The organism is Paenibacillus spiritus, assembly GCF_008710135.1.
GTDB lineage: Bacteria > Bacillota > Bacilli > Paenibacillales > Paenibacillaceae > Paenibacillus_AQ > Paenibacillus_AQ glufosinatiresistens.
Genome location: NZ_VYKK01000022.1, coordinates 115,343 through 230,685, shown reverse-complemented (window position 1 = coordinate 230,685; position 115,343 = coordinate 115,343). Strand labels below are relative to the sequence as shown.

Genomic DNA, 115,343 nt, shown 5'->3' with positions numbered 1-115,343 from the left:
CTGCCTTGGCTTCGCTCTCCAGGCTCCAGGCCCCGGCGGCATCGACCTCATGTCCGGCCGCCGCCAGCTTGGCCTCCAGCGCAGCATTGCCGGGATCGGCGGCCAGCCGGTCGGCTAGCTCCGTATACCGGCGCATGCCCGCAAGGCCCGGATCATCGCCCGAGAGAACCTGCTGCAGCACCGTCGCGTCCGGGTCGTACGCAGGATTCTGCGTCACTACCTGGACCCGGATGCTGTTCCCGATGGCAATCGTGCCTTCGTCCGCTTTCTCGACGCCCGCGATAATTCGCAGCAGCGTCGATTTGCCTGTGCCGTTGACGCCGATGACGCCTACTTTATCCCGCTCGTCCATCCCGAAGGAAGCGTCCTGGAAGAGGACCTTCTCTCCATAGCTTTTGGTCAAATGCTCTACCGTCAAAATATTCATGGGTTACCGCCTGCCTAATTGGATTTCCTTGAAGCCTCTAGTTCTCGTTCCGTCAGTGCTTGTATTTCCCGGATTCCGCGCCCCGCAGGAACAGATCCGCCGCGAACGCAATCCGGTGCCTGGCATCCGCCTCCGTGAAGGCAGGGTCGAACAGGATGTCCATTTTCAGCCGATCCAGCATTCCGATGTACGCCTGTGACAACAATTGCGCCTCCGCTGCGTCCGCATCCAGAAGCACCTGCTGCACCAGGTTGGTGTAGGCTTCCATGAATTGCTGCATGAAGGCCATCAGCTCCGGATGGTTGGTGGGCGCGCGGAAGAACAGCTTGGTATGCTGCTTGCGCTCGTAATAATAGAGCAGATGATGCTCCGCAATCGCCGCCAGCTTCCCGGCGGGGGTCTCCTCCCGCTTCAGACGGGCAGCCAACTGGGTCATGAATTGTTCGCAGTCTCGCCGTGAGACGGCGAGGAACAGCTCTTCCTTGTTGCGAAAATACAGATAGACTGTGCCTTTGGCAATGCCGGCCAGCTCCGCCACCTCGGCGATCCGGGTCTCATAGAAGCCTTTGGAGCCAAACAGTGAAAAAGCGGCGTCCAAAATGGCCCTCTGCTTATCCGGTTTGTCGGATTTGCCCTCTCTCTCGTTGCTCCCTCCACTCAAGTGTCAGGTCCCTTCTTTCTGTTGCAGGTTCTGTTAGGATTCAGTCCGGCATCCGGCCAGCGGACGCCGGCCCGGTTCAAATTCCGCCGAGCAGCGCGGCGGCCAGAAGCGCCGCAGCCGAACCCAGCAGCGAACTGATTGCATTCACGGCATCGTTGTTCATCCACCGCCAGCCCCGGCCGGGAAGCGTCGGCCTGCCGTGGTGGAAGGCTGCCTCGACTTCGCGGCCGCATGTTGCGCAGCGGTTCATCGCCTGCACCGTCGCACCGAGCAGCGAATCGGCGAATGCTCCGGCCAGACCGCCGACAAGTCCTGCTGCCGACCAGGCGATGAGACTCCCGGCGTCCATCCCCGCAGCCTGCGCGAGCAGCCAGCCTGCGGCGCCGATCAGCAGTCCGCCGGCCGCCGCAGCGGCCGTTCCAAGCAGGGACACGCCCCCGGACTGGCCGGGCCTCAGCACCCGTCCCGTCCGGACGGAGCGCGGAGGGCGGCGGCTCAGCGTGCCGAGTTCCGTGGCCCAGGTATCCGCCGTCACGGTCGCCATCGCGCCGATGAAGAGCACCGGCCAGACGTCCAGCGGCCGGATGGCGTGGGCCAGCACGAAGAGCATGCCCACACCGCCGTTCGCTAGCACCTGTCCGGCGTCGCGGCGGCCCGTCTTGGCATAATCGCGCTCCAGTTCTTCCTTGATCCCGGCCTTCATCTTCGACAGCAGGCTGGACGTGATGAAGAACAGCAGCAGAATGCCGAACCAGAACGCATTTCCGGCGCCGAAATAGACGGTGCCCATGACGAAGGCGGCCATTAGGCCCGAGAAGCTGAGCGACCGCTTCCAGAAGGCTGCCGCCGAGACGGCCAGCGCGCCGGCCGCGCCAAAGAGCCATTTAAGCACAAGAAGAATCATCCGATGAGGCAGGTCCCCAGCAGCCGGTCGCCCCAGCGGAGCTCGAACGAATCGCCCGGAACGACCGGGCCTACCCCGGCCGGCGTTCCCGTGAAGATCACATCGCCTTCGCCGAGACCGTACCGGGTGCCGATGAAGTCAATGATCGTCTGCAGAGAGAAGATCATGTTCTTGACATTGCCGCGCTGGACCTCCTCCCCGTTCTTGCGGACGGTGAAGTCGGTCGCCTCCAGCTCTTCCTTGTCGGGAAAAGCAATGAACGGCGTCAGCGGAGCCGCGTTGCGGAATCCCTTGGCTGCCGTCCAGGGCAGGCCCCTCTTCTGAAGATCGTTGTGAATGTCGCGCAGCGTGAAGTCAAGGCCAAGCGCCATGACATCCACCAGCTTCTCCACGCTCATCCCCGGAGCGTAGTCGCGGCCGATGCGCAGCACCAGCTCGCCTTCGTAATGAATGAGCCCCGCATCTTTCGGCAGCTGGATGACGGCCTTGTCCAGCGGAACGGCCGCATGCGACGGCTTCATAAAGATCAGCGGTTCGGTCGGCACCTGATTGCCGAGTTCTTCGGCATGAAGTCTGTAATTTCTACCGACGCAGTACAAATTGTTAACGGCAGCGCACATGGGCATTCAGCTCTCTTTCGCTCTTAAATTGGTCTATTGACGCCAGAACGTCTCGCCCCACAGATCCGGGCGGTTCGTACATATCATTATATCAGAATGAATGTCTGCAAGGCGACGCATCGATTCGGGCTTGTCCACCGTCCAGGCCATGACTTCTGCGCCGCGCTGCGTCAGAAAGCGGGCCAGCGCCGTGTTAAGCCGCGCTCCCTTAATGGAGAGGAAGGAGCAGCCCAATTGCTGCATCGGGCGGACCGGGCTGCTCCACCGGGCATCGAAGATGAGCCCGGTCCTGAAATCCGGCGCCGAGTCCCGCAGACGCCGCAGGGTCGGAGCATCGAAGGAAGTCAGCACGACCTCTTCCCGCATTCCTTTGGAAGCAATCAGCTCCGTCACCCGGCGCTCCAGATCCGGGTACGGCCGCCCTACGTTCTTCAGCTCAATATTCAGCTTGGCCCGTCCTGCCGCCAGCTCCAGCACTTCTTCCAGAGAGGGAATCTTCTCTCCGCGGTAGGACTTCGATTTCCAGCTCCCGGCATCGAGCCGGCGCAGGTTCGCATAGTCCATTTCCTTCACCCGGCCGTGTCCGTTCGTAGTCCGGTCCAGCGAGTAATCGTGGATGACGACGGGGACTCCGTCCCGGGACAACTGCACATCAATCTCCAGCCAGGTCACATAGGGCAGCTCCAGCGCCATGCGGATGGCAGCCAGCGTGTTCTCCGGCGCCTTGCCGGAGAAGCCCCGATGCGCGACACACGGGTTGTTGTCAGACATAATCGGCCCTCCTGAATCTCAACAAAATAACCGGGCGGCCGGATTCCGGCCGCTTCCTAGCGAACCGACACCCGGCCGGCCTCGTCGATCGAGACGCGGCCTTCCGACAGAGCCTCCATCCGCTTCAGCAGCTTCTCTCCCTGCTCCGCCGCCATCGGCACCGGCCGGCCCAGTTCGGCGTCCATCGGCTTCAGCGTCAGCCTGCACTGTCCGTCCACTTTGCAGTTCGCCCGGAATACCGCCGTCTCCCAGGTGGAAGGGGTCGCGGACCGAGTAAATACAAAGTTGCCGGTGCTGTAGGCGATCCATTTGCCCTTATAAGGCTCAAGGCCCTGCAGCACATGCGGATGGCTGCCTATCACCAGATCCGCCCCCGCATCGATGAAGCTGCGGCCCAGCTCCTGCTGTTGGGGACTGAAGGCCTCCTGCCGCTCTTTGCCCCAATGAACCATCACGACTACGAGGTCGGCTTCCCGGCGGGCGTCGGCTATGGCCTTCAGCGCCTGGGCGCTGTCATAGACGGACGCCAGTCCCGGAGTCCGGGCCGTGGCGATCCAGGAAGTCTCCGGCACGACCCGGGTGAAGCCGAGCAGCGCGATCCGGATACCCTTCCGCTCAAAGTAACGGACCGTATAGGCTTCCGCCGCATTCTGTCCGGCGCCGACCCGCGCGATGCCGGCCTCGTCCAGCAGCGAGAGCGTATCGGACAGCCCCTCCTGTCCCCTGTCAAGCGAGTGATTGTTGGCCAGATTGACGGCGTCGATGCCCGCTCTCTTCATGGCGCCGAGCGCCTTCGGCGACGAGCGGAATACGAACTGCTTGTTGGCCGCGCCCGTTCCGCCTTCGGTTACCGGCGTCTCCAGATTCACGACCGTCAGATCGTCGCTGCGGAACATCCCGTCCAGCCGGCTGAAGGCATAGTCGTAGCCCTGCTTCTCCAACAGCTCGCCGACCTTGCCGGCAAAGATCGTGTCTCCCGCGAAGCTCAGGGACACCTCGGGCGAGCCGTCGTCTGGCGTGCCGGCGTTCCCGCCGCCGGGAGCCTCCGGCGCGGCCTCTTCGGAGGCCGCGGGTGCCGCGGGCGGCGGCGCCGGAGCGCCGCCCTCTTCGCCGCCGCTTCCGGAAGGCGGCGGGGTTGCGGACGCCGGTACCGGGGCGTCCGGAGAAGGCGATGCCGCCGGCGGGGCCGAAGGCGGCAGGCTCGGCGACGCTGGCGGCCTGGTCTCGGCCGGCGCAGAGGACGGCGCGGCCGGGGCAGAAGGCGGCGGAACAGCCGGTCCGGCCGCCTCGCGCCCGCCGCCATCCCGCTGGCCCAGCGCCAGGGCAAGCGCCCCCGCAATCAAGAGCAGCAGCGCCAGATTGATCCGCAGCCGCAGACGGCGGCTGCGCTTGCGCTTAGAGACTTGGTTTCTGTCGGATCGTGGAGGATACAATGCAATAACTCCTTTACCTGATAAACTCGTTCCATTATAGCATAAGCCCCGCAGACCAAGAGACCCCCGGAATCCGGGGGTCAGGCCGTTCATTCTATCTTCTTAATTCTTCGTTCCACCCGCGCAATAATGACAATGAAGCTGGCTAACATCAGGATAGCGAGTAGGATTACGCTGATCTCCGTACGCAAAAACAAATTCAATATCATCCCGATTCCCAGCAGCACCGCCCCGCAGATCATGAACAGGACTGCGCAGTAACGGTTCGCCTCTCTCCACCTTGTCTCGGTGCTCATAGACAGAGAAGTGCGAAAGCCGTAAATCGAGTTGATCGAGCGGGGAGGAAATCTCTTCAGAATCCATCCGACTGCAAGAAGAAACAAGCCAAATGTCAAGCTCCACATGGTTGGTTTCCTTTCTCCTCCTTTAGTTCTTAGCGGTATTCTACTTTAAACCCTTAATCACATTACGAATATACATCTCTCTTGTTAGATCGTTCTCCCGTGAATAAGAAACCGCAACCGTTTTAACTTGGACTGCCGCATGATAGAAATATACGCCATCTACCAATACATATGCGCCCCCGCCTACAACTTGCGCAACAGCTCCAGCATACCAAACGACTGCCAGTCCGGCCACAAATACAACAGCAGCAACGGCACATTGACCGCTTGCATAGCCTAATTGCTTGGAGTCAATGGAAGTTACGTTTATACCATCGCTTTTTAGGGCAGAGTAAATCAGCTCTGATCCTTTGCCCAAAGCCCGTTCCAGCTCCAGCGGGTTCTTTGAATCGACAGCGCCCTTCAACCGGTTGAAATATCCGGGTTCAAGCTTTTCTACGTTAGCTACGATTTTGTCGACCTGACCAACCGCTTCTTTTGTATTGGCGGTCTGATAAAGATCATGGGTATAAATTTCGGATGAAAGCTGCTTGGCTACTTCGCCTTGAACAAAAAACAAACCTCGAAAAAGATCTTCCCCCGAATAGGCTTCCTTGGAACTTGCCTCTGCACCGCCATCACTGGTGAAGCCATTCATCAGGACCAAAGAAAAGACCAATACAAACGCGACAATTTTTTTCATTGGTGAACCTCCTTTAGAGAATCCATGGATATTTTCTTTCCAAAGCTATGCTCAAACGGACGAAAGGCCAAAATCAGACCTGCAAACATTACCAAAGAAAAGGAGTATAGTCCGAGGCAGATTGCAATCAACGTATGTAAAGCCAGCCCCAGGTAAAGGAAGAAAAATCGTTTTTCTTTATGGGCAACAATTCCACTTCCCAAAAGCAATTCGACAATAATAGTGCCCCAAGTCAACAGAACCACAAAAGAACTTTCAATTAAGGGGTTAAGCAAAGAGAGCAAGAAGGAATTCAACCCCAGCATGGGATCATGAAAATAATAATAAATAGCCGTCCCATCAATCCATTCCTTATTCTTCAGTTTGGAAAGAGCTGCATTGAAATAGATAATGGCCATTTGCACACGAATGGAGAATAAGAACAAAAAAGATATCAAATGGGGTATGCCTGTACTTGTCATTGTGTTATCTGAACGCGGCGGAAGCCAATGCCATTTCCGATGATCGAAAAGGGTAACCGGGATAAGCAGAAGTGTGAGTACAGTGGCTACCTGCTCTCCTCCATCCAGTGTTATCCCGGTATTTTGAAGGGATGAGGCAACCCACCAATGCAAGATTCCCGTGAACCTCGGCCTCCACCCAGAGGCGACAATAAGCAGAATCAAGACAGAGATCCACTTTAACAACTCTAGATTAGGATAATTATTTGGCAGTACGCAGAATATGCTCACCGCATAAACGGAGCATGACGGATATTCATTTATTCCCGCCGCCGGTTTAAATAAAGTCGTTACGTCGTTCGTGATTAAGGTAAGCAGAAGCGACAGTGCAATCAAAGTTCTCGCCAATCCATAAACATTCGTCCATGGCGGAGTACCGCTTATCACTAAGGTTGGGATTGAATTTAATCTTTTTAGCATCTACAGCCTCCTACTTCTCCCTAATTCCTTCTTTGTTTTGTACAGAGGACATGGACTTTTATATACTTTGAAGGCATATCTTCCGGTTGGATCAAATCAGCCCATGCCCAAGGCACTGGTTTTTGGGAAACAATAAAGTAATCTCCGCACAAGTTTGGCTTCGGTGTAATGTTTTCAAGCTTGACGGCAGCCGACTTTTCATCCCTTTTAAGGCATTGACCCATTTTCTCATTACAGCTTTTCCAGGGCCGGGCAGCAACTTGTGTATACAAGAGCCCTAATTCGATTCCTTGTGTTCTGCCTTTTCTGTTGATGCCGAATAAATTATTCATTGAGTTATTGGGCCAATCCGTCGCAGAGTGCAGGTCCGTATTGTAAATCTTCATAACTTCGTCTTGGGGAGCTTTGCTAAAAAAGCCCCATCCTTGTGGAAATATTTTTTGAAGTATAGTAAATTTGTAAGCGTCCAAGGGGTTAGAAGGGGTCGCGTTCAATAGAGAGAAGACGAACAATACCGCCAATAGCAAGGAAGTAAAATAAAAAACAATCCCATTTCTTGCATCTGAATTCATTTACCATCCCCCTGTTTAGATATTTTTGTATATTATTTAAACATATTCTATAAATTACAATCTTCCTAAAATAAAAAAAGCCCAGTGCCGTTCCAAGAGTTTCCCTGGAATAGGACTGGGCTTCTCTATTTTATTTCAGGTACGTACCGCTCTCGCCGATGCCGCCGGTGCCGTTCAGCACGTAAGCACGGGCATTGCCCTTGCCGGACAGAGAGATGGACAGCGTGCCGTTCGTTACATTCTTGACGTCTCCGGTAACGGCATCCACGTACTTCCCGTTCGGGATGCCGGTGAAAGTGGCTCCGCTGGAGATGGTCACGAGCACGAAGCTGTCAATGCCCTTGGAAGCATCCGTGTATCTGCGTTTGAACGCCATATCGCCGGATACGTTCTCCGTCGAATACTGGCCTTTCTGGAGCGCAGGCACGGCGCGGCGAATCAGGTTAAGCTGGCGGATGTGCTTGGCGAGCGGATAGTTCAGCGATTCGGCCATTTTGCCGGTCGCATTCGTATATCTGCCGTAATCCTGCACCGTTACGCTGCCTTCGATGCGGTCTCCGAAGTATGCTCGGCCCGTCGTGCTGAGCGGAGCGTTCGGACCGACGTCAATCGGCATGCCCTTCTGGAATTCAACCTCGGAACCGTAGAAGATGGCCGGGATGCCCCGGAACAGGAACATCAGGTCCAGATTCTCGGCCCAGGTATCCTGGGTGCCGGCGAAACGCTGGTTCTCCGGCGCACCGTCCGGCGCATAGTCGTGGGAATCGACGTAGGTTACATTCCAGGTGGCGTCATTGTAATACTTGTCGCCGCTGCGCATGCCGAAGGCTTCCTGCGCCGTCTTGAACGACCAATGCATCGGGAAGTCGATAACATCCATACCGGACTTCTTGGAATAATCCGGCGTATGGTAGTTGTTGCCTTCCAGGAACGCATTGTTCGAGGTCGGCTGGGTTGCTACGTTCTGGTTGTCGGCCCAGTTCTGTTCCACGGACAGCTTGTTGGCGGCATAGTCGTTCACCGTATCTCCCGGATAGGCTTTGGATTCCTTCCAGGTATAGAACGGAGTCGAAATCGCCGGAATTCCGCTGTTCCAGACATCGCGGTAGCGGGTTGCCACTTCGCCGAAGATATAGAAATCGGAGCCGCCATGCGTTTTCCAGGCCGGGATGAAGTAGCGGTTGAAGATGTAACGGCTGACATGCTTGACCGTATCCACGCGGAACGCGTCAACGCCCATGTCGATGTACTTGTTGTACGTATCAATCAGATACTGGTCTACCACCGGATTCTCGGTGTTGAGGTCCACGCAGTCGCCGGCGATCTGGCCGGTCTGCACCGTATAGGACTCCCAGGACAGACTCTTCTCGGTGTGGTAAATATTGTTGTTCGTATCGGCATTCTTCATCAGGTTGATCCGGGCCTGATACTGCTGGTCCGGCGTCATGGTATCATAGTTCGCCGGCAGCTTGTCGGTGATCTTGACCAGATTCGCGGAGGTATCCGCCTTCGTCGGGTCCTTCTTGAACATCGGGAACAGGTTCTCCTCGCCAAAATTGCCGGTGTGGTTCACCACAATATCCTGAATAATCTTCAGCCCTTTGGCATGGGCGGCCGCAATCAGATCCTGATAGGAAGCTCCCGCCGATTCGTAACGGGGGTCTACCTTGGCAAAATTGATTGCATGATAGCCGTGGTAATCATAGCCGCTGGCATTCTGCACAACTGGCGTAATCCAGATGGCGCTGAAGCCTAGCGCCTTGATGTAGTCAAGCTTCTGGATCAGGCCCTTGAAATCTCCCCTGTAGGCCGGATCGGCATCCGGATTGCCAGCTTTGGCGTCATCCCAGGCATGCTTATTGTTGCTGGGATCGCCGTCATAGAACCGGGAGGTCATGACAAAATAAATGGAGTCTTCGCGGAAATCTCCACGGCCGCCGACCGAGTAGTAGTAACTCTGCGTCGTCTTGTTGCCGGCCGCGTCCACAACCAGGAACTTCAGCGTGGCAGCCTTGGTCAGAACAATGGCAGGTCCGGCCAGACCCGACAGGGCGTTGCCGCTGATGTAGAGCTTGGAGCTGGTTGTAGGCTCCGTTCCATTGTCCGTGTAATAAGCGGATACGGTACCGGCTTTGTTATCCTTGAGATTGAAGGATACACTTACCGATGTGGAGGTCTTGACCGGCAGATTGGCCGTAATTGTCGGCGCCTGCAGATCCGCATTGAGGTCAATGACATAGGCAAAGGAGGACACAGTGCCCGATTGCCCCGCGGAATTGACGCCGAATGCCTTGATCGTCATCGATGAAGCGACCGGGATCGGCGCCGTATACAGCGTCGACGAGGTGGTCGGCGTGGAACCGTTGGTCGTGTAATAAATTTTGTCTCCCGCATTGCTGCCGGTCAGTGCGACCGTTTGCGCCGTGTCATAGGTTCCCGGAGCCGGAGAAGCCTTGATGACCGGCACCTGCGGAGCCTCAGGATTCGCGTCATACCAGGCATTGTCTGTATAGTACCAGCCTTCTTTGGCGCTGCGGACCAGATCGGAGGTCTGCTTGCTGCCGTCGTTGAAGATGACGCTGGCTGCCGTTGCACCCGAAATCGTGTACTTGTACCAGTCGTTGCCTTCTGCTGTCATCAGCACGCCCGGCCATGCTCCGCTTGTCGGAACGGTGGAAGGCGTCGGATTCCAGTAGTGAATCCGAACTGTGGATGCCCAGGTGGAAGGCTTCTTGAAGTGAACCGTCAGAGCGGTCGCTGTAGCGGTCGGGGTAGGCGTTACCGTAGCGGTCGGGGTAGGCGTTGCCGTAGCCGTCGGTGTTGCCGTAGCCGTTGCGGTCGGCGTCGCGGTCGGCGTCACGGTCGGCGTTGCTGTAGGAGTTGCTGTAGGAGTTGCTGTAGGAGTTGCTGTAGGAGTTGCTGTAGGCGTAGGAGAAGGCGTTGTAACCGCCGAAACCTGCAGATAATCCAGGTTGACATTGCCGGTGTCGCCGGAGTCATACTTGTAGGCGATCGTATTGCTGCCCGCGTTCAGCGTGACCGATGCCGTCTGGTCTGCCCATGTATTCCAGTTCGCAAGGGTGGCGAGACTGACCTGCTTGACCTTGGAGCCGTTCACGTATAAAGACAGGTTCTTGGCGCTGCCCGTGGCATTGGCATAATGCAGCGCCGCATTGTAGGAACCTGCGGTGTCGGCTTGAACCGTGAAGGCGGCCGCTGCGTTCACGGCGGTCATCCCGTCGACAAAGCCGGTGCCGGTGTAGCCGGTATGGTCGGTATTGACCTTCGCGCCGCCGCTCAGCGCCGAATTCTCGGCTTCATACTTGCCCTTGACGGGAACAACGACTGTCCAGTTCTTGCCGCCGTTGTTGTCCCATGTGTCTGTCGGAGCCGTGATGTGATAACAGTAAGTCAGCGTAGCGCCCTCGTCCACGGCAACATTGGCAGTGAAGGACGTTCCGCTCTTAATCATGGCGGTGTCGGTATATGAGGACCAGTTATTCGTTGTCCAGTGCAGCTTGACTGCCGTTGCAGTCGAATTCGTATACGATACCGCATACGTCGTGCTGCTGGCCTCAGCCCCGCCCGACAGGCCGATGAGCAGGCTGATGCATAAGGCTGCGGACAGCAGCAAAGACAGTATTCTTCGGGCTTGCTTCGTTACCAATCAAATTCCCCCCAGAAATAAATTAGTGTGATACCCAAGCGTTTCCAACGGCATTGGCTTGAAGTGACATTGCGACACAGTGTTGGTGCAAACGTTTGCAATTTCAGTTAAAAAAGAAGACCTCCTCTCGTTTGCATGAACCAGGACAAGGCTGAATGCGCTTACAGGCCGATTATATTATAGACATTTTTTTCAGTCAATCCACCATTTCGTTCAGTTGCTCCCCGATGCCAGCAATCGGTTGCCCCCAAAGACCCGGGACGTTCGCCTCCCTTACGGAATAACAAAACCGGCCGTATAAGGGAACTCCCCCAAAACGGCCGGTGCTTTAGTACAAGACGGTATAGCCGCTCTCGGTCGCCGCTTCACCTGCTATCCCTGACGAAGCTGTTCCGCAGCCTTCTGCGCCGCCAGCTTGGCATGCTTGATGCAGTCGGGCATGCCGATGCCGTCATAGCCTGCCCCGAAGACTTGCACGCCCGGAAGGGCGGTCCCAAGTTCGTTCCGCAGCGCCGCAATGCCGGCCGGGTGACCGACCGGATACTGCGGCATCGACTTCGGCAGACGGGTGATCTCCGTGAACAACGGCTTGGCTGTCACGCCCATCACTTCCCTCAGATCCTTGCGGACCAGCTCTTCCAGTTCTCCGTCCGGAAGCATCGCTTTCTGCTCGTCTCCGGCCCGGCCCACGTAACAGCGCAGCAGCACCCGGTCTTCTGGAGCGGTATGCAGCCATTTGGCGGAGGTCCAGGTGCAGGCCGTAATGCCTCGCCCCTCCGTGCGCGGCACCAGAAAGCCCGATCCGTCGAATCCGCCGTCCAGCTCCTGGCCGGAGAAGGCCATGACCACATTGGCTACAGTTACGTAGTTCACGGCATCCAGCGCCGAGACCTCGACATGCGGACGGAGCAACTCCGCCGCCGCGAAGTTCTGCACAGTAATGTAAACATCGTCCGCCGGGAGCCGTTCACCGTTCTCGAGGATGACCGTATACCTGCTGCCCGCCGAAATTCCGTCATTGCGGACAATGGCGGCAGCGCCGCTCCCTGTCCGCAGGTCCGCATCCCGCTTGAGGTCTTCAACCAGCGCCGAGGTCAGCGTCTGGAGTCCCTGTCTGAAAGTGAGAAAAGCGCTCTTCTTCGTTCCCGTATGGGTCTCGGCAGGCTTCCGGCCGCTTGTCATTCCCCGGATCAGACTGCCATACTGGCGTTCCACCTCGCCGAATTGGGGGAAGGTGGATTGGAGACTGATCGCATGCATGTCTCCTGCATAGATTCCCGCCAGCAGAGGCTCGGTCATCTTCTCCAGCACTTCCCGTCCAAGCCGGCGTTCCACAAGCGCTCCAAGCGATTCGTCCTCCCCGCTCTTTCGGGGCGGGATGACAAAATCCATCATCGCCCGCAGCTTGCCCGGCAGCGAGACGATCCGGCTCTTCCAGAACGGCTTCAACTCGGTGGGAATGCCGAGCACCAGCCCGGCCGGCATCGGATGGAGCCGGCCGCCTTGCAGGATATACGTCTTCTTGGCATTCGGATTGGTCGTCGTCAGCTCGCGGTCCACGCCCAGCTCCGCAGCCAGGTCGGTCATCTCCTGCTTCCGGGCCAGATAGGAATCCGGGCCCTTCTCGATGACGAAGCCTTCCTTGCGCAAGGTTTCAATCTTGCCCCCAAGCACCCGGTCCCGTTCCACAACGGTAATGTGCGGCTCCACTCCCGCTGCCCGGTAATGCTTGCGCACGTAAAAGGCGGCGCTGAGTCCACTCAGCCCGCCGCCGATAATGACTACATTCCGCGGAGCAGCGCTCATTTCTGATCCGCCTTCCACTCGCCCGCCTTGCTGCGCACAACATCGCTCAGCACCGACATATAGGCGGGATCGCTATTCAGCGATTCGATCCGCATCAGCCGCATGTCCAGTTCACGCGCAACCGCCTGGGCTTCAATATCCAGGTCGTACAGCACTTCAAGATGGTCCGATACGAAGCCGACCGGCGCGGACAGCACATCTTCCACCTGCTCCGTGCTCAGGCGGTGCAGCGTATCGAGAATGTCGGGACCCAGCCACGGCTCCGACGTCCGTCCGGCGCTCTGCCAGGTGAATTCCCAGTTCGTCACGCCGGTGCGCTCGGCAATGGCCTGCGAAGTCGCCAGCAGCTGGTCGCGGTACGGATCGCCCATGGCGAGAATCCGCTCCGGCAGGCTGTGGGCGCTGAACAGCACCTTGACCTCTTCCCGCTTCGCGCCGGCTTCCTCATATTCGTCCAGCCGCTGCGACACCCGGCGGCTGAGCGTATCAATCAGCAGCGGATGCAGATGATAGCTCTCGACGAATGCCATTTCAATACCGTGTTCCTGGGCGCGCTCCCGGGCGCGCTTGATGTAGCCGCCCACGCTCATCGACGAGTAATGCGGCGCAAGCACAATGCCGACGGCCCGCTTGATCCCGTCTTTTGCCATCTTGTCCACGCCGTCTTCAATGAAAGGATGGGCATGCTTGAGTCCCTGATAGCAGACATAACGGACGGCCGGGTCCTGGTTCTCGCGGTCCAGCGTCTCCTGCAGAGCCGCTACCTGGCGGTCCGTATTCTCTCTGAGCGGGAAGACCCCGCCGACGATGGCTTCGTAGCGGTCCTTCAGCTCGCGGAGCTGTTCTTCGCTCGGCGGATTGCCGCGGCGGATATGTGTGTAATAAGCCTCAACGCCCTCCAGGCTGTCCGGGGTTCCGTACGACATGACCAGTACACCGATTTGGGTTGTCACGAATCCTCACCTCATACGATTATTAGTTGGATGGAACGGCGCCGGACGGTCGGGTACCGGCAAGAAGTTCCTGGGAATATTCATGAATGCAGTCCGTCAGTTCCTTTAGCTTGTCCAGAGAAGCTTCCGGATACAGGCCGTGTCCCAGGTTGAAAATATAACCGGGCTCCTTCACGCCTTCGTCGATCAGGCGCTTGGCCCGTTCCTTCAGCATCTCGTCCGGCGCCGTCAGCAGATACGGGTCCAGATTGCCCTGAACCGCGAACCGTCCGCCGGTGCGCCGCCGTCCTTCGGCGATGGACACCCGCCAATCCAGCCCGATCACATCGGCACGCAAGTCCGACAGCTCGGGCAGCAGTTCGCCGGAGGCTACGCCCGGGAAGTAGATTTTGGGCACATCCAGATCGGCCAGCTCGGCAAAAATACGGGTGACCGTAGGCAGAACGTACGTCCGGAAATCTTCCGGCGCCAGCGCCCCGACCCAGCTGTCGAACAGCTGGAACGCCTTCCCGCCGCTCTTGACATGGCTGCGCAGATAGGCGATGACCATATCGCCGAGCTTGTCCATCAGCTTGAACCAGACCTGCGGCTGGCCGTACATCAGCTCCTTGGTCCGAATGTAGCTCTTCGACGGCCGTCCTTCTACAAGATAGCTGGCGATGGTGAACGGAGCCCCGGCGAATGTGATCAGCGGCACGTCCAGCTCCCGGTCCAGAATGGCGATCGTCTCGAGGATATGGCCGAGATCGCCTTCCACGTCGATCGGCTTCAGCCGGTCTACATCGGCCGCGCTGCGGATCGGATTCTCGATGACCGGGCCGATATTTTTGACAATATCAAATTCGACGCCCAGCGAAGCTACCGGATTCATAATGTCGGAATACAGAATTGCCGCATCGACGCCCAGCTTCTTCACCGGCATCAGCGTCACTTCCGCCGCCAGCTCGGGCTGCCGGCAAATCTCGAGCAGCGAGTATTTCTCCTTGATCTTGCGGTATTCGGGGTCGTAGCGGCCGGCCTGGCGCATGTACCACACGGGCACATAATCCGTCTCCTGCCGGCGGCACGCCCGGATAAAAGTATCGTTATAGGTCATGATAAGGTCTCCATCTTCTTGATCGGATTGTCATCTTTATATTATGCCTGTTTTAAAAGTTTGTAACAACCGTCACAACTGCCCGGAGAGTTGACATTCCTGTGACATCTGTCACATCCGGGGGCATTTCAACGCCGATTGTCGATTTGTGGTATACTGCTTCATGGCATCTTTTACCGGACATCATGGTTAGAGAAGGGAAGTGGGGCACATTGAAGAAGATGAAATGGGGAACGCTCGAGACCTGGAGCATCAATCTCATTGTGCTGTGGTTCGGACAGTTCCTGGTCAACGCGGGGATGACGATGATTACCCCGTTCCTGTCGCTGTATCTGGCCCAGGATCTCGGCGTCCGCGGCGACGCGGTCGGGGTCTGGGCCGGTCTGATTTTTGCCGCCAACTTCATGACCTCGTTCATCTTTCAGCCCTTGTGGGGCTCTCTGGCGGACAAATACGGACGCAAAATCATGCTCCTGCGCTCCGGCTTCGGCATGGCCGTTGTCATCGTTCTGATGGGCTTCGCCCAGACGCCCTGGCAGCTCCTTCTGCTGCGGCTTCTCAACGGCACCATCTCGGGCTTCAACCCGGCCTCCATCGCGCTCGTCTCCGGCACCACGCCGAAGCACCGAACGGGCTTCGCGATGGGCATGATGCAGTCGGGCTCGGTCGCCGGCACGATTCTGGGTCCGCTGATCGGCGGGCTGATGGCCGACTATATCGGCTTCCGGCCGATATTCTACGTTGTGGGGGCGCTTCTGTTCGTCGCTTCGCTGCTGGCCCTCTTCCTGGTCAAAGAGAACTTCAACCGCGAAGAGGCGCTGCATCAGCCGAAGGTATCCGTCTATCAGGGCTTCCGGGAACTCGCCCGGATTCCCCAGCTTCCGGCTCTCTTCGGCGTCACGTTCCTGCTGCAATTCGCGATGATCAGTCCGATGGCGCTGCTGCCGATCTATGTGGAGAAGCTGCACGGCACGCCGGAGGATATCGCCTTCTGGGCGGGTCTCGTAACGGCGGTGACGGGCATTTCCAACATGATCGCTTCACCGATTCTCGGCAGGCTCAGCGACCGGATGGGCGCCCACCGGATTCTGACCTACGCGCTTATCGGAGCGGCGCTGTTCCTGATTCCGCAGTCTTTCGTTACGTCCGTCTGGCAGCTCATTGTCGTCCGGTTCCTGATGGGCGTGTTCATGGGCGGCCTGCTGCCCAGCGTCAACGCGCTTATCCGGTCCTATACGCCTGACGGCAAGGAGAGCCGGGCCTTCGGCTTCAACAGCAGCACGCTTGCGCTCGGCAATATGACGGGAGCCCTGCTGGGCGGCGTGCTCTCCGGCTACATCGGCATCGAGGGGCTGTTCATCGTATCCGGCGGGCTGCTGCTGCTGAATACCGTCTGGGTGCGATTCAAGCTGTACCGCGAGACGCCGCTGCGGCTGTTCCGCTAGACGGCCCCAAAGGCCGCGCCGCAGGGGATCAGCCCCGCACGATCGCCAGCGCCAGTCCGTCGTAGGCCGGAAGGATCGTGCTCTCCAGCCGGGGATCGCCGGCGATGGTCTCATTGAACCGGCGCATCGCCTGAACCGCAGGCCCGTTCTTGGCAGGGTTCAGCGTCCGGCCGCGCAGGAAGAGATTATCCCCGGCGATGACCGCGCCGGGCTCGGCCAGGCGGATGGCCGCCTCCAGATAATCCGGGTAATTCTCCTTGTCGGCGTCAATGAAGAAGAAGCCGAATCTCCGGCCTTCCGCCTCGAGCTGCTTCAGGCTCTCCAGCGCGGGGCCGATGCGGTAGTCCACCGCTGCGCCGAACCCGGCGGCCTCCAGATGCGTACGGGCCATAGCCGCATACTCGGGCTTCAGCTCGAGCGAGGTAAGCCGGCCTCCGGCCGGCAGTCCCCGGGCCAGACAGATGCCGCTGTACCCGCCCAGAGCGCCGATTTCCAGCGCCTGCCGGGTTCCCGACAGCCTTACCAGCATCGTAAGCAGCCGGCCGTACCCGGGCGCAACGGATACTTCAGGCATGCCGGCCTCTGCAATCGCCTGCCGGACGGAGCGAAGCAGCCCGTCTTCCGGGTAGCGTTCTTCACTGTACCGCTCCTGGGCGGCAAATTCTTCGGGGGATGGGGATGAAGGTTGGGTCATCGGTTAATCTCCTTTTCGGATTAGATGAATACTAGATAACGGAGTTGAAGTGAATTTGGATAATCTGGAATTGATCGCAACTGCGCCGATGGGCCTTGAGGCCATTGTGGCGCGCGAACTGAACGAGCTTGGATACGAGACCGTCACGGAGAACGGCAGAGTCGTGTTCCGGGGCGGCTTGGCGGACATTTGCCGCTGCAACCTCTGGCTGCGGACCTCGGACCGGGTTCTGGTCAAGATGGCGCAGTTCCCGGCCCGCACCTTCGATGAATTGTTCGAAGGCGTCAAGGCGATCGCCTGGGAAGACTGGATTCCCGAGAACGGAGAATTCCCGGTGGAGGGCCGGTCCCACAAATCGCTCCTGACCAGCGTCCCGGCGGCCCAGGGCATTGTGAAGAAGGCGGTTGTCGAACGGCTCAAGGGCACCTACCGGACCGAATGGTTCCCGGAGAACGGCCCGCGTTTTGTCATCGAAGTGATCCTGCTGAACGACGTTGCGCTGATTACGCTCGATACGACAGGTCCTGCCCTCCACAAGCGCGGCTACCGCAAGCTGATTACAGAGGCACCGCTGAAGGAGACGATGGCCGCCGCCCTGATCCAGCTCAGCCGCTGGAACGGCAGCCGTCCCCTCTACGATCCCTGCTGCGGTTCGGGCACGCTGCTCGTCGAAGCCGCGATGATCGCCTGGAACATCGCCCCCGGCCTGCGCCGCTCCTTCCCCTCGGAACACTGGCCGCTGCTTCCGAAGCAGCTGTGGGAGGAAGCCCGGGAGGAAGCCTTCGACGCCGTGCGCGACGATGTGCCGCTTCAGCTTGCGGGAAGCGACATCGACCCCAAGGCCATCGAAGTGGCCGAAGCGGCCGCGAAGAGCGCCGGCTTCGCCAAAGAGATTGCCTTCTCGGTTCTTCCGGCCGCCAAGGCCCGGCCGGAAGGCGAGTACGGCTGCATCATCACGAATCCGCCTTACGGCGAACGGCTCAGCGACAAGGAGGAAGTCGAACGGCTGATCCGCCAGCTCGGCGGACTGTCCAAGCAGCTCCCGACCTGGTCGTTCTTCGCGCTCAGTCCCTCCAAGCAGTTCGAGCATTATTTCGGCCGCAAAGCGGACAAGCGCCGCAAGCTGTTCAACGGACGGATCGAATGCCAGTACTATCAGTATTTCGGTCCGCTCCCGCCGCGCGCGCCCAAGAGCGGGGACGCTGCGGAATAGCCGTCCCGCCCGCTCCGCCGAGATAACAGACAGAAGGCAGCCCGTCCGGAATTCCGGACGGGCTGCCTTTGGCTTCAGCCGCCGATCAGGGGCCGTAAGCGGCGGAGCGGCAGGCACTCCGCAGCAGGAGCTGCTAGAACATCACTTCGTCGGGATTGCGGCCGATGCGCTGATCGGCATCCATAGCGTTGATCCGCTCCATCTCTTCCGCGGTCAGTTCGAAATCGAAGATCTCACAGTTCTGCTGAATCCGGGACGGCGTCACCGACTTCGGGATGGTGACAATGTCATGCTGCAGGTTCCAGCGCAGAATAACCTGCGGGACCGCCTTGCCGTACTTGCCCGCGATCGCCTTCAGCACCGGGTCCTCGTTCAGCATTCCCTTCATCAGCGGGGCCCACGCTTCGATCTGAATGTTGTTCAGGACACAGTAATCGCGCAGCTTGCGCTGCTGTAAGCGGGGATGAAGCTCCACCTGATTGACGGCCGGAACCGTCTCGCTCGTCTGCATCAGGCTCTCCAGATGATGAATCTGGAAGTTGCTGACGCCGATTGCCCGGACGCTTCCTTCCTGATAGAGCCGCTCCATGGCGCGCCAGGTATCCTTGAACTTGTGAAGACCCGGCCAGTGAATGAGGTACAGGTCAATGACTTCCAGTCCCAGCGCTTCCCGGCTCTTCTCAAAAGCACGCAGTGTCTCGTCGTATCCCTGATCGTCGTTCCACACCTTCGTGGTGACGAACAGCTCCTTGCGAACGATGCCGCTGTTGCGGATCGCCCGCCCCACTTCAGCCTCATTGCCGTAGAGCGCGGCCGAGTCGATGCTCCGGTATCCCATCTCCAGCGCAGCTTCCACCGCCCGTTCCACCTCTTCGCCGGCCGCCTTGTATGTGCCAAGCCCGAACCGCGGCATCGTAACCCCGTTGTTCAGCGCCGTATAGTCCGCGATGTGACCATAACTCATTGTCCTGCCACCCTTCTATGTACCCCAGATAATAAAATAACCTTGCACAGCAAGTCTAATTATAGCATGCTGGCCCTGTAACCCCCAAATGTGCCCGGCGGCATCGCGGCCGCCGGCAGGAAAGGCGGGATCGAACCCGATGATTGTCGTTGCCTTGAAAGGACTTATTCTCCATGAGGGACAAGCGCTGCTCCTCCGCCGTTCCGACACGGATGAGACCGGTCCCGGGACGTGGGAATTCCCGGGCGGCAAGCTGGAATTCGGCGAGAAGCTGGAGGACGCGCTCGCCCGCGAAATCGAAGAAGAGACCGGCCTGCGCACCGCAGCCGGCGAACTGCTCTATGCAGCCACCTTCCTGACGAATCCGGAACGCCAGGTTGTGCTTCTGACCTACGCGTGCCGGATTACCGGAGATTTCATGCCGGTCGCCCTGTCGCCGGAGCACAGCGGATACCGCTGGGTCTCACCGGAAGAGTTCGGCGACTGGCTGCCTGCCCCGATTCTCGCCGAACTGGCCTCTTCCGCAGCCGCCCGCCGGCTCGGATTCGGTTAGGACGGACCCGCGGTTCGGGGCGTCCGCTCAACATGGTCCGTCCTGCACAAGACAAAAGAACCGTCAGACAAATGTCTGACGGTTCTTAAGGATTAAGGCCGGGATACCGGCTGCTTGACGAAAGCCTCCGCCTTCTTGAGCACTTCTTCCTCGGACGGGCCGCTGACATAGCGTCCGTTGATCGAGACGAAGGCCCGCTTGCCGCAGGGGCCGCAATACGATATGCAGCTCTCCTGACGAATCTCGGCGTCCGGAGCCATTTTGCGGAGCTTAGGAATCAGGCTCTTGCGGCTGATATGATTGCATTTGTCGCAGATGCGAATTACATTGGCCATTCTACTTACCCTTCTTCAAGTCCGCAGGACCGGCGCTTTAATGATCGCCATGGTTCCCTTGGGACGGATTAGTGATGACAAAGCCTTCCTGCGGGAAATACAGATAATCGATCTTCACGCCGTCCAGCAGAGGCTGTCCCTGCTCCAGCACCACGTCGATCTCCTTATCGGTCTGAACGACGACATCGTTCTCGCCGGGCATGTCCAAATCAAGGCCATAGTGGGCGTGGTCCCCATGGGAATGGGTAATCAGCACACGCAGCTTCAGTTCGCTGTTGCCTGCCAGTTCCATTTGTTTCTTTATCACTTTCGCCGCATTGCGGGTAATCTTGACGTTCATTGCCGCCGCATCTCCCATACTACAAGAATTTGAATTGCCAGTGCCTTATATTGTATAGGATGAACGACCGGAAAAGCAACTACCGTTCCTGTACGATTGAAGCGGTCTGCGGCGGCTGCTCTCCGTATTTGCGGTCCATGCGGGCCACGAACGCGTTCATCAGCAGCATCGTCACCCCGATATCGTCAATCGGCATGAAGGGCATGACGTCGGGCAGCACCCAATACAGCAGGGCAGGTATAATAAACAGAAGCTTGTCCCTCGTTGCCACTCTCGGCGAGAGCAGATGTCTCAGCGCACCGCGCAGCACATGGGACCATTCCTTCAGCGACAGCAGCTTTCTCAGTTTCATTGCGGTCTCCTTTCGGGCTTGGAAAAGGGCATAACCGCCTATGCCAGGGGTCTGCTGAATCTGCGGCCATACCCTTTGCTGTATCTTACGTAGGATTTCAGAAAATGTTTCAAATTTTTAAGTTTAAATTCCCTTATTTTTTAGTTTTTCATCAGCTCCGCCAAAATCTGGCCGGTCTCCAGCACCATATCCTCGAACTCCTCCGGAGGCAGCGGATTGCGGCCCAGCCCGAGCTCCACGGTGAAGCCGGGGCGGCCGAACTTCAGAATGAACCAGTCCTTGAAGCCCGCGTCGCTGCCGGTCAACTCCACGGCCCGGTAGCCGCTGGCCGCGGCCAGCCGGTTCGCCAGACCTGCGCTCTCCCCGGGTTCCATGCCGCGGTAATTCCAGTAGATCTCCCGCCCCTGGCTGTGAAGGGAGACCGCAATGTCGGGCGGCGCCGACTGGCAGAGCGCCGCAAGCGCGGCGGCCTCCGGTTCGCAGAGCGGCGCGGCGCCTCCATAGTCGCTCGGCGCCGGTCCGATCCGCCCCCGCCGCTTCCGCTCTTCCTCCCAGTAAGCGGGGAACTGGTCGCCGAGGTCCACTCCGCTGACGTTGGCCTTCCAGTGCCGGAAGCTGCGCCTTCCCCCATTCCAGCGCAGCAGCTCCGTACGCCTCGGATGGTCTTCGCCCGCGCCTTCCTGCACCAGCTCGACCCCGTCGGGATTGGCCATCGGCACGGCGCACAGCGTCCAGTTCCGATACCAGTGCCGGACGGGGCGGCCGTTCCAGCTTCCTCCGGCCGCGAAGGCCTCGGCATACTGCTCGATGAAGGCGAGCAGCGCGGGCGCGGTCAGCCATTCATTGGCATGCAGCGCCGCATTCACATGGAGCAGACGCGGCCCCTTGCCGATCCGCACCGCGCGAAGCGGCTTGCCCATTACGCTGGTTCCGATCGTTTCGACACGGATTGCGGCATACTTGCCGGCCAGGCGCTCCAGGTCCTCTTCCAGATGCGCCGGCCCGTACTCTCCCCGAAGCCGGACCATAGATCGGCTTGCCGGGGGCGGCATGACCCACAGCGGGTGGGGAGCCGCCCCGCTACCCGGGGACAGCCCCGGATTAAAGCGCTCCAGCTCTTCCAGGCTGACGCCAAGCCTGCCGGCGATTTCTTCCGGACTCTCGCCCTCGGCGGGGGCATACCGGGCGCGCGGAGCGGAAGGCAGGAACAGAACCTGGCCCGGTATCAGGTACTCCTGCCCGGCGGCCCACGGATTCCCCTGAATCACATGGCCGGGGGTCAGTCCGTAGACGGCCGCCACCCGGGCGACCGTATCGCCCCGGCGAACCGTGTGCTGCAGCATAAGCATCGTCTCCCTTGTCGCAAGTCTGGACCGTTGCTCTAGTCTATGCAGGGGCATTTGTCCGACATGAACCTTGTTCTTCCTGCCGGGAATCCGGCTCTGACGCAACCAAGCAACATCACAAGCCCCGCAGGCTTCATGGCCTGCGGGGCTTGTGCGGGATTAAGGAGCGGAGGGGCCGACCGCTCCCCCCAGCGTGGACACCTGCCAGACGACCGGCGTCCGCTGAATCTGCTCTCCGAGCCAGTCCCTGGCGATGGCCTGGAACATTTCGGGATCGCCGCTGCAGAAGAACTGGTGCACCGGCGTCTCGTCTCCGCTGGAGAGCTTGCCTTTATCATACAGAATCGTGCTGATTTCCCGGGCCGTCTCGTCCGCTGAACTGATGAGCTTCACTCCGGGCCCCATCGCCTGGCCTATCGGCTCCACCAGGAACGGATAATGCGTGCATCCCAGAATCAGCGTATCAATGGGCGCGTGCTTGATGCCGTTCAGCGATTCTTCCACGGCTCTGTAGCTCTCCGACGAACGAAAGACGCCCTGTTCGACAATCGGCACCAGCGCCGGACAAGCCTGGCTCACCACTTCAATATAAGGAGAAAGCTGCTTCAATGCAGAGGTGTAGGCGCCGCTGTGGATCGTGCCGACTGTCCCGATGACACCCACTCTCCCGGTCTTGGTCGCGCTGATTGCTGCCCTTGCTCCGGGATGGATCACTCCGATAACCGGTACCGACACTTTGTCCGTTATATAATCCAGCGCTGCCGCCGTCGCCGTGTTGCAGGCAATGACGATCATCTTCGGATCAAATTGAATCAGGTAATCGACAATCTGCTCGGTGAACGTCCGCACTTCCTCTGTCGAACGTGGACCATAGGGCGCTCGCGCGGTGTCTCCGAAGTAGATGATCTTCTCCCGGGGAAGCTGCCGCATCACTTCTTTGGCGACCGTCAGTCCTCCTACCCCCGAGTCCAATATGGCTATAGCTTGCTGCACAAACACACCGCTTCCTTTATTATGTTTTCATTAGCTTATGTAGAACGCCGACCAGAGGTACCGGGCAATCCGTCCACAATTGCAGATCATACTCCATTCGCCCGCCGCGTTCAAGATCTGCCGCGCGCGTGCATGCCAAGCGGCCGTTCCCCTGGCAGGGAACGGCCCGCTTGGCTCCGGCTGGCTCCGGATTATTTCTCTTCTTCCTCCGGCGAAGCTGCGGTTCCGGCTTCCGTCTCAGCCTGGCCGCTGACCTCGGCCTGAATCTCCCGGCCGTCTTCGGCGCAGCGGCGGTTCTTCCACTCGGCCAGCTCGTCGCGAATCTGAAGGGCGGAGTCCTTCGCTCTGGCATACCAGTCGGAGGTCTTCTCTTCGACCCGGGCAGCAAGATCCTGGGCCTTCTCCAGCCCCGCAGAGGTCTCTTCCGCAATCTGTTGACGAAGCTCCTTGCCGGACTTCGGCGCCAGCAGCAGACCCAGCGCAGACCCGACGGCGCTCCCCGCCGCAAATCCCCACAGCAGCTTCTTCGTGTCTTTCTTCATTTCTTCATCTCTCCTTTGGCACGGGCGAATGCCTATCTCTTGCTTTCATCATAAGCAGCTTTAGGCCGTCCGGTGACAGAAGAATTGCCTTATTGTTCCGGGTTCGTCCGGGTGCGCGGGCGAATCGTATAGTGGCAGCAGTGGCCGCCCTCCGCCATACACTCGGTCCGCGACAGATTAGCGTCCAGCAGCTCCTCGAACAGATGCTGTTCGCACTGGCAGGCCTTGCCGTATTGAACGGCAACCTGGCGGATCGGACAATTGTATTCCCGGATTTCGTAGGTGCCGTCTTCTCCGGCGCTCCACTCGGCCATGTATCCGCCGGCGTTCTGGACCCGGGTCAATTCCGCGACCCGCTCCTCAAGCGTCCGGCGCTCCATTGTCGGCGCGTACTGGGCAAGCAAACGGCGGCGGCGGCCCTCGAACAGCCCGTGGACCGCTTCGCGTCCGCTGGAAAGCTCCAGCTCGCGGAGCAGATCAAGCGTCAAATGATGGTAATTCTTCGGAAAATAATCATCCGCCCGGTCAGTCAGCGAATATAAATGAAGCGGGCGGCCCATAGCCTGACGAACCACCTTGGTTCGGGCCAGTCCTTCCCGCTCCAGCGTCAGAAGATGGCGGCGAACGCCCATTTCCGTAATCCCCAGTTGACCGGCCAGCGCGGCAATCGGCTGCGGTCCCTTCATTTTGAGCAGGGTCATAATCATCTGACGGGTCGATCCGCTCTCCTGCGCATTCTTCATCGCCGGTCCTCCTCCTTGGTTCATTTCACGGATTCCGGCCGGAATCTCTCCGTCGCGTTAGCGAGCCGTCTCCGCTCCGAGCTCCTGATCGAGGTAGCTCTGCACCTGCCGGGCAAAATCCTCCAGCGCTTCAGGCAGCTCCTTCGTCAACGGATGCAGGCGCCCCCGCTCCCAATCAGCATAATCCTGAACGAGCGGCTTGCGGAGGGCGACCAGATCCATCAGAATCCGGTGAAGCTTCTCCCCGCCGAACACCCGCTCTTCAAATATAATCGTTATGATATCCTCATAGCTGCCGGCATCGCGCATAATGAACCCGTCGATCAGGCAGCTCCCGGCGTCGGTGACAACTTCGATAGCCAGATGCAGACAGCGTTCCTGCACAAGTCCCCAGAGGCTGCTTCCGTCCCAGGAGCCCGCTGCCTGACGCAATCCGTCGGCGATAACGGGAATCTGGTCCAGGATCCGGCCAATCTGCTTGCGGTTGACATAATACATCGCTTATTGGGCCTCCTACACTTCGTAATCCACCGCGATCGACTGCTCTTTGACTTCGTTGATGTGGGCGATGACTTCCTGATGCGCCGGGTGAACCTGATAAGCCTGAAGATCCTCAAGCGAGGCAACCGTTGCGGTCAGGGCAAGATCATAGGAACGTTCGGACCGCAGCACGTCGGTTCCGATTTCAAGCGACAGCAGTTGGGGAATACGCCCTTCCATATTCCGCAGCACAGCGGCTGTCCGGGCCACGCTCTCCGGCGATCCGTCCTTCAGCTTGAACAAAACCAAATGTCTAATCAATGATTCCTGCCTCCATCCGCATAGGATTCTTATCTGTTGTATTTTAACACAAGCCCGCACCGGGCGAAAAGAAGCGCAAACGATTACAAGAATATCCATTGCCTCGCCCGGTTCGCTTATTGTAGTATAATCGTGAATTATTTACACATTCCGTAACGATTTGGAGGCCGTATGTCCACTAATCAGCCAGCGAACCACAGCATTCAGGCCTGGTCGCAGATCAACCGCAAATATCTGGGCAAGGGCGTCCGGGTAAAGCGCTTCCGCCGTCCCCAGCGAAGCCAGATCCGCAACCGGGTTCTGATGGCCGTACTGATGTCCAGAGATATTAAATTGTCCCGACTGGCTGAGGAACTGTCCGTGTCCTCCCGAAGCGTCAGCGCCTGGATCTACGAGGGCCGCATTCCGTCCCAGACCAATCTGGACAAGACCTGCCGCTACTTGGGATACCCGGCCCATGTTCTGTTCAATGAAGCGCTGATCCGCCAGAGTCCGGTGCTCTGCCAGCCCGCCCCTTCCCGCTTCATGAAGCAGGCCGCAGGGGAGGCCCCCAAGCGGAGCGACATCCTCACCGGACTCTGCATGGTTCACGATATTTCCGTGACCGATGCCAGCCGCTGGATTGGCGTCCATCCCGGCACCTTCCGCAAGTGGCTGCATCACAGTTATCTGCCTTCCGCAGCCATGCAGGAGAAAGCCGAAACCTTCTTCCGGATTCCCCGCCTGATCCTGTTCGCCGACTGCGAACGCAGCGGATAAGCGGGAACCGTTCCTCTCTCCGGCCCTGCCCGGGCACCGCTCCGTTCTATTCGGCAGCAGACCGGCTTCCCGCCCTGGCCGCCCAAATGCGCAGCCGATAGGAATGAAGCCCTTCCGGTCCCGGAAGGGCTTCCGTAATGTGAGCCTCTTCCATCACCTCAAAACCCGGGAAGAGCTCCTGAAGCTCTCCGAAGGCGAAGAAATGGGCCGTCTTGCCCGGTTTGTAGACAAAAGTCCCCGGCTCCCGCTGCTCGCCGCGCCCGCAATTCACATCCTCATCGGAAAAGCAGGTGAGATAGAGCACTCCGCCCGGCCGGAGCCTCCGTCTGATCTGCCGGGCCAGCCGGCCGCGGTCCCCGGCCAGAAACAGATGAATGACATCATAGCAGAAGACGCCGTCCACTTCCCGTTCACCCTCCTGCGGTTCCAGGATGGAACCTTGACGGATATCGCTCCGCGGGTCCCAATCCCGGGCGAGTTCGACCGCCGACGCGCTGATCTCTGTGCCGGATACCTGAAACTCCTCCGAGAGCGCCTTCGTGTTCCGTCCGTACCCCGCTCCCGGCACCCACACCGTCCGTACTCCTTCTGAGCGAAACAACGCCGACGCATGCGCGGCCGTTGGACTGGGAGCTCCTCCCCAAATCATTCCTTCTGCGGCAAAACGCCGCTCCCAGTAGGAAGCGGCCGCTTCCGCCTCTTGATTGTCTTCGGGCATGCCGCACTCTCCTTATAGCTTCTGCCTCCCGGATGACTTGCTGCGATCAGACCGGTCTCTTCCCGGCATGCTCCTTAAGCACCCGGTCCAACTCCTCCACCCGAACCGGCTTCGAAATGAAGTCCTGCATGCCGGTCCGCAGACACATATCGCGGTCATCTTTCCGGGCAAACGCCGTCACGGCTACGATTACCGGCCTTTCGGGATGCCGGCGGCGAATCTCCAGCGTCGCTTCGAGCCCGTCCATAACCGGCATTTGAATATCCATGAACACCAGATCAAAATCGCCTTCGTTCACGGCTTCGACCGCCAGGCGGCCGTTCTCCACCACCACCGCTTCATACCCGCGCCGGTTGAGGTACGCCCGCATCAGCTGACGGTTGGCCGGATGATCTTCGGCTACCAGAATCGAGAGCGGTCCGAAGCGGCCCGACTTGTCCTCCGTCCATACCGCGGCGGCCGACTCCCGGACTGCGGCTTCTCCCGCGGCCGCTTCGGCATCTGTCCGCGCCTGGACAGCCTCGGCGTTCTCCTGCTCTTCAGGTGCAGACACCCCCGCCTCGATCGTGAAGTAGAACGACGAACCCTTGCCTTCCCGGCTGTCCACACCGATCGTCCCGCCCAGCAGCTCGGCAAGCTTCTTACTGATGGCGAGCCCAAGGCCGGTGCCTCCGTATTTGCGGTTAATGGAAGGATGGAGCTGGGAGAAGGACTGGAACAGTTCCTTCTGCCTGTTAAGCGGAATCCCGATGCCCGTATCGGTGACGGTAAAACGGACAATCAGCCCGCCTTCGGGAATCAGAGCTTCCCGTTCGGCCGTAATCGTAATCGTGCCCGACTCTGTGAACTTCACGGCATTGCCGACCAGATTGATCAGAATCTGGCGGAGCCGCGATTCGTCGGTGACAAGGAGCAGCGGCAGCCGTTTATCAATCTCGCTGCGCAGCTCCAGCCGCTTCTCGGCCATTCGGGGAAGGAACAAATCCGTCACGCTGCGAATCAGGCTCCCCAGCTTGACCTCCCCCGGCTCCAGCGTCATCATGCCGGCCTCGATTTTGCTGAAATCCAGTACCTCATTCAGAATGTGCAGCAGCGTCCGTCCGCTCTGGGCAATAATCTCCGTGTAGCTTCGCTGATCTTCGTCCAGTTCCGTATCCGTCAGCAGATCCGCCATGCCGATAATGCCGTTCATCGGCGTCCGCAGTTCATGGCTCATGATCGCCAGGAACTCCGACTTGGCGCGGTCTGCCCGTTCGGCCGATTCTTTCGCCCTTACAATCTCCTTCTCTTCCGTAATGTCGCGGAAGACGACGACGGCTCCTTTGCGGTATCCACCGTCATAGAGCGGGGTCACATGATAGCGAACCAGAAAGCTGGATCCGTCTCTGCGCCAGAAGACGCCTTCCTGTTCCGCGTACATCAGATCTTCCGCCGTTGTCAGCGCCAGATTGGGGTAACCCCCGGCCAGCCAGTCACCACCGGACCACATTTCATGGATGGTGTCCAGCCGCCGGTTCGTGCTCCAGTCCTTCTCTCCGTAGCCCAGCATGGTTCCGGCCGCAGGATTGATGAAGATAATGGTGCCGTCCGTATCCAGACCGACGATGCCCTCGGAGACCGAATTGAGTATCAGCGCATGCTCATAGCTCAGCTTCTCGATCTGGCGCTGGTGGCGCCTATGCTCCGTAATATCGTTCACCATACTGAAGACGCCGGTAACTTCCCCCTCCATGCGGATCGGAACGAGCACCAGACTGACGTCCATCAGATGTCCGTCCCGGTGAAGAACACGGCTCTCGAAAGACTGGGCCCGGCCTTCGGCCGCCAGGGCAAAGCGGAGTTCGGTTCTCTCCAGCTCTTCGAGCGCCACAATCTCCTCCATGCCCGACTGCATAAGATCATTTCGGGAGTACCCGGTAAGCGAAATCAGGCTGGCGTTGACCGACAGCGTCCGGCCCGAAAGGTCCATGACGCTGATTCCGGAAGGGTTGTGCTCGAAGAGCGAGGCGTACATCGTCCGGCTCTCCTCCAGCTCGGCTTCGTACTGCTTCCGCTCGGTCGCGTTCCGGGTGACGGCGACCACCTCCAACTGGCCGTCTTCTTCGGTCCGGATATACTTCTGCACCGTCTCGGCCCACAGGAAGCTCCCGTCCTTCCTCCGGAAACGGAAGAGCACCGGTTCCGAGATCATGCCCTCCCGGGTATACTGCAAATGCTTCCGCACCCGCCCGGCATCCTCCGCATGAATAAAAGAAATCGCCGAGCGGCCGATCATCTCTTCGGGCAGATAGCCGAGCATCCCTTGGCAGATGGGCGAGACGAACAGAAAAGTCACTTCGTCGTCCGCCGCATGGCGGGAGATCATGTCGAGAGAGTGATCAGACAGGAAGCGGTAGTTGCGCTCGCTGATCTCAATCTGCCGCTCCATCAGATGCCGCTCAGTCACATCCTGAACAATTCCGTCCACATACTGGACCTTCCCGTCTTCGCCGCATACCGTCTCCCAGTGGCAGTCGATGAACCTTCGGCTGTTACCGGTCCCGATTCTCAGCATATGACGCCCTCCCCGGGCGTCCCGCATACTCTCGCTGATAATCTTCCGGCAGTTCTCCGCCTCCTCCGGTTCCAGAATTCCCAGGAGGCGTTCTGGCGGACAAGCGATATTGCCGCCGCTCCCGATCTCCTCTTCACCGAAGAACAGACGATACGTCTCTCTGGACACCGTCAGCAGCTGCTTCTCTCTCTCCCATGTCCAGGAACCCATCCGGCCCAGACGCTGGGCTTTGGCCAGCATCTCTTCATACTTCATGCGTTCCGTGATGTCCCGTGCAAAGGTCAGCACCCGCTCCACATTCCCGTCGCGGTCGCGGACGATCTGGAACGAATTCTCGATCCATAAGTAATGGCCGTTCTTATGACGCACCTGACGAGTAAAACGGTCGGTATCCCGAAGCCTGCGGTTCTCTCCGTCCACCTCGGCAGCGCTCTTCGGATGATAGAACTCCGAGCGATGCCGGCCCAGCAGCTCATCCGGCCGGTAGCCGAGAATGCGGGTTACCGAAGGCGAAACATAGAGAAGCTCCCCATCCGGGGAAGAATAGGAGATCAGGTCGGGCGTATTCTCCGTAATCAGCCGGTATAAGTGCAGACGCCCTTCCCGGAGATCCGCCTGCGGGATATCTCCCGTCTTGTCGATCAGTTCCGCCACGACAGCGGCGGAGGGCTGGTCCGAGTCCCCCGGGACCAGGAACAGACTCAGCTCTGCCCGAAAGAGAAGCCCGTTCCTGCGGGCTCCCTGCAGAATGAGCGTCTGGGGTTCCAACTCCCTGCCGAACGGCAGAGGCAGCCTTGCTTCCAGCTCCAGCTTGGAGAGGTCGGACAGATTCAGCGCTTCGCTGTACCGCATGCCTTCCAGTTCGCCAGCTTCGCACTGCAGCATCCGGGATAAGGCCGGATTAGCCTGCAGAATAACGCCGTCTTCGGGTGACAGGATCGCTAGAGCGACCGATGAACGCATATATAACTGCTCGTACCAAATCTTGGACACGCTGATCCCCCTTTAATTCGACTCGTATTCCGTCGTGCGCAAGCCTCTATCTTCGGCATCATTCTTAAAGGTATCGTCCGGGCGCATGCCCCGCAAGGAAGAAGGGCGGGAGAACAAGGCCGGAATTCTGGAAGTGAAGCTGGAAATTTTGTCTTTTTCTTGTCTATTTCATTCGCCCTGCTTCCCATTCCTTCCTGCTTCCGTTGATACAAAAAAAGCAAAGGCCCTTCCTGAGAAGAGCCTTTGCTTTATGATGCGGTCGAGAGGACTCGAACCTCCACGGGGGGTTAGCCCACACGGACCTGAACCGTGCGCGTCTGCCAATTCCGCCACGACCGCAAATTAGGGTTGGTGATTAAATCACCGTGATTAAGAATATATCACAGGCGGAAAGAGTTAGCAAGCTTCTATTACTCTAATAAATACCGGCTGAAACGCCAGGGGGAATGACAGCAGAAGGAAGCTGAACCCAAGCCTGAGAACTCCGGCGCTTTCATCGGCGCTCTAGCGGCTTGGCACAGGAGTCATTCACCACCCGCGTCAACCGACATTCGGTTCATAAAATGAACTGAATGATATTTATCACTTTATTTTAAACGGAATTGATCTATATTCACTAACAAATAAAATCCGACTCTTCCTAAGGAGGCTGTTTATGGACGCTACCGATTTAAGAATTCTTCAGATCCTGATGAAGCAGGGCCGCATGACGTGGTCCGAACTCGCTGCCGGTCTGGGCCTGTCTCCTCCCGCTGCTGCTGAACGGGTCCGGCGTCTGGAGGAGCAGGGCGTGATCCGGGGCTACTGCGCCCAAATCGACCCTGACCGGGCAGGCTGCCCGCTGGCGGCGCTGATCGCCGTGTCCCTGGAGCGGCCCGAACACCGGCAGAGCTTCCTGGACTATGTCCGGGAAACGGCCGAAATTCAGGAGTGCCATCATACCGCAGGCGACGACGATTACCTGCTTAAAGTCCGCTGCCGGGACACCCGCGATCTGGAACGGATCATCAGCGAAGAAATCAAGAGCCTGCCGGGAATCATCCGAACCCGGACGACCATCATTCTGGGAACCGTCAAAGAGACCCCCAATATTCCGCTTCCAGCGGCCGGAACTTCCGCATCATGATCGGAGTTCTATCCGGAATCGGGGTTCTATCCGGCAGCCTGATCTTCGGTCTGCTGGTTGCCGCTCCGGTGGGACCGGTCTCGCTGCTGGTGATGAACCGTACGCTTACCCGCGGCCTGGCTGCCGGACTGGCCACGGGCTGCGGCATTGCCGCAGCCGACGGACTCTACGCGCTGGCTGCGGCAGCCGGCATCCGCATCTTGGCGGAGGCGGCGGCCCGTCCGGCCGCCGCCATGCTGCGCGCAGCCGGAGCCGCGGCTGTGGCCGCGCTTGCCTGGAGAAGCCTCCAGGCGAGCCGAAGAGCCGGGCAATCCGCGCCCGGCCGGATGCCGCAGCGCAGGATAAGCCCCGCCGCGGCGCTGTTCAGCGCTTTTGCCTTAACCTTGTCCAATCCGCAGACTCTGATCGCCTTCCTGTCCCTGTCCGCGGCTCTCGGCTCCGAAGCAAGCTCTCCGCTGCTGCCCGCCGCCGGTGTCTTCGCCGGTTCGCTACTGTGGTGGAGTTTCCTCTGTCTGCTGCTGCATCAGGTCCGGCGGCGGCTCACCGGCTCGGTTCTCCGGCGTCTGAGCGCCGTCTCCTCCCTATTGCTCCTGCTGCTCGCCGCCTGGACCCTCTTGGCTTCGCTGAACCGTCTCTAGATCTTGAACTTCTCCACCAGCTCTTCCAGTTCTCTCGCGCTCCGCATATTCTGATCGGCCATGTCCGCTTCCTGGAGGGTCTTCTCGACGATATCCGACGTCTTCTCCGCGATATCCTGCACGCCCGCCGCGCTCTCGCCTACCGTTGCCGCCACTTCGCTGACAGCGATTGTAATTGCCGAGACCGTGTCGTTCAAATGATCGGCTTCGGTCTCGAAGCGTTCCATCAGCCGACTGATGGTGGCCGCATCCTCGCTGTAGCGCTCCCCGACTCCGACCAGCCGCTGATAGTCCGGCAGCACCTGGGCGTCCATAAATCCGAGCAGATTCTCGGAGCCGCCCTTCATCTGTTCGACCGACGAATAGACATTGTGGACGACTTCCTGGATGCCCGCCGCCGTCGCCGAGGACCGGTCGGCCAGCTTGCGGATCTCGCCTGCAACGACCGCAAAGCCTTTGCCGGCATCCCCGGCCCGCGCGGCCTCGATCGCCGCGTTCAGCGACAGCAGATTCGTCTGGGCTGTAATGGCCAGAATCGTGTCCGCCAGCGTATGAATCTTGCGGATCGCCTCCGATTCGGCGATGGCATGCTCCAGATTGCTGCGGACGGAATCGTACAGGGCGGATGCGTTATCCGCCGATGCCTGCGCTTCCAGGCGAAGATGCTCGGCGCGGTCCCGGATATCCGCCGACAGGGCGGCTCCTTCTCTCGCCTGGCCGGAAATCTGCTGGACATTGCCGCCGATCTCGTGGATCGCGGCCGTCATTTCCTCTGCCGATGCCGCTGTCTCTTCCATGCCGGCCGACAGCTGCTGCGTCGTCGCTCCGTTGTCATGGGAGTCTTCCCGGATCTCCAGCGCCACTTGCTCCAGCTTGCCCGCATTGTCCAGCACGCTGCCCGAGATATCGGCAAGCCGGCTTACCGTAGTCCGAAGAACCTCGCGCGTCTCGAAGATGGACCGGGCGATGGCTCCTGTCTCGTCCTTAAGTCCTCGCATGGATTCATAAGCAGGCTCGTCCCGCAGATCCAGCTCGGCCGTCTTGTTCATGAGCCGGGTCAGCTTCTGAATCGGAGCGGCGATCCGGTTCGCCGAGAAGAGTCCGGCCAGCAGCGACAGAACCAGGCAGCCTGCCCCCAAGAGAGCGAGGAACCGGGTCATCTCGCTGACCGGCTGTACGATCTCGCCCACATCCGCAGAGAGCACCAGCGTCCAGTGCGTCTCGGGCAGAACGGTATAGGCCGCCTTCTTCAAATCGCCTTCGAACGAATATTGAACCACGGCGTTCTTCGGCATTTCACCCTTCATGACCCGGTCGACAACGGCTTTGATACGGCTGTTCTCCACCGGCTGCCCGATCTTCTCCGCAACCGGATGGTAGAGCATGACGCCCTTCTCATCCACCAGATACGCATAGCTGGACTCCGCGCCCGCTATTCCGGTATCCTTCAAATAAGTAATCAGGCTGTTGGCGTAGACGGCCGAGACGACCAGACCGATGGTCTTCCCGTCCGCCTGGACCGGCTGCGCGAATACAACGATATAAGCGCCGGTCGCCTTGGATTTCAGCGTCTCGCTGACCACGGGAGCGCCGGTGGACATGGCGGTCTTGAAATAGGCCCGGTCGCTGAAGTCCTTGCCGACGGTCTTGATATCGCTGTCGGCAATCGCCTGGCCGTCCATCCCCATGACCACGGCATGTTCCCAGTTCCCCGCCTGCTTCGTGAAGGTCGTCAGCTTGGCATTCACCCGGTTCTGGAGATCTTTGGAGCTCTCAAGCCGGCCTTTCCCGTCTTCGGCCAGCAAATCGCGAATCTCCTGCTGCTCGGCAAGCATCTCAACGCTGCGCTGCTCCTTGTCAATCATAGCGGCAATCGTCTCCGATTTGCTGGATGCGAGGCTCAACATGGCTTCCTCCGACATACCGGTCAGCACATCCGAGGATTTGAAATAGGTAAATCCCCCCATAACGGCGATACATAGTGTAGTTAAGGCGATCATAATCATTGAAATTTTCAGGCGAATTGACATTGGCTTCGCACCTTCTTCCGATAAATTTGGCTCATGCCTCTTTATCGGAGATTAATTGTACACAAGTTACATATTTCGACACTCTTTCTCTGCTTTCTTCTCCCCGTTCGCCCGGCGAAAAAAGCCCGAACATCAAAAAAACCCCTTGGCAGCTGCCAAAGGGGTTCTAACGTCCCGGGTTTCAGTGGACGTGTATTGCGCAAATGCGCTTTATTGTTCGGAGTAGGTGATTGTGAATTCGTTATAGCCCTTCTTCTCGGCAGAGGGTGCCCCTGTAACGGACAGCGGACTGCTGCCGCCGAGACGGCCTTTGACGATTACCTTGCTTGAGGTCACCATCTGGGTAGCGTTGCCCAACCCCTTGATCCGGCCATACTCCGAGTAGACCATTCCCATTGTGGCCAGACTCTCCTGCGTCAGATAGACCAGCTTCGATTGAAGCACTCCGCCGACGTCCGTATCGCTGGAGACAGTGATCTCGGCATCCTGCGGAATCGGGAAGTCCGACGGCATATTCTGCGGCCGCTGCTTGGGCTGCCCTGCCCCTTCGCCGATCTCGATCTTCTTGGCCGCCGGATCATAGGCGATCGGAACATCCAGGGCGCGCGCCAGCGCCTGGGTCGGCAGGTAGGTCAGGCCCTCATACGTTATCGGGGCCAACGTTTTGCCGTTGCCGTCCTTCAGCGTGTAAGGAGCGCCGTCCACCTCAAGGCGGAGGCCGTTGTTCAGATAGGCCTTGATCTGCTGCAGATTGGCGCCGGCCACCACGCCTGCCGAACCGGTTGCCAGCAGAGCGGCGGCTGCGCTTGCGATGAACCATTTTTTCTTCAACATGATCCTCTCCTTCCTCAATTATTCATTAACACCGGGAGGAGGAAGTTAAGCGCCTTCCTGCTTACTTCACACCCGCCGGGAACAGCGCATCCAGCGCCGGGCAGGGCTGCCGTTCCAGAAAATCCGCCAATGCTTCGGGCATCGGCTGATAAATATCCTTCAGGGAAGTGCCGCTGTAAATGTTCCCGATAATTACGGGATGGCACAGCTCGGAGATCAGAATATCGCCGTTGCCGTGCAGATGCAGCTGCTTCTTGCCCTCGATGCAATGCGGGAAATAGACGCCGGGCTGTTCAGTGAAACCGAGCGCATCCATGAACCGGTCCATGCAGGTAAAATAGAGCGTCATATCCTCCTTGCGGCGGGCAATCAGATCTTCCACCGCCGCCTTCAGCGCCTCGCGGGCCGCGATCGCTCTCCAGCCGCTGTGATCCATCACAATGCTGTTCTGGATTTCGTGGGTGCGCACGCCCAGATCATAGACATGGTCGCTGATCTCGCGCATATGATGCTCGGTCTCGCTGAAGAGCAGCGTCTCAAGCACCGTATCGACGGAAGTCTTCGCGAACAGTGCGATATTTTCCCGGATTTTGCGGTAGACGGAAGGATGAATGCCATAGTAGTCCGAGAATTTCTCCGCTGTCGTGAAATTAAATGAAATGTGAATGGTCGTCAGACCGGCCTGCGCCAGCTGTTCGATCCGCTCGCCGTTCAGCAGACTGCCGTTGGAGTTGAGCTGGGTCTGGATGCCCCGGGATGCGCAGTAAGCGACAATCTCGAGACAATCCTGATATCGGAGCGTAACCTCGCCTCCCGACAGACGGACGCGCTTCAGATGAGGCAGCTCTTCCAGGATGCGAATGACTTCGCTCCCGGCCAATCCTTGGCCGTCATTGCGGTTGTACGCGCAGCAGTAGTCGCAGCGGAAGTTGCAGTTGGAAGTCACCCCTACTTCCAGGCCCTCCAGCTCCCAGGTCAGCGGCTTGTTCAGTTCCAGCGATTTATACGTCATTTCAGTCGAATCCCCCTGATTACAAAAAAATAGGCAACCGTGCCGGGTTGCCACAGACTACTGATTATATCGCTTCCCGGCGGGAGAACCTATGATATTTGTGGGTAGTCCGCATTCAGCTTGAGCGACCCGTCGATCCCCTGCCAGTCGCTGCCGATCAGACCGAGCCGCCAGAAAGCAACGCCCTTGAGGCCATAGCGCTTGGCAAGGCCGATCTTCGTGCCGATGGATGCCGTGCTCTCGCTGGCCGTCGATATGCCGAGCACCAGCTTGTCCTTCGGGGTCTGCGCCAGCGCCAGCCGAATCGCTTCATCGACCTTAGCAGCAGGCTCGGGCGATTTCTCGTCTCCATAGCCGTAGGCCATAATGACAAGCTCATCGGCAAGTCCGCCGAGCGTCTTGTAGTCGTAACCGGTATAAGAACTGTTGATCGGATGCAGGGCCACGCCAAGCTTGAGGCCCTGGGCCTTGGTCTTCACCGACAGATTGCGCACAAACGCGTTGAAATCGGCCCGCGCCCGGGCTTTGTCCCCGGTCATGCCGATTCCTTCCAGATCCAGCATCACTCCCCCGAAGCCTTTGCCGACCGCGGTCTCCATGATGCCGGCGATCGTCTCGGCCTGGAGCGCCGGGTCCTCCAGATTCTTCGTGACCTGAAGCTTCTTGTCGCCGGAGCCGACCATCAGATAGGAGGTCCCGGAGGCCGAAGCCTGTCCGACCAGGGATTCCGGCGTAACATCGCCGCTTGCCTTCGGCCAATAGAAGCTGTCTCCGCCCGAGCCGGAAGTCGTATAGTGTCCGTTGTCATCCAGACGCGACCAGCCAAAAGCGATGTCGTCGAACGCCGGCATAAGCGAAGCTTCATCATAGGAGGCTATAGCATAGAATCCGAGCGTGTAAAGGTCGGATTTCGGCGATAGGATGCTTACTGTCTTGGATGTCTGATTCCAGGAGACGTTCGCCCCGAACTGCTCGCTGAAGAAACTCAGCGGGATCAGCGTCGTTCCCTTGGTCATCCGGGGCGCTTCCCGCAGTCGGACCGGATTTCCGTTGACCTTGGCTGTCTTGCTGCCGACGGCAAGCACGACCTCCAGCTTGTCTTCCCCTGCGCCGCTCACTGCGGTAATCGTCTTCGCGGACGGGTTCCAGACGACGCCGATACCCAGCGCCTCGGAAATGGCGCGGAACGGGACCATCGTAGTTCCGTTCACGACCGCCGGCGGCTGCGGGAACGGCAGCGGATAGCCATCCAATATAATGGTGACATCTCCCGCAGCCTGAACGGCGGACGCTCCGCCGAGCTGGGCCCCTCCCAGCAGGAGGGAGACGGCAAGCGCCGCCTGGGTCCATTTCTTCATCGTTATCTCCTTCTTTCCTCATCCTTCCAATACCTTAAACGCCGGAAAGAACACGGAAGTTGCGGAGGAAAGCCAGCTCGGAAGCGTTCGCATGCCCTAACCCCAAGGCGCGAAGGCGCGGCTGCATCAAAAAAGGCTCCCGCAAGCCCTGCGGCCTGCGGAAACCCTTGATTGTACCCGTTCTTCTTGCTCTCCCGGCTAGATCCGCACGGGGCGGCTGCCGATCATGCCGCCCACGCGCGCCAGAATGTCCGCCATGGAGCGCTCATCGTTCACGTCATAATCGTCAATGTTCAGGCGCAGAACCGGACAGGCGGTGAATTCGCCGATCCACCGGGAATAGCGGCCGTACATCGTCTCCCAGTAGCCGGTGTCGGTCTGAAGCTCCATCTCCCGTCCCCGTTCCTGAATCCGTCTCAGAATCGACGGCAGGCTGCCCTCCAGATAGATCAGCACATCGGGATGCGGGAAGTAAGGCGTCATCACCATCGCTTCATAGAGACTGGTATACGTCTCGTAATCGACCGCGCTCATCGTTCCCTGGTCGGCATGCATTTTGGCAAAAATCCCGGTATCCTCGTAGATGGACCGGTCCTGCACGAAGCCTCCGCCGAGCTCGAACATCTTCTTCTGTTCCTTGAAGCGCTCCGCCAGGAAATAGATCTGCAGGTGAAAGCTCCAGCGCTCGAAATCGTCGTAGAATTTCTCCAGATACGGATTGTGATCGACCGATTCCAGCGAAGTCCGGAAGCCGAGCTGCCGCGCCAGAGCGGCGGTAAGCGTCGACTTGCCGACACCGACGGTACCGGCTACCGTAATCACGGCCTGCTTGGGGATGCCGTACGTATTCATTGCATATGCTCCTTTACCTGCGATAGAATCTCCCGGAACTGGGCCGGGTTCTCGACAAAATCAATTTCTCCTCCGTCCACGGTCACAAACGCCGTGCCCGGTTCTCTCCGGGCCAGCGCCGGCATGGCCTCCTCGTAATCCTCGATCAGCCGGCTTAAGTAGCCCGGATCCATCGCCTGCTCGATCTCCCGTCCCCGCATGCCGATCCGGCGGAGAAGAGTGGGCAGGTCAGCCTTGATGTAGATCACAATATCCGGGCGGGGCTGATCGTCCATCAGAAGGTGGTAGATCTGACGGTATTTCTCCCGCTTCGATCCGTTCAGCGTGCGCTCCCCGAAGATCAGGTTCTTGTACATATGGTAGTCCGCCACAACCGTTCGGCCGCTCTCCAGAAGAGGGCGCGCCTCATCCTCAAGCTGCTTGAACCGGTTGCAGAGGAAGAACATCTCCAGTTGAAAACTCCAATCCTCCATGTTCTGGTAGAACTTGCCGAGATACGGGTTCTCCTCGACGATCTCATTGACGACAGGAGCTCCCAGCTCCCGGGCCAGCATGGCGGCCAGCGTCGTTTTGCCGGCTCCGATTGGCCCCTCTACTGCAATAAAATGACCAGGTCTCATAAATTTAGCGACAATCCTTTCTTCTAGACGACACAAAAGCAGAACCAGCCTATTGTATCACAGCCCCGCCTTTCTTCCTACGCCTAAATGCAGGCGGAACCGGCACACCCAAGACTCCGTCTGAAGTGGAAACTTTTAGCACCCTTTCAGCGTCTAATGCTGTAGCGCGGCTCTCAGTCCGCTATGAATCCGCTACTCTAACAGAAGAAACGAGGGAAATCATGATGAAATGGAAGAATCGTATCCTGCCGTTCGGCCTTGCCATCCTGCTGCTCGGGGGCACCGGCCCGCTGACGCAGGGAGCCTCCGCTGCGGGTGAGACGGAGAAGACGCCGGTCGTCAAGGAGTTCGGCCCCGGTGCGCTGATTAAATCAGACGGAACTCTCTGGACCTGGGGAGGCAGCCAGCCTGTGCCTACGCAGGTCAGCGATTATCCGGCTCCGGCGGGACTGCTGGGCGAAGGCTACGTCCGGGGAGCGGACGGATCGCTGGGAGTTATTACCCGGACCGGCTATCCGTCAGTTGTGAGCGTCCGGACGGCAAGCGGCGTCTCCGACGTTCAGCAGGTCATCTATTACGGCCCCACCCTGGCGAGGGACGGAAGCGGTCGGGTCTATATGAATGAAAGAACCGATCAGGGCTGGGACGACACCAGCTTCACCAAGATCGAAGGATTGTCGGATGTCACCGATATGGCCGCGTACAAAGTTTACACGAGCGAGTACGGGTATGAGGTCGAATTCATGTTCTTGAAGAAGGACGGCACGGTCTGGAAAGATACCGACAGCCGGAATGACTCCGTCTCCTCCCTGGTCCAGGTTCCCGGACTGCAGGATGTGGTCGAGCTGGAAAATGATGTCGCGCTTCGGAAAGACGGCACGGTCTGGTCGATGACGGAGCACCGGGCCTTATCGGACGCCCCTCAAGCCCCGGGTCAGGTTCCCGGGCTGTCCAATATCGCCGTCGTCAAGCAGGACGGCTACCAATCTTTCGTTGCGGTGGACAGACAGGGCCGGCTCTGGTTCTGGGGCGGCACCATAACCGGCTGGTCGGACGGAACCCAGTATCATGACCAGAAGCCGATCCGGCTTACCGGCGTCTCCCAAGTGGTCGATGCTTTTGTGATCGAGCGCTCGTTGCTGGCGCTGACCCGGGACGGCAAGCTCTACGAGACTTCCATCGAGACGGAGACCCTCTCTCCTTCGGCTCCTTTTGGCCTGATCGCCTCGGACATTGCAACCGCCCGGGCAAGCTATCGTGACCTGTTGTTCCAGAAGAACGACGGTTCCCTCTGGGGCTGGGGCGTAGGCAAGGATTATGCGCTGGGCAACGCTTCGGACGAGTTCTGGAACTTCAAGCCGGTTCCGGTCCAATCGCCGATCAGCGTTACGCTCAACGGCGAGAACGTGGCCTTCACCTCCGGCGTTGTCACCAAAGACGGCCAGAACTTCGTGCCGATGCGCGCCCTGTTTGGCCGGATGGGCGCCTCGATCGGTTACGACAATACAACGAAGACAGCCACGGTCACCCGCCCGTCGGCAGACGGACGCCCCGCGCTGACCATCGCGGCCAGCGGAAAGACAGGCAAAATCACTCTCAACGGAAAGGAAGCCAAAGTACTGAACGAGCCGTTTATCGTCAGCGGCACCCTGTACCTGCCGATCCGGTTCATCAGCGAGCAACTCGGCGCCACGGTCGCCTGGAGTCCCGGCACCCAGCAGATTGATATCGTTTTAAATTAGGTCTAAAGGTTTGCAAGAAAAAGAAAAACAAGGGAACAAAGTTGTGAAATTTACTTTGTTTCCTTGTTTTTTATGTCGAAAATGCACATTTACGCTAACAACATGCGTCTGTTATACCGAAATAGATAATGAAGACGATTACCTAATTACTGCCGGAATAGAGGTCAACGATGAAAGCTGCTCAATCCCGATTCGCCAACCCGCTGCTCGGCTTGGTTCTATTGTTTCTGGCGCTGCTCTCGGGAAGGTATTCCGTCCCCATGCTGGCCAGCCTTCAATTCTCATTCCAGAGTCTGTTCCCCATTCTGGCCATCCGGCTGCTGGGCCGCCGGCACGGTATCCTGATCTCGCTGACGGTTCTGACTGTTCAGTGGCTTTTTTGGGATGGTACCGCTTTTCATACGCTGTATTTCCTGGAAATCCTCTTCCTCGCCCTGCATAGAGGAAGGATGCGGGACCGGATGCTGCTGCGCGATCTGATCTTCTGGATTCTGATCGGCGCGCCGCTCCTTTATGTGATGGCTTATGCGGAAGGTCAGGTCTCTCTGACCGACATGGTGCTGCTCACTACGCTTCCGGTTCTGAACGGAATGGCCAACACCCTGCTGTCTGAACTGGCGACGACTTATCTGCTGCCCGACTTTGTGCCGCAGAAGGCCGAACCTCGCCGCGGGGATATTCCGTTTCAATCCCTGCTCTTCCATTTGTCGGCCACCGGCATGCTCGGAGCCTTTATCCTGATTCTGGTCATTACCGGCCAATATCTCGACCGGACGATGCATCAGCGGGCCTATCAGTTCTCGCATTCCCTTAGCAGCGGCATCCGGGACGATCTGAATGAATGGACGCTGGAGGATGACCGGATGCTCCGTCTTCATGCCGACCTCCAAGCCGGAAGACTGGAGCAGCTTGTGCTGGCCAAGCAATCCGGCAGCGCGCGGATTCTGATTCTGGATGAGACGGGGTATATTTATGCAGACACCCGGCAGGCATCCGCCGAAGAACGATGGGAATGGCCGGACGGACAATACTACCGGTATAACGACAAGCTATGGCTTGCCTTATCGCCGGACAACAGTCTGTATGAATTGTCCCGCTGGAATAAAGCGCTTTATTACCTGGATGATCCGGTGGAAATCCGCAGCTCCCTGCATATTCTCGTCATTGTGCCGGCCCATGAGTATTTATCCGACGTCAAGTCGATCTACTCCCTCATTCTGGGCTTCTCGCTGCTCTTCATTCTGCTCGTCTTGATGGGAAATCTGTTCCTCGGCCGAATGATTCAGCGCGTCATGAACGGGCTCGTCGAAGCCACCAGCGGCCTTCCCGCCAGATTGTCGCAGGGGGGCGACACCCATGTCATTTCCAAGGGACGAATTGTTGAATTCAACCGGCTGACGGATAATTTTAATGAAATGTCGGTTGAACTGGGCGACATGCTGAGGGAAAGGGAGCATATGAACAAGCTTCTGCAAGAACAGACTGCCAAGCTGCAGCAGTCGGAAGGCCAGTTCCGGCAGATGGCGTTCTCCGACCCGCTTACGGGTCTGCCGAACCGCCTCTATTTCACCCAGTATCTCAACAGTCTCCGGGATCTGCCTGCGCAGTCGGTTCCCGAACTGACGCTGCTGTTCCTGGATCTCGACCGCTTCAAGCACATCAATGACACGTATGGCCACGATGCGGGCGACGCCGTCTTGATCCATGCCGCCCGTGTGCTGCGCGAAGCCTGCCGGACAGGCTTTGTCTGCCGGATCGCCGGCGATGAATTCGTCGCGGTTCTGGAGAATGCCCCGCTGCTCCAGACCGAAGCGGCCGCCCAGGCGATCCTGGACGGGTTCCGGGCACCGGTCCGCTTCAAGGATGCGGATCTGCCGCTTGGAACCAGCATCGGCATCGCGGTCAGTCCGGCCGATACCGGAGACCCCGGACGGTTGGTTCAGCTGGCGGATCAGGCGATGTACCGGGCCAAACAGCTGGGCGGCAGCCGTTTTGTATGGTACGCCAAGATCCGCGAGAAGGAGGAGAGTGAATGACAACCCCGCGCGGTATGCACCGCTTCATCCGGCGTCTCCTGGGCGCTCTTTTGGTTGCAGCCCTCCTGCTGCTGACGGCCTGTTCCGGGCGTTATCCGGGACTTAACGAGTATCCGGCGGAGAAGCTTCCGGTCAGTGCCCGGGCGTCGGATTCCGCCGGGGACGCCTCACGCTCGCAGAAGCTGGTCGTCTGGTCCTACTACGATATGAGCGGCTCCAACAGTCTGTTCCAATCCCGGTATCCCGATGTCCGGCTGGAGACCCGGGTCATTGATTATAACAACGTCTCTTCCGCTTATATGGCTGCTTTGTCCTCGGACAGCGTCCCCGACATTATGATTCTGGACAGCGGGATTCTGGGCGAGTTCAACGGACTGGACGTCTTCGTGGATCTGAACGATCCGGCGCTTGGCCTGGCTTCGGTAATCACAGGCATTCCCGATAACCTGCTCCCGATGCTGACCAGCTTCGACCGCCGCCGGTTAATCGCTGTTCCGGCCAGCTATGGCGAAGCCTTGACCTTCTACCGCGAAGACCTGCTTCGCAGCAGCGGGCTGCCGTCGGAACCCGGCCAGGTCGCCGCCCTTCTCCGCACTCCCGAAGGATGGCTAAGCATGGCAAGAACCTTGAAGCGGCAGGGTATCTATATCTTTCAGAAGAATAGCGATCCGCTGGATATCGCCGCCGCTTCCGCGAGTATGTTCAGTGAGAACCTGGAATTCAACCGCGATGGCGCCGGCTTCATCGACGCTCTGAATACGGCCCGTTCCGTCAAGCAGGAGGAACTCGCCCTCGGAGCCACCGTCTGGGACCAATGGGGCCAGGAAGCGCTGCGGAGCGGCAAGCTCGCGATGTATGTTACCGGCCAATGGGGAAGCAATGACTTGAAGAGCTGGGTCCCGGAGCAGAGCGGCAAATGGCGGGCAACCCGCCTTCCTCTGGGGCTCTACGGGACGAGCGGCGGAGCAGTGGCGGCCATCACCAAGCAGAGCGCCCATAAAGACCTGGCCGCCCAGTATCTCAAACGAATTGTCAATCTGGGGGACAAGGGCCAAGCCGATCCTTATCTCGGCGGACAGAATACGCTGTCGATGATTCTGGCCGATCTTCCGCATCTGACTCATCTGACTCCGACACCACTGGACCGCAACGTGAATGCTCTGTGGGAAGACTCGGTCCGGGAGGCCGTCGAATCGGATCTTCCCGCCAAGCAGCAGTGGCAGGATATCGGAGAGCGCTTCGAGACGCAGACCGAGCAGGACCGCACCAGCCTGCTGATGCGCCTGGATGCCGCCTCCCGGCAGAGCGCGGCGGCCGAATCCCCGGCAGAACGCAAAGAAGCAGTCAGCCAAGAATGACTCTTGGCTGGCTGCTTCTTTAACATATACAGATCACGGACAAGGCAGTCTCAGGACAGCCGCCCGGCAAAATCCTCAAAACCAAAGCTCCGCACCACCCGCGGACCCTCCTCGTCGTTGTAGCTGACGATGGAAGGCAGGTTGACGCCGTTGAACATATGGTTCTTGACCATGCTGTAGATCGCCATATCGGTGAACACAAGCCGGTCGCCGGGCTTCAGCGGCTCGGGGAACGAATAGTCCCCGATGATGTCGCCCGCCAGGCAGGTCAGACCCCCGAGACGGTAAGTGTGCGGGAACTCGCCCGGCTGACCGGAGCCGATAATATTCGGCCGGTACGGCATGGCCAGCACATCGGGCATATGGCATTCGGCGGACGTATCCAGAATGGCAAGGTCCATCCCGTTCTTCATCGTATCGAGCACCGTCGCTACCAGGTAGCCGGCGTTCAGCGCCACCGCTTCGCCCGGCTCCAGGTAGATCTCGACGTTGTACGTCTCCTTCATATGAGTGATGGAGCGGCACAGCGTATCCAGATCGTAATCGGGACGCGTAATATGATGGCCGCCCCCGAAGTTGAGCCATCTCATCCCGTGGAGATACGGTCCGAATTTCTCCTCCACTACCCGGAGCGTCCGCTCCAGCGTGTCGGAATTCTGCTCGCACATTGTATGGAAATGCAAGCCGTCGATGCCGTCCAGCTCATCGGGACGGAAGTTCTCCAGCGTCGTGCCCATCCGCGAGTTGTTGTAGCAGGGATCATAGAGCGGAATTTCAATCTCGGAATATTCCGGATTGATGCGAATGCCGCAGCTGATCTTCTTCGGCGCGCTCTGCACGCGGTCCTTGAACCGGCGCCATTGCGAGAACGAATTGAAGACAATATGATCGCTGTACTTCATGATCTCGTCGAATTCGGAATCCACATAGGCCGGCGCATAGACATGGGTCTCCTTGCCCATCTTCTCGTAGCCGAGCCGCGCTTCGAACAGGGAGCTGGAGGTCACGCCCTTCAGATACTTCCCGACAAGGGGATACAGGTAATGCATGGAGAATCCCTTCTGGGCAAGCAGAATCCGGGCGCCGGTGCGTTCCTGCACCGAATTCAGAATCTCCAGATTCTGAATTAAGAGACGTTCGTCAACCACATAGCTCGGCGAGGGAACCGCGCTGAAATCAATCGGCTTCATGAAGCGGTTCCTAGTCGAGCAGCGTCGGCGAGAAATCTTCCTGCCAAGGCAATCCCTGCTTGTTGAGCTGGTCCATGAACGGGTCCGGGTCCATCTCTTCAACATTGTACACGCCCGGCTTCATCCATTCCCCCTGGATCATCAGCATGGCGCCGATCATCGCCGGAACGCCTGTCGTGTAGGAGATGGCCTGGGAGCCGACTTCACGGTAGCATTCCTGGTGATCGCAGACATTGTAGACATAGTAGGTCTTCGGCTCGCCGTTCTTCGTTCCCTGGGCGATGATGCCGATATTGGTCTTGCCTTTGGTTCTCGGTCCGAGCGAGGCCGGGTCCGGGAGTACCGCCTTGAGGAACTGGAGCGGAATAATCTCCTTGCCCTCGAAGACAATCGGTTCGATGGAAGTCATGCCGACATTCTCCAGCACCTTCAGGTGAGTCAGATAATTCTGGGAGAACGTCATCCAGAAACGGATCTTCTTGATGCCCGGAATGTTCTTAGCCAGAGACTCCAGCTCTTCATGGTACAGCAGGTAAATATCCTTCGGACCGATCTCCGGCAGATCGTACACCTTCTTCTCCGACAGCGGCGGCGTCTCGATCCATTCGCCGTTCTCGTAGTAGCGGCCGTTGGCCGTAATTTCGCGGATGTTGATCTCCGGGTTGAAGTTCGTAGCGAACGGGTAACCGTGGTCGCCGGCATTCGCGTCAACGATGTCAATCGTATGAATCTCGTCAAAATAATGCTTCACGGCATAAGCCGAGAAGACGCCGGTTACACCCGGATCGAAGCCGCAGCCCAGCAGGGCCATGATGCCGGCTTCCTCGAATTTCTTCTTATAGGCCCACTGCCAGCTGTATTCGAACTTGGCCGTCTCCGGCGGCTCGTAGTTGGCCGTGTCCAGATAATGAGTCTTGGTCGCAAGGCATGCGTCCATGATGGTCAGATCCTGGTACGGAAGCGCGACGTTGATCACGACGTCCGGACGGAAGCGCTCGATCAGAGCAATGACCTCGTCCGTATTATCGGCGTCCAGCTTGGCCGTACTGATCTTGGTGCGGCCTCCGTCCAGTTTGTTCTTCAAAGCTTCGCATTTCTCGACCGTACGGCTGGCAATGCAGATTTCCTCGAACACGTCGGGGTTCTGCACGCACTTATGGACCACAACGCTAGCCACGCCGCCGGCGCCGATAATTAACGCTTTTCCCAAAATGATGACCTCCTCAAAGTTTTGTGGGTAAGCCCCGGAGGGGTACCCCGTCCTGAAAACGACAACGCTGATTATACAGAAATGGCCGTAAATAATCAATAAAAATCGACGAATTCCGCAAAAAGTTGAAAGGGACTCTGGGTTTGCTCTGAAATTCTCCAGAATCCACCGTAAACCTGCGTTTTCCATGCTTTAACACTCTAAACGGCCATAGAGAGTGTTCGATTTAGCTATACCCGTTTCTTCACGAAATAAACGGATCTCTACATCTAATCCGGCACTCCGCTGCCACTTCAAGAGTAGGAATCTCTACTACGTTCGAGCCATTTTTGCCGTGTTTTCTGAAAGTGCATTGACCTTTCTCCGGCCCTTCCCTATTATTTGGGGTATCAGAAACTGAAGCGAAAGGGTGAAGACCATCGTGCCGCGTCCGGAAATCAGCATCATCGTTCCTTGCTATAAAGTGGAGGATTATCTGGAGAAGTGCGTCGAATCCATTCTGGGACAGACGTTCGCGAATTTCGAGCTGATCCTGGTTGACGACGGATCTCCGGATAACTGTCCCGCCATCTGCGATGCCTATGCGGAGCGGGACAGCCGCATCAAAGCGCTGCACAAACCCAACGGCGGCCTCTCCGACGCCCGCAACTTCGGCCTGGATATCGCGGTCGGCCGGTATATCGCGTTCATCGACTCCGACGACTGGATCGCCCCCGATATGCTGGAGCAGCTTCACCGCGCCGTCACCGAACAGAACGCCGATATCGCCGTCTGCTGCCACTACTCGGAAGAGGACGGCCGGGCCGAGCGGATCAACACATTCGGAGGCGATGCCGTTCTGGGCAACGTCGAAGCCGTTACCGAGATCATCCTCGACCAGCGGATCAAGAGCTACGCCTGGGATAAGCTGTTCAAGCGCGAGCTCTTTGACGGCGTCCGCTATCCGGTAGGCATCGATTACGAAGACATCCTCACCGTCTACCAGCTCTTCATCAAGGCATCCCGGGTGGCGCTCGTAGACCGTCCTCTCTATTACTACGTGAAGCGGGGAAGCAGCATTACCGGGAACAGCAGCGTGCGGAAGCTGCGCCAGAAGTTCTACGCCGTCAACGAACGGCACAATACGCTTCTGAAGCAGTACCGGAACATCATCTCCCCTTCCGTCTGGAATGCATCCATCAACATTATCGTCAGCGAAGGCATGGATCTCTATAATTATCTGCTGCGCGAGAAGCTTCTTCCCGACCAGAGCAGCTCGGCTAAGGAAGTAGAAGCGTTTATCCGCCGGAATCTGGGCGTCATCGTCTCGGCCCGCAATATCGACCTCCGCGCCAAGGCCTTTGCCCTGCTCATCGCCACGAACAAGTCCTTCTATCATTATATGTACAGCAACTTTACCTTCCTTCGCAAAACGGGCAAGTAGACCTTCCGGCTTCCGCCGAGGTCTCCTAAACCCTCTCCCCGTTTCTTCCCTAAAGACAAGCAAGCAAGAGCCGCCCGGAAGCTTCTCTTCTGGGCGGCTCTTGGTCTGGCTTTTTTGTCTATGGAACATTCGGAGCAGGGCCAGGCCGTCTCTTGCCCTGCCGGTTCAGACTTCAGGCTTATGGCTCATCCGTCCACAGCTCGTCGGCGATTTCCTTGATCAGCTCAAGCTTCCGCCACTGCTGCTCCTCCGTCAGCAGGTTGCCTTCCTCCGTGGAGGCGAAGCCGCACTGCGGGCTTAAGCAGATATGGTCCAGGCCGACGATCCGGGCAGCTTCCCGGACCCGGCCGACAATCGCGTCCTTGTCTTCCAGTTCCCCATCCTTCGAGGAGATCAGACCCAGCACCACCTGGCGGTCTCCGAGGGCGGACAGCGGGGCGAATCCGCCCGAACGGTCCGTATCGAACTCCAGATAGTAGCCGTCGTATTCCTCCATGCCGAACAGCGTATCGGCTACCGGCTCGTAGCCGCCGGAAGAAGCCCAGGCCGAGGCATAGTTGCCGCGGCACACATGCGTCGTTACCGCCAGATCCTCGGGCAATCCCCGGATAGCTTCCCGGTTGACGCGGGCATAGGCTGCCGCAGCGTCTTCCGCGGAACCTCCGCTGCGTTCCAGCGTCTCGCGGAAGCCCGCGTCGCACAGCATGCCCCAGGTGCAGTCATCCAGCTGGATGCTCCGGCAGCCGGCTTCGTAGAAGGCGAGAATCGCCTCCCGGTAAGCCGCGGCGATATCCGTAAGCAGACGATCGGCATCGGCATCGGCATACACCGCCGCCGTGGAGGCGGCGTTCTCCGGACGCTGCAGCTCTGCCAGGAATTGCGCCGGCGCAGGCAGCGTCTGCCGGGCAACCGCGTCATCCCCTGCCAGACGGTGCAGGAACCGGTAATGATCCAGGAACGGATGATCCGCCGTGAACCGGATGCGGCCGGTGAGACGGGCCGTCTCCGCCCGCGTCTCGATTCCGTGGAACAGGTAGCCCTGCCCGCTCTCCGCCTTTACTACGCCGTCCAGCCCCCACATGAAATCCAGGTGCCACCAGGAACGCCGGAACTCGCCGTCCGTCACTGCCTTCAGGCCAACGCTCTTCTGCTTCTCGACCAGGCGGATAATCTCCGCATCTTCCACCGCGCGCAGTTCTTCAGCCGGGATCTCTCCCCGGGCCCATTTCTCTCTGGCGTCCTTCAGCGCCTGCGGCCGCAGGAAGCTGCCGACCATATCATGCCGGTATGGGGTACGGGTCCGCCGTGTTGTTCCGTTCGTCACTGTGCTCATCGCTATCGTCTCCTCCGGGATGGTATCTCTTGCCTTGCCTCGCGTTACAAGAAAGATAGCACATTCCGCAGAAGAGCCGGTAACGTCCAATTTCTATAGCTGGTTATAGCTTTAGACTATACCGGCCGCTGTAGCCTTCTTCAGTTCTTCGACATAGGCCTCGGCAAGCCTGGAGAGCGGAACCTTCCGGTGGCTGATCCAGCCCACGCGAATCGTCTCGTCGCATTCCAGCGGAACCGGGATAATCTCGTTGCCGTTCAGATCCCGGCTCAACACGCCGGTCGAAATCGTGTAGCCGTTCAACCCGATCAACAGATTGAAGAGCGTCGCGCGGTCGTTGACGACAATGCTTTTGGGGTGGGACAGCGTACTCAGAATCTCTTCGGCAAAATGAAACGAATTGTATTCTCCCTGCTCGAAGCTCAGGTAAGGGTAGGCCTGAAGCTGGTCAATGGTCACCCGATCCTGCCGGGCGAGCGGATTGTAGATGCTGATGAATATATGCGGCTGCGCCGTGAACAGGCTCGTGAACTGAAGTCCGGCCTCCTTCAGCAGCTTCCCGACGACCTTCTCGTTGAAATCGTTCAGGTAGAGAACCCCGATCTCGCTGCGCATCGTCTTGACGTCCTGAATAATCTCATACGTCTTCGTCTCGCGCAGCGCCAGCTCGTACTCCTCTTGTCCGTATTCCCGGACCAGGTGGACAAAAGCCTCCACTGCGAACGCATAATGCTGCGCGGATACGCTGAAATGCTGCGGCGAAGGCTTCGCATTCAGATAGCGGCTCTCCAGCAGCTCCGCCTGCTCAACCACCTGGCGGGCATAGCCGAGGAATTCCGCCCCTTCCTTCGAGAGCGTAATGCCTTTGTTCGTCCGCTCGAAGATCGTGACCCCGATCTCCTCTTCCAGATCGCGGACCGCGCTGGACAGACTCGGCTGGGAGATGAACAGCCGTTTGGCCGCCTCGTTCATGGAGCCGCTGCCGGCAATCTCCAGCACATATTTTAACTGCTGCAGGGTCACCGCTGCTCATCCTCTTGGGCGCCGCCCCAGCTGTACCCCTGCCGCCGAAGCGTATCCTGTGAATCGCCGTAACGGGGATTGAGTCCGTAGAAATGAGCGATAATCTCCGTCCAGCTCCGCTCCGTCCGCTCATGCTCCCGGGTATACGTCCGGTACTCGGCGTTGTACGCTTCCATCAGCTCCGGGTCAATCCCCTGATATTTCCCTTCATGCAGCACCAGACCGAGCGGCAGTCTCGGCTTCTGCGCCGGCTCCCCGGCCGGGTACCCTAGGCAGAGCCCGACCAGCGGAAAGACATGCCGGGGCAGCTCCAGAAGCTCGATCACCCGGGCCGTATGACGGCGGATGCCGCCGATCGGAATCGTGCCGAGTCCCAGCGATTCCGCCGCAGCCACCGCTCCGCCGAGCTGGATGCCGACATCGGTCGCTCCGACGAGAATCGCGTCGGCGTCGTTGTCCGCCTCGAACGGCTGGCCCTCCTGCTGGGCGGCATACGCCGCGCGGGCCAGATCCATACAGAAGACCAGGAAGACCGGCGCTGCTGCTACATGGGCCTGATTCCCGCTCAGCGCGGCCAGCTCCCCTTTGACCGCTTCGTCGCGGACTTCGATGATGGTGACATGCTGGCCGTTGACCCAGGACGGCAGCGAACGGGCCGCTTCCGCCACGGTACGGACCGTCTCCGCCGATACGGGGCGGTCGGCGAAGCTTTTGTGGGATCGGTGGTTGAATAACGTGCGAAGGGTATCATTCATGGCGGTATCTCTACTCCCCTGCTTGATTTGTCCGGCTCTGTCCACTCTGCCGGCGGTATGCCCTCTATTCTAGCATCCCCCGGACGCCTCCGGCCAGAGGAACGGTCCTGAACGGATGGCCGGACAGATGAAGGGCCGGTTCCCGGGCAGATTCTTGAGCCGGCTCCGGACTTGCCTAGTTCCAGCGAACCCGGCCAGCGTCATACGCCCAGCTTCGGCCGTAATCATGGCTCACCAGCGTGAGCGTTCCGACAATATCGCTCGCGCCGTCCCGGCTCATAAGCACGGGATATCGTCCCTCGGCTCCGAAAAACACGGGAGAGAGCGGCGTCAGGCCATACGCGGAGAACTCGCCGGGCAGCTTCACGCGAAGCCTGCTCCAGGTCCGGCCCCCGTCGCGGGTCTGTAGAATAGCCGGCTGAAAATCCGCAAATTCGTAGCGGAAGCCTGCAAATCCGGTCGTCCGGCTTACAAAACCCGCTCCGGTCATCACCCGGGCGTAGACGTCGTTCATATTCCCGGGGGCTCTCCGCCAAGTCCGCCCTCCGTCGGAGGTCAGATACACGGCATGCTCCTCCCGTCCCATGCCCTGAAACGCCGTCGTTACCGTCCAGCCCTCCCGGCTGTTGCGGAATCCGATGAATCGGGGGGAGCCCGCCTGGCTGCCGTCAATCTGATTCGTCGTCCAGGTTCTCCCGGCGTCATTCGAGATCAGCGCCTGGATCGGCGCTGTCCCGTCCGCTCCCCTGGCCGTGCTGTAGGCAATGGCAGTCAGCTCCGGCGAGAGGTAGAAGCCCGACTGGTCGCTCTGCCGCTCCTCGTCTCCTGTTCCCGGCGGGAACAGATGCAGCGGAGCCGCTGCCTCCAACCGGCCCCGGTTATAGGACAGCAGCACCTGCCCGTCCTTTCCGAGCCGGAAGGTATGTCCGGCATCGTAAGCGATACTCCGGGCGGAGGCCGAGTCAAAGCCATACACCGTTCCCTGCCGGAATGCCGTGATCTTCCCGGCGGCTGCGCCCGGTGCGGCCAGCGCTTCGCGGCCGGCCAAGTCCCACCGCGAGCCGCCGCATCCGGCGGCCAGAAGCACGGAGGCCAGTCCCGCACCGAAGATCCGGCTTATTTTGGATGGTATGCGCTTCATTCTGCTCTCTCCTTCGCAATGAAAGTGCGGTAACCTCCCGCGCCTATCAGCTTACCTGAATTCAGACGGGGGAAAGTAACATTTCCGCTGTTCTTTCGTTACGATTCTGACAAAAGCTCCCGAACAGACAAAAGCGCCCGGGCTGACCCCAACTACCGGGCTGACCCAAGCGCCGCCTTTACAGGCTCTTGTTCGCGAGCCGTTTCTCGTGAAGCAGCAGCTCCGCCTCCGCCGCTGCCGACTCCTTCGCTTCGGAGATCGCCAGCTTGCTCTCTTCGATCAACGCCTTGGCCCGGCTCCACTCCGCCTGGACGAACTCGCCGCGCTCCATAGCCTGATCCTTCGTGGCCTGAATGCCCTGCTTCACCTCATCCAGATTGGCCTTCATCTTGTTCGCGGATTGTTTGACGCCGTCCAGCGACTGCTTCAGGTTCTGTATGCTGTCTGTCCATCCCTTGATCGGATTCTTCATGCGGATCTCCTCCCGGCTTGTCTTCTTATCCTTCATTACCCAGACTGCCGCTCTTCTCTTCACTTCTGCCGCAGCACAAGCAAAGCCGCCTCCCCTATACGGAAAGGCGGCTTGTCTCATGCCGGCGCACAGCGGGCTTCGGCGGCCTAAGGCTGCCGAACCACTCTTTTGCCTCCCGGAAGGAACCGGCCCAGCTTCGAGCGGACCAGACCGGCCAGCTCAACAAAGACCTCCCGCTCCACAGCCGATACAGCGGCGAAGTAGACCGGAAAGAGGACGACCGCCACGGCGATTCCCCACAGGAAGAAGCTGCCGTAGGAATGGACGGGCAGGTCTATATGCCGGTCCAGCACGACGACGGAGGCGAACAGGGCGCCGTTGATGCCCCATTTTCGCAGCGTGAACCACGGACTGCGCTCCAAGAGACGGCCGTTGGCGTACAGAATCATGTCGATCGAGCGATAGAGCAGTGCCGCAATCGTTCCCATCAGGACTCCGTAAATTCCGAACATCAGCACAAAGCCGACGGAACAGACGAGATTGATCGCCGATTCCAGAATAGAGCGTCCCTGGGTGTTCTTGAAATGGCCGGCGACGTCAATGACGCTGTCTACCGGACTGCGGGCGTTGATCAGCAGTTTGGAGACGGCGAACAGCAGAGGAAGCGTGTAGTCGATGTAGTTCTGGTCGGTGACGCCGGCTGTATAGAGCGACATGAACGGCAGGACCATCACGTACACCACGCTGATCGTCGCGAAGATGAACGCCATGTAATACGTCTCGTAGAGATTGAAGATCCGCATGAATTTCGGCTTGTTGTCAAAAAAGTTCTGTCCCAGTGCGAACCGGACGCTCCCGCTCAGCATGAGCACCAAATTGTCAACCGCGTTGAAGATCATGTTGTACAGCACATACAGACTGACCACCTTCAGGTTGGTGAACAGGGAGAGGACAATAATATCCGTATTGCGGAAGATCAGATAGGACAATTCGTGGATAAGCGCCGAATTCTTCTGGCTGATCGCCTCGAAGTCCGGCTTCCGGCTGAGATCGATCCACCGGTAATGCCTGCGGATATAGATGCGGTACACGGCAATCTGAAGCAGCACAATCACCAGATAGACGGCCTGTACGGCAATTATGTTCGCACCCTGAAGCAGCAGCAGAATCCGAACGGCGCTGTTGACCACATTGGCGATTGTCACGACCGAGGATTCGATGTAATTCTTGCCTTCGGCTATCAGCAGAACGCGGAATTTGCCCTGAAGGTAATAATTCACCGCGCCTCCAAGGCCGCTCAGGCAGACGATCAGCATCACGGTCGCCGCGTCGAATCCCGAATGGACCACGAACGGATAGACGCCGGCAATCAGCAGCACCGCTACGAAATAATAAATGCCGGTCTGCTTGTAATAGACGGAAGTTGCGGCGAGAATCTCATTGATCTTGGAGCGGTCTCCCTGTCCGATGGGACGGTAGAGCGCCTGGATCGAGGCCGCCCCCACTCCCGCTTCCAGCAGGGCCAGGTAAGCAATGATCTGGGTGATGGAAGCTACCAGACCGTTCGCTTCGGAGCCGTAATTCAACATAATCAGCCGGGGGATAAAAAAACTGAGCGCAATGGTAACCGCCTGGCTCAAAAGTCCGATTCCAATATTCAGCATGCTTCGTTTAGCGATCATTAGGCGGCTCCTCTCGAAGTGTACTCCAAACGTGGTGTGAAAACTCAGGACCCGGCGGCCGTCTCCTTGCCCCTAAGGCGCGAGACAGCGGGGAAACGGGCCGATACGGCCGAGCGGAAGCGGATTCCGGCAAGCTGCCAGGCCAGCAGCATCTGCAGCAGCTCCGGCGCAATTAGGAAAGAATGAATATCAGGCTTGATGCCGCGGTTCTCCCGTCTCCAGTGCTGCATCCGCTCTTTCATGCGGCCGTTGAGTCCGGGGTAGGCGCGGTCGATGTCCTGCAGCAGTCTTCGGATCGACACTTTGCCGCCGCTGCGCAGGCAGGTCTTCAGGTTGTAGAAGTAGTTGTCCAGCATGTGTCTAAGAAGCAGCGCTTCCGACGCCTCCTTCAACTCAGGGCGTTCCTGCATGAACGCCGCGGCGCGGGCGAAGGCGTCCGCGAATCCGAATTTCTTCACATTGTACACACCGGAGATCGAGGTGTTGCGCTCCAGATAGAAGGACAGATACCGGTCGATAAAAGCCGCCGTTCTTCCCCGGGCCAGCGCTTTGTAAGTGAATTCCTGGTCCTCGCCGTTGACGCAGCCTTCCGTGTACCGGATGCCCTGCGCCGTCAGCAGCTCCCGCCGATAGGCGACGCTTGCGGTCCAGAGCTCCAGCCGCTGCTCGACCAGCACGCCGCGCAGCACCTCTGCGGAAGTCATTGCAGCGGGCAGGCCCGGCGCAGGTCCGTACAAGTCCTTCAGCACCTTGCCTTCTTCGCTGACCAGCTTCCACTTCCAGAACAGCAGATCGGGCTCGGGCTCGCTTTCGAGGCTTCCGAAGATCGATTCGACCAGGTCGGGAGCCGTATAATCGTCTCCGTCCAGGAACAGCACATAGTCGCCGGAGGCTTCCTGAAGTCCCCGGTTGCGGGCGGCGCTGACACCCCCGTTCGCCTGGGAGACGATCCGGATACGGTTCAGCCGCCCCGTCGCCGCGAACCGTCTTACCGTCTCCTCCGTCCCGTCGGTCGAGCCGTCATTGACGACAATCGTCTCGAAGTCCGGCACCGTCTGGGCCGCCAGCGATTCCAGCGTCCGCGGAATATACGCTTCCACATTGTACGCCGGAATAATGATGCTCAGCTTCATCCGATCCCTTCTCTCTTTCATAATCATCATGAATCCTTCATTAATCATTCCCGAATCATTCCCGTTCTCCTATGAAACGCGGCTGCGGTCCCTGCCTGTCAGGGCGTGAAGCGTTCCGAAAATGCGGTCATACAGCCACTCATTGGCCGAGAGCGCAAAAGCGGCCGTCTTCAGCCTCGGGCTGACCGTTTTGGCGGACAGAATGGCCGGCAGGTTGCTTTTCAGAAACCGCTTGATCGTCTCGGTATCCACCGCATAACGGCGGCTCTTGGACTCTCGCAGCAGATCATTGTACAGGCCCACGCCTTCATCAACCATGCGGAAGATAAAATAGTCCCACTTCTCCTTCGGAATCGCCTCTCCGTAATCCCGGCGAATGTCGGCGTATTTGCGGCTCGTGCCGTTGAATTTGTCCACCCGCTTGGCGAGCGTATAAGTTCCCGAGATGCTTTCCTTGCGCTGGACATAATAATAGAGCGCCCGATCGACAAGCGCGACCCGATCCGCCTTGAGAAACAAGCGGTAGGTGGTCGGAATGTCTTCAAACGCCATGCCCGCCGGGTAGCGGACATCCTCGAACAATTCCCGGCGGTAGAGCTTATCCCAGGCCAGATTCTGAATGCGGCGGTCAAGAAGCAGCTCGCCGAGCGCTTCCGTCCGGTTTAAGATTGCCGGATACCCAGAGAAATCGTTCATCCGCTTCAGCTCGTCTCCCGCCGCTTCGTAATGGCAGCATACGGCGATGTCCGCGCCGCTCGCCTCCGCAGCCCGGTGCAGCTCCTCGAACATCGTCGGCGCAATCCAGTCGTCGGAATCGACGAAGCCGATATACGTTCCCTTGGCCTGGTCGAGCGCCCGGTTCCGGGCATCCGACAGTCCGCCGTTCGTCTTGTGAATCACCCGCACCCGGGCATCCCGTGCCGCATACTCGTCGCAAATGGCCGGGCAGCCGTCCGGCGAGCCGTCATCGACCAGAATCAATTCATACCGGGTATAGGTCTGCGCCAGAATCGAGTCTACGCATTTGCGGATATAGGCCTCCACCCGGTACACGGGCACGATAATGCTGATTTCCGGCTTTTCCACCTGCCACACCCCTCCGCTTCCACCTGTTTTACCTCAATATAGGCACCCTTGAAGGAAAGGTCAATGTACTTTCAGAAAACACAGCAAAAATGGCTCGAACGGAGTAGATGGTCCTACTCTCCTGGTGCCAAACTCTCCCCCAAAGCTGCACTGCCGGATGGCTTCGGAGCAGCACAAGCGGACGGTCCCGTTACGATCAGGATCGGCCGTTTCACGGTCCGCAGAAATACCGGAATAAGCAGGGCTTGCAGCCGACGGGAAGCAGCGTCCGGCATTGGCATGGTGCATTTCCCGACCGGAAGCGCACAGAAGGCTTTCGCCATTCCGTTCACCGGATGTGCGAAAGCCTTCTTTGTTTGTATAGACGTCCAACCTGTGCGGCGCGCAGAACCTTACTCCTACTCCAGCGTTATTTCCAGCCGGTGAACTCCGCCGGCGGGCAGAGCTTCGATCCACTCCCGGGGCAGTACAACGCCGCCCGCCGCATCCGGCGCGTTCACCGCTTTGGCCTCAACCGCTGCGCCGTTCAGCGTACAACCGGCCACCGCGCAGTTCCACGCGTCCTTGCGGCCTGCGTTCACATAGCGGATCTCCAGCGTTCTGCCCGCGAACAGCGTCGTCACCGCAGCCCGGCCTTCGGCATCGAACTGGTCGCCGGCCAGCTTCGGCGCCAGCAGCAGGTCGCCGAAGCGGCCCCGGACGCCGTATACCTCCATCAGCAGCGTCAGCAGCAGCCAGCTTGCGGAACCGGTCAGATAGTGGTACATGCCGCGCCCCTCTTCGCTGATATACTCGGGAATGCCCGGATAAATCCGGCTGCGCTCAAAATCGAGGCACAGCCGGTAAATGGAATCCAGCACCTTCCGTCCTTCCGCAGCATAGCCGCGCTTGTAGAGCGCATTCCCGTACATCACCGTCATGTGGCTGAACATGGCGCCGTTCTCTTTGTGCCCGAAGGCAAAGCCGAACGCCCGGCCGAGATTGGGCTGAATGCCGCCAAACGGCGTATTGAGCCGGTACCCGATCCGGTCATCCAGCAAATGCCGGTCTACAGCCCGAATGACCTCCCGCACCTGCTCCTCCGCCGCGACGCCGCTCATCACCGGAAAGACCTGACCCGTCAGCGTCATCCGCACGCCTTCTCCGCAGTCGCCCTCGACCCGTTCGCCGTCGTTGTTGTAGTACCCGTTGAACCAGCGGCTGCCGTCCTTCGACGCGATCCACTCCCGTTCCCGGATATGCCGCGCCGTCCAGCCGGCCTTCCGTTCCAGGTCCTCAGCCAGCGCGATCAGATCGACCGCTGCCTTCCCTCCTTGAACCCTGCCCGGAACCGCTTCAAAAAACATCCGTGCCCGCTCATGCTTCGCCTCCACGGAATTGTAATCCACCGGCTCGCCGCCCAGGGTGTCGAGCAGCAGAAGCATCTCCTCGGCGATCTCTGCCGTCGCCCGGCCGGTCCGTTCCTTCAGTTCGCGCAGCAGCCTGCCGATCTCCCGCAGATTTCCGGCATAGAAGGCCATGAAGGCGACGCTTTCGCCCCGGTCTGCGGCCATGTCCAGGCCGTCGTTCCAGTCGGCGCCCTCCAGCCGCATATGGTTATGCTCACCGACGAGGTAGAACGGCGTCAGCTGCTGGAGCAGAATATGCTCCAGAATGCTGCCCCGGTAGACTTCGCCCGAGGCCGTCTTCAGCAGCGTTCCACTCTCCGGCGTCCACGTCTCGTCGCGGCGCTTGCAGCGGTCGGTGAAAGCGTCGCGGAAATACGTCTGCTCCTCCAGCAGAAAATCGAGATCCCCGCTCCGGTCGATGTAGAGCTGCGTCGTCAGGAACGGCCAGGCGCCGTGGTCCATCCAGACGCGGGGGATGTTGTTGCGGTCGGCGACGAACTCGCCCGGCTTCGCACCGATGATCGTCGCATTGCTGCCGTCGATCCGCACGCCTGCGAAGTTGTTGAACAGCAGGGAGCGCACTTCCTCCGGCTCCATAATCATCAGGGCGAGGCAGTCCTGCCACAGATCGCGCCAGCCGCGGCCGCCGCGGCCGTAGTCGTGGTGCGGCATGAAGGAGTTGCCGAACAGGCGGCGCAGCACCGGCTGAAGTGTCACCCATTTCATCCAGGTATCGAATTCGGAGTCTGCCGAACGGAAGGAGACGGTGCCGATCTTGGCCTGCCAGAAGGCGGAGGTCTTCGCCAGCCAGGCGTCGAACCGCTCCGCGCTTAAATATTCGGCTTCAATCCGCCCCGCATCGGTTCGGCCATCCGTAATCGCCATCGCCAGCACGTAGCTGCGCGCTTCTCCCGGGGCCAGCGTAACCTCGCGAAAGCGGATCGCGCCGACGGCTTCGCCGCCTTCCCGCTCGGCGCCCGCCGTATCCGCCGGCGGCAGATTGCGGACGACAGCCTCCGGCCAGTCATGCGTGCCGCCCTCGCCGATGAACCCGTCGCTCAGCGGGAAAAAGCCTTCCGGCGCCGCCCCGTCCCCCTCCCGGCCGAGCACGCTGTACGACATCCGGTTCACCCGGTGTCCCCGCTCGTCGAAAGACAGCGTCGGCTGAACCTCGACGCCGGCCGGCAGCGTATAGATCCGGTGCAGCAGCGAGGTGACCTGCCGGTGATCGCGGAGATCGTCGGCGGATCGGGCATACAGCGGAATCGCCGCCGTCGGCGTCAGCGTCAGCGGCCGGTCTCCGGTATTGGTCAGCGTGACCTTCATCAGTTCGGCGGTGTCGTCCCCCGCCGGAACGAAGCTGATCGTCTCGACGGTTAGCGGCAGTGCGGGATGCCGGCGCGTCAGCTTGTGCCAGAGGAAGCCGGCCTCCACCTCAGCGTCCTCTTCTCCTCCCGCCTCGTAGCGGCGACTGTGCTGGGCGGCCGAATTGCCGGCGCAGGACCAGGCGCCCGCTTCCTCCGTATAGATCCAGAAATTCCGGGAGGCCCGGGAATTGTGAAGATTCTCCGCCCAGACCGGCTCGTTCAGGAACGCATTGTGTCCGGTTTTGATGTCGCCGTGCAGCGTCGGCGTGACGGATGACATGAGGCCCGCCTCGTTGGCGAGCGGAAAGTACAGATAGCTGGTAAGGTGCGGACTTGCGATCCGAAAATCGCCGTCCGCGCCGATAAACTCCCATTTACGGGTCTGCTGGGTCATTTGAATTGAACCTCCATTATTGGCAAAATGAGCGGCGGAGGCGCCTCCCTTCCTCGCCCCGCGTAATCCTCCGTTACCTGCTCCAGTTCTCCTGCTCTACTCTGCGGATTCGTTCCCGCACTTCGGTCTCCTACTCCAGCTCCGCGACAATCGCCGCCACGGCTCCTTCGCGCAGACGGCGGGCATCATCGCCGGTCAGTGCGCCGCCTTCGGTCGTCCAGACCGAGCCGTCCCGGCCCGTCAGCGTCATCCGCCGCACCCGGGCAGCGCCGGCGCCGAAGGTGTCGGCCCGCCGACCGTTGCGGTAGGTGACCTCCACCTGGCCGAGCAGCCGGAACTTGATCTCCCCCTGCCCGTCGAACAGCCAGCCGGGCAGCGCCGGCTCCAGCCGGAACGTGAGCTCGCCGTCATCGCTAAGCCGGAACAGCTCCCGCCCGGCCATCATCGCAATCCACATGCTCAGGAACTCCGCCGTGGATCCGCTCAGGCGGGCAACGTAACCTCGCCCGTGGACGGCCGGATCGGGGTTGACCGAAGTCGCCAGGAACGAGGAATTCTCCAGCGTGCTGCGCCCGTACACGGCCGGGTCCAGGAACGGGATCAGGCCGTGGCGGAATTCCTTGTAGAACCGGTCCGTCAGCCCTGACTTCAGTAGCTCCAGCAAATACTTGTAGGACATGTGCAGGAAGACCGACTCCCGCTCCAGCCAGCCTGCCGTGAACGCCCGGATGCGGCCGATCTCCATCGGCTGGCCGTCCAGGGGAACGGAGGTTTTGTACATGCGCAGCTTCTCGTCATACAGTCCGCTGCACCTGACGGCGTCATAGATGGCCGCGGCTTCCTCCGCCGATTCAACCGTCTTCAGAGCATGCACCGGGCCCTCCAGGAAGGCCGGAAGCGGCTCGGCCCGGAAGGCGGTTACCACCGCCTTGGGCAGTCCGTACCCACCGATGACCGGGCGGCCTTCCGCGTCCAGCTCGGGCTCGAACGCGGCAGCTTCATAGACGAAATATGTCGGCACTAAGCCGTTCCCGGCGGCGGTAGCTTTGGCGATGCCGCGGTCAAGCTTCTGCATGAACCGTCGGAAGACGCCCAGCAGATCCGCGAACGTGATCTCCCGCTCGGCGCCGCCGATGCCGAATCGTATCTTCTCGCGGTAGCGCTCCCGCGCCTCTGCCAGCCGGCTCCAGCAGGCGAAGTCGTCCTCGCCGGACGAAGCGATCGCCTCATTGACCGCCGCGAGGAACCCGTACAGCTCCTCCGGCAGCAGCGCCGTGCGCTGCTCCAGCCGCTCCTTCCTCCGCAGCGTCTCCAGCCATTCGGCGACGAACCGGACGATCCGCTTCAGTTCGAACGTCTCCCCCATGCCGGAGCCGAACAAGCCCGGCAGCCCGTTCATGGCATCGTTCCAACCCGGCTTACCCGCTTCCATCTCAATGCCCATGCCGCAGGGGTCGAGCGAGGCCATTTTGCAGAGCGACAGCGCCACCAGCTTGACGAACAGGTCGGTCCGGTACAACTCGCCCCTGCCGTGGTCCGTACGGAGCCAGTTCGTATCGTCCCGGCCGATGCCGAGCCGGTTCATCTTCTCCTTGTCCGTCCAGGTGGCGCCGTACTGGCGGACCTTGCCGTCCTTCAGTACCGTCTTCTCGGAACGAGGCAGCACGCCGACCGGGCTATCGAAGAACAGGCAGGTCCCGGGAGCGTGCAGCAGCTCCTCCATCCGGTCCGGATAGACCGCCCGGTAACTCTCGATCAGATCCAGGTTGTAGGTCCAGTGGTCGATCCAGTAGCCTTCGCCGAAGCCGGCCTCAATCCGCTGCTCCGACAGCGCCAGCAGCCGGCCGAGGAACTCTTCTTCCGCCTCCGCCATCCGGACGCCGCGGTCGTACAGGAGATGCGCCACGCCGCCTGGTGTGAACGGCTTCGCACACAACGCAGCCAGTTCTTCCGCCAATGCCTCCGCCAGTTCTTCCCCGTGTTCTCCCGTGCGTTCCCCCGCTTCCTTCGCCGGGCCGGACGGTTCCTCCATCCCGGCCGTCTTGCTCCGAATCAGCGCCTTCAGTTCCTCCATCCGGTCCGGCGGCACGATGAACGTGCTGCCCTTGACCTGGAGCGGATTAAATCCGTCCGCCTGAATCAGGCTGAAGAACATATAGACGTTGAACGCCCCGACCTCGGGGTGAAAGAACACGTCGCTTCGACGGTTCTGGTTCATATCCCGGAAATTTCCGTTGCCCTGCGAATAGAACTCAGGGGCAATCGAGAAGAAATTGTAGTCCCGTTCCAGATCGCCGTGCTTCCGGGAGAACAGGTGGTATACCTTGGCCTCCTTCCCCTGTCCGAACACGGCCGGACTTCCGCCGCGAAGCAGATTGTCCAGGTAGCTCTGGCGGCAGTAAGCGTCGAACAGCGGCGATGAGGTTGAAGTGGCCATCCGGTCCGTTAGGACATCGGCTAGCCGGGATGCTTCTTCCCGCTTACGGACCAGATATCCGGCGGAAGCAAGGCGCTCCTTCTGCTGGTTGAGAGAGCCAAGGTCGCCCGCATGGCCGATCAGCGTATGCAGCCTCAGGCTGCCGCCGGGCTCCAGACGGGCCGCCTTGCCGGTGAACCCGCAGGGCACTTTGTTCGCCGTTACCTGCGGAAGCCGGAACAGCTCGGCAAGCGGCGTCTCCGCGAACCGCTCGGGATAGAGCAGCGAGGTGTTGCCGCCGAATACGGTCTGCGCATCGACCAGCGGCGCAATCAGCTCTCCGTCCCCGCCAAAAGAGAGATAGAAATGGCCGCCCGCGATCTCCGTCACCTCGGCCTCGTCGTGTGTGCTAGACCGCAGCTTGTAGAAAGGTATCCCGTTCTCCAGGTTGAAGACATCCATCCAGCTCCGCAGCAGATTTCCCATCTCTTTGTAGGCGGCATTCTCCGTGCCGTAAGGCAGAATCTCCGGCAGACCGTCCAGCGCCTCCAGTTCGACGGGCCGGGCCCCTGTATTGACGATCTCGATCTGCCGGGCCAGCGCCGCGAAATCTTCGCCCGGAACTTGGAAATAGACGACCCGGAAGACGAGTCCAAGCGCCGGATTCTCTTCCTCAAGCGACAGCTCGTTGCGCCCGATCTTCAGGGTGCGCTTCACGCCGGGCTCGGCGGCGAAGCTGTGGAACGGCTCATAGACGGAAGAGGCGGACAGGCGGGAACTGCTGGACGTGGTGTCCGCGATTTTGACAAAGGTGCGGAAGCCGCCGGCCGAGACATTCTTATAACTGATGCTCGCCGGGGAGAATTCCATAATCGGGCTGTTCTTATCGCGGATGCCGAAGCCGGCGATTGCCTGTCCGCGGTTCACGTAGAAGGTCCAGAGCGGAATCCCCTTGCGTCCGGCCAGGCCGGGCAGGAAGCTGGAGAACGGGGCAGCCCGGTCGTAATCCTCGATCACGAAGAAGGGCGCTTCATAGGAATAGGTGGGCATAAATGAATACCTCCGGAGCAGAATCAATAAATCTCTGCGCAGTTTTGATCGCTGTTGATGGATAACGAAACCGATTTCGAAAATGGGCGAAAAACACGCCGGACGGCGAGTTCTTCTTGTTGCGGTCTGCCCGGACGGCGTCTTACACCTTCCGGCACGATTCGCGGATCACCAGCTCGACCGGCAGCACGACCGCCTCCGCCCCGGCCACCCCTTCAATGAGCCCGATCAGCATTTGCGCCGCCCGTCCTCCGATCTCCCGCATATTCTGGCGAACGGTCGTAAGCGGAGGCGTTACCAGCTCGGCCGACTCGATATCGTCGAAGCCTACGACGGAGATATCGCCCGGCACCGACAGGCCGTGCTCCCGGATCGCCCTCAAGGCGCCGATCGCGAGATTGTCTCCCGCGGCCAGCACAGCGGTCGGCAGTTCCGGCTGTTTCAATAGCCGTGTCATCGCCTCATAGCCGCCCTGAATCGAGAAAAAATCTCCGCTGTCCGAAATCCACTCTTCACGTCCGGACAGCCCCAGTTCTTCCAGCATCCGCTCATAGCCGAGCAGCCGCTGCCGGCCGGCGAACGTGTCCCGCCCGCCCGAGAGATGAGCGATGGTCCGATGGCCGAGCTCGTACAGATACCGCACGGCCTGTTCACTGCCTCCGACATTGTCCGAGCAGATTGTCGCTACGTTCGCCCGGTTGAAATCCAGCAGCACGCACGGAATATCGCTGGCCAGCAGCTCGGCGACTTCCGGTTGATTCGGATCGGCGTAGATGACAACAACGCCGTCGATCCCCCGGAACCGGCAATGCTCCAGATAGGTTCCGTTGTTGCCGCCGATGTCGCGCGATATGAACATGAGATCGTAGCCTTTGGCTTCGGCTGAAGCCTTGAAGTTCTCAATGACGCCGCCAAAGAACGGGTGGCGCAGACCCAAGCCGGACGATTCCGTGAACAGCACGCCGAGCGTCCAGGAGCGCTTGGTCGCCAGACTCCGGGCGTTCGCGTTCGGCAGATAGCCCATCTCTTTGGCCGCTTCAAGAATGCGGGTTCGCGTCTTAGCACTGACATCGGTATAATTATTGAATACCTTCGATACGGTTGTCGGCGACAAGCCGGTCCGTTTGGCAATGTCATAGATGGTTATCAAAAGCTCATCCCGCCTTATTCGAAATCGGTTTCGGTTCGGTATTGATTGTAAAGGCTTGCATTATGATTGTCAATGAAGTTTGATCCGTCTTTCCCTTCACAAGACCTTCTCCTCTGAACTACCCTGACACGCGAACCAGGGAGCCGCCTCATGGACGGCTCCCTCTTCTGTGCGCAGTTTCTCTGCCTGTACTTGGTCCCGCCTTCGGACAGCCGCGTGCGGAACTACACGCTTCCCTTGTAGCGCTCGAAGATCTCCCTGAACTTATGCCGGAACTTGAGGAAGATCCGCACGATCGCCGGGTCGAAATGCCGCCCGGCTTCCTTCTCGATAATCGCCGCCGCTTCTTCGTGCGGCATGGCCTCTTTGTAGACGCGCTTGCTTGTCAGCGCGTCGTAGACATCAGCCACGGCCATCAGCCGGGCCGACAGCGGAATGTCCTCTCCGGCCAGGCCGAGCGGATAGCCGGTTCCGTTCCATTTTTCATGGTGCGAATAGACGATCTCCTTGGCATAACGCAGGAAAGTCTCCGGCTTGTCCATCAACTTCTCGGCCCGCAGAATCGCTTCGCGTCCAAGCGTCGTGTGCGTCTTCATCACCTCGAACTCTTCGGGAGTCAGCGGGCCCGGCTTCAGCAGAATATGGTCGGGAATGCCGACCTTGCCAATATCGTGCAGCGGCGCTGACAGCGTAATAAGCTGGATAGTCTCGGGCGACAGACTGTCGGCGTAGCCCGGCGTTTCGGCCATCCCTTTCGCCAGCACTTCGATATACAGCTTCGTCCGCTGAATATGGTTGCCGGTATCGTTGTCCCGCATTTCCGCGAGCGCTGCCATAGACATGATCGACATCTCCTGAATCTGGGTCAGTTCTTTCATTCTTCGGGCGATCTCGGCCTCCAGAAATTGCGTTTTGTCCCTGAGAAAATCGCGGGTTCCCTTCAGCGCCAAATGATTCTTCACCCGGGCCAGCAGCACGGGCGCGCTGATCGGCTTCGTCAAATAATCGACCGCCCCCAGCTCGAATCCGAAATTCTCCTCGTCCACTTCTTCCTTGGATGTCAGAAATATAACCGGAATATCGGCCAGATCCTCTTTCCCCTTCAGCCGCCGGCAAGTCTCGTAGCCGTCCATTACCGGCATCATAATATCGAGAAGAATCAGGTCCGGCCGGAACAGTTCGGCTACCTCCAACGCCTTTTCCCCATTCGTGGCGACTTTGACCTTATAAAGGTCTTTTAGAAGCCCGCCGAGCAGGGCGATGTTGTCCGGCATATCATCCACCACCAGAATAACCGGCTTGATCTCATCCATCGCTATCCTCCTTCTTCAGCAGCCCGGCTGCAACGGGCGTACGTTCCAGCAGTTCCAGAGCGCGGTCGTATTCAAAAGTGCGGACGGCCCTGTCCAGCTCCGTCTCGCCCTCCGGGCCGACCCGCTCTCGAAGCCAGCTCCGCAGCGAAGCATAGACGGCAACCGCTTCGCTGTCGCTGTCCCGCAATAGCGCGGTTAGCAGCCCGAGCCGCTCCTGCTCATTCTGCCCGCTCCCCGTCTCCTCTGCCGGATACAATGAAGCGGACGCCTCTCCGAGCTCCCCTCCGAAGGCGGCGCGAATGCGATGCGACAGGTGCAGCGCCGATTCCTCCAGCCGGAGCAGAAGCGCCTCCGTCAACGCGCCGCTCTTATCGGCCGACAGCTCACGTCCAAGAAGAGCGGTCTGCTCCCGAATGTCTGTCGCACCGATATTGCCGGATACGCCCTTCAGATTATGCACAAGCCGACCGGCCTCCGTTCGGTCTCCTGCCCGAAACGCGGCCGAGACCGCTTCGACGATGCCGAGCTGGTTCTCGGCATACTGCAGCAGCAGGCTCCGGTATAATTCCGTCCGCCCTCCCGCGCGGCGGAGGCCGCCGGCCGTATCGAGACCGGCGGTGGCGAGCATCCCGAGCGCTCCGGTCCCGAAGCCCGAAGCAGACTCCCGCAGGACGCGGGGCTCGGGAACAGCCTTCGTTCCTCCGGGAACCCAGCGCCGAATCGCACCGAACAGAATATCGGGGTCGATCGGCTTGGCGATATGGTCATTCATGCCGAGCATGAGACAGCGCTCCCGCTCTTCCGGCAGGGTTCTCGCGGTCATGGCGATGATCGGGACGGAGCAGCTTCTCGCCCGTATGCGCGAGGCCGCTTCATAGCCGTCCATCACCGGCATCTGAAGGTCCAGCAGCACCAGCCGGTACGGGTCGTCCGGCGGCATCTCCTCGAACCGTGCCAGCGCCTCCGCTCCGTTGCCTGCAATCTCCACTTCAATGCCCTGACCGCGCAGAAGCTCGGCCGCGATCTGCTGATTGATCTCGTTGTCTTCGGCAAGCAGCACTTTGATGCCCGCGAGACCCAAGTTCGAATCCGGCGAGACCGAATGAAGCAGACGGCCCCGACCCTGGCCGAACAGCAGCATGATGGTATCGAACAGGGCGGACGGATTCACCGGTTTGAATAGAATCTCATCCACCCGGGCCGTATCCGCAGGGTCCAGCCACTCCTCCCTGTCCCGAGAAGTCATCAGCACCACGGCGGGAGACGGTCTCCGCTCGGAATGGCGCTTGATTCGCCGCACGGTCCCGCTTCCTCCCGAGTCGTCGGCTCTTTCGTCCAGGAAGACGGCATCGAACCGTTCTCCAGAGCCGTTCTCCAGCACTTCTACCGCTTCCGCCGCGCCGGCCGCAGTCGCAACGTTGCAGCCGAAGCTTTCCAGCGCCTTCGCCACCCGTTCGCGGGCTCCTGGATCGCGGTCCACCACCAGCATCTTCAGCGGCCGCGGTCCGGCCGGGAGCATCCGCTGCCCTCCGGTTTCCGAGGAGAGAATGCCGAACCAGGCCGTGAAGGTGAACCGGCTGCCCCGCTCCGGCTCGCTCTCCACCCACAGATTGCCGCCCATCATCTCGACCAGACGCCGGCTGATCGCAAGCCCGAGGCCCGTTCCTCCGTACTTGCGCGTCGTGCTGCTGTCCGCCTGCGTGAAAGCATGGAACAGCCGGCTCACCTGCTCCTTGCTCATTCCGATGCCGGAATCGCTGACGCTGATTCTCAGCTTGATCCGGTGATCCACAATAACGCCGCTCTCAATGCGGACCGCAATCTCGCCCCGGTCGGTGAATTTCACCGCATTGCCGACGAGATTGGTCATTACCTGCCCCAGGCGGAGCGGGTCGCCGCTCAGCATCAGCGGCACCGCCGGGGACAGGTCGAAGGAGAGCTCCAGCCCCTTATCGTAGGCGGCCTGACTGAAGAGCTCGAAGGCCCGCGCCAGCACATCCGCCGGATGAAAAGGAATTTCCTCCAGCTCCAGCCGGCCGGCTTCAATTTTGGAGAAGTCGAGAATCTCGTTCACAATTCCGAGCAGCGATGTGCCGGCATTGTGTATTTTGGAAATGTAACCGCGCTGCCTCGGACTCAGATCCGTCTTCAGCGCCAGATGCGCCATCCCGAGGATGGCATTCATCGGCGTCCGAATTTCGTGGCTCATATTGGCCAGGAACTGCGACTTGGCCGCCGTTGCCTCTTCTGCGAGCTGAAGCGCCCGCTTCAGCTTCTCTTCCTTTTCCACCGACTCGGTAATATCCTCACCCAGTCCCAGCAGAAACTGCGGTTTGCCGTCCGTACCCAGAATCGGCAGCTTCGAGGTGCGCACATAACGCACGGCTCCGCCGCCTCCCGCGTCCCCTTCCACTTCGATCTCGCTGTAAAGCTGTCCCTCGGTCAGCACCCGCCGGTCCACCTCCCGGAACCGCTTGGCCCGCTCCGCCGGGAACAGGTCAAAATCCGTCATTCCCTGAAAAGCTTCGGCTGTCAGGCCGTAGGCTTGCAGCAATCCCGAATTCGCCATCTCATAGGATAGCGTCTCCGCATTCTTGACATAGATCATGGACGGAATATGATTAATCAGCACATTCAGGAAGTTGCGGTTGGAGGCGATTTCCCGCTCCTTGTCCGCCAGAGCGCTGATGTCCGTAATGATGCCGAGGAAGCCTCCGACCGCTCCGTCTGAACGGCGGTAACCGGACACCGAATAGAGCACATCGCGCCTCGTTCCGTCGGCATATTCCATATTCTCGACCAGCCGGGTAACCACATGATCGGTTGCGCGGACTTCTTCCCACATTCCCTTGAGCATTTCGTAATGCTCGGCGGAGATCGTCCGGATCGCCCGGGCATTCAGGCCCAGCAATTCCTCTTCATGCGCGCCGAAGGCTTCGGTATACGCCAGGTTGCACCCGAGAAAATCCCCGTTGATGTCCAGGTAATACAGCGGAAGCGCAATCGAGTCAATCAATTGAGAGGTAAAATAAAGCTGGTCCGACAGTTCGCGGCGTACCCGCTTATATTCGGATACATCTTCTTTGATGCCCACAAAATGCGCCATCCGGCCTTCCCCGTCCCGAATGGCGGAGATCAGCACGCTCTCGTCATATTCCTCGCCGCTCTTCTTCATGTTGGTCAGTTCACCCTGCCAGCTTCCCTTGAGGCAGACCTTCTCCCAGAGATCATAGTAGAACGCTTGCCTGCTCATCCGGCCGCACAATTCAATCGGCCTCCGTCCGACGACTTCCTCGGCAGCAAAGCCCGTCACCTCGGAGTAATACGGGTTCACGTACTCGATCCGGCCTTCTGTATCAAAAATCATAATCGACAGCGGCAACTGTTCGATTACGTCTTCATACAGGCGCAGCCGGTCATTGTATTCCTTCTCACGGGCAAGCATCCGCCGGACGGTTCTGATCTGCTTGCCGTAGAGACGGACACTCAGATAGACGAGGAAGAGCAGCGCGAAGAACAGAACGCTCATTAGCGAGAATCCGTGAAAACCGAGAACCAGCAGCGGGAACAGCAGGTATAGCAGGCTTGGAGGCAGCGTCGGGTCTCCCAGCCCCCAGACTCCGCTTTCGCGGGGAAGGGCCTTGGGAGGAAACGACATAACGGCCGGAACGGAAGCGGCAATGGCCATGAGGCCCGCTTTATAGACGGCGTCCATTCCCCCCGCTTGCACACCGCCGTCGTAGAAATGAATGAACAGATCCCCCAGATTGCAGAGCGCCAGTCCGCCCAGCAGCAGAAAGAAGCAGACGGTCCGGGACTCCCGCTCCATATAGACCCACACGAGGATCACCAGCGACAGCATCACAAGCGGAGAGACGGTAAGCAGCAGGTCAAGCATCGCCTCCGGCTCCAGGGCGGCCAATTGGGAGATATGCCCTTCGCCATAGAGGAACCACAGCGCGCCGGATACACAGGCCAGGCTCATGAGCTGATCCAGGAGCATATGCAACCGGGCTACACCCCGAATATTCACAAGGTAACAACGGAACATGCCCGCTATCAGCAGCAGCTTGACGATGCCTGCCATCACCAGGCGCGTATTCTCCGCAGCCGTCCCTTTCAGGAAATCCGGATTCAGCGCATAGGGCGCGGTAATCCAGAGCAGATCATTCACCACCCACAGCAGCAGACCTGCGGCAATCCAGACGACAGCGCCGCGAAAGAGTGACATATAACGGTACAGCAAACAGCAGGCGATACAGGCGGATAATGGCGCCACAGGCGTTATCCACACGAACAGTCCCCTGCTGTTCCATACCAGCGATAGAGAATATAGAAGAATATAGAGCAGGATGAAGCCCCACATTCTCCGGTTCAAAGCCGTCTTCATCTTGTCATCCACCCCGCCGGACCGCGAGCCTGTACTTCCTGTTTGCGTATCCGTACTGATTACATCGTCATCCGGCGGGAAAATACTTAGGACTTTCTACGACTAATATCCTAATTCCTTGAGAATCGTCGACAATGTTCGCAGGCGCTCTCCGAGCAGTTCGCCGTCCTCGCTCAGCGCCTGGCTGAACAGCTTGAGATCTTCTTCAATCCGTTCATTTCCGGTAGCGACTGCCACCGTCATGGCATCTCCTTGAAGACCGATCCGGTCGATGACCGGCTGCTCCGGATCATAGAGCTTCGGATACCGGTAGGCCTCCCGAAAATGGGACAGACCGGAGGCGACCAGGATCGCCAGATCCAGGACCCGGTGAAGCGGCAGTTCCTCCGACTGACGGGACCATTTCTCCCCGGTATACCGCCAGACTTTGGCCGAAATGTCCACTTTGCCTCTGTCGTTCCACTGAGCCAAGCCGAGCGACAGCCCCTTCGCGTCGCTGTTATGCGCATAACGCCCGTCGACGTTCTCGTAGTTCTCGGAGACCAGCACCGGTTTATGCTTGAGCGTTGTCGGTATTTTCATTCCATAACATTCCCTTCCGGATTTAAGTTGGAATTACTAAATTACTAAATTACTAATTAATAGTCTCCCCAGCGTACTTTATCCGTCTCCGGTTTGTCAATTCGGCCGCAATGGCTCGCACAAAAAAAAGCGGCCGTTCCGCAAGGAACGCGCCGCTGCTTGCCCTGACTCTTGAAGCTTGCGGATGGCCTGCTTCCGGTTCCGCCCGGGTTATCTTCCGTCCAGCAGATTGCCGAGCCCGCCGAGAATGCTGCCTTCTTCCTTCCGGCCCGTGCCGATGGAAGCGGACAGAATCCGGTCCGCCATCCGGTTGAACGGCAGGGACTGCACCCAGACCTTGCCGGGGCCGCGCAGTGTCGCGAAGAACAGACCCTCGCCCCCGAAGAGGGCGGATTTGATGCCTTTGACCATTTCGATATCGTATTCCACCGACGAGGTCATGGCGACGAGACAGCCGGTATCGAGGCGGAGCACTTCCCCCGGCTGGAGCGTCTTCTCCATGACATAGCCGCCGGCATGGACGAACGCCAGACCGTCCCCTTCCAGCTTCTGCATAATAAATCCTTCTCCGCCGAAGAAGCCTGCGCCCAGCCGGCGCTGGAATTCAATGCCGACGGATACGCCCTTGGCCGCGCAGAGGAAGGCGTCCTTCTGGCAGATGATTTTGCCGTGATACTGATAGAGGTCAAGCGGTATAATCTTGCCGGGATACGGGGCTGCGAACGTTACCGATTTGCGGCCGTCGTAACCTCCATGGGTGAATACGGTCATGAACAGACTTTCGCCGGTCAGCACACGCTTGCCCGCACCCATCAGCTTCCCGAACAACCCCCCGCCGCCGCTTCCGCTGCTGCCGTCGCCGAAGATGGTCTCCATCCGGATCTCCGGGTCCATCATCATGAAGCTGCCCGCTTCGGCAATGACGCTCTCGCCGGGGTCCAGCTGAACCTCCACACACTGCATTTCTTCGCCCATAATGACATAATCGATCTCATGCGCTGCCATCTCGTCCGAACGCCTCCCAAATTCTCATGTAGCCGGTCAATCCGGCCCTGTGAGCGTTATTACGCGGTTCGGAAGCAGTTGGTTTCGCCCTTGCCGCCGGAACACGGGGATTTCCTTGCGCCTCTTATGCCCGCTGCGGCCATTCGCCGAGAAACTCCGGTTCGCTGTAGGCAAAAAAGCTGTTCAGGATGGACGCCTTGTCATCCAGAAACAGCTGGTCCGCCACGGCGGAAGCCAGCTTGGGAACCGCATGCCGGGTTCCCGAAATCGCGGAAGCCGACAGTCCGCAGCTGACCAGAGCGGAGTAATTGAAGATGAACAGTCCGTACACCGCCTCCGCGTCCGCTTCCGTCCTGGCCGTTGCCGCGAATCCGCCCGTCAGATAAGGATGCGCATCCAGCAGGGGGTTGGCAGCTTCAGCCGGCGCCTGGTAGCGGTCGCTCCACCGCGCCAGATGGGCCTCAAGCAGACGCAGCTCGGGCCGCAGCGCCGGATCGCTCATCAGGCCGGTGCTGATGATCAAATAATCAAACTCGAACGTTTCCTTGGGCGTCGAAATCCGTGCTTTCCGGCCTAAATCCTCGGCATCCAGCCACGGTGAGCCCAGGTGAAGACGGAAGCCGGGACGGGAGGCGGCGCGCCGGAATGTATCGTTGGTCGGAGGCTGGTTGAACCGGAAGAAATGTGAAATCGCGGCGTACTTCTCATCGTCCCTCAAGGTGTGGAAACGTTCGATCATGCCCGAGACTTCCATCTGCCGGATGGGATTAACGCTCGGCAGCTCCTCGCGCCGGACAAATACATGAACCTCCGCCGCGCCTTCCGCCAGCGCATAGTTCGCATTATCGAACGCCGAAGCCCCTCCGCCCAGGATGCCGATCCGTCTTCCCCGGAGTCCCGCAAAATCAATCGGTTGCGAGGTATGGGTGTACAGATGGCCGGACAGCCGGCTTGAGACCAGCTCCGGCACATGCCACTCCCCTCCGCCCTGAATGCCGGTGGCCAGTACAACCTTCCGGGCAAGCAAGGCGGGCTCGGCGGACCCTTCCCCTTCCGTATGAAGGCGATACAGACCATCATCCAGCTTCTCGATCAGCTTCAGCCGGACTTCATTGCGGACCGGGAGCCCAAGCACCCGGCGGAACCAGCGCAGATAGCTCATCCATTCGCCCCGCGGAATTTTGTCCAGCGCTTTCCAGCCTTCCGGTCCATGCTGGGCTTCCCACCAGGAACGGAAGGTCAAGGCTGCCACCCCGAGATCAATGGAGGTCAGCCATTTCGGCGTCCGCAGCGTGACCATCCGGGCATAGGTCTCCCAGGGCCCCTCAAGCCCTTCCGGGTTCTCGTCGATCACCAGAATGTTGGACACCCGTTCCCTCAGCAATCCGAAAGCCGCGCCCAGTCCGCTCTGGCCGCCACCGACAATGACGGCATCGTATACATGTCCTTCCGGCGACGTTCGCGGCTTCACCCAGTCCGCTCCGCCAAATGCCAGATAGTCCAATTCGGTTCGCACCCGATCATTCAACGCTTCTAGGCTCATGTCTCTCAGCTCCCTCGTGGGAATAAGTATAACGTGAGGAAGTACCGCCTTAAAGTATATGTAAGGTTAATTGTCATCATGTCTAAAAATAGATCGCATTCTTGTTCATTCCGACCAAAAAGGATTGTAAACACATATAAACCCCGCCCGCCTGAGCGTCCCAGGCAGCGGGGTTTACCAATCCGTTACGCTATTCAATTTTAACCGTTCCTCCAGGCAACAATCCATATGCTTGACATGGTTCCGCTTGCATACTTGCAACTTCCATTTCACGCACTTGCTGATTGTCTCAGATTTTTTTACCCTTTCCATGCTCCCATTTCCGCTTCCGGGAGACTTGTTATTCACCTTGTCCTTCGCATATGGGGTGAGTTCCCGCGTACGCATTTTTCACGAAGAACGTTGTCACATCCGTTCTCCCTGCGTGAAAAAGCCTCAGTACGCTTCGCTAACCCGTTTCAACGGAATCACGCTCCTTTCGGCGAACTTGCTTTAAGAAGTGAGATTGCCTATCACCTTGGATCAGGTGATGTCTCTATCATAACGGATTGCTGCGCTTGAGGAAACCTTGCTGACGCCGGATTACGGGCGGTTATTCCCCGTATCCCCGCGAAACGGAAAAAGACCCCGGAACAATCGGATTATTTCTGCCGATTTGGGCCTTTTGCTGCCAAATGGATAAAAAAGCGTTTTCTTGGGACCTGATGCTAAAATAATTTACTTTTTTTGTATTTCGGGTATTGTCAGTAAGCGTTCTCATCCGCTATCATCCTAGCTAAGTATCCTAATAATAGCAAGGAGTGATGAAATTGAGGCGTCTCCACCAGCTCGACTCTGTTCGAGGACTGGCCTCCCTGTCGGTACTGCTCCATCACCTTTGGCTCTCCGCCCCGCTGCTTCCGCTTCTGTTCGTCTACTCTCCCGTCCGGATCGCCCTTGGCGGCCATCAGGCAGTTCTGTTCTTCTTCATTCTGAGCGGATTCGTGCTGGCTCTGCCTTTTCTTGCAGACCAAGGCCCTTCCTATCTGTCCTATCTGCTCAAACGGGTATGCCGAATTTACATCCCCTATGTAATCTCACTGACGGTTGCCCTTCTTCTTGCCTACCGCCTGTCCGGCCATTCGCCGGCATTCAACGGCTCGTTCTTCCAGGCCTTCTGGCAGAGCGGCTTCGCCCCCGGACTTATCCTGGAACACCTCTCGCTGGTTGCCGACTTCAACACCTATGCCTACAACACCGTCTTCTGGTCACTGGTTCATGAAATGCGGATTTCGCTGATCTTCCCGCTGCTCATGCTGACTGTTGCCCGCCGCAGAATCGGATTCAATCTGCTGCTCTGTCTGGTGCTTGCCTTTCTTGGAAGCTTGGGCGATCTGCTGCCGCTCGGAACGGGCCAAGGCTATCACACCTCGTATTCCGACACCGTGTACTTCGCTTCCTTCTTTATTATCGGCGCTCTCGCCGCCAAACATCGTTCCCTGCTGATCGCTCTGTATCTCGGAGTAACGACCCGGACCCGCTGGCTGGCCTTCGGCGCGGCGGTGCTGCTGTACGGCTACTCCAAGTATGGCGCGGACAAGCTGGGCGGACCGGCCGGACGCCTGCTGGAAGATGGCGGCACCACTCTGGCCATCCTGGTCTTCCTGGTCATGGCGCTGACTTCGGAGAAGACCATTCGCGTACTGAACGGCAGCGTCCTCTCTTTCCTGGGCAGAATCTCCTACAGCCTCTACCTGTATCACTTCATTCTGATTCTCACGCTGGCTTATGCGCTTCGCGAGCCGCTGCCCGGACCGCTCTATGCCCTGATTGCCGTTCTCGGCAGTATTGCGCTGGCTGCCGCGGCGTATTACACCATCGAAATCCCGTCTATCCGTCTCGGGCGAATGGTCGGACGGCGCCTGACCCGCGCCGAGGGCGGCGAAACGCCGCCGCTGCGCCGCGCGGGATAAGCCGGGCCGCAAGTCCGAAGGCTCTCCGGGACTATTCCAGACCGTGTTCACGCCGGATGCTGTACATCCCCTGGATGAGCAGCTCCGACGGGTCGCGATTCAGCTGAAGATGGGTAAGAAGCAGATGGAGCGGGAAAGCGCAGACGTTGTTTCCCTCGGTGATCGACGGGAATCCGGCTTCGAAGACCGGGCCGTACTCCTCATTCAGCGCCAGTCCCGCATGGATCGGCTCCGGGGCGAACTCGTCGCGGATGGATTCCAGCAGTTGAGGAACCAGCACCTTGTCGATAACCGCCTTGGCCTCTTCTTCGCCCGACGGCGGTTCCGGAAGCTCCTTGCCTCCTTCGGTCTTCATCAGTTCGTAGAAGAAAGAAGCCATCCAGCCTGCCGGGTCGTTCCCGGACTGGAAGCGATTGACCAGCTCGCGCAGGAAATAACCGCAGGCATACCGGTCGCCATTCTTGTCGCTGACGCGGAAGATAAAGACCGGACCATAGAAGTCCGAACCGACTACCCGGCCCTCCACATCCTTGAAATGCATGCCCAGGGCAACAAGCCCGTTATGATGAACCGCTTTCACCAGCTCATTGAGCGCTTCCGGATTGCCTTCATTCTCCTGGCCGGCTTCCGGGGCGTTCTCCTGGCTTGTCCCCTCCGGCGTCTCCAGAGTTGTATCTTCCGTTGTATCGTTAGTATTCTTCTCGTTATTCATCATCCAACCTCCCGCCCTCTATCATACCATTCCAAGGCCCAAAGGTTAAACGATCTTTTCCATTGCCAAAAAGAAGAACATCCGCTGCCCGGAAGGCGCGGATGTTCTTCCCGAATGGGTGGGCCGGGATTATTTCCGGCGGACAGCGCCTGCGGCCGGTTCGCTTAGAGGGCGGCCGTCTCTGCCGCAGTCCAGGCTGCCCGTTCCGCATCCGTCGCCAGCACCCTGTGCGTATCCGACAGTATCTGCTGGGTCCCTTTGCTGTAATCAATGCCGCTCGTGCGGTAATCATAGCTCAGGGCCACGCGCTGCTTCTCCTTGATCGGGTTGGCATGCGGGATCGCCGACAGCAGCGATTTCGTATAGGGATGAACCGGATTCTCGAAGATATCCTTGGTTGTGCCGGTCTCTACCATATAGCCAAGGTGCAGGACGCCGATCCGGTCAGAGATGTATTTGACCATTGAGAGATCATGAGCGATGAAGAGATAAGCCGTCTTGGTCTCCTCCTGAATATCCTTCATCAGATTGACGACCTGGGCCTGAATGGATACGTCAAGCGCGCTGATTGCTTCGTCGGCGATAATCAGCTTCGGCTCCATAATAAGCGCCCGGGCAATCCCGATGCGCTGGCGCTGGCCGCCGGAGAACTGGTGCGGATAACGGTTCGCATGCTCGCGCGAGAGCCCGACTTTATCCAGAATCCGGTGCACCTTCTCCGTCCGTTCCTGCCGGGAACGGTAGAGCTTGTGGATATCCAGCCCTTGGGCGATGATATCAATCACTTTTTTGCGGGGATTGAGACATGCCATCGGGTCCTGAAAAATCATCTGTACCTTCGTCCGCAGCAGATTCTGCTCCTTCGCATTCAGCTTGCCGGAGATTTCGACTCCGTCCAGAATGACACGGCCCGACGTCGGCTCGTACAGGCGGATAATGGAGCGGCCGATCGTGGACTTGCCTGATCCGGACTCGCCCACGAGACCGTAGGTCTCGCCTTCTCCAATTTCAAAGGATACTCCGTTGACGGCATGCACGGTATACTTGGCGCTCAGGCGAAAATGCTGTTTCAGCTCGTCTACCTGCAAGAGAGGGCGTCTGTCTTCCACGGGTCCCCCACCTCCTTCATAACCTTATCCAGCCGGTCCCGCAGCGTCTGCGGCATCTGCACGGCAGGCGCATTCTCATGCAGCAGCCATGTCGCCGCATAATGGGTATCGGATACCCGGAACATCGGCGGCTCCTGTTTGAAATCAATGTTCAGCGCATATACGTTCCGGGGAGCGAAGGCATCCCCCTCTACCTGATGCAGCAGGTTCGGAGGGCTTCCGGGAATGGAGAACAGCTTCTCGCTCTCCGTTTCGATATCCGGCATGGAGGAGAGCAGGCCCCAGGTATACGGGTGGCGCGGGTCATAGAAAATATCGTTCACGCTGCCGCGCTCCACGATTTTGCCAGCATACATGACGGCTACATAATCCGCCACCTTCGCCACTACGCCAAGATCATGCGTAATGTAGATAACGGAGATGCCCGTCTTCTTCTGGATGTCTTTAATCAGCTCCAGAATCTTGGCCTGGATCGTAACATCCAGGGCCGTTGTCGGCTCGTCGCAGATCAGCACCTCGGGATCGCAGGCCAGCATGATGGCGATAACGACCCGCTGCCGCATCCCGCCCGACAGCTGGTGCGGGTAGCTCTTCATCCGCTTCTCCGGATCGGTAATGCCGACGAGCTGCAGCAGCTCCAGCGCCCGCTTGTAGGCTTCCGCCCGGCTCTTCTTGAGATGAATCATCATGCCTTCCATGATCTGGTTGCCTACGGTCATGGTCGGGTTCAGGGACGTCATCGGGTCCTGAAAAACCATGGCAATGCGCTTGCCGTTGATGCGGCTGCGCATGTCTTTTTTGGAGAGCTTCAGCAGATCTTCCGTGACCTGTCTTCCCTCCCGTTCATACCGGAAGGCAATGGTACCCGAATTGATCGTCTGGTTGCCGCTCAGAATGCGCATAATCGCTTTGACGGTAACCGATTTGCCGCTGCCGGACTCGCCGACGATGGCTACCGTCTCGCCTCTGTGCAGATCCAGATCCACGCCCCGGATGGCATTGACCATGCCGTTGCCGGTTCGGAAGGAAATGGACAGATTGCGTATGGATAGTACCGGTTCGCTCATAGGGTTATCCTCCTACATTTCCTTCATCTTGGGATCGAGGGCATCGCGCAGTCCGTCGGCCAGCAGGTTGAAGCTGAGCATCAGCAGAGCCAGCACGACAACCGGGGGCACAATCATGTACGGGTAAATCGTCATCGACTTGAAGCTCTCGCTGATGAGCGATCCGAGTGAGGCCATGGGCTGCGGAATTCCAAGTCCGATAAAGGCCAGGAACGCTTCCGTAAAGATGGCGCTCGGCACCGAGAACATGGACATAATGATGATCTGGCCGAAGATATTCGGAAGAATGTCGCGGAAGATAATGCCGAAGTTCCGCGCGCCAAGCGTCCGCGAAGCCAGCACGAATTCCTGCTCCTTCAGCTTCAGCATCTGGGCCCGGGCGACCCGGCTCATGCCAATCCACCCTGTGATCATAAGGGCGAGCGTAATCGTAACCAGCCCCGGCTTGAGAACGACAATCAGCAGCGTGACGATAACCAGATTGGGAATACCGCTCAGGATTTCGATGAACCGCTGCATCAGGCTGTCCACCCTTCCGCCGAAGTAGCCGGAGATAAGTCCGTACGTCATGCCGATTATCATGTCGATGGCCACGGCGATCACGGCGATATAGAGCGAGATCCGGGTCCCTTGCCAGGTTCGGGTCCAGAGGTCCCGGCCCAGCGTATCGGTGCCGAAGGTATAGTAGACATCGTCCAGTTTGCGCTTCTCATACAGATTAACGCCCTTGACTTCCCCGTTGAAGATGAAGGTGTTGTCAAAGCCCTCAATCCGCGGAGGCAGACTCTTATGTCGGATATTCATGGATTTGTACGTATGATCGCTCATCATCGGTCCGATTATGGCCAGTGCGGCAATCAGAATAATCATAATCAGCCCGAAGACCGCTCCCTTGTTGGCCCGAAAACGGACGAGGGCGTCCTTCCAGTACGATTGACTGGAGTAATTGCGGTCGATCCGGGCGCGCAGACTGTTATCCGCCAGATGGAAATCGCCCTGGTCGAAGCGGTTCAGATCGCTTGCCGGTGTCAGATCAGCCATGGTTCTCCCCCTTTGCCAGCCGGATTCTCGGATCGATGATGCCGTACAGAATATCGACCAGCAGCATAACGAGAATGAACATCAGGCTGTAGACGAAGGTTACCGCAAGAATCACATTATAGTCATTGACCTGGATCGCGGTAACCAGCAGGCTTCCAATGCCGGGGATGGCAAAGATCTGTTCAATGACCAGACTCCCTGTCATCAGACCGACGATCAGCGGGGCCAATACGGTTATAATCGGAATCAGCGCATTGCGGAGCGCATGAACCCAGATCAGACGCCGGCGGGGCACGCCCTTGCTCTCCGACAGCAGCATATATTCGGAGCCGAGCACTTCGATCATCTCCGACCGGGCGAAGCGGGCGACCGTGGCGACGGTGAACATGGCCAGCGCAATGGTCGGCAGTACGGTCGAAACGAAGGGCTTATGGTCGGTATACAGGATCGGGAACCACTTCAGCTTGGAGCCCAGGAAGAAGGATAAGGCCAGCGCAAATACATAGGACGGAAAGCTGACGCCGATGACCGAGATAAAGGTCGTCAGACTGTCAATGAAGCTGTTATGCTTCAGTGCAGCGACGATTCCGAGCACAAGTCCGATCAGCGCGCCGAGTACGACCGCCTGAAAGCCGATTTGCAGGGACACCGGAAGACGGGCTTCCAGCATGGCGGAGATGGGCATGTTCTTCTGGATCACATAGGAGACGCCGAAATCCCCGGTCAGCATATTCTTGATGTAATGAAAAAAACGAATGAATACAGGCTGATCCAAACCGTATTTGGCATCCAGCACCGCCCGCTGCGCGGCCGTAATCTTCTCATCGTTGAACGGAGAACCCGGCATGAACTCCAGCATAAGGAACAGGAACAGCAGAATGACCAGAATGGTTATCACAGCAATGCCAAGCCTTTTCAGCACATAGCTTCTCAAATGATTTCACCTCAAGTCGGGTAGGCTCTAGCGTTCATAGACCGGGACGGAAGAAAGCTTCTCCCGTCCCGAATATGGAATTACAGCAGGGGGCTCCCTGCTGTAATCCGGTTAACAACCCTTTGTGCCGCTAACTTAATCAGCTCTTGTCAGCATGCTTGTAGAAGACGTTGACGCCCACGGAATGGAACTCCAGACCGGTTACGTTCGGCTTGATGAGAACGGCATTCCCCTTCTGGTAGACCGGAAAGATTACAGCCTGATCCATCACGATGCCTTCCGCCTTCTTCAGCGCTTCCCAGCGTTCTTCCGGCTTGGAAGCCAGGTCGCCCTTGCTCGCGCTGTTGATGAGCGCGTCATATTCCGGGTTGGACCAGAAGCCGTAGTTGTTGGGGCTTCCGGTTACCCACATATCCAGATAAGTCATCGGGTCGGCATAGTCCGGGCCCCACCGCGTAAGACCGATCTGATAGTCGCCTTTCTGCATCAGCTCGACACGGTTCTTCTTCGGCTGGGATTTCAGTTCAAAGGTGATGCCGGGAAGCGCCGATTCGATCTCGGACTGAATGAACTGGGCAACCAGCGTAGCCGATTCCGTATCCTCGAACAGCAGCTCGAACTTCAGGGAATCCACGCCAAGCTCCTTCTTCGCCTGCTCCCAATATTTCGCCGCTTCTTCCTTGTTGGTGGTCGGATAAGTTCCCGCCGTTTCGCGGAAGTCCTTCCCGTCCGGTCCGGTGGCAAGCTGGGTCGGAACCGCAAAGTCAGCCGCAATCGATCCGTCCTTCAGGATCTCCTCCACAATGGCCTGCTTGTCGTAAGCAAGCGACAGCGCCTTCCGCAGATTGACGTTCTCCAGTCCCTTGACCTTCATATTCGGAGACAGGTACCAGAGGTATCCGGCAACGATGCTGTGGTATTCCGGGCTGTCCTGGTAGCTGGAAATCTGTTCGCCCGACAGTTGAACATAATCCAGATCGCCGTTCTCGTAAGCCAGGATGGATTGCTGGGTATCCTTGATGACCTGATAGTTCAGTCCATCCAGCTTGATACTGCCGGCGTCGTAATAATCGGTGTTCTTGACGAGGGAGAATGTCGTCCCGCCGACATCCCATTTGTCCATCTTGAACGGTCCGTTGGCCAGCAGATTGTCGGCCGTCAGCGCGTACTCGGTGCCCTTCTCTTTATAGAAGGCTTCGTTGATCGGATAGAAGGGCGGGAATGCCATCAAGGAGTTGAAGAAGGCGACCGGGCGATCCAGTTCCACGACAAGCGTCTTGTCGTCGGTGGCTTTCACGCCGAGTTCATCGATGCCCTTCTTGCCTGCGACGATGTCGTCTGCATTCTTGACGCCGGCCACCCCCATAATGAAGCTGTATTCACTCGCCGTTTCGGGGCTCACCAGCCGCTTCCACGCGAATTCAAAATCATGCGCCGTTACAGGGGTGCCGTTGGACCACTTGGCATCCCGGATGGTGAAGGTAATGGTCTTCCCGTCTGCGCTGACATCAGCCTTCTCGGCCATCGCAAGCTGGGGTACGCCCGCCTCATCGACGGTATACAGGCCTTCAATCGTATCAGCGATCACTTCGAAGGACAGGCCGTCCGTCGCAATGGCCGAGTCCATGGAAGCCAGCTCCACATCCTTGCCAAGGTTCAGAATCTTGCTTCCGGTCGTTTTGGCCGGAGCCGAGCTGGCAGCCGCCGGAGCCGAACCTGAAGGAGCCTTATCCGCTGCATTGTTGCCGGAGTTGCCGCAGCCTGCAAGCAGAACCATTACCATACTGACGGCCAACATGAATTTACCTCTTCTCAAATCCAATCCCCCCTAATTATGTATGTGGATCTGTCTCGCTCTAAGGATTTAACCGATGGTTATTTATTCATCCTTGTGAGCATTATACAAAGCAAGCCAGAATGCGTCAATATACCTTCCACATAAAAGCATAAAAGTTATCGAGATAGGGAGCTTATGACGAATAAATGAAATATATCAGAAAAAAGAGGATAAAGGAGGGCGAACAATGTCTAATTAGTTCACATTTTCCATACTGTCGCGTCATCTCGTTAAGCAATGACGCGTTATTGCGGTGAATCAAAGGGACAAAAAAAGAGGGGCAATGAAAGAGGGGGTGAAGATTTGGCGTTGCGCCGCTTTAGTGTATCACAATTTTATCGGACGGGTTGTGACATTTCTCCCGTCATGCCGTTATGCAGCGGCCAAGTATCCTCACCTCGGTTCTCTGCGGTTTCGGAACGTCCTGTTAAGGGTGCTATAATGTGGAGGGCAACTGCCTCATTATCCGCTGAAAGCGAAAGGAGAAGTGTCATGAACCAAGAACAACGCAATCGGATTCGTTCCGGACAAGGATTTATCGCCGCGCTGGACCAGAGCGGCGGAAGCACCCCCAAGGCGCTGGGGTTGTACGGCATCGCCGCAGACCGGTATTCGAACGAAGATCAAATGTTCGAGCTTGTTCACGAAATGCGGACCCGGATCATCAAGAGTCCGGCCTTCCGGTCCGAGTACATTCTCGGCGCTATTCTGTTCGAGAATACGATGGACCGGAGTATTGACGGCATGCCTACTGCAGATTATTTATGGGAGAAGAAAGGAATTGTGCCCTTCCTGAAAGTGGATCAAGGGCTGGCCGCTCCAAGCGGCGGGGTACAGCTTCTGAAGCCCATTCCCCGCCTGGATGAATTGCTGCAACGGGCAGCGGACAAACGGATCTTCGGCACGAAGATGCGGTCGGTTATCGCCGCGGCTCATCCTGAGGGTATCCGCGAGGTGGTCGAGCAGCAGTTCGAGCTCGGCAGACGAATCGCAGCCGCAGGCCTCGTGCCGATTATCGAACCCGAAGTCGATATTCGTCAGCCCGACAAAGCCGACTCGGAGCGTCTGCTGAAAGCCGAACTTGCCCGCCAGCTCGATGCGCTGGATGAAGGCGTTGAGGTGATGCTGAAGCTCTCCCTTCCCAGCGAGGACAATTATTACCGCGATTTGATGGACAACCCTCATGTTCTGCGCATTGTCGCCCTCTCGGGCGGGTATCCGCAGCAGGAAGCGAACCAGCGCCTGGCACGCAACCACGGCCTGATCGCCAGCTTCTCCCGCGCCCTCTCGGAAGGGTTGGGAGCCGCTCAGACGGATGAAGCCTTCAACGCGGCGCTGGAGCGCTCGATTCAGGCCATCTACGAGGCTTCGATTACCTGAGATGAGAAGGAGCTATCCCCTGATATGAATCTGCAAATGAACTGGATAACGCTGAGAGTGCGCGATCTGGAGTCTTCGTTGGCCTTCTATCACGGTATTCTGGGACTTACGGTTGAACGGCGATTCGAGAGCCGGGGCCGCCGGATCGCCATGCTCGGATCTCCCGGTCAGCCCAAGCTGGAGCTGATCGAGACCGGCTCCGAGGCGGCTCTTCGCCCCGGCAGCGGCATCTCCATCGGATTTGAGACGGAATCCCTGGAGGGCACCATGGAACGGCTCAACGGCTGCGGCGTCCCTGTCTCGCGCGGGCCTATCGCGCCGCGTCCGGACCTGCGTTTCTTCTACGTGCTGGACCCCGACGGTTTTGAAGTGCAGCTTGCCCATCACGGGTAAGCTGCTTTTTGGCAGACAAGCAAAAAAAAACGGCATTGCTGCCGTTTCTTCGCGATGGACTCTCAGGGACTCGAACCCTGGACCAATTGATTAAGAGTCAACTGCTCTACCAACTGAGCTAAGAGTCCATATTCAATTTTGGTGGAGCCAAGGAGGATCGAACTCCTGACCTCATCGCTGCCAGCGATGCGCTCTCCCAGCTGAGCTAAGGCCCCGCAGCGACAATTTCTCAACCGCTCACAAGAAAAGATTATACAGGCTTTCCCCGGTCTTTGCAACACTTTTTTTTTGCGATCATACAAACGACGATAATAACCCCTGACCACACAAAAAGAGAAACGGCATTTCTGCCGTTTCTCTACTGATGGACTCTCAGGGACTCGAACCCTGGACCAATTGATTAAGAGTCAACTGCTCTACCAACTGAGCTAAGAGTCCATATTCGATTATGGTGGAGCCTAGGGGGATCGAACCCCTGACCTCATCGCTGCCAGCGATGCGCTCTCCCAGCTGAGCTAAGGCCCCACAGCGACAATTTCTCAACCGCTCACAAGAAAAGATTATACAGGGTCTTGTACCAAAACGCAACCCTTTTTTTGAGGGGACCGAACAATGCCCGTCCGGTCCCTCCCTACCGCAAGCCGAAAGCGCCAGAAGTCTCCTACAGAGCGTCGGTTTCCTTCGGATTTCGGGACAACAGGCCCTTCAGTTCCTTCATGAACATGTTAATGTCCTTGAACTGACGGTAGACGGATGCGAAGCGGACGTAGGCCACTTCGTCCACGGGGTAGAGCTGTTCCATAACCAGCTCTCCGATCTGCTGGCTGTCGACTTCGGCGACGGCAATGCCGCGCAGCGCTTTTTCCACTTCGGACACAATCATCTCCAGCCGTTCGACGGATACGGGACGCTTCTCGCAGGCGCGGATCAGCCCACGGAGAATTTTGTCCCGGCTGAACTCTTCCCGGCTTCCGTCCTTCTTGATGACAATTAGCGGGGTCTCCTCCACCATCTCGAACGTCGTGAACCTGCGGCTGCAGTTCTCGCACTCCCGCCTGCGGCGGATCGATTTATTCTCATTGGCCGGCCGGGAATCCAGCACCTTCGTATTGGTATGGTCGCAGTAGGGGCATTTCATCGATTCACTTCCTTTCCAAAAAACACCTGATAATATGAACTCATGAACGGGCGGAATGCGGTACATAATACAGTTACCAACCCGATAGGAGGTGAACAGAAATGGCACAGTCGAGCAGTGGAAGCTCCAACTCCAACAACCTGGTTGTACCGAAGTCCAACGCCGCTCTGGAACAACTGAAATTTGAAGTTGCCCAGGAGCTTGGTATCACTCTTTCCCCGGATGGATACCAAGGCAATAAAACTTCCTACGAGAACGGTTCGATCGGAGGTTACATCACGAAGCGTCTTGTAACCATCGCCGAACAACAGCTGGCAGGAAGCTTCAAATAATCTGCCGTTATAAGCTTGCCCGGAAAGGGCCGGTACATTCGAAAGAATGTCCGGCTCTTCTTCCGGTTCCTTCCTCCCGCCTTCAGAAGGTGCCGTAAATCTCCGTATACTGATTATAATAATAAATGACCCGCTGTACATAATGGCGCGTCTCGCCGAAGGGGATGTCCTTGACGGTGTCGAAGCTGCCGTCCCAGGTTCCTTCGTCTATCCAGCTCTGCACCTTGCCGGGACCCGCATTGTATGCAGCGATGACCGCCGTCCGGTTCCCGTCGAACTGCTGCAGCAGCGAGCCGAGATACCAGGCTCCGAGCTCGATGTTGGCGGACGGCTCTTTCTTCAGCCTGTCCATCGAGACATCGGGGAGCTTGGCCTTCTCAAGCGCCCATTTGGCCGTATCCGGCATGAGCTGCATGAGGCCGATAGCGCCTTTTCTCGATTCGCGCCCCGGCTTGTAGTTGGTCTCCACCCGGATAATCGCCGCGACGAGGAACGGATCGACCTGATAGGTGACGCTGTGTCTGCGAATATCATCCTTATAATGAATCGGATAGAACCAGGACATCCAGTTGGTGCTGAGGAAGAGCACCCCGATGAATCCGAGCAGAAGGACAAGCAGCACTCTCTTCTTCACGAGCCACTTCATGACAGGCCCAGCCTGTCCCATAAAAGTCCGACCTGCTCCTCCGCAGCCTCCGTACTCCCGCTGTTGTCAATTACATAGTCGGCCCGAAGCCGTTTCTGCTCAATGTCCATCTGTGCATCCAGACGCTTGACCGCCTGCTCCCGGGTCAATCCGTTCCGGGCCATCAGACGCTCCAGCTGTACCGCTCGCGGCACGTAGACGACCAGAACCGATTTAAACATCGTTTCGAGCCCCGATTCATAAAGCAGCGGAATATCCACAATGACCAATCCGGACGGTTGCTCCGAGTCCAGTCTCTGCATTTGCTCCCGAATCTCCGCCCGGATCGCCGGATGCGTCAGCCCGTTCAGCGTATGCAGAGCCTCCGGGTTCCCGAATACCCGCTCTCCGAGCGCCGCCCGGTTCAGGCTTCCGTCCGGCAGCAGAAGGTCTCTTCCGAAGTGTTCCACGACAGCCGCCAGAACCGGATGTCCGGGAAGCATAACTTCCCGGGCAATGACATCCGCGTCCACCAGCCGGGCGCCGCGGCGCTGCAGAAGGGCGGACACGGTGCTCTTGCCGGAGGCGATTCCGCCGGTTAAGCCCATAATCATGTTGTTCACCTCATAACCAGTACTTACAGCAGCTTAATAATTGCCATGACGATCAATAAAAGGGCCGGCAGCGCGGAAGCGCGCTGCATCCAGGAGGTGCCGGCGAACCGGAGTCCCGTGTTCATGCCCATGACGACAAAAGTGCCGCTGAACAGCGCAATGGTCAGCGAAGTCAGCACCGGCTGAAAGCCGAGCAGCGCCGCGCCCAGACCGGCGCCGAAGGCATCGAGCGAGAGCGCGATGCCGAGCACCATCGCTTCCTTGGCCGATATGGTGCCCGAAGCGTCCATATCGGCCGACGAAGGCGTGCGCAGAATCTGAATCACAATGCCGAGGCGGCGGAGTTCCAGAACGAAGACGGAGCGTCCTTCCGCCTCCGCAGCGGCTTGCGTCTCCGCAGCGGCTTCCGCTTCCGCCTCCGGTCTTGCAGACTTCACCTCGTCCGGCTTTCCCTCCGCTTCCCCGTCATCCCTCTTCTGCATCGCAGTCTGAATGAGCGACCAGCCGCCCATCAATAGCAGAATCACCGCCCCGACTTCGGATGCCGCATGCGGCGAGACAATCCGGGCCAACAGCACTCCGACCTGCATAGACACACAAATGACAATGCCCGAACACAATGAAATAATGACAATCGACAGCAAAGGAATCTTCAGCTTGCGCAAGCCGTATGTAACTCCGACGCCAAAACCGTCCAGACTCAGGGCAAAGGCCAGCAGCAGCAGTGAAAATAAAGGGCTGAGCACCCGCAATCCCCTCCCGTGGAGAGCCGCCGGGCGCCGCGTGTCCGAAGGAACGCGCGGGATGCTTAGCGGCAGCCGTGATAAAACCTCTTCCACAGTATATGGGCGCTCTCAGCAGGGGGTGCCAGCCGGAATGAAAAGAACGAAAACGCGTGTACCCGTTAAGGGGTCAGCCGCTGGCAGTTCGGGCAAAAGTGCGTTCCCCGCCCGCCGACCCGGCTCTTCTCGACAGGGCTGCCGCATGTATAGCAGACCCCGTCCTTGCGGCCGTAAATGAGCAGCTTCTGCTGGAAGGTGCCGCTCTCGCCTTGACCGTTGACATAGGACTTCACGGAGGAGCCTCCGGCTTCGACCGCTTCGCTCAGCGTGTCCACAATGGCCCGGTGCAGCCGCTCCGCCTGCTCCGCAGTCAGCGCCCCCGCGCTGGTCTCCGGATGAATGCCGGCCCGGTGCAGGGACTCATCCACATAAATATTGCCGATGCCGACGACATATGCCTGATTGAGCAGCAGCGGCTTGATCTTCGTCGGCTTGCCGGCAAGCAATGTCCGGAACCGTTCCGGCGTGAAAGCGGGGTCCAGCGGCTCCAGCCCCAGCTTGTTCAGCGGCGGCAGCTCCAGGTCTTCCCCTTCGGCGAACAGATCCATCGTGCCGAACTGGCGGACGTCGGTATAACGCAGCTCCGTCCCGTCGGTAAAGTGAAAAATGACATGGCTGTGCTTGTTCAGCGGATCTTCCGGCCGGTACATGCCGTACCGGCCTTCCATCCTGAGATGCGACACGAGCACGAGCCCGTCCAGCAGGAAACGCAGAAATTTGCCGCGGCGTTCCACGGCTTGTATCGTATGGCCTTTCAGCATCAGCCGAAAAGCCTCTATATCGTCCGGCCGCCGGATAATGCGCGGCAGGCGGACGGTGACATCGGACAGGGTCTTGCCTTGCACCAAGGCGTTCAGGGTTCTCTTGACGGTCTCTACTTCCGGCAATTCCGGCATGATGTCTTCACCTCATGTCCCATTATACCGGATATGTCCCGGCGGCGGGACCCCTATTTGGCCTCGTACCAGTTACTTCCATAGCTGACTTCCGCCTTAAGCGGCACCGACAGCTTCAGCGCTCCCTCCATAACTTCCGGAACGAGCGACTTCATCTGCTCCAGCTCATCCGGCGGAACTTCAAATACCAGTTCGTCATGCACCTGCAGGAGCATGCGGCTCTTGAGTCCGCGTCCGGCCAGCTCCCGGTCCATCTCCACCATCGCCAGCTTGATGATATCGGCGGCCGTTCCCTGTATCGGCGTATTCATCGCCGTCCGCTCGGCGAACGAGCGCAGATTGAAATTGCTCGCATTGATATCCGGCAGGTAGCGGCGCCGGCCCAGCAGCGTCGTCACATAACCGGCCTTCCGGGCCTCAAGGACAATCTCATCCATATAGCGGCGTACGCCCTGGAAGATCCCGAAATACTGGTCGATGAACTGGGCGGCTTCTTTGCGGGTAATGCCCAGGTTCTGCGACAGACCGTAATCGCTGATGCCGTAGACAATGCCAAAGTTGACCGCTTTGGCCGAACGGCGCATATTTGAATCCACCGCTTCCGCCGGCACGCCAAACACATCGGAGGCCGTCTTCGTATGAATATCCATATCAAGCACAAAAGCTTCCTTCAGCCGCTCATCGTCGGAAATATGCGCGAGCACCCGCAGCTCGATCTGGGAATAGTCGGCGGCCAGGATCGACCAGCCCGGTTCCGACGGAACGAACATTTTGCGGATTTTGCGGCCTTCCTCCAGCCGGATCGGAATATTCTGAAGGTTCGGGAACTGGCTGCTCAGACGGCCGGTAGCGGCAATCGTCTGCCGGTAGTACGTATGGACTTTGCCGTCTTCCGGCGAAATTTCCTTAAGCAAACCTTCAATATAAGTAGATTGCAGCTTCGCTATTGTCCGGTACTGGAGAATAAGCTGTACGATTTCATGATAGGGGGCCAGCTTCTCCAGCACTTCGGCATCGGTGGAGTAGCCGGTCTTTGTCTTCTTGACGACAGGAAGGCCCAGCTTGACGAACAGAATCTCGCCGAGCTGCTTCGTTGAGTTGAGATTGAATTCCGTGCCCGCAATGGCATAGATCTTCTCCGCCAGTCCGGCGATCTGGGATTCAAATTCCTTGCCCAGTTCCCGGAGGTCTCCGGTGCTCGCAACGATGCCCTGCTTCTCCATATCCGCGAGAATCCGGGAGAGGGGCATCTCCAGATCATGGAACAGGCCGCTCATTGACGTATCGGCCAACTCCCGCTCCTGCTTGGCAGCAACGCCGAGCAGCGCCGCGCTCTTCCCGGCGACATGGGCGCCCAGCTTCGCAAGCTCCGGCAGCCGATACTTCGCCCCCTTGCCCAGCACCTCTTCGTCCGGGGCAAGCCGCGGCAGGCCGTATTTGGCGACAAGATCGCTCAGACTCTGATTGGCTTCGGTCGGGTCCAGCAAATAGGCGGCCAGCTGCGTGTCGTGATAGGCCCCGGCAAAAGCGATGCCCTTCCAGTGCAGCGCCAGGTCCGCCCGGTGCAGATCGTAGCCGGTCTTCCGAATGCCCGGGTCGCCCAGCCATTCCAGCAGCGGAGCCGCCGCCTCCTGCTTCAGCAGCTCGAAGGGAACATAGTAGTGACGCCCGGAGGTGGAGAGCGCAAGACCGATCACTTCGGCCCGGTGCGGATTCTCTCCGTACGTCTCGACATGCAGCGCTTGCACGTCCGGCAGCGCTGCGGCGACTTCAGGCAGCTTCGCCTCATCCGTAATCACAATCTCCAGCTCGGGGGCCGGGGGCCGTTCCGCCGCTTCTTCGCCTCCGGCCGAACTGCCGCTCAGGTTCAGACGCTCCAGCAGGGAACGGAACTCCAGCTTCGCCAGCGCCGGTCCCGCCGTATCCGGGTTCAGTCCGGGGAAGGCCATCTCTTCCCAGGTGTGGGCCAGCGGCACTTCGCGGTAAATGGTCGCCAGCTTCTTGCTCATCCGGGCATCCTCTGCGTGGGTCTCGATCCGTTCCTTCATCTTGCCCTTGAGGCTCTCTACGCCTTCCAGCACACCTTCGACGCTTCCGAATTCATGCAGCAGCTTGAGCGCCGTCTTCTCGCCGACGCCCGGCACGCCCGGAATATTGTCGCTCGCGTCGCCCATCAGTCCTTTAAGATCGGTAATCTGCTCCGGAGTCAGTCCGTATTTCTCCCGGATCTGCTCCGGTCCGTACAGCTCGATCTCGGTGACGCCCTTGCGCACCAGCGCGATAGTCGTATGCGCCGAGGCGAGCTGGAGCATGTCCTTGTCCCCGGAGACGATCATGACGGAACGGCCGGCTTCGTCCGCCTGGCGGGAGACGGTGCCGATAATATCGTCCGCTTCGTACGTCTCCAGTTCAAACTGCGGGACGCCGAGCCCGCGCAGCAGCTCTTTGAGCAGCGGGAACTGTTCCGACAGTTCCGGCGGCGTCTTTTGGCGGCCGCCCTTGTAGTCCTGGTAGCCCTCGTGCCGGAAGGTCGTCTTCCCCGCGTCGAATGCAACGATCATATGGGTGGGCTTATGCTCTTCAATGAGCCGGAGCAGCATGGTGGTGAACCCGTACACGGCGTTCGTCTGCTGTCCGGCGGCATTCGTCAGCGGGGGCATCGCGAAGAACGCGCGGTAAATGATGTTGTTGCCATCTATAAGAATCAGTTTGTCCAAGAATAGCACCTCGCCTCAAGAATTGCTTGCCTGTACCTTGCCTACAGCTTGCCTCCATCTTACCATAGGCCGGTCAAAAAAAAGAAGGAAAGTGCCGGACGCCCCAGCGTCCGTTCGCTTTCCTTCTCTTGATGGGCCGTAAGAACCCGCTAGATTCTACGCGTTCAGGTCCGGCCGCTTGCCGGTAACCAGGTAGACCACGCTCTCGCCAATATTGGTTGCGTGGTCGGCGATCCGCTCGATATACCGGCCAACCAGGGTCAGCAGCATCGCCTGGGCGACGGTCTCCGGCTTCTCCACCATGTAGCCGTACAGCTCATTGATCATCTCGCTGTAGAGATGGTCGACCTGGTCGTCGTCCTGGGCCATTTTGCAGGCAAGGTCGGTATTCTCATCGAGGTAGGCCGTGATCGCTTCATCCGTCATGACCCGAACCAGTTCCGCCATCCGCGGGATGTCCACCAGCGGCTTGATGAGCGGCTGGTCCTGGAGACGAAGCGTGACCTTGGCCACATCCAGCGCCAGATCGCCCATCCGTTCCAGATCGCTGGAAATTTTGAAGGCTACGATAATGCGGCGGAGATCCTTCGCGACGGGCTGCTGGGTGACGATGAGCCGCGAACCGATGTCCATGATCTTCTCTTCCATCGCATTCAGCCTGGCATCGGCCTGCACGATCTCCTGGGCTTTGGCGGCGTCCTGCTGCTGCAGCGAACGGACGGCACCGTCCAGGGCGTCCGTCACATGCTCGCCCATCTGCCGAAGCAGAAGGCGAAGCTCTTCCAAGTCTTTGTCGAATTCTTTTCTGCGAATCATTTCTGGAAATGCTCCTCCTTTGATATCAACCGAACCGGCCGGAAATATAGTCTTCGGTGCGGGAATCCCGCGGATTCGAGAACAGCCGGTCCGTATCCTCCGCCTCAACGATAACGCCGTTCAGGAAGAAGACGGTACGGTCGGAAATCCGGGCGGCCTGATGCATGTTATGGGTGACCATGACGATCGTGTAGCTGCCTTTGAGCTCCTGCACCAGCTCTTCAATCTTCTGGGTAGAGACCGGATCAAGGGCCGAGGTCGCTTCGTCCATCAGCAGAATGTCGGGCTGCACCGCAAGCGCCCGGGCAATGCACAGCCGCTGCTGCTGGCCGCCGGAGAGGCTCAGCGCCGATTTGCGCAGGAAATCCTTCACCTCGTCCCACAGGGCGGCCTGGCGCAGACTCTGCTCCACCAGCTGATCCAGCTCGCCCTTGGACGGCTTGCCGTGCAGGCGCGGACCATAAGCCACGTTGTCATAGATGGACTTCGGGAACGGGTTGGGCTGCTGGAACACCATGCCTACCGTCTTGCGAAGCGACTCCACTTCGACGCTGCCGTCATAGATATCGCTGCCGCCGATGGCTACCTTCCCCTCGATGCGGGTACCGGGAATCATATCGTTCATCCGGTTGAGCGTGCGCAGCAGCGTCGATTTGCCGCAGCCGGAAGGGCCGATAAAGGCGGTAGCCGCCTTCTCCGGAATCTGCAGATCGACATTCTTCAGCGCATGAAAGGACTCGTAGTAGAGATTCAGTTTCTCTATATCAATGATGGATTTCATGGATTTGGGCTGGCTCCTTCGCTTCTTCTTCGATTCTCATCATACCGGGCCAATGTAAATGCACGTAGGACGAATTGTTAACGCGATGTAAAATCGCCCATCCGGCCGAGCTGGGCCTGAATGTCCAGCGCCCGTTCCGCCGTCCGCTCGATCGGCCCGCGCGAAATTTCCCCGGCCCGCCCGGCTGCCGGCTCCCCCAAATAACAGAAGAACTCCGGTCACTGTCCCAGGACCGGAGTTCTCTTCTTGTTGACAACCAGTTTGTAGCCGACGCCGCGGATAGAGTCGATATGAACCGATTCGGGGTCCAGCTCCAGCTTCTTCCGCAGCGAGCTGACGTGCACGTCCACCGTCCGCTGGCCGCCGATGTAATCGAAGCCCCACACAGCATTCATCAGATCGTCGCGCGTCAGCACTACGCCGGGCTTGCGGGCCAGATACAGCAGCACCTCGAATTCCTTGGGACGCAGATTGATGCTCTGTCCGCCAAGCGAGACCTCGTACCGGTCGGGATAGATCTCCAGCTGTCCGAGAATAATGGACGCCGCCTCGGGATCGTTCGTCCGTGCGGGCTCTTCCGCAATGCCCGAGATACGCCGCAGCACCGCGCTTACCCGCGCCAGCAGCTCCGATACGCCGAACGGCTTCGTGATATAGTCGTCGGCTCCCGACTTCAGCCCGCGGACCACATCGTCTTCGGTATTCTTGGCCGTCAGCACAATGACCGGCGTCCGGACTCCCTGCCCCCGCAGTTTGTCCAGAATGTCGATGCCATTCATGCCCGGCAGCATGAGATCGAGCACAATCAGATCGAAATGCTCTTTCAGCGCCCGGTCGTAGCCCGCCGTTCCATGGTCCTCCAGCACCACCTCGTAGCCTTCCTGCACCAGGTTGTACGACAGCAGCCGACCGAGCGTCGGCTCGTCCTCGATTACAAGCAATCGTTGCGCCATTGTCTTATGCGTACCCCCGTCTTCTTATCGTGGAATGAACAAGCCCATTATATCACCGGAATATTTTCGGAGTGTAAAAATAATCCTTTCTAATCCGATTCCTCCTGCAGCAGCGGCAGCCGGATGATGAACGAAGTCCCGATGCCCAAATCGCTCTCGACCGAAATCGTTCCGTGGTGCAGCTCGACGAGATGCTTGACGATCGACAGTCCAAGTCCGGTTCCGCCCGAGCTGCGGGAGCGGGCTTTGTCTACCCGGTAGAAGCGTTCAAAAATGCGGGGCAGATCCTTCTTCGGAATGCCCATGCCTGTGTCGCTGACCGTGAAGATCACATTCTCTGAACCGTCGGGATTGGAATCCGGCGCGGCTGTCACTTTTACGCTTCCTCCCTCGCCCGTATAGCTGACTGCGTTCGAGAGGAGATTCAGGAAGATCTGCCGCAGCTTGTCTTCGTCCGCCTCCATGAACAGTTCATCCGGAATCTGCGAGTTCAGCCGGATGTTCTTCTTCTCGGCCACTTTGCTCATCGTATCAAACACCGAACCGAAGAAGGTCGCCAGATGCACCGGAGAGCACTCCAGCGGAGAACGCTTGGACTCGATCTTGGAGAGCTCTAGAATATCGCCGATGAGCCGGTTCAGCCGTTCATTCTCATCATGGATAATCTGCAGGAACGAACGCGCCGTCTTCTCGTCCTCGACGCCTCCGAGCAGCGTTTCGGCGAACCCTTTGACCGCCGCGACCGGAGTCTTCAGCTCGTGCGAGACATTGGCGACGAACTCGCTGCGCATCTTCTCGAGACGCCTGATTTCCGTCACCTCTTGCAGCAGGAACAGCATGCCTGTATATTCTCCGTCCTGCGTCATCGGGACCCCGTCCAGTCTCACAATCCGCTCGCCCGGATTATAGAAGCTTCGTTCCTCGTGGAAGACTGCTTGTTCCGAAAGGCCGTTCTCGATCAGCTTCGTCAACCCGTAATGGCGCTTCAGTTCCGTGTACGGCCTTCCGGTCACATCACGCGCCTTCACATCCAGCATCGTCTCCGCCGCCCGGTTCAGCAGCGCGATCGCCCCGTCGGCTTCGATCAGCAGAATGCCGCCGGTCATATTATCCAATACGCTCTGCAGAAGATTCTCATTGTCGCGAATCGTCCGGAGCTGGGTCTGCAGGCTGTCGGCCATTACGTTGATCGCTCCGGCGAGCTGTCCGATCTCATCCTTGCGGCGCAGCGGCACGCGGGCGTCGTAATCCAGGTCGGTAATTCTTCGGGCAACCCGGGTAATCTGCTCCAGCGGCGACGTGAGTCCCAGCGCGACCCGGTAGCTGACCAGCATGGCCGCCACGAACAGCAGCACGAGACCTCCGGCCATAATCCGCCAAGCCTGCTTCAGTCCTTCGTCTATGGCCGCAAGGCCCATCGACAGGCGGATATATCCGTCGAAGACGCCGTCCTTGGAGGCAACCGAGGAAGCGACATACAGCATATCGCGGCCCAGCGTTGCACTGTAGCGAATAGCGCGGCCCGTCCCGTTCTTGGCGGCGCGCAGTTCCTCCTCGCGGTCCGAATGGTTGTCCATCGTATGCGGATCGCGTTCGGAGTCGCCGAGCACCCGGCCGTCCCGGGCGATGAAGGTTACCCGCGAGCCGGTCAGAGCGGCAATGTCCCGCGCCTGCTCCGTATAGTAGGTGTACGCTTCCTCTCCCGCCATGGAGCGGAACGCCATCGTTCCCTTCAGCAGATTAATCTCCCGGGACATATTCTGCTCCAGTGCCTCTACATGGGTGCTCCGGAACAAATGGGCCATCGTCAAGCCCGCGCCTAGCATCGAGATGCCGATCAGGGCGATCATAATCAGAGTCAGACGCATGCGAAAAGGTTTCATATCCAGGCTCCAGCCACACTTTCTTTCGGAAAGTTAGATTTCACGTCCATCGTAGCGGGTTTCGCGGCAAAATGCCAGCAAGCAGCCCAAAATAGAGGGACCTGCAAAGCCCGGCCGGGACAAAAAAAGGACTGACTTCTTGCATTCAGACCCATTAAACGCAGGAAATCTCTTTTCAGCCGATACTTTCATGATATATGATAGATAGAAGGCAATATCCGATTGACCACGATTATTAAACAGGGGAATGGGATATGAAAATTCAGGAAGCGGCGGATTTGCTCGGTATTTCGGCCCGGACCATCCAGTTCTACGAGGAGAGGGGTCTGGTGGCGCCCGTCAAGGGAATGAATGTTTACCGGGAATTTGAGGAAGAGGATATCTGGCGTCTGCAGACGATTATCGCGCTTCGCGAAGCCGGACTGGGAGTGGCGGATGTGATGGATTCGCTCCGAAGCGCAGACGGACACGATTACGAGCAAGTGCTGTATTATCTGGAGATTCAGCGTTCGGCGCTGTTCTCCAAGCGGATGGAGATTCGCAGCATGATCGAATCCATTGAACGGATTATCGAAATTGTCAAGAAAGAGAAGAGGCTTCCGCCCGACGAAGTGTACATCCTTGCCGAACACTCCCGCCGCATCCGCGGCCAGCGGGAGTGGGAGGACCAATGGAATTACGAACGGCGCGGCGCGGCCGCCGATCCCCGCGCCCGGGGCGGCGCAACGGACTACGCCGATTACAGCGACGCGCTGGATTTTACCGTGCGCTCACTTGCTCCCCTTCCCGGCGAACGGGGCATCGACATCGGCTGCGGGACCGGCAATCTTGCCGGCAAATTGATGGAGGTCGGAGCGGTCATGAGCGGAATCGACCAGTCGCGCGAGATGCTGAAGCAGTGCCGGCAGCGGTTCCCCCGGCTGGAGACCAAACTCGGCAACTTCCTCGCTCTTCCCTATCCGGAAGGCAGCTTCAACTTTGCCGCTTCCAGCTTCGCGCTGCATCATCTGACCGACGATCAGAAGGGCCTCGCGATTGAAGAAATGCGGCGGGTGCTGAAGCCCCACGGACGGATCTGCATTACCGATTTCATGATGGACGACCTCGGAGACAAGGAGCTCCCCCGGGAGGACGGCTTCTACCCTTCCCTCGGCAGTCTGCTGGAACGGTTCGAAGAGCGAGGCTATATGGCCAAGCACCGGCGGGTCAGCGAGATGATTTATATTGTATACGCTGTCCCTTTTCACTGACATTCTGATTTTCCCGTCCCTGAATTCCCGTTAGAAGAAGCCGGCTCTGCTCTGCAGGGCCGGCTTCTTCATGGTTCAGACTGCGTTCAGGCTGCGTCTCGTTAACCGTTCACGATCTCGCCGCCGTTAACATGGATGACCTGCCCCGTAACGTAGGACGAGTCGCCCGAGGCGAGATAGACATAAGCCGGAGCCAGTTCTTCCGGCTGTCCCGGACGCTTCATCGGCTGGGTCGCGCCGAATTCGCTGACCTTCTTCTCGTCGAAGGTCGACGGGATCAGCGGCGTCCAGATCGGGCCCGGGGCAACGGCGTTGACCCGGATGCCTTTCTCGGCCAGATTCATGGATAGCGAGCGCGTGAAGCTCAGAATCGCACCCTTGGTGGACGAGTAATCCAGGAGCTGAGGGCTCCCCCGGTAAGCCGTAATCGACGTCGTGTTGACGATCGCCGAGCCTTCCTTCAGATGCGGAAGCGCCGCTTTGGTCAGATAGAACATCGAGAAGATGTTCGTCCGGAACGTTCGCTCCAGCTGTTCGGCCGTAATATCCGTCAGACTTGGCTGAGGATGCTGCTCCGCTGCATTATTGATCAGAATATCGAGCTTGCCGAGACCTTCCAGCGTCTGCTTGATGAGATCCTGGCAGAACGTCTCCGAGCCCAGATCGCCGGCGATCAGCAGACATTTGCGGCCTTCCTGCTCCACCTGGCGCTTGGTCTCCTCGGCGTCCGAATGCTCGTTCAGATAAGCGATGGCAATATCGGCGCCTTCTTTGGCAAAAGCGACAGCGACGGCGCGGCCGATCCCGCTGTCGCCCCCTGTAATCAAGGCGGCTTTGCCGGTCAGCTTGCCGGCCGCCTTGTAGGCGGCCGGTTCATATTTCGGCCGCGGCGTCATTTCCGATTCCAGTCCCGGCTGGCGGTCCTGGTGCTGCGGCGGCAGTGTCTTCTCCGTTTGCTTGCTGTCAGACATGATGCATTTCTCCTTCCGCTTAGAGAGAGTGGCCTTGCGAACTCATTTCACTAGCATGACGTGATGAGCCCGTCATTATGCGCCAAGCGCCCCGCCCTCCCGGGCGGGGAGGCGCCCTACGCCTCTTAATTACCACAAGCGAAAAGGGATCAAACAAATACGCTAAGCCTGATCCGAGACCTCTGCATAGGCTACCGCATTGAAATCTTTATCATAGAAGATGACGATATACCGGACCGATGCCCGGTCTGCGGGATAAGACATCAGCACTTCGGTCTGCTGCGCATTCGAGTAGGACTGCACGCCCGCAAGCACGGCAGCGGGAGTGAACCGGTCGCGGCTGGTGAACCAGTCCGGCGTCACGGAGTAGTAGGCCGCCTCGGTCTCCGCCAGAGCGGCGGACAGTTCCAGCCGCGCATGAGGGTAGCCGGCAGGATTCGCCACCTTGGCTGCCGTTACCCCGCTCTCCAGACGGCGGAAGGCGCCCGGCTTCGCCGTGAGCGAAGAAAGGCGCTTCATCTGGTAGGAGTGCCCGATTACATTTTGCTTCGCATCATACAGAATGACGGTGAAATAATAAGTGCCTGCCGGAAGCGGGTAGCTGGAGACCAGTCCGCCGTCCAGCGGAATCACACTCTCTTTGGCCACCCGGCTCCAGTCATTGGCTCCCAACGGAACCCCGGAGATGGCTACCGAATAGCCGTGTGCCGCATTTCTCACTGCTGCGGGGACTCCCCCGAAATCCGGCTGGACGGCAATGCCGTTGACAAGCGGCCCCATGTCTTTCAGAAGAATGCCGCCAATCACCGGAATTTTGCTGAACGGACTCTGAACCGTGCTCTCGGCAGGCTGTACGGTCCACCCTGCGATCTTCTCCTGTCCGCCTGGAATCGCGTTCTGCTGCCCGGGCGTGAGCATTCCCCATAAGCGAACCGCATCCTTCACCGTTTCGGGATCAGCACTCGCCGTCCCGGAGGAAGCTGCGGGCAGAGCAGCCAGCGCTTGAGAGGCCAGCAATTGCAGCCCATCGGCATTGGGTGACCAGCTTCCCTCCCAGTATCCGAGCGCTTGCAGCTTCTCATCCAGAAATACGACGATATAGCGTTCGTCGAGATAGCTTCCTCTCAGAACGCGGCCTTGGGCGGGAACCATTAGTCTCGTTCCGCTCAAGCTTATGGCGTAAGCCGGTTCGGCCAACAGAGATTCGGCCCGGAAGGCAGCCGGGTTGAAATGGGAAGAACCGTATACAGCATAATAGCGGGTCCCCGCCGGCGTAACGCTCGGCTTCAGCGCATGGCTGAGCTGGAACCCGTCCCAGTCCAGAGTCACAGAGACGCCGGCTTCCATCCGCAGCAGCGGGCCGGAGACGGTCGGAACATTCATGGCTGCCGGAGCCTCCACCGCAGCATACCCCAATACCTTATTCTCGGAGTCGCAGAGAATAACGTTCGCGAAATGCTTGGTTCCGTTCCCGATCTCTTTGGGAGATACCGTAAATTCATAGCTTCCGCTCCCCGAAGGATACAGCGCCAGGAAATCATTTCCGTAGGGCGCAATCTGCTCCGGTTTAAGCGGCTGCTCTGACCAGCGCAGGTGCACCGTCGATGCCTTGGCGGCAATGGCAGCCGGCACCCCCTTCAAATCGAGCTTCACCTCCATCAGATTCAACTCGACCATTTGGCCGTCTATGCCTCTGGCGGCTTGGACGGAGACGGAGATGCCGTCGATGGTTGACGCCGCCGGATAGACAAGCGGTTCAGAAGCTGCCGGCTTGCCGGGCTGCGCCTTGGCGAGCGAAGCGTCCAGCAGCGTGACCGCTTCCGCCCGGGTGAGCGCCCGTCCGGGAGCGAACCTGGCGTCCGGATAACCCCTCATAAGGCCTCCCTGCACCACAGCCGCCACCTGGTCCTGCGCCCAGGCGGCGATCTGACCGCGGTCCGTGAAGGCGTCCAGTCCGCTGCGGCTGCCTCCCTTCAATCCGAGCAGCTTCGCAATAATGACAGCGGCCTCCTGCCGGGTAACCGGATCGGCGGGACGAATGCGGCCTTCGTAACCCTGTATGTATCCTGAGGCGCTGGCCCGGGCCAGTTCGGGATAAGCCCAGTTCCCCGGCTTAAGATCTATAAAACTTGCTTCCGCTTCAGCCTTTAGAGAGAAGGAACGGTTCATCATCGCCGCGAATTCGGCCCTGGATACGGACTGGTCGGGCTGAAGCGCTCCTTTGCCGTTGCCTCTCAAATCTCCGCGCTCCGCCCAGGCCTTCATCTGCTTCTCTGCCCAATGACCCTGAATGTCACGGCCTGCCGCTCCTCCCGCACTCTCCGCCTGTATACCAGGAGCTTCCGCCGTCAATAGTCCTGCAATCCATATCGCACTTACAATAAACTTGAACCTTGTCCTCATCCTCTACCCCCCAGCTTCTTCTTGTGCCGCTCCACCGGCAGTATGACCAGATTAATACAAGGAAGCAAATATGAACAGAAGAAAATGGAAAGGCCGGAAATCCGGGCAATCCCGGCTCTCCGGCCACTACTTTTAGATAATATCGTTGTACACCATCAGGAAGACCATGACCAGAAGCAGAACCGCCAGCAGCGCGCTCAGCGTCTTGACCTTCCCCGTCTCGGCCGCAACGTTGCCGTTGTCGCGGAACCCCGCGGCGGCCAGCCGCAGCGGCTTGGCCATCATCCCGCCTACCGCGAACATCGCGAGCAGCAGCACGGGAACGATAATTTTCCAGGCCAGCGAATAGTCATCGCCCTTGGCCATCAGGTAGCCGCCGGTCAGCAGCTGAATGCCCAGACCGTACTGGGCCAATCGGTTCAGAGATCCTACCACGTTCATCGTTCCTTCCCGTGCGGATGCCGACAGCTTCTCGGTCCGTCCCAGCACAAACGGCAGTACGAGATAGAAGCCGACTGCAAGAGTTCCGACCATATGTAGGAACATCAATACGCTCCAATCCATAACCTGTTGCCTCCGTTCCTATGTGATATTAGTTATATCCAAAATTCATTATACGATTTCTTCCGCCCTCAACGCAAAAAGGCCCCCCTCTTTCTTACGAAAAAGGGAGACCTTGATTGCCGCCTGTTATTGAGAGCTCAGGACTGCGGTTACGCTGCGCACCGAATCGGCGGATTTGTCCAGCGCTGCCTTCTCCTCGGCCGTAAGCTCCAGCTCGAAGATCCGCTCAATGCCGGTTCCTCCGAGCAGCGCCGGAACGCCCATGAACAGCTCGCGGTATCCGTATTCGCCTTCCAGCAGCGCGATAACGGGAAGCACGCGCTTCTTGTCCTTCAGGATCGCCTCGGCCATCTGCACCAGAGACGCCGCCGGAGCGTAATAGGCGCTTCCATTGCCGAGGAGCCCGACAATCTCGCCGCCGCCGACCCGGGTCCGCTGCACAATCTCGGCAATGCGGTCTGGCTCAATCAGCGTGTCGATCGGAATGCCGCCGACGCTGGAATAGCGGACCAGCGGCACCATATCGTCGCCGTGGCCGCCCAGCACGAAGCCCCGCACATCCTCGACGGAGACGTTCAGCTCCTGGGCGATGAAAGTGCAATAACGGGCCGTATCCAGTACACCCGATTGTCCGATCACCCGGTTCTTGGGGAACCCGAGCGTCCGGTAGGCGGCCCAGGTCATGGCATCGACCGGGTTGCTCAGAATAATCACAATGGATTCGGGAGCGACCCGTCTGATCTGCTCGCAGACCGATTGCACAATTCCCGCATTGGTATTGACCAGATCGTCGCGGCTCATGCCCGGCTTGCGGGCGATGCCGGCTGTAATAATGACAATATCCGAGTCCGCTGCCTCTTCGTAATCCGAGGTGCCGACAATCCGGCTGTCGTAGCCCTGCACCGGACCGGCTTCCAGCATGTCCAGCGCCTTGCCTTTGGTCGGATTCTCCAACTGCGGGATATCGAGCAGCACCACATCGCCCAGTTCCTTCTGGGCGAGCATCAGAGCGGTCGTAGCGCCGGTGAAGCCGGCGCCTACAATGGTAATTTTGGAACGTTGGATAGCCAAGACGACAGAACCTCCTCAAATAGCCCCACTGTCAGTGGGGCCAAGCGTTCAGAGCCATTTTACATATGCTTGATGATTTCGTCCGCAAATTCCGAGCACTTCAGTTCGGTAGCGCCTTCCATGAGGCGGGCGAAGTCGTAGGTTACCGTCTTGTTGTTGATCGCCGTGCTCATTCCCTTGTAGATCAGATCGGCTGCTTCCTGCCAGCCCAAGTGTTCCAGCAGCATCACGCCCGAGAGAACGACGGAGCCCGGATTGACAACGTCCTTGTCCGCATACTTCGGAGCCGTACCGTGGGTCGCCTCGAAGATCGCATGTCCCGTCACATAGTTGATGTTCGCGCCGGGAGCGATGCCGATGCCGCCGATCTGCGCAGCCAGCGCATCGGAGAGATAGTCCCCGTTCAGATTCAGCGTCGCAATGACATCGAAATCGGTCGGACGGGTCAGCACCTGCTGCAGCGCGATGTCGGCGATGGCATCCTTGATGATGATCTTGCCCTCGGCTTCGGCCTGCTTCTGGGCCGCGTTCGCCGCGTCCGTCCCTTCGGCATCCTTGATGCGGTCGTACTGGCTCCAGGTGAAGACCTTGTCGCCAAATTCCTGCTCGGCCACTTCATAGCCCCAGTTCTTGAAGGCGCCTTCGGTGAACTTCATGATGTTGCCCTTGTGAACCAGCGTCACGCTCTTGCGTCCATGCTTCACGGCGTACTCGATGGCGGCGCGGACAAGGCGCTTCGATCCTTCGGAAGAGACGGGCTTGATGCCGATGCCGGAGGTCTCCGGGAAGCGGATCTTGGAGACGCCCATTTCGTTCTGAAGGAATTCGATAACCTTCTTCACCTGCTCGGAGCCTTCCTGGTACTCGATGCCGGCATAGATATCCTCCGTATTCTCGCGGAAAATAACCATGTCCACCAGCTCCGGATGCTTCACCGGCGACGGAACGCCGTCAAAGTAACGGACCGGACGCAGGCAGACGTACAGGTCGAGTTCCTGACGCAGCGCCACGTTCAGGGAACGGATGCCGCCGCCGATCGGCGTCGTCAGCGGGCCTTTGATGGCAACGATATACTCGCGGATCGCTTCAAGCGTATCGTTGGGGAGCCACTCGCCGTATGTATTGTAGGCTTTCTCTCCGGCAAAAACTTCGTACCAGGCAATCTGCTTCGCGCCGCCGTAAGCCTTGTCAACCGCTGCGTCCAGCACGCGCTTGGAAGCTCTCCAAATGTCGCGGCCGGTGCCGTCGCCTTCAATGAACGGAATGATCGGCCGGTCCGGAACCTGCAGCTTGCCGTTCTCGATCTGGATGGGTTGGCCTTCGGTGGGAAGCTCAAATTTCGTCAATTTCAACATGGGTCCGTATTCCTCCTCAAAAATGGGGGTCGCAGGCGGTAAAGCCTGACAGAATAAAGCCTGATTCAACCTCAATCCGCGCCTTCATCGGGCAGATCCGTACCATTAAAGGACGGGACGGCCCGAAGGAATGCACGGGTCATTAAAGCTGTTGCCGCTTAACGCTCGTCGACCGGCACGTATTTCTGCTCGATCAGCCCGGTATACTCGGCGCGCGGACGGATGATTCGGTTGTCTTCGTACTGCTCCAGAATATGGGCGGTCCAGCCCGATACCCGGCTGATGGCGAAGATCGGCGTGAACAATTCCCGCTCGATGCCTAACTGAGTATACACGGAAGCGGAATAAAAATCGACATTCGGCTTGAGGCCCTTGCGGCTCGTAATCAGTTCTTCAATCCGGACCGACATGTCATACAGGGAGGTGTCGTTCTTCATGACGCCGAGCTCGTGCGACATCTTCATCAGATGCTTCGCCCGCGGATCGCCGTTCTTGTATACCCGGTGGCCGAAGCCCATAATCTTCTCCCGGCGCTCCAGCTTGCCCGAAATATAGGAATCGACGTTATCCGGGCTGCCGATCTCTTCCAGCATTCTCATCACCGCTTCATTGGCTCCGCCGTGCAGCGGTCCCTTCAGCGCTCCGATGGCGGAAGTCACGCCCGAATAAATATCCGACAGCGTCGCCACCGTCACCCGTCCGGCGAACGTCGACGCATTCAGCTCATGGTCGGCATGAAGCACCAGCGCGGCGTCCAACGCTTTTACGGAGACTGCATCCGGTTCTCTTCCCCACAGCATATAGAGGAAATTCTCCGCAATCGAAGCTTCGCTCTTCGGAGCCACAGGCTCCAGACCCTGGCGGATGCGGGCCAGCGCAGCCACAATCGTCGGCAGCTGAGCCTGCAGCTTGACCGCCTTAATCTCATTGGCTTCACGGCTCATATCGTCGGCGGCCGAATCGTACAGCGCCAGCGCGGACACCGCCGAACGCAGGGCCGCCATCGTGTTGGCGTTCTTCGGGTACAGCTTCATCTGCTCCAGCAGCTCGGCGGGAAGCGGCGCGAATCTTCCGAGATCGCGGTTCAGCTTCTCCAGCTCGGCTGCGGACGGCAGCTTCCCGAACCAGAGCAGATAGGCCGTCTCTTCAAAGCCGGCATTCCAGGCGAGATCATCGATATCGTATCCGCGGTACGTAAGCACGCCGTCTACGATAGAGCTAATGGAAGAGGTCGTAGCTACGATGCCTTCCAGGCCTTTGGTAACTGTCATGATTAACATCTCTCCTTTGCCAACAGGGATTTAATGCAGCCTCATTCCCGTGAAAACCGTTACAAATTTGAGGTTTCCGAAATTCCGTTTCAGGAGGGAGCTCTTAACCTTTAATCATCATACCGGATATTGACGGTTATGTGAACAATGTGGGAGCTTTGCTTGGCATCAAATGATTTTATCGGCCGGATAGAAAAATCCATTCTTCGCCGCTGTTTCATGTAAGCGCTTGCTGGTTAGCATTTGCTCTCCGTAAGCATGTCTGACAGCCGCACTCCGGGAATAGATTGAGAGTAGACCGCTCTCTCCGGCGGAAGCGCGAAGAACCCCTGGAAGGAGAATTCCATGGAATCCCTAACCGTCAAAAGATTGCTGCGGGCCCTCTGGGTCCTTCTGGGCGGATCGGCTCTGCTGGCCGCTCTGTATCTGCTGATGCCGCTCGTCTACCCGCTTCTGCTCGCCTGGCTGCTCGCCTTTCTGATTCACCCGCTTGTACTGCGGCTGAAGGTCTGGCGCCTGCCGGGCTGGCTGGCCGTGTGTCTGGCGCTGATTCTGTATATCGGCAGCGCCGGACTTGTCATCACCGCACTGATAACCAAGCTGGTCAAGGAACTGATTGTGCTGGCACAGACGCTCAGTCTCCATACCGAAGAATGGCGCCGTCTGCTGCTCTCCTGGAGCGAGAGCCGGAGCATCCGGAACATTATCAGCCAGATCGAAGCGTTCTACCAGAGCAATCCCGGCTATCATGCGACCATCGACAGCAACATCAGCCGGACGACCGGCACGCTCGGCGCCCTGGCTACGCGCGTCGTCGGCGGCTTCTTCAACGCAATCCTGCAGCTGATCTCCTCGCTCCCTTCCTTCGGTACGGTGCTTGGGGTAGTCGTTCTTGCCGCTTTTTTTCTCGCAACCGGCTGGGAGCGGCACAACCGGATGCTGGCCGGGATCATCCCGGCCACCTGGCGGGATACGGCCGAAGGCATCTGGGCGGAGCTCCGCAAATCGCTGCTTGGCTACTTCACCGCCCAGCTCATTCTGCTGTCGATCACGGCAACCCTGGTCATTCTCGGTCTGGCGCTGCTCGGCGTCGATTCCGCCTTCGCGATCGGGCTGATGATCAGCGTTGTCGATCTGCTGCCCTACCTCGGCGTCGGCGCCGTCCTGATTCCCTGGGCCCTGCTCTCCTATATGTCGGGGCAGACCGGCCTTGCCGCAGGGCTGGCCGCTCTCTTCGCCGTCGTGCTGATTACGCGTCAGCTCCTGGAGCCCAAGGTGCTCGGAAGCAGCATCGGCGTCGATCCCTTGGCCATGCTGATCGTGATGTTCGCAGGGCTTCAGCTCTTCGGCGCGGTCGGCCTGCTCTTCGGCCCCGTTGCGCTCGTCGTGCTGGGGGCGCTGCACCGGGCGGGCGTCTTCCGCAGCCTGCGGAGCTACATCGCAACCGGGAGACCCCGTTAAGAATGCCAAAAGCCGCTAATTCCTGCCGGCGGGCGGGCAAAAGCGGCTTATCAGCTTCTATTTGCGGTAATACGTGAAGGTTCCGTTCTTCATCTTTCTCTGAATCCACTTCATCATCCAGAAGCGGTACACCGGCCGCGTCAGCGGGAACAGCAGCGTAAAGCCGATCAGATCCGTTACGAATCCGGGCAGAATCAACATCATGCCGCCCATAAAAACGCACAGGCCGTCCAGCATGGTCCGGCCGGGCGGCTGGCCCGCTTCCAGCAGCGCCTTGCTGTCCTGCAGCACTTTCTTGCCCTCAAAACGCATCATCACAAGTCCGATGACCGACGTGGCCAGCAGCAGCAGGAGCGCCTTGGAGACGCCGATGTGCTCCGACACGAGCAGAAAACCGAATAATTCCACAGCGGGCACAATAAAGATCGCGGCCCACAACCATTTTCCCCTGATAACCATTACGCTCTCCCTTCTACCGCAGCGCCTCGGCCAAAGCCGCGAACTGCTCCGGAAGCACCCGTTCCAGCCGGCAGGGCTTCCAGGTCCGGTCCACCCAGACATGCTCGGTCTTCCCGGTTACAAGCAGATCGCCGCTGCCGGCGGGAGCCTCCTCCCCGTCCAGGCCATCGCTCCGCCGGACTTCGTACTCAAAGGCCATGCGGAGCGGCGAGAACGCCGATACCCGCGTGTATACCCTAATCTGATCGTCATAACGGGCCGGGCTTTTATATTGCAGCTCTGCCGCGGTCACAGGCAGCATTACGCCTTGCTCCTCAAGCATACGGTAAGCGAAGCCGAGCTCACGGAGCATCTCCGTTCGCGCCACCTCGAACCAGTTCAAATAATTGGAATGGTACACGACGCCCATGCCGTCGGTCTCCTGGTAGCGGACCCTGAGCGGGGTCCCGTGCCAGCTTCCGGGCAGCGCAACAGCGTTCTTTCTCATTTGGTCTTCCTCCTTGAGTCATACAATCCTTCATCATTACCCGGTTGACTCATTATACGCCCGTCTGCACCGGGGCGGCAAATTTCCGGCGGCGCGAGCTCCGCGCCACGATGAGCAGAAGCAGCGAACCGAGGGCTGCGCTCAGCATGCAGGAGATGTTCATCGCCGCAACGCCGCCCTGATTCAGCAGATACCCGTTCAGCAGATTGCCCACGATTCCCGCCAGACCGGAGAAGACCATATTGAAGACGCTCTGTCCGGTAGCCTGCATGTCCGCCGCCGTGATTCGGGACACGTATTCCACCGCAGCAATATAGAAGAAGCCAAAAGAAAGCCCGTGAAGGAACTGGACTCCGATCATGACAGACGGATCGGGCAGGACAACCTGGATACCCCAGCGCAGCACATAGACCAGCGCCGCCAGAAGCATCGTCCGTTCGATGCCCCACCGGGCCATGACCTTGGAAGCGATCAGCATGGACGGCACGTTGGTGATCGAAGCTATCAGCAGCGCGATGCCCGCATGGGCGGTCGAGCCGCCCGCCGACTTGAAGGCCAGCACGAAGTAGGTACCGAAGGCCGTCATCGTCTGATTGACCAGGAAGCTGCCTCCCAGGAAGGCGAGGAACATCCGGTTGCCCATCAGCTCCCGGATGCCCCGCGAGAGCGACTGCGGCATCATATGGTTCTCCTCCGCTTCCCGCGGCAGGGTCAGCGCCACCGCTACGGCGGCTGCGGCCAGCAGCAGATAAGGCAGCCAGATGCTCGATACCGTGAAGGCCGATACATACCGTCCGCCGGCATAGCCTCCCACCGCCGCTCCAAAGCTCAGCATGAGCCGGATGCTGCCATAGGTCGATCCCGCCTGCCGGGCCGCCGCGATGGCGTAGGAGTCCGAGATCGGCGCCTGGGTAGAGGAAAAGACTGTCGATACCATATAGACCAGCGTGAGCACCAGATAGAGATCGGAGCGGTACAGCACAGCGAGCGCTGCCGGAACCGCAACACTGAGGATCAGCACAAGCCGGGTCTGGCGGTAGCGGTCGGAAATAATGCCCCAGACCGGCTGGAGCAGAATCGCCACCAGCGTCCCGAGCGCCATCAGCATACCGATCCGGCTGCTGTCCAGCCCGTTATGCGAGAGCAGAAGGGTCAGATACGGGCCGAACAGCCCGCCCGATAAGCCGAGAAACAGATAGAACAACCGAAGTTTAAGCATTTTGGTCCACATCGCGCCTTGCTTCCTCCCGCACCATCCAAATTGTCTAAATGCCCATTCCCCGCCCTTCGGCTGTGCATCTACTGTCATAACCACCCGAACAGCCAGCTTTATCAAGGAGGAGAATACCTATGATTCAACGCAAGCGGTCCCACGCCAACCGCCGAATGCCCGCTTCAGGCCCGGCGGCAACTTCGACCCGAAGACCGTTGCCGGGCAGACACCGCCACCGGCCCTGTTCCATAACCGGACGCCCTTCGCCTTCCGGCAGAGAACGCCTGGGCTGGGCTTCCTCGAACTGGAGCGGGTATGCCCTCTCCGGCCGTAAGGGCCGCTTCCGCAGCATTTCAGCCGAGTGGCGCGTCCCGACAGTCCGACCGACGAGACAGCCTTCTTATTCCTCCGCCTGGATTGGAATCGACGGATTCCGGAATTCCAGCCTGATCCAGACGGGGACCGCCCATGAATTTGTGGACGGCAAAGCCCGCTATTATGCCTGGTGGGAGATTCTTCCGGCAGCGGAGACCCCGATTCCCTATCCTGTCTTACCCGGGGACCGGATGCGCGCTTCGATCCGCCGCCAGTCCTCCGGCTTATGGAGAATTGCGCTCTGCAACCTTACCCGCGGCTGGAGCTTCTGCACCGATCGTTCCTATAGCGGTCCCATGACATCGGCCGAATGGATTCTGGAGCCCCCCTTCGTCGACGGGGCGCCCACTCGCCTTGCCGCGCTGACTCCCGTCTGCTTCTTCCGCTGCCGGGTGAACGGCCGCAATCCCCGGCTGCGCCTGAGAGACGGCGGCATTCTCATTCAGAACGGCCGGGTCTATGCCGTCCCTACCGCCCCTTCGGCTCGCGGAGACGCCTTTGCGGTGCGCCGCCTTGGTCCGCCGCTCGGAAAGCTCCGTCTCGCAGCAAGGCTTATCCGCCGGAAGCCCTGCCGGCATCCTTCACCTCATACAAAAAGCAATGGCTAGAACGCCATTGCTTCTTGTTCGATGCTCTATTCATGCGTAACACTCCTGCGAGAGCCGGGTCTTCAGACCTAAGGCAGCAGGTGCTTAGTCGTTCGCGATTTGTTCAACTTTCACCAGGTTCGTGGAGCCCGAACGGCCCAGCGGAATACCGGCAGTGATTACGACAAGGTCGCCGCCCTTCACGAGGCCGGAAGCCTTGCCGCCCTTAACGGCTGTCTCCAGCAGTTCATCGGTCGAAGAAGCCTGCTCGCCGCGAACCGGGAACACGCCCCATACCAGCGCGAGCTGACGCATCGTGCGGTCTTCGGTCGTTACCGCGATGATCGGCGACTTCGGACGATACTTCGATACGACGCGAGCCGTGTGGCCGCTGACCGTCGAGGAAATGATCGCTTTGGCGTTCAGGTCCAGCGCGGAGATCGCGACGGATTGGCTGATCGCTTCCGTTACCGTCGTTTCCTGGGCAATCTGCTGCTTCAGGAAGATTTCACGGTAGTTCAGCGCGGATTCGGCCTTCTCGGCGATGCGGGACATCGTCAATACAGATTCAACCGGGTATTTCCCTGCGGCCGTTTCGCCGGACAGCATGATGCCGTCGGTGCCGTCGAAGATGGCGTTCGCCACGTCGCTCGCTTCGGCGCGGGTCGGACGCGGGTTGCGCTGCATGGAATCCAGCATCTGGGTAGCCGTAATTACCGGCTTGCCGGCGATGTTGCACTTCTGAATCATCAGCTTCTGGGCCAGCGGCACATCTTCCGCCGGAATTTCTACGCCCAGGTCGCCGCGGGCAACCATCAGGCCGTCGGATACAGCCAGGATCTCGTCCAGGTTGTCCACACCCTGCTGGTTCTCAATCTTGGAAATAATCTGGATATGCTCCGCATTGTGCTTCTTGAGCAGATCGCGGATTTCCAGCACGTCGCTGGCTTTGCGAACGAAGGAAGCGGCAATAAAATCGATGTCCTGTTCGATCCCGAAAATAATGTCGTTGGTGTCCTTCTCCGTAATGCCCGGCAGGGAAATGGCAACTCCGGGCACGTTAACGCCCTTCTTGCTCTTAATCGTTCCGCCGTTAACGATACGGGTCTTGATTTCGGTGCCTTGAATGTCAACAACAGTCAGTCCGATCAGACCGTCGTCGATGAGGATGGTCGAACCTACCTGAACGTCGCTCGGCAGATCGGTGTAGGTCACGGAAATCCGGTTCTTGTCGCCCAGGATTTCTTCGGTCGTCAGGGTCAGGTATTCATCCTGAACCAGTTCGATCGGCTCTACTTCCAGCTTGCCTGTACGAATTTCGGGTCCTTTGGTATCCAGAAGGATGGCTACAGTCTTGCCCAGTTCCTGGGAAGCCTGACGGATCGTCTTGATCCGGTTGCCGTGCTCTTCATAATCGCCGTGGGAGAAGTTCAGACGGGCCACGTTCATTCCGGCCAAAATCAATTTTTTGATGTTCTCCAACGATTCGCTTGCAGGACCGATCGTACATACAATTTTACTTTTCCGCATTAGGTTTTCCTCCGTTTTTTTGTTTCTCTCTGTGTGGCTGATCCAACCGTTAATACTGATACCCTATGAATTGGCAGGTTAACTGCGCCCTTATGAATATTACTGCAACCGCTAGACAAAATCAATGATTCCGGGGTGATTTCATGTAAAACTCACATGTAATTTGTGAAAAACAGTACACAGATACGAAAAGCAATTTGATAGATTGAGAGACCCTGATCGGCAAAAAGCGGCCTGCTCTCGCAGGGCGGGAGCAGGCCGCTATGGCTATTCCTCTATTCCGGACTCAAGGCCGCTTCTTCGGGAAGCGCCTCTTCTTCGCGGGCTTCGGCATATTCGCCGATCTTGCGGAATTTCAGGTAGCGGTCCTCCCGCAGCTCGTCGGCGTCCATGACGGACAGCTCCTGCAGATGGCGGATAATTGCTTCCTTAATATGTCCGGCTGTCGCTTCATAATCGGCATGCGCCCCGCCCTTCGGCTCGGGCACGATCTCCTCGACGACTTCCATGGCCAGCAGATCGGCGGCCGTAATCTTCATCGCTTCCGCCGCCTTGTCGGCTTTGGTGGCGTCCTTCCACAGAATGGAAGCGGCTCCGTTCGGAGAAATGACGGAATAGATCGCATGCTCCAGCATCAGCACCCGGTTGCCGACGGCCATGGCCAACGCTCCGCCGCTTCCGCCTTCGCCGATGACAACGCAGATGACCGGAACCCGAAGCTTCGACATCTCCAGCAGATTCCGGGCGATGGCCTCGGACTGCCCCCGCTCCTCGGCCGTATTGCCTGGATAAGCGCCCTTCGTATCAATAAAAGTAATAATGGGGCGCCGAAACTTGTCCGCCTGCTGCATCAGCCGCAGCGCCTTGCGGAAGCCCTCGGGATGAGCGCTGCCGAAGAAGCGGGCAATATTGTCCTTGGTGTCCTTCCCGCGCTGCTGCCCGATTACCGTTACGGGCTGCCCGTCCAGCTTGGCAAGGCCTCCGACTACGGCCAGATCGTCGCCGAAGAGCCGGTCGCCGTGCAGTTCCAGGAAATCGTCGAAGATGAGATTCATCAGATCAAGCGAGGTCGGCCGGCCGTGATGGCGGGCCAGGTGCATTTTCTGCGAAGGCGTAATATTGGCGTATATTTCATCTTCCAGCAGCCGGTAGCGTTCTTCCAGCCTGGCAATCTCTTCGCTGAAATCAATGCCCTTCTCTGCGCCGAACTGCTGCAGTTCCATGATCTTCTTGCGCATTTCCGCCAGAGGGGTCTCAAAAGGCAATTCGCCCGCCATTTCAGCAGCCCCCTTTCGTGTCATGCAGCTCCAGCAGCTTGGAGAGCTTGGACCGCATTTCCTTGCGGTGAACCACAAGATCCAATTGTCCGTGCTTTAAATTGAACTCCGCCGTCTGAAAGTCATCCGGCAGCTTCTGCCGGATCGTCTGCTCAATGACAATCCGTCCAGCAAAGCCGAATACCGCTCCCGGCTCGGCAATGATAATATCGCCCAGACTTGCAAAGCTGGCGGATACGCCGCCTGTAGTCGGGTCGGTAATGATCGACAAATAAAGGCCTCCGGACTCGCCGAACCGGGCGAGAGCGGCGCTCGTCTTCGCCATCTGCATGAGACTGAGAATGCTCTCCTGCATCCGGGCGCCGCCCGAGGTCGAGAAGATCAGCAGCGGCAGACGCTGCACGGTCGCTTCCTCGACGGCCCGGGTAATCTTCTCTCCGACGACCGAGCCCATGCTGCCCGAAAAGAATTCAAAATCCATAACGGCGATCATGACGGCATGTCCGTCAATGGTCCCTATGCCGGTGATGACCGCTTCTTCGCGGCCGGTCTTCAGCTTCTGCTGCTCCAGCTTCGAGGCGTAGCCCGGGAATTGCAGCGGATCGACCGAAGTCATGCCGGCGTCGAATTCCACGAAGCTGCCCTCATCCAGCGTGATGGCAATCCGCTCGGCGGCGTTCAGCCGCATGTGATAGCCGCAGGCCGGACATACTTTCAGGTGCTTCTCCAGTTCCTTGCTGTACTGGATAGAGCCGCACTTGGCGCATTTGCTCATCAATCCTTCGGGAACTTCCCGCTTCGGGCGTTCACCGGGTTCCGGCTCGCCGCTGCGCAGCGCGCGCTGGGATGGAATAGTCGCGTATTTCCGTTTTTTCTGAAATAAGTCTTTGAACACAACCGCACCTCTCAGCACATTATTGGCGTTATGCAGCCTGCCGTTCACTGCTCTCCCGTTCCCGACGTCGGCGGGCTACGGGTGCAGAATCAGGTTAAGCACTTCCTGGACTTCTTCCAATTCTCCGGAAGGAACGAGAATTTCAAATTGCTGCTTGGACATATTGACCGGGCGGCTCTGGACCAGAAATCCTTCTTCCGTCAGCTTACTCTTGATCATATCCGCCATCCTGGCGGTAGGCGCAATATAGATGACCGTCCACATGTCCCGACAAGTCCTCCCCTTCCTCAATCAGCCGTACCCGTACGTTGGAACCATGATAACACAGTTTACTTTTTTCCTGCAACAGAGTCCGGGCATAGGACAAAGGGCCGCGCCGCGTCCCCGGAAGGACGCAGAGCGGCTCTGCGGTGCGGAATAAAAGGCTTCGCGAACGCCCCGTTCAGGCATCGAAATATTGCCTTGCTCCCTCATGCCGGTGGGCAATCCGCGCCGATGCGGCCGCCGCGATGCTGGCGACCAGATCGTCGAGAAAGACATGAATGCCTCGGGTTTTGTCGTTGAGCATGCCGATAACGCCGGGTTTGTTCTTGTCGAGATAGCCGAAGCCGGTCAGGCCAATCATGCCGTATACGCCGGTGATGCCGAGCGCCAGCGTCTCGTCCGCCCCGTAGAGGGATTCGTCCGCCTCCATTACGGCCTGCAGCGGCTGGGGCAGCAGCTTCCGCTCGGCCAGCTCATCCAGGGCGATCCCCGTCATCAGCGTATATTGCACCTCTCTCTTGCCGAGGACGGCCCGGACGCTCGCCGCGCATTCCTCCTGCTTCAACTCCGGATAATAGACTGACTGAAGGGCATGGACAATCTCTGCAATCGATTCGATGGAGACGCCCCTGCGCTCCAGCATGTCCGCCGCGACTTGGTATGACATCCGCGTTCTCCCCTTTGCTGCGCCGGTTAAGTCCGGCCGTCTCCTACTCTATGCGCGCAAAAGGCAAAACGTTCTTATTTGATAACGACCGTTCCCTCCCCGAGCATCGCCTCGATGCCCCGGACCAGCTCCGGGGCCGGCTCGACCCGGTAGCTGTCGCTGAGCGCGAGCAGCTTCTGTCGGCTCTCGTAGAAGAGCAGCGTGGGCACGCTGCCCGGATGGCGGCGCAGCAGCTCCTGCAGGCCCGGCAGGAGACCCTGCTCTTCGGCCTGCGGCGTGATCTTGACGAACGCGCGCAGCCCGGCGCCCGTTGGGGAGCCGTCCCCTGAGGCTCCGGCGGACGAAGCGCGGGCAGCGCCGCCGGCTCCCGTCCCCGGCGGACGCCCCGGGGACGCTGCGGACCGCGGAGCCGCGCCGGCTTGACGCGGCGCGGCCGTCAAGCCGCCGGCCTGCGCAGGCCCGGCGCCCCCCCGCGGCCGGGAAGCCGCAGCTTCCCGGCGCCGCAGCAGGGCGCGCACGGCGTCCAGCGTGAGCGGCGCGAGCTCTTCGGCCAGCAGCTTGAAGCCTTCGTCCTGCTGCTGGACCCTGGCGCGCAGCGCCAGCAGCGCGCCTTTCTGGGCGGCGCTGCGGCTGCGCCGCCACACTTCGGGGAAGAGCACGACCTCGCAGCGGTCGATCTGGTCTTCCCATTCGACAAAGGCCATCGCCTTGCCGGCCTTTGTCATAATCTCCTTGATGGACACGATTCTCCCCGCCGTCACGGCCATGCTCTCGTCAGGGGCCTCCTCCAGCTCCACCAGACGCTGCACGCCCGGCTCCTCCAGCAGCTCTTCGGCATCGTCCAGCGGATGGCCCGACAAATACAGGCCGAGCAGCTCCCGCTCCAGCTCCAGCTGCTGGGCGGCCGAGAACCGGGGAATGTCCGGATAGGAGATGTCCCAGTTCGGCGATTCGATCAGATCGTCGAAGAGCTGGATCTGCAGTTCATCCCGCTCCTTCCGCCATTTCACGGCGGCATCCACCGTCTCGTCCAGCATCGCCAGGAGCTGGGCCCGGTGTCCGGGCAGGCTGTCGAAGGCTCCGGCCTGAATCAGCGACTCGATGACCCGCTTGTTGCAGACGCGAAGGTCGACCCGGCGGCAGAAATCGAGCAGGCTGTCGAACGGCCGCTCCTTCCGGGCCTCCAGAATGCCTTCAACGGCCAGCGTGCCGACGTTCTTGATCGCCGCCAGCCCGAAGCGGATATGCCCGCTGCCGGATTCCCCGCCTCCGGCGCTCGACGGCGTGAAGGTCACCCCGCTGCCGTTGACGTCCGGCGGCAGGACAGAGATGCCCATTCTCCGGCAGTCCAGCACATATTCGGCCACCTTGCGGTGAACCCCCATGACAGCCGTCAGCATGGCGGCCATGAACGGCACCGGATGATGGGCCTTGAGATAGGCCGTCTGGAACGCCAGAACGCCGTAGGCGGCAGCATGGGCCCGGGGGAAGCCGTAGTCGGCGAAGCGGACAATCATATCATAGACGGCGTTGGCGTCCGCCTCCCGGTAGCCCTGCTTCAGACTGCCGGCGACAAAATGCCCGCGTTCGCGGTCCAGCGTCTCGCGCTTCTTCTTCGAGACGGCGCGGCGCAGAAGATCGGCTTCGCCCAGCGAGAAGCCCGCCATGCGGGAGGCAATCTGCATAATCTGTTCCTGATAGACGATGATCCCGTACGTATCGGCGAGAATCGGGATCAGATCGGGGTGGGGATACTCCACCTCCGCCAGCCCGTGTTTGCCCTGGATATACTTCGGAATGAACTCCATCGGTCCCGGACGGTACAGCGCCAGGACGGAGACGATATCCTCAAAGGCCGTCGGCCGCAGCTCCTTGAGCACTCTTCTCATGCCCGCCGACTCCAGCTGAAAGACGCCGGTTGTCTCGCCGCGTCCCAGCATCTCGTAGGTCGCCGGATCATCGTCGGCAATGCCGCGGAAGTCGGGGGCCGAGCCGGCAAGCTGCGCGATCCAGTCTGTGCAGCGCTCGATGATCGACAGGGTGCGCAGCCCGAGGAAGTCCATCTTCAGCAATCCGATCGCTTCCAGATGCTCCATGGAGTACTGCGTCAGCGCCGTTCCTTCATTGCCCTCCTGCAGCGGCACCGCGTCGGTCAGCGGACCGCGCGAGATTACAACGCCCGCCGCATGGGTCGAAGCGTGCCGGGGCATGCCCTCGACCTTCATCGCCATGTCCAGCAGCTCCCGGACCCGGGGGCTGCCCTCATAGAGCGCCTTAAGATCGGGGCTGCTCTCCAGCGCGCGCGCAA

General features: G+C 59.0%; 100 protein-coding genes and 5 tRNA genes (2 of these 105 running past the window's edge). 17 read left to right on the top strand and 88 right to left on the bottom strand.

The window, feature by feature from the left end; genetic code table 11:
* The 14 genes from F4V43_RS15945 to hemE all read right to left on the bottom strand — a co-directional run.
* On the bottom strand, positions 1–427 hold the 5' end (the start) of the coding sequence (locus tag F4V43_RS15945; protein WP_150459243.1) for an ABC-F family ATP-binding cassette domain-containing protein. Its footprint begins 1,523 nt before the window's first position; the window shows 427 of its 1,950 coding nt (coding positions 1–427); its start codon is at positions 425–427; its stop codon lies beyond the left edge, outside the window.
* Positions 428–479: 52 nt separating this feature from the next.
* On the bottom strand, positions 480–1,088 hold the full coding sequence (locus F4V43_RS15940) for a TetR/AcrR family transcriptional regulator (RefSeq protein ID WP_150459242.1): 609 nt from the start codon (positions 1,086–1,088) through the stop codon (positions 480–482).
* A gap of 76 nt (positions 1,089–1,164) precedes the next feature.
* Positions 1,165–1,992 carry a DUF92 domain-containing protein gene (locus F4V43_RS15935; protein ID WP_150459241.1) on the bottom strand — a complete coding sequence of 276 codons (828 nt, stop codon included), beginning with the start codon at positions 1,990–1,992 and terminating at the stop codon, positions 1,165–1,167.
* Positions 1,989–2,612 carry a fumarylacetoacetate hydrolase family protein gene (locus F4V43_RS15930; RefSeq protein WP_150459273.1) on the bottom strand — a complete coding sequence of 208 codons (624 nt, stop codon included), beginning with the start codon at positions 2,610–2,612 and terminating at the stop codon, positions 1,989–1,991. Before F4V43_RS15930 ends, F4V43_RS15935 begins: the two co-directional genes overlap by 4 nt.
* Before the next feature lie 33 nt (positions 2,613–2,645).
* Positions 2,646–3,383: a glycerophosphodiester phosphodiesterase gene (locus F4V43_RS15925; protein WP_150459240.1), complete on the bottom strand. Its 738-nt coding sequence runs from the start codon at positions 3,381–3,383 to the stop codon at positions 2,646–2,648.
* Positions 3,384–3,439: 56 nt separating this feature from the next.
* A complete protein-coding gene (locus tag F4V43_RS15920; protein WP_150459239.1) occupies positions 3,440–4,816 on the bottom strand; it encodes a CapA family protein in 1,377 nt (458 codons plus the stop codon).
* Between the two features lie 89 nt (positions 4,817–4,905).
* Positions 4,906–5,220, bottom strand: coding sequence for an SdpI family protein (locus F4V43_RS15915; protein WP_150459238.1), 315 nt, complete (start codon positions 5,218–5,220; stop codon positions 4,906–4,908).
* Positions 5,221–5,260: 40 nt separating this feature from the next.
* Entirely contained in the window at positions 5,261–5,902 is a 642-nt protein-coding gene (locus F4V43_RS15910; RefSeq protein ID WP_150459237.1) for a sporulation delaying protein family toxin, read from the bottom strand.
* Positions 5,899–6,822, bottom strand: a complete 924-nt coding sequence (locus tag F4V43_RS15905) for a sporulation-delaying protein SdpB family protein (protein WP_150459236.1) — start codon at positions 6,820–6,822, stop codon at positions 5,899–5,901. The genes F4V43_RS15910 and F4V43_RS15905 overlap by 4 nt, the downstream gene beginning before the upstream one ends.
* A gap of 20 nt (positions 6,823–6,842) precedes the next feature.
* Positions 6,843–7,394, bottom strand: coding sequence for an SdpA family antimicrobial peptide system protein (locus F4V43_RS15900; RefSeq protein WP_150459235.1), 552 nt, complete (start codon positions 7,392–7,394; stop codon positions 6,843–6,845).
* 130 nt (positions 7,395–7,524) lie between these two features.
* A complete protein-coding gene (locus F4V43_RS15895) occupies positions 7,525–11,061 on the bottom strand; it encodes an alpha-amylase family glycosyl hydrolase (protein ID WP_150459234.1) in 3,537 nt (1,178 codons plus the stop codon).
* Positions 11,062–11,433: 372 nt separating this feature from the next.
* On the bottom strand, positions 11,434–12,867 hold the full coding sequence (hemG, locus tag F4V43_RS15890) for a protoporphyrinogen oxidase (RefSeq protein ID WP_150459233.1): 1,434 nt from the start codon (positions 12,865–12,867) through the stop codon (positions 11,434–11,436).
* Positions 12,864–13,820: a ferrochelatase gene (hemH, locus tag F4V43_RS15885; RefSeq protein WP_150459232.1), complete on the bottom strand. Its 957-nt coding sequence runs from the start codon at positions 13,818–13,820 to the stop codon at positions 12,864–12,866. Before hemH ends, hemG begins: the two co-directional genes overlap by 4 nt.
* Positions 13,821–13,842: 22 nt before the next feature.
* Positions 13,843–14,916, bottom strand: a complete 1,074-nt coding sequence (hemE, locus tag F4V43_RS15880) for a uroporphyrinogen decarboxylase (protein ID WP_150459231.1) — start codon at positions 14,914–14,916, stop codon at positions 13,843–13,845.
* Positions 14,917–15,137: 221 nt separating this feature from the next.
* On the opposite strand from hemE, the gene F4V43_RS15875 reads away from it, so the two are divergent.
* Complete coding sequence (locus F4V43_RS15875) at positions 15,138–16,361, top strand: MFS transporter (protein ID WP_150459272.1); 1,224 nt, start codon at positions 15,138–15,140, stop codon at positions 16,359–16,361.
* 28 nt (positions 16,362–16,389) lie between these two features.
* Here F4V43_RS15875 and F4V43_RS15870 read toward each other — a convergent pair whose 3' ends face one another.
* Positions 16,390–17,055: an O-methyltransferase gene (locus F4V43_RS15870; RefSeq protein ID WP_150459230.1), complete on the bottom strand. Its 666-nt coding sequence runs from the start codon at positions 17,053–17,055 to the stop codon at positions 16,390–16,392.
* A 55-nt stretch (positions 17,056–17,110) separates the two neighbouring features.
* Here F4V43_RS15870 and F4V43_RS15865 point away from each other — a divergent pair, with 55 nt between their 5' ends.
* Positions 17,111–18,268: a class I SAM-dependent RNA methyltransferase gene (locus F4V43_RS15865; protein WP_150459271.1), complete on the top strand. Its 1,158-nt coding sequence runs from the start codon at positions 17,111–17,113 to the stop codon at positions 18,266–18,268.
* Between the two features lie 133 nt (positions 18,269–18,401).
* Here the strand turns inward: F4V43_RS15865 and F4V43_RS15860 are convergent, their stop codons facing one another.
* Entirely contained in the window at positions 18,402–19,232 is an 831-nt protein-coding gene (locus F4V43_RS15860; RefSeq protein WP_150459229.1) for an aldo/keto reductase, read from the bottom strand.
* Between the two features lie 139 nt (positions 19,233–19,371).
* Here F4V43_RS15860 and F4V43_RS15855 point away from each other — a divergent pair, with 139 nt between their 5' ends.
* Entirely contained in the window at positions 19,372–19,785 is a 414-nt protein-coding gene (locus F4V43_RS15855) for an NUDIX hydrolase (RefSeq protein WP_150459228.1), read from the top strand.
* 92 nt (positions 19,786–19,877) lie between these two features.
* Here the strand turns inward: F4V43_RS15855 and F4V43_RS15850 are convergent, their stop codons facing one another.
* The 9 genes from F4V43_RS15850 to F4V43_RS15810 form a co-directional block, all read right to left on the bottom strand.
* Positions 19,878–20,120 (bottom strand): DUF1450 domain-containing protein, encoded by a 243-nt coding sequence (locus tag F4V43_RS15850; protein ID WP_150459227.1) that lies wholly within the window; start codon positions 20,118–20,120, stop codon positions 19,878–19,880.
* Positions 20,121–20,157: 37 nt separating this feature from the next.
* Complete coding sequence (locus tag F4V43_RS15845) at positions 20,158–20,460, bottom strand: iron-sulfur cluster assembly accessory protein (protein ID WP_150459226.1); 303 nt, start codon at positions 20,458–20,460, stop codon at positions 20,158–20,160.
* Between the two features lie 79 nt (positions 20,461–20,539).
* The gene (locus tag F4V43_RS15840; protein ID WP_150459225.1) at positions 20,540–20,812 is read right to left on the bottom strand and encodes a hypothetical protein; all 273 of its coding nucleotides are present in this window, start codon (positions 20,810–20,812) and stop codon (positions 20,540–20,542) included.
* A gap of 140 nt (positions 20,813–20,952) precedes the next feature.
* Positions 20,953–22,155 (bottom strand): M14 family metallopeptidase, encoded by a 1,203-nt coding sequence (locus F4V43_RS15835; protein WP_150459224.1) that lies wholly within the window; start codon positions 22,153–22,155, stop codon positions 20,953–20,955.
* A gap of 162 nt (positions 22,156–22,317) precedes the next feature.
* Entirely contained in the window at positions 22,318–23,151 is an 834-nt protein-coding gene (gene racE / locus F4V43_RS15830; RefSeq protein WP_150459223.1) for a glutamate racemase, read from the bottom strand.
* Between the two features lie 191 nt (positions 23,152–23,342).
* On the bottom strand, positions 23,343–23,693 hold the full coding sequence (locus F4V43_RS15825) for a YtxH domain-containing protein (protein ID WP_150459222.1): 351 nt from the start codon (positions 23,691–23,693) through the stop codon (positions 23,343–23,345).
* An 89-nt stretch (positions 23,694–23,782) separates the two neighbouring features.
* On the bottom strand, positions 23,783–24,436 hold the full coding sequence (locus tag F4V43_RS15820; RefSeq protein WP_150459221.1) for a helix-turn-helix transcriptional regulator: 654 nt from the start codon (positions 24,434–24,436) through the stop codon (positions 23,783–23,785).
* 57 nt (positions 24,437–24,493) lie between these two features.
* Positions 24,494–24,934 carry a DUF86 domain-containing protein gene (locus F4V43_RS15815; RefSeq protein ID WP_150459220.1) on the bottom strand — a complete coding sequence of 147 codons (441 nt, stop codon included), beginning with the start codon at positions 24,932–24,934 and terminating at the stop codon, positions 24,494–24,496.
* Between the two features lie 15 nt (positions 24,935–24,949).
* Positions 24,950–25,237, bottom strand: a complete 288-nt coding sequence (locus F4V43_RS15810) for a Dabb family protein (protein WP_150459219.1) — start codon at positions 25,235–25,237, stop codon at positions 24,950–24,952.
* A gap of 171 nt (positions 25,238–25,408) precedes the next feature.
* Here F4V43_RS15810 and F4V43_RS15805 point away from each other — a divergent pair, with 171 nt between their 5' ends.
* The gene (locus F4V43_RS15805; RefSeq protein ID WP_150459218.1) at positions 25,409–25,996 is read left to right on the top strand and encodes a helix-turn-helix domain-containing protein; all 588 of its coding nucleotides are present in this window, start codon (positions 25,409–25,411) and stop codon (positions 25,994–25,996) included.
* A 46-nt stretch (positions 25,997–26,042) separates the two neighbouring features.
* Here F4V43_RS15805 and F4V43_RS15800 read toward each other — a convergent pair whose 3' ends face one another.
* The 3 genes from F4V43_RS15800 to F4V43_RS15790 all read right to left on the bottom strand — a co-directional run bounded on the left by F4V43_RS15800 (position 26,043) and on the right by F4V43_RS15790 (position 30,600).
* Positions 26,043–26,714 (bottom strand): class I SAM-dependent methyltransferase, encoded by a 672-nt coding sequence (locus tag F4V43_RS15800; protein ID WP_150459217.1) that lies wholly within the window; start codon positions 26,712–26,714, stop codon positions 26,043–26,045.
* 46 nt (positions 26,715–26,760) lie between these two features.
* Positions 26,761–30,261, bottom strand: a complete 3,501-nt coding sequence (locus tag F4V43_RS15795) for a PAS domain S-box protein (protein WP_150459216.1) — start codon at positions 30,259–30,261, stop codon at positions 26,761–26,763.
* Between the two features lie 254 nt (positions 30,262–30,515).
* Positions 30,516–30,600 (bottom strand) — tRNA-Leu (locus F4V43_RS15790).
* Positions 30,601–30,916: 316 nt separating this feature from the next.
* Here F4V43_RS15790 and F4V43_RS15785 point away from each other — a divergent pair.
* Together F4V43_RS15785 and F4V43_RS15780 are read left to right on the top strand one after the other, a co-directional pair.
* Positions 30,917–31,387, top strand: coding sequence for an Lrp/AsnC family transcriptional regulator (locus tag F4V43_RS15785; RefSeq protein ID WP_150459215.1), 471 nt, complete (start codon positions 30,917–30,919; stop codon positions 31,385–31,387).
* Complete coding sequence (locus F4V43_RS15780) at positions 31,384–32,025, top strand: LysE family transporter (protein WP_150459214.1); 642 nt, start codon at positions 31,384–31,386, stop codon at positions 32,023–32,025. The genes F4V43_RS15785 and F4V43_RS15780 overlap by 4 nt, the downstream gene beginning before the upstream one ends.
* On the opposite strand, the gene F4V43_RS15775 is transcribed toward F4V43_RS15780, so the two are convergent.
* The 6 genes from F4V43_RS15775 to F4V43_RS15750 form a co-directional block, all read right to left on the bottom strand.
* Positions 32,022–34,055: a methyl-accepting chemotaxis protein gene (locus tag F4V43_RS15775; protein WP_150459213.1), complete on the bottom strand. Its 2,034-nt coding sequence runs from the start codon at positions 34,053–34,055 to the stop codon at positions 32,022–32,024. The two genes, F4V43_RS15780 and F4V43_RS15775, sit on opposite strands and share 4 nt — an antisense overlap.
* A gap of 210 nt (positions 34,056–34,265) precedes the next feature.
* Entirely contained in the window at positions 34,266–34,889 is a 624-nt protein-coding gene (locus F4V43_RS15770) for a hypothetical protein (RefSeq protein ID WP_150459212.1), read from the bottom strand.
* A gap of 61 nt (positions 34,890–34,950) precedes the next feature.
* The gene (locus tag F4V43_RS15765; protein ID WP_150459211.1) at positions 34,951–35,901 is read right to left on the bottom strand and encodes a radical SAM protein; all 951 of its coding nucleotides are present in this window, start codon (positions 35,899–35,901) and stop codon (positions 34,951–34,953) included.
* Positions 35,902–35,990: 89 nt separating this feature from the next.
* Positions 35,991–37,259: a stalk domain-containing protein gene (locus F4V43_RS15760; protein ID WP_150459210.1), complete on the bottom strand. Its 1,269-nt coding sequence runs from the start codon at positions 37,257–37,259 to the stop codon at positions 35,991–35,993.
* A gap of 198 nt (positions 37,260–37,457) precedes the next feature.
* Entirely contained in the window at positions 37,458–38,111 is a 654-nt protein-coding gene (locus tag F4V43_RS15755) for a deoxynucleoside kinase (RefSeq protein ID WP_150459209.1), read from the bottom strand.
* A complete protein-coding gene (locus F4V43_RS15750) occupies positions 38,108–38,731 on the bottom strand; it encodes a deoxynucleoside kinase (RefSeq protein ID WP_150459208.1) in 624 nt (207 codons plus the stop codon). The genes F4V43_RS15755 and F4V43_RS15750 overlap by 4 nt, the downstream gene beginning before the upstream one ends.
* 221 nt (positions 38,732–38,952) lie before the next feature.
* Between F4V43_RS15750 and F4V43_RS15745 the strand changes: the two genes are divergently transcribed.
* From F4V43_RS15745 to F4V43_RS15735, 3 genes are all read left to right on the top strand, one after another.
* Positions 38,953–40,473: a stalk domain-containing protein gene (locus F4V43_RS15745; RefSeq protein ID WP_150459207.1), complete on the top strand. Its 1,521-nt coding sequence runs from the start codon at positions 38,953–38,955 to the stop codon at positions 40,471–40,473.
* Positions 40,474–40,643: 170 nt separating this feature from the next.
* Positions 40,644–42,509, top strand: a complete 1,866-nt coding sequence (locus tag F4V43_RS15740; RefSeq protein WP_150459206.1) for a GGDEF domain-containing protein — start codon at positions 40,644–40,646, stop codon at positions 42,507–42,509.
* On the top strand, positions 42,506–43,867 hold the full coding sequence (locus F4V43_RS15735; protein WP_150459205.1) for an ABC transporter substrate-binding protein: 1,362 nt from the start codon (positions 42,506–42,508) through the stop codon (positions 43,865–43,867). Before F4V43_RS15740 ends, F4V43_RS15735 begins: the two co-directional genes overlap by 4 nt.
* A 50-nt stretch (positions 43,868–43,917) precedes the next feature.
* Here the strand turns inward: F4V43_RS15735 and nspC are convergent, their stop codons facing one another.
* Together nspC and F4V43_RS15725 are read right to left on the bottom strand one after the other, a co-directional pair.
* Positions 43,918–45,057 carry a carboxynorspermidine decarboxylase gene (gene nspC / locus F4V43_RS15730; RefSeq protein WP_150459204.1) on the bottom strand — a complete coding sequence of 380 codons (1,140 nt, stop codon included), beginning with the start codon at positions 45,055–45,057 and terminating at the stop codon, positions 43,918–43,920.
* A 10-nt stretch (positions 45,058–45,067) separates the two neighbouring features.
* Entirely contained in the window at positions 45,068–46,267 is a 1,200-nt protein-coding gene (locus F4V43_RS15725) for a saccharopine dehydrogenase family protein (RefSeq protein WP_150459203.1), read from the bottom strand.
* 409 nt (positions 46,268–46,676) lie between these two features.
* On the opposite strand from F4V43_RS15725, the gene F4V43_RS15720 reads away from it, so the two are divergent.
* Entirely contained in the window at positions 46,677–47,690 is a 1,014-nt protein-coding gene (locus tag F4V43_RS15720) for a glycosyltransferase family 2 protein (RefSeq protein WP_150459202.1), read from the top strand.
* 178 nt (positions 47,691–47,868) lie between these two features.
* On the opposite strand, the gene F4V43_RS15715 is transcribed toward F4V43_RS15720, so the two are convergent.
* From F4V43_RS15715 to F4V43_RS15640, 16 genes are all read right to left on the bottom strand, one after another.
* On the bottom strand, positions 47,869–49,023 hold the full coding sequence (locus F4V43_RS15715) for a 5-methyltetrahydropteroyltriglutamate--homocysteine S-methyltransferase (protein WP_150459201.1): 1,155 nt from the start codon (positions 49,021–49,023) through the stop codon (positions 47,869–47,871).
* 111 nt (positions 49,024–49,134) lie between these two features.
* Positions 49,135–50,046 (bottom strand): LysR family transcriptional regulator, encoded by a 912-nt coding sequence (locus F4V43_RS15710; RefSeq protein ID WP_150459200.1) that lies wholly within the window; start codon positions 50,044–50,046, stop codon positions 49,135–49,137.
* A complete protein-coding gene (locus F4V43_RS15705) occupies positions 50,043–50,801 on the bottom strand; it encodes an NADPH-dependent oxidoreductase (RefSeq protein WP_150459199.1) in 759 nt (252 codons plus the stop codon). The genes F4V43_RS15710 and F4V43_RS15705 overlap by 4 nt, the downstream gene beginning before the upstream one ends.
* Before the next feature lie 175 nt (positions 50,802–50,976).
* Entirely contained in the window at positions 50,977–51,942 is a 966-nt protein-coding gene (locus F4V43_RS15700; RefSeq protein WP_150459198.1) for a WD40/YVTN/BNR-like repeat-containing protein, read from the bottom strand.
* A 178-nt stretch (positions 51,943–52,120) separates the two neighbouring features.
* Entirely contained in the window at positions 52,121–52,414 is a 294-nt protein-coding gene (locus tag F4V43_RS15695) for a hypothetical protein (RefSeq protein WP_150459197.1), read from the bottom strand.
* 146 nt (positions 52,415–52,560) lie between these two features.
* Entirely contained in the window at positions 52,561–54,096 is a 1,536-nt protein-coding gene (locus tag F4V43_RS15690; protein ID WP_150459196.1) for a lipopolysaccharide biosynthesis protein, read from the bottom strand.
* Between the two features lie 44 nt (positions 54,097–54,140).
* Positions 54,141–55,229, bottom strand: a complete 1,089-nt coding sequence (locus F4V43_RS15685; RefSeq protein ID WP_191089608.1) for a glycosyltransferase family 2 protein — start codon at positions 55,227–55,229, stop codon at positions 54,141–54,143.
* A 69-nt stretch (positions 55,230–55,298) separates the two neighbouring features.
* The gene (locus tag F4V43_RS15680; protein ID WP_191089607.1) at positions 55,299–56,315 is read right to left on the bottom strand and encodes a glycosyltransferase family 2 protein; all 1,017 of its coding nucleotides are present in this window, start codon (positions 56,313–56,315) and stop codon (positions 55,299–55,301) included.
* A gap of 398 nt (positions 56,316–56,713) precedes the next feature.
* Positions 56,714–59,464, bottom strand: coding sequence for a GH36-type glycosyl hydrolase domain-containing protein (locus F4V43_RS15675; protein WP_150459193.1), 2,751 nt, complete (start codon positions 59,462–59,464; stop codon positions 56,714–56,716).
* A 130-nt stretch (positions 59,465–59,594) separates the two neighbouring features.
* Positions 59,595–62,930 carry a cellobiose phosphorylase gene (locus tag F4V43_RS15670; protein ID WP_150459192.1) on the bottom strand — a complete coding sequence of 1,112 codons (3,336 nt, stop codon included), beginning with the start codon at positions 62,928–62,930 and terminating at the stop codon, positions 59,595–59,597.
* A gap of 142 nt (positions 62,931–63,072) precedes the next feature.
* Complete coding sequence (locus F4V43_RS15665) at positions 63,073–64,098, bottom strand: LacI family DNA-binding transcriptional regulator (RefSeq protein WP_150459191.1); 1,026 nt, start codon at positions 64,096–64,098, stop codon at positions 63,073–63,075.
* Positions 64,099–64,304: 206 nt separating this feature from the next.
* Entirely contained in the window at positions 64,305–65,393 is a 1,089-nt protein-coding gene (locus tag F4V43_RS15660; RefSeq protein WP_150459190.1) for a two-component system response regulator, read from the bottom strand.
* Positions 65,386–69,783 carry a PAS domain S-box protein gene (locus F4V43_RS15655; protein WP_150459189.1) on the bottom strand — a complete coding sequence of 1,466 codons (4,398 nt, stop codon included), beginning with the start codon at positions 69,781–69,783 and terminating at the stop codon, positions 65,386–65,388. Before F4V43_RS15655 ends, F4V43_RS15660 begins: the two co-directional genes overlap by 8 nt.
* 102 nt (positions 69,784–69,885) lie before the next feature.
* Positions 69,886–70,365: a DUF6530 family protein gene (locus F4V43_RS15650; protein WP_150459188.1), complete on the bottom strand. Its 480-nt coding sequence runs from the start codon at positions 70,363–70,365 to the stop codon at positions 69,886–69,888.
* 210 nt (positions 70,366–70,575) lie between these two features.
* Complete coding sequence (locus tag F4V43_RS15645; RefSeq protein WP_150459187.1) at positions 70,576–71,370, bottom strand: TIGR00266 family protein; 795 nt, start codon at positions 71,368–71,370, stop codon at positions 70,576–70,578.
* 124 nt (positions 71,371–71,494) lie between these two features.
* Positions 71,495–72,913, bottom strand: coding sequence for an NAD(P)-binding domain-containing protein (locus F4V43_RS15640; RefSeq protein ID WP_150459186.1), 1,419 nt, complete (start codon positions 72,911–72,913; stop codon positions 71,495–71,497).
* A gap of 809 nt (positions 72,914–73,722) precedes the next feature.
* Here F4V43_RS15640 and F4V43_RS15635 point away from each other — a divergent pair.
* A complete protein-coding gene (locus F4V43_RS15635) occupies positions 73,723–74,865 on the top strand; it encodes an acyltransferase family protein (RefSeq protein WP_191089606.1) in 1,143 nt (380 codons plus the stop codon).
* A 31-nt stretch (positions 74,866–74,896) separates the two neighbouring features.
* On the opposite strand, the gene F4V43_RS15630 is transcribed toward F4V43_RS15635, so the two are convergent.
* The 6 genes from F4V43_RS15630 to F4V43_RS15605 all read right to left on the bottom strand — a co-directional run bounded on the left by F4V43_RS15630 (position 74,897) and on the right by F4V43_RS15605 (position 81,544).
* A complete protein-coding gene (locus F4V43_RS15630) occupies positions 74,897–75,577 on the bottom strand; it encodes a hypothetical protein (RefSeq protein WP_223879920.1) in 681 nt (226 codons plus the stop codon).
* A 164-nt stretch (positions 75,578–75,741) separates the two neighbouring features.
* Positions 75,742–76,686 carry an ABC transporter ATP-binding protein gene (locus F4V43_RS15625; protein ID WP_150459183.1) on the bottom strand — a complete coding sequence of 315 codons (945 nt, stop codon included), beginning with the start codon at positions 76,684–76,686 and terminating at the stop codon, positions 75,742–75,744.
* Positions 76,656–77,753 carry an ABC transporter ATP-binding protein gene (locus F4V43_RS15620; RefSeq protein ID WP_150459182.1) on the bottom strand — a complete coding sequence of 366 codons (1,098 nt, stop codon included), beginning with the start codon at positions 77,751–77,753 and terminating at the stop codon, positions 76,656–76,658. Before F4V43_RS15620 ends, F4V43_RS15625 begins: the two co-directional genes overlap by 31 nt.
* Positions 77,754–77,765: 12 nt before the next feature.
* Positions 77,766–78,794 (bottom strand): oligopeptide ABC transporter permease, encoded by a 1,029-nt coding sequence (gene opp3C, locus F4V43_RS15615; RefSeq protein WP_150459181.1) that lies wholly within the window; start codon positions 78,792–78,794, stop codon positions 77,766–77,768.
* On the bottom strand, positions 78,787–79,728 hold the full coding sequence (locus F4V43_RS15610) for an ABC transporter permease (protein WP_150459180.1): 942 nt from the start codon (positions 79,726–79,728) through the stop codon (positions 78,787–78,789). Before F4V43_RS15610 ends, opp3C begins: the two co-directional genes overlap by 8 nt.
* Positions 79,729–79,867: 139 nt before the next feature.
* On the bottom strand, positions 79,868–81,544 hold the full coding sequence (locus tag F4V43_RS15605; RefSeq protein ID WP_150459179.1) for a peptide ABC transporter substrate-binding protein: 1,677 nt from the start codon (positions 81,542–81,544) through the stop codon (positions 79,868–79,870).
* A gap of 513 nt (positions 81,545–82,057) precedes the next feature.
* On the opposite strand from F4V43_RS15605, the gene F4V43_RS15600 reads away from it, so the two are divergent.
* Both F4V43_RS15600 and F4V43_RS15595 read left to right on the top strand, forming a co-directional pair.
* Positions 82,058–82,945, top strand: coding sequence for a fructose bisphosphate aldolase (locus F4V43_RS15600; RefSeq protein WP_150459178.1), 888 nt, complete (start codon positions 82,058–82,060; stop codon positions 82,943–82,945).
* Between the two features lie 24 nt (positions 82,946–82,969).
* Positions 82,970–83,338: a VOC family protein gene (locus F4V43_RS15595; protein WP_150459177.1), complete on the top strand. Its 369-nt coding sequence runs from the start codon at positions 82,970–82,972 to the stop codon at positions 83,336–83,338.
* A gap of 55 nt (positions 83,339–83,393) precedes the next feature.
* On the opposite strand, the gene F4V43_RS15590 is transcribed toward F4V43_RS15595, so the two are convergent.
* The 5 genes from F4V43_RS15590 to nrdR form a co-directional block, all read right to left on the bottom strand.
* A tRNA-Lys gene (locus F4V43_RS15590) sits at positions 83,394–83,466 on the bottom strand.
* A gap of 11 nt (positions 83,467–83,477) precedes the next feature.
* A tRNA-Ala gene (locus tag F4V43_RS15585) sits at positions 83,478–83,553 on the bottom strand.
* Positions 83,554–83,703: 150 nt separating this feature from the next.
* Positions 83,704–83,776: transfer RNA gene (locus F4V43_RS15580), tRNA-Lys, on the bottom strand.
* Positions 83,777–83,787: 11 nt separating this feature from the next.
* A tRNA-Ala gene (locus F4V43_RS15575) sits at positions 83,788–83,863 on the bottom strand.
* 136 nt (positions 83,864–83,999) lie between these two features.
* Positions 84,000–84,476 (bottom strand): transcriptional regulator NrdR, encoded by a 477-nt coding sequence (gene nrdR, locus F4V43_RS15570; protein WP_150459176.1) that lies wholly within the window; start codon positions 84,474–84,476, stop codon positions 84,000–84,002.
* A gap of 101 nt (positions 84,477–84,577) precedes the next feature.
* Between nrdR and F4V43_RS15565 the strand changes: the two genes are divergently transcribed.
* Positions 84,578–84,808, top strand: a complete 231-nt coding sequence (locus tag F4V43_RS15565; protein ID WP_150459175.1) for an alpha/beta-type small acid-soluble spore protein — start codon at positions 84,578–84,580, stop codon at positions 84,806–84,808.
* A gap of 82 nt (positions 84,809–84,890) precedes the next feature.
* On the opposite strand, the gene F4V43_RS15560 is transcribed toward F4V43_RS15565, so the two are convergent.
* The 10 genes from F4V43_RS15560 to pnpS all read right to left on the bottom strand — a co-directional run bounded on the left by F4V43_RS15560 (position 84,891) and on the right by pnpS (position 94,935).
* Positions 84,891–85,454, bottom strand: a complete 564-nt coding sequence (locus tag F4V43_RS15560) for a lytic transglycosylase domain-containing protein (protein ID WP_150459174.1) — start codon at positions 85,452–85,454, stop codon at positions 84,891–84,893.
* Positions 85,451–86,047: a dephospho-CoA kinase gene (gene coaE / locus F4V43_RS15555; RefSeq protein ID WP_150459173.1), complete on the bottom strand. Its 597-nt coding sequence runs from the start codon at positions 86,045–86,047 to the stop codon at positions 85,451–85,453. The genes F4V43_RS15560 and coaE overlap by 4 nt, the downstream gene beginning before the upstream one ends.
* Before the next feature lie 23 nt (positions 86,048–86,070).
* Positions 86,071–86,793, bottom strand: a complete 723-nt coding sequence (locus F4V43_RS15550; RefSeq protein ID WP_150459172.1) for a manganese efflux pump — start codon at positions 86,791–86,793, stop codon at positions 86,071–86,073.
* A gap of 158 nt (positions 86,794–86,951) precedes the next feature.
* Complete coding sequence (gene mutM, locus F4V43_RS15545) at positions 86,952–87,785, bottom strand: DNA-formamidopyrimidine glycosylase (RefSeq protein ID WP_150459171.1); 834 nt, start codon at positions 87,783–87,785, stop codon at positions 86,952–86,954.
* Between the two features lie 53 nt (positions 87,786–87,838).
* Positions 87,839–90,502 carry a DNA polymerase I gene (polA, locus tag F4V43_RS15540; protein ID WP_150459170.1) on the bottom strand — a complete coding sequence of 888 codons (2,664 nt, stop codon included), beginning with the start codon at positions 90,500–90,502 and terminating at the stop codon, positions 87,839–87,841.
* A 156-nt stretch (positions 90,503–90,658) separates the two neighbouring features.
* The gene (gene phoU, locus F4V43_RS15535) at positions 90,659–91,318 is read right to left on the bottom strand and encodes a phosphate signaling complex protein PhoU (protein WP_150459169.1); all 660 of its coding nucleotides are present in this window, start codon (positions 91,316–91,318) and stop codon (positions 90,659–90,661) included.
* Between the two features lie 25 nt (positions 91,319–91,343).
* Positions 91,344–92,099 carry a phosphate ABC transporter ATP-binding protein PstB gene (pstB, locus tag F4V43_RS15530; protein WP_150459168.1) on the bottom strand — a complete coding sequence of 252 codons (756 nt, stop codon included), beginning with the start codon at positions 92,097–92,099 and terminating at the stop codon, positions 91,344–91,346.
* Between the two features lie 77 nt (positions 92,100–92,176).
* The gene (locus tag F4V43_RS20005; protein ID WP_263406135.1) at positions 92,177–92,299 is read right to left on the bottom strand and encodes a hypothetical protein; all 123 of its coding nucleotides are present in this window, start codon (positions 92,297–92,299) and stop codon (positions 92,177–92,179) included.
* Between the two features lie 18 nt (positions 92,300–92,317).
* Complete coding sequence (locus F4V43_RS15525; protein ID WP_150459167.1) at positions 92,318–93,052, bottom strand: response regulator transcription factor; 735 nt, start codon at positions 93,050–93,052, stop codon at positions 92,318–92,320.
* 89 nt (positions 93,053–93,141) lie between these two features.
* Positions 93,142–94,935 carry a two-component system histidine kinase PnpS gene (gene pnpS, locus F4V43_RS15520; RefSeq protein WP_150459166.1) on the bottom strand — a complete coding sequence of 598 codons (1,794 nt, stop codon included), beginning with the start codon at positions 94,933–94,935 and terminating at the stop codon, positions 93,142–93,144.
* A gap of 254 nt (positions 94,936–95,189) precedes the next feature.
* On the opposite strand from pnpS, the gene F4V43_RS15515 reads away from it, so the two are divergent.
* On the top strand, positions 95,190–96,185 hold the full coding sequence (locus F4V43_RS15515) for a MerR family transcriptional regulator (RefSeq protein ID WP_150459165.1): 996 nt from the start codon (positions 95,190–95,192) through the stop codon (positions 96,183–96,185).
* Positions 96,186–96,286: 101 nt separating this feature from the next.
* Here F4V43_RS15515 and F4V43_RS15510 read toward each other — a convergent pair whose 3' ends face one another.
* The 6 genes from F4V43_RS15510 to F4V43_RS15485 form a co-directional block, all read right to left on the bottom strand.
* Positions 96,287–97,156 (bottom strand): SDR family oxidoreductase, encoded by an 870-nt coding sequence (locus tag F4V43_RS15510; protein WP_150459164.1) that lies wholly within the window; start codon positions 97,154–97,156, stop codon positions 96,287–96,289.
* A 162-nt stretch (positions 97,157–97,318) separates the two neighbouring features.
* Complete coding sequence (locus F4V43_RS15505) at positions 97,319–99,559, bottom strand: S-layer homology domain-containing protein (protein ID WP_150459163.1); 2,241 nt, start codon at positions 99,557–99,559, stop codon at positions 97,319–97,321.
* A 132-nt stretch (positions 99,560–99,691) separates the two neighbouring features.
* On the bottom strand, positions 99,692–100,123 hold the full coding sequence (locus F4V43_RS15500; protein WP_150459162.1) for a hypothetical protein: 432 nt from the start codon (positions 100,121–100,123) through the stop codon (positions 99,692–99,694).
* A gap of 126 nt (positions 100,124–100,249) precedes the next feature.
* The gene (mdh, locus tag F4V43_RS15495; RefSeq protein ID WP_150459161.1) at positions 100,250–101,194 is read right to left on the bottom strand and encodes a malate dehydrogenase; all 945 of its coding nucleotides are present in this window, start codon (positions 101,192–101,194) and stop codon (positions 100,250–100,252) included.
* Positions 101,195–101,253: 59 nt separating this feature from the next.
* Positions 101,254–102,549: an NADP-dependent isocitrate dehydrogenase gene (gene icd, locus F4V43_RS15490; protein ID WP_150459160.1), complete on the bottom strand. Its 1,296-nt coding sequence runs from the start codon at positions 102,547–102,549 to the stop codon at positions 101,254–101,256.
* Positions 102,550–102,707: 158 nt separating this feature from the next.
* Positions 102,708–103,820, bottom strand: coding sequence for a citrate/2-methylcitrate synthase (locus tag F4V43_RS15485; protein ID WP_150459159.1), 1,113 nt, complete (start codon positions 103,818–103,820; stop codon positions 102,708–102,710).
* 345 nt (positions 103,821–104,165) lie between these two features.
* On the opposite strand from F4V43_RS15485, the gene ytvI reads away from it, so the two are divergent.
* Complete coding sequence (ytvI, locus tag F4V43_RS15480; protein WP_150459158.1) at positions 104,166–105,281, top strand: sporulation integral membrane protein YtvI; 1,116 nt, start codon at positions 104,166–104,168, stop codon at positions 105,279–105,281.
* A 57-nt stretch (positions 105,282–105,338) separates the two neighbouring features.
* Here ytvI and F4V43_RS15475 read toward each other — a convergent pair whose 3' ends face one another.
* The 3 genes from F4V43_RS15475 to F4V43_RS15465 are packed head-to-tail and all read right to left on the bottom strand — an operon-like array spanning position 105,339 to position 107,458.
* Entirely contained in the window at positions 105,339–105,740 is a 402-nt protein-coding gene (locus F4V43_RS15475; RefSeq protein WP_150459157.1) for an FxsA family protein, read from the bottom strand.
* A gap of 13 nt (positions 105,741–105,753) precedes the next feature.
* The gene (locus tag F4V43_RS15470) at positions 105,754–106,227 is read right to left on the bottom strand and encodes an acyl-CoA thioesterase (RefSeq protein WP_150459156.1); all 474 of its coding nucleotides are present in this window, start codon (positions 106,225–106,227) and stop codon (positions 105,754–105,756) included.
* 52 nt (positions 106,228–106,279) lie between these two features.
* Positions 106,280–107,458, bottom strand: coding sequence for an MFS transporter (locus F4V43_RS15465; RefSeq protein WP_150459155.1), 1,179 nt, complete (start codon positions 107,456–107,458; stop codon positions 106,280–106,282).
* A gap of 119 nt (positions 107,459–107,577) precedes the next feature.
* Between F4V43_RS15465 and F4V43_RS15460 the strand changes: the two genes are divergently transcribed.
* A complete protein-coding gene (locus F4V43_RS15460; protein WP_223879919.1) occupies positions 107,578–108,423 on the top strand; it encodes a G1 family glutamic endopeptidase in 846 nt (281 codons plus the stop codon).
* Positions 108,424–108,507: 84 nt separating this feature from the next.
* Here the strand turns inward: F4V43_RS15460 and pyk are convergent, their stop codons facing one another.
* The 6 genes from pyk to F4V43_RS15430 all read right to left on the bottom strand — a co-directional run.
* Positions 108,508–109,932 (bottom strand): pyruvate kinase, encoded by a 1,425-nt coding sequence (gene pyk / locus F4V43_RS15455; protein ID WP_150459154.1) that lies wholly within the window; start codon positions 109,930–109,932, stop codon positions 108,508–108,510.
* A 275-nt stretch (positions 109,933–110,207) separates the two neighbouring features.
* Complete coding sequence (locus F4V43_RS15450; protein WP_150459153.1) at positions 110,208–111,209, bottom strand: acetyl-CoA carboxylase carboxyltransferase subunit alpha; 1,002 nt, start codon at positions 111,207–111,209, stop codon at positions 110,208–110,210.
* A 1-nt stretch (position 111,210) separates the two neighbouring features.
* Positions 111,211–112,104, bottom strand: coding sequence for an acetyl-CoA carboxylase, carboxyltransferase subunit beta (gene accD, locus F4V43_RS15445; protein WP_150459152.1), 894 nt, complete (start codon positions 112,102–112,104; stop codon positions 111,211–111,213).
* A 75-nt stretch (positions 112,105–112,179) separates the two neighbouring features.
* Positions 112,180–112,368: a glutamate decarboxylase gene (locus F4V43_RS15440; RefSeq protein WP_150459151.1), complete on the bottom strand. Its 189-nt coding sequence runs from the start codon at positions 112,366–112,368 to the stop codon at positions 112,180–112,182.
* A 178-nt stretch (positions 112,369–112,546) separates the two neighbouring features.
* Entirely contained in the window at positions 112,547–113,035 is a 489-nt protein-coding gene (locus F4V43_RS15435) for a phosphatidylglycerophosphatase A (protein WP_150459150.1), read from the bottom strand.
* A gap of 74 nt (positions 113,036–113,109) precedes the next feature.
* Positions 113,110–115,343, bottom strand: partial view of a DNA polymerase III subunit alpha gene (locus F4V43_RS15430; RefSeq protein ID WP_150459149.1) — the 3' portion only. It continues 1,423 nt past the right edge of the window; 2,234 of the gene's 3,657 nt are visible here — the last part of the coding sequence; its start codon lies beyond the right edge, outside the window; it ends in the stop codon at positions 113,110–113,112.

Bases quoted from the DNA above. Each gene is read 5' to 3' on its own strand.
- F4V43_RS15850 (WP_150459227.1), bottom strand. From the start codon at position 20,120: ATGGCCAATGTAATTCGCATCTGCGACAAATGCAATCATATCAGCCGC.
- pyk (WP_150459154.1), bottom strand. From the start codon at position 109,932: ATGCGGAAAAGTAAAATTGTATGTACGATCGGTCCTGCAAGCGAATCG.
- F4V43_RS15640 (WP_150459186.1), bottom strand. From the start codon at position 72,913: ATGAGCCTAGAAGCGTTGAATGATCGGGTGCGAACCGAATTGGACTAT.
- F4V43_RS15515 (WP_150459165.1), top strand. From the start codon at position 95,190: ATGAAAATTCAGGAAGCGGCGGATTTGCTCGGTATTTCGGCCCGGACC.
- pstB (WP_150459168.1), bottom strand. From the start codon at position 92,099: ATGAAATCCATCATTGATATAGAGAAACTGAATCTCTACTACGAGTCC.
- F4V43_RS15840 (WP_150459225.1), bottom strand. From the start codon at position 20,812: ATGAAACTGAGAAAGCTGCTGTCGCTGAAGGAATGGTCCCATGTGCTG.
- F4V43_RS15740 (WP_150459206.1), top strand. From the start codon at position 40,644: ATGAAAGCTGCTCAATCCCGATTCGCCAACCCGCTGCTCGGCTTGGTT.
- F4V43_RS15755 (WP_150459209.1), bottom strand. From the start codon at position 38,111: ATGAATACGTACGGCATCCCCAAGCAGGCCGTGATTACGGTAGCCGGT.
- icd (WP_150459160.1), bottom strand. From the start codon at position 102,549: ATGTTGAAATTGACGAAATTTGAGCTTCCCACCGAAGGCCAACCCATC.
- F4V43_RS15690 (WP_150459196.1), bottom strand. From the start codon at position 54,096: ATGATCGCTAAACGAAGCATGCTGAATATTGGAATCGGACTTTTGAGC.
- F4V43_RS15435 (WP_150459150.1), bottom strand. From the start codon at position 113,035: ATGTCATACCAAGTCGCGGCGGACATGCTGGAGCGCAGGGGCGTCTCC.
- F4V43_RS15900 (WP_150459235.1), bottom strand. From the start codon at position 7,394: ATGAATTCAGATGCAAGAAATGGGATTGTTTTTTATTTTACTTCCTTG.
- F4V43_RS15500 (WP_150459162.1), bottom strand. From the start codon at position 100,123: ATGGATTGGAGCGTATTGATGTTCCTACATATGGTCGGAACTCTTGCA.
- F4V43_RS15630 (WP_223879920.1), bottom strand. From the start codon at position 75,577: ATGAATAACGAGAAGAATACTAACGATACAACGGAAGATACAACTCTG.
- F4V43_RS15915 (WP_150459238.1), bottom strand. From the start codon at position 5,220: ATGTGGAGCTTGACATTTGGCTTGTTTCTTCTTGCAGTCGGATGGATT.
- F4V43_RS15750 (WP_150459208.1), bottom strand. From the start codon at position 38,731: ATGAGACCTGGTCATTTTATTGCAGTAGAGGGGCCAATCGGAGCCGGC.
- F4V43_RS15820 (WP_150459221.1), bottom strand. From the start codon at position 24,436: ATGAAGAATGCGCAGGAGAGCGGATCGACCCGTCAGATGATTATGACC.
- ytvI (WP_150459158.1), top strand. From the start codon at position 104,166: ATGGAATCCCTAACCGTCAAAAGATTGCTGCGGGCCCTCTGGGTCCTT.
- F4V43_RS15800 (WP_150459217.1), bottom strand. From the start codon at position 26,714: ATGCCCGAAGACAATCAAGAGGCGGAAGCGGCCGCTTCCTACTGGGAG.
- F4V43_RS15660 (WP_150459190.1), bottom strand. From the start codon at position 65,393: ATGGATGAGATCAAGCCGGTTATTCTGGTGGTGGATGATATGCCGGAC.
- F4V43_RS15835 (WP_150459224.1), bottom strand. From the start codon at position 22,155: ATGCTGCAGCACACGGTTCGCCGGGGCGATACGGTCGCCCGGGTGGCG.
- F4V43_RS15620 (WP_150459182.1), bottom strand. From the start codon at position 77,753: ATGAGCGAACCGGTACTATCCATACGCAATCTGTCCATTTCCTTCCGA.
- opp3C (WP_150459181.1), bottom strand. From the start codon at position 78,794: ATGGCTGATCTGACACCGGCAAGCGATCTGAACCGCTTCGACCAGGGC.
- F4V43_RS15600 (WP_150459178.1), top strand. From the start codon at position 82,058: ATGAACCAAGAACAACGCAATCGGATTCGTTCCGGACAAGGATTTATC.
- F4V43_RS15505 (WP_150459163.1), bottom strand. From the start codon at position 99,559: ATGAGGACAAGGTTCAAGTTTATTGTAAGTGCGATATGGATTGCAGGA.
- pnpS (WP_150459166.1), bottom strand. From the start codon at position 94,935: ATGAAACCTTTTCGCATGCGTCTGACTCTGATTATGATCGCCCTGATC.
- F4V43_RS15670 (WP_150459192.1), bottom strand. From the start codon at position 62,930: ATGCCCACCTATTCCTATGAAGCGCCCTTCTTCGTGATCGAGGATTAC.
- F4V43_RS15460 (WP_223879919.1), top strand. From the start codon at position 107,578: ATGATTCAACGCAAGCGGTCCCACGCCAACCGCCGAATGCCCGCTTCA.
- F4V43_RS15685 (WP_191089608.1), bottom strand. From the start codon at position 55,229: ATGAAGCTGAGCATCATTATTCCGGCGTACAATGTGGAAGCGTATATT.
- phoU (WP_150459169.1), bottom strand. From the start codon at position 91,318: ATGATTCGCAGAAAAGAATTCGACAAAGACTTGGAAGAGCTTCGCCTT.
- F4V43_RS15675 (WP_150459193.1), bottom strand. From the start codon at position 59,464: ATGACCCAGCAGACCCGTAAATGGGAGTTTATCGGCGCGGACGGCGAT.
- F4V43_RS15815 (WP_150459220.1), bottom strand. From the start codon at position 24,934: ATGTATTATGTCAACCGCAAGCAGATTGGCCGGATCCTGGACCAGATT.
- F4V43_RS15860 (WP_150459229.1), bottom strand. From the start codon at position 19,232: ATGAGTTATGGTCACATCGCGGACTATACGGCGCTGAACAACGGGGTT.
- F4V43_RS15765 (WP_150459211.1), bottom strand. From the start codon at position 35,901: ATGACGTATAAATCGCTGGAACTGAACAAGCCGCTGACCTGGGAGCTG.
- F4V43_RS15525 (WP_150459167.1), bottom strand. From the start codon at position 93,052: ATGGCGCAACGATTGCTTGTAATCGAGGACGAGCCGACGCTCGGTCGG.
- F4V43_RS15565 (WP_150459175.1), top strand. From the start codon at position 84,578: ATGGCACAGTCGAGCAGTGGAAGCTCCAACTCCAACAACCTGGTTGTA.
- F4V43_RS15745 (WP_150459207.1), top strand. From the start codon at position 38,953: ATGATGAAATGGAAGAATCGTATCCTGCCGTTCGGCCTTGCCATCCTG.
- F4V43_RS15470 (WP_150459156.1), bottom strand. From the start codon at position 106,227: ATGAGAAAGAACGCTGTTGCGCTGCCCGGAAGCTGGCACGGGACCCCG.
- coaE (WP_150459173.1), bottom strand. From the start codon at position 86,047: ATGATTATGGGCTTAACCGGCGGAATCGCCTCCGGCAAGAGCACCGTG.
- nrdR (WP_150459176.1), bottom strand. From the start codon at position 84,476: ATGAAATGCCCCTACTGCGACCATACCAATACGAAGGTGCTGGATTCC.
- F4V43_RS15825 (WP_150459222.1), bottom strand. From the start codon at position 23,693: ATGAAGAAAGACACGAAGAAGCTGCTGTGGGGATTTGCGGCGGGGAGC.
- F4V43_RS15475 (WP_150459157.1), bottom strand. From the start codon at position 105,740: ATGGTTATCAGGGGAAAATGGTTGTGGGCCGCGATCTTTATTGTGCCC.
- F4V43_RS15700 (WP_150459198.1), bottom strand. From the start codon at position 51,942: ATGAAGCGCATACCATCCAAAATAAGCCGGATCTTCGGTGCGGGACTG.
- F4V43_RS15775 (WP_150459213.1), bottom strand. From the start codon at position 34,055: ATGTCAATTCGCCTGAAAATTTCAATGATTATGATCGCCTTAACTACA.
- F4V43_RS15650 (WP_150459188.1), bottom strand. From the start codon at position 70,365: ATGAAAATACCGACAACGCTCAAGCATAAACCGGTGCTGGTCTCCGAG.
- F4V43_RS15875 (WP_150459272.1), top strand. From the start codon at position 15,138: ATGAAATGGGGAACGCTCGAGACCTGGAGCATCAATCTCATTGTGCTG.
- F4V43_RS15450 (WP_150459153.1), bottom strand. From the start codon at position 111,209: ATGGCGGGCGAATTGCCTTTTGAGACCCCTCTGGCGGAAATGCGCAAG.
- mutM (WP_150459171.1), bottom strand. From the start codon at position 87,785: ATGCCGGAATTGCCGGAAGTAGAGACCGTCAAGAGAACCCTGAACGCC.
- F4V43_RS15510 (WP_150459164.1), bottom strand. From the start codon at position 97,156: ATGTCTGACAGCAAGCAAACGGAGAAGACACTGCCGCCGCAGCACCAG.
- F4V43_RS15705 (WP_150459199.1), bottom strand. From the start codon at position 50,801: ATGAATGATACCCTTCGCACGTTATTCAACCACCGATCCCACAAAAGC.
- F4V43_RS15780 (WP_150459214.1), top strand. From the start codon at position 31,384: ATGATCGGAGTTCTATCCGGAATCGGGGTTCTATCCGGCAGCCTGATC.
- F4V43_RS15845 (WP_150459226.1), bottom strand. From the start codon at position 20,460: ATGAACGTCAAGATTACCCGCAATGCGGCGAAAGTGATAAAGAAACAA.
- F4V43_RS15735 (WP_150459205.1), top strand. From the start codon at position 42,506: ATGACAACCCCGCGCGGTATGCACCGCTTCATCCGGCGTCTCCTGGGC.
- F4V43_RS15770 (WP_150459212.1), bottom strand. From the start codon at position 34,889: ATGTTGAAGAAAAAATGGTTCATCGCAAGCGCAGCCGCCGCTCTGCTG.
- F4V43_RS15785 (WP_150459215.1), top strand. From the start codon at position 30,917: ATGGACGCTACCGATTTAAGAATTCTTCAGATCCTGATGAAGCAGGGC.
- hemE (WP_150459231.1), bottom strand. From the start codon at position 14,916: ATGACCTATAACGATACTTTTATCCGGGCGTGCCGCCGGCAGGAGACG.
- F4V43_RS15855 (WP_150459228.1), top strand. From the start codon at position 19,372: ATGATTGTCGTTGCCTTGAAAGGACTTATTCTCCATGAGGGACAAGCG.
- F4V43_RS15715 (WP_150459201.1), bottom strand. From the start codon at position 49,023: ATGAGCACAGTGACGAACGGAACAACACGGCGGACCCGTACCCCATAC.
- F4V43_RS15905 (WP_150459236.1), bottom strand. From the start codon at position 6,822: ATGCTAAAAAGATTAAATTCAATCCCAACCTTAGTGATAAGCGGTACT.
- F4V43_RS15930 (WP_150459273.1), bottom strand. From the start codon at position 2,612: ATGTGCGCTGCCGTTAACAATTTGTACTGCGTCGGTAGAAATTACAGA.
- F4V43_RS15910 (WP_150459237.1), bottom strand. From the start codon at position 5,902: ATGAAAAAAATTGTCGCGTTTGTATTGGTCTTTTCTTTGGTCCTGATG.
- F4V43_RS15870 (WP_150459230.1), bottom strand. From the start codon at position 17,055: ATGACCCAACCTTCATCCCCATCCCCCGAAGAATTTGCCGCCCAGGAG.
- F4V43_RS15465 (WP_150459155.1), bottom strand. From the start codon at position 107,458: ATGTGGACCAAAATGCTTAAACTTCGGTTGTTCTATCTGTTTCTCGGC.
- F4V43_RS15440 (WP_150459151.1), bottom strand. From the start codon at position 112,368: ATGTGGACGGTCATCTATATTGCGCCTACCGCCAGGATGGCGGATATG.
- F4V43_RS15645 (WP_150459187.1), bottom strand. From the start codon at position 71,370: ATGGCAGCGCATGAGATCGATTATGTCATTATGGGCGAAGAAATGCAG.
- F4V43_RS15485 (WP_150459159.1), bottom strand. From the start codon at position 103,820: ATGACAGTTACCAAAGGCCTGGAAGGCATCGTAGCTACGACCTCTTCC.
- F4V43_RS15655 (WP_150459189.1), bottom strand. From the start codon at position 69,783: ATGAAGACGGCTTTGAACCGGAGAATGTGGGGCTTCATCCTGCTCTAT.
- F4V43_RS15925 (WP_150459240.1), bottom strand. From the start codon at position 3,383: ATGTCTGACAACAACCCGTGTGTCGCGCATCGGGGCTTCTCCGGCAAG.
- nspC (WP_150459204.1), bottom strand. From the start codon at position 45,057: ATGAAGCCGATTGATTTCAGCGCGGTTCCCTCGCCGAGCTATGTGGTT.
- F4V43_RS15805 (WP_150459218.1), top strand. From the start codon at position 25,409: ATGTCCACTAATCAGCCAGCGAACCACAGCATTCAGGCCTGGTCGCAG.
- F4V43_RS15560 (WP_150459174.1), bottom strand. From the start codon at position 85,454: ATGAAGTGGCTCGTGAAGAAGAGAGTGCTGCTTGTCCTTCTGCTCGGA.
- hemG (WP_150459233.1), bottom strand. From the start codon at position 12,867: ATGAGCGCTGCTCCGCGGAATGTAGTCATTATCGGCGGCGGGCTGAGT.
- F4V43_RS15595 (WP_150459177.1), top strand. From the start codon at position 82,970: ATGAATCTGCAAATGAACTGGATAACGCTGAGAGTGCGCGATCTGGAG.
- F4V43_RS15760 (WP_150459210.1), bottom strand. From the start codon at position 37,259: ATGAAGAAATGGACCCAGGCGGCGCTTGCCGTCTCCCTCCTGCTGGGA.
- F4V43_RS15695 (WP_150459197.1), bottom strand. From the start codon at position 52,414: ATGAAGAATCCGATCAAGGGATGGACAGACAGCATACAGAACCTGAAG.
- F4V43_RS15935 (WP_150459241.1), bottom strand. From the start codon at position 1,992: ATGATTCTTCTTGTGCTTAAATGGCTCTTTGGCGCGGCCGGCGCGCTG.